General features: G+C 46.5%; 107 protein-coding genes, 1 tRNA gene and 3 riboswitches (2 of these 111 running past the window's edge). Of the genes, 63 read left to right on the top strand and 45 right to left on the bottom strand.

Going from position 1 to position 115,343, the window contains the following annotated elements; genetic code table 11:
* A protein-coding gene (locus NSS94_RS19415) for an Rrf2 family transcriptional regulator (protein WP_029518303.1) crosses the window boundary here: on the top strand, nucleotides 1–62 show its 3' end. It extends 337 nt beyond the left edge of the window; only the last 62 of its 399 coding nucleotides appear in the window; its start codon lies beyond the left edge, outside the window; it ends in the stop codon at nucleotides 60–62.
* Between the two features lie 114 nt (nucleotides 63–176).
* Nucleotides 177–1,082, top strand: a complete 906-nt coding sequence (locus NSS94_RS19410) for an NAD(P)/FAD-dependent oxidoreductase (RefSeq protein WP_029518304.1) — start codon at nucleotides 177–179, stop codon at nucleotides 1,080–1,082.
* Between the two features lie 62 nt (nucleotides 1,083–1,144).
* On the opposite strand, the gene NSS94_RS19405 is transcribed toward NSS94_RS19410, so the two are convergent.
* Both NSS94_RS19405 and NSS94_RS19400 read right to left on the bottom strand, forming a co-directional pair.
* Entirely contained in the window at nucleotides 1,145–1,363 is a 219-nt protein-coding gene (locus tag NSS94_RS19405) for a DUF5316 family protein (RefSeq protein WP_208332637.1), read from the bottom strand.
* Between the two features lie 57 nt (nucleotides 1,364–1,420).
* Nucleotides 1,421–2,449, bottom strand: coding sequence for a LacI family DNA-binding transcriptional regulator (locus NSS94_RS19400; RefSeq protein WP_341039953.1), 1,029 nt, complete (start codon nucleotides 2,447–2,449; stop codon nucleotides 1,421–1,423).
* Nucleotides 2,450–2,693: 244 nt separating this feature from the next.
* Between NSS94_RS19400 and NSS94_RS19395 the strand changes: the two genes are divergently transcribed.
* From NSS94_RS19395 to NSS94_RS19380, 4 genes are read left to right on the top strand one after another with little or no spacing between them, the layout of a single operon-like run.
* On the top strand, nucleotides 2,694–3,974 hold the full coding sequence (locus NSS94_RS19395) for an apiosidase-like domain-containing protein (RefSeq protein WP_341039951.1): 1,281 nt from the start codon (nucleotides 2,694–2,696) through the stop codon (nucleotides 3,972–3,974).
* A gap of 33 nt (nucleotides 3,975–4,007) precedes the next feature.
* Nucleotides 4,008–5,042: a Gfo/Idh/MocA family protein gene (locus tag NSS94_RS19390; RefSeq protein ID WP_029518307.1), complete on the top strand. Its 1,035-nt coding sequence runs from the start codon at nucleotides 4,008–4,010 to the stop codon at nucleotides 5,040–5,042.
* 11 nt (nucleotides 5,043–5,053) lie between these two features.
* Nucleotides 5,054–6,163 carry an ethanolamine utilization protein EutH gene (gene eutH, locus NSS94_RS19385; RefSeq protein ID WP_029518308.1) on the top strand — a complete coding sequence of 370 codons (1,110 nt, stop codon included), beginning with the start codon at nucleotides 5,054–5,056 and terminating at the stop codon, nucleotides 6,161–6,163.
* Nucleotides 6,164–6,168: 5 nt separating this feature from the next.
* A complete protein-coding gene (locus NSS94_RS19380) occupies nucleotides 6,169–8,022 on the top strand; it encodes a beta-glucoside-specific PTS transporter subunit IIABC (RefSeq protein ID WP_341039950.1) in 1,854 nt (617 codons plus the stop codon).
* Nucleotides 8,023–8,113: 91 nt separating this feature from the next.
* On the opposite strand, the gene NSS94_RS19375 is transcribed toward NSS94_RS19380, so the two are convergent.
* The 4 genes from NSS94_RS19375 to NSS94_RS19360 form a co-directional block, all read right to left on the bottom strand.
* On the bottom strand, nucleotides 8,114–9,208 hold the full coding sequence (locus tag NSS94_RS19375) for a glycosyltransferase family 4 protein (RefSeq protein ID WP_029518310.1): 1,095 nt from the start codon (nucleotides 9,206–9,208) through the stop codon (nucleotides 8,114–8,116).
* A 51-nt stretch (nucleotides 9,209–9,259) separates the two neighbouring features.
* Nucleotides 9,260–10,354: a tetratricopeptide repeat-containing glycosyltransferase gene (locus tag NSS94_RS19370; RefSeq protein ID WP_069012658.1), complete on the bottom strand. Its 1,095-nt coding sequence runs from the start codon at nucleotides 10,352–10,354 to the stop codon at nucleotides 9,260–9,262.
* A gap of 58 nt (nucleotides 10,355–10,412) precedes the next feature.
* Nucleotides 10,413–11,504, bottom strand: coding sequence for a glycosyltransferase (locus tag NSS94_RS19365; RefSeq protein WP_341039949.1), 1,092 nt, complete (start codon nucleotides 11,502–11,504; stop codon nucleotides 10,413–10,415).
* A gap of 192 nt (nucleotides 11,505–11,696) precedes the next feature.
* On the bottom strand, nucleotides 11,697–12,863 hold the full coding sequence (locus tag NSS94_RS19360; RefSeq protein ID WP_341039948.1) for an NTTRR-F1 domain: 1,167 nt from the start codon (nucleotides 12,861–12,863) through the stop codon (nucleotides 11,697–11,699).
* A gap of 442 nt (nucleotides 12,864–13,305) precedes the next feature.
* Between NSS94_RS19360 and NSS94_RS19355 the strand changes: the two genes are divergently transcribed.
* Genes NSS94_RS19355 through NSS94_RS19340 form a run of 4 tightly spaced genes read left to right on the top strand, consistent with a single transcriptional unit; the run spans nucleotide 13,306 to nucleotide 17,472 of the window.
* Nucleotides 13,306–14,421, top strand: coding sequence for an ABC transporter ATP-binding protein (locus tag NSS94_RS19355; RefSeq protein WP_341039947.1), 1,116 nt, complete (start codon nucleotides 13,306–13,308; stop codon nucleotides 14,419–14,421).
* Nucleotides 14,418–15,140, top strand: coding sequence for an ABC transporter permease (locus tag NSS94_RS19350; RefSeq protein WP_341039946.1), 723 nt, complete (start codon nucleotides 14,418–14,420; stop codon nucleotides 15,138–15,140). The genes NSS94_RS19355 and NSS94_RS19350 overlap by 4 nt, the downstream gene beginning before the upstream one ends.
* 5 nt (nucleotides 15,141–15,145) lie before the next feature.
* Entirely contained in the window at nucleotides 15,146–16,537 is a 1,392-nt protein-coding gene (locus NSS94_RS19345; RefSeq protein ID WP_318628031.1) for a GldG family protein, read from the top strand.
* Nucleotides 16,534–17,472: a DUF4340 domain-containing protein gene (locus tag NSS94_RS19340; protein WP_341039944.1), complete on the top strand. Its 939-nt coding sequence runs from the start codon at nucleotides 16,534–16,536 to the stop codon at nucleotides 17,470–17,472. The genes NSS94_RS19345 and NSS94_RS19340 overlap by 4 nt, the downstream gene beginning before the upstream one ends.
* Before the next feature lie 75 nt (nucleotides 17,473–17,547).
* Here NSS94_RS19340 and NSS94_RS19335 read toward each other — a convergent pair whose 3' ends face one another.
* Nucleotides 17,548–17,745 (bottom strand): YvrJ family protein, encoded by a 198-nt coding sequence (locus tag NSS94_RS19335; protein WP_230585117.1) that lies wholly within the window; start codon nucleotides 17,743–17,745, stop codon nucleotides 17,548–17,550.
* A 192-nt stretch (nucleotides 17,746–17,937) separates the two neighbouring features.
* Here NSS94_RS19335 and NSS94_RS19330 point away from each other — a divergent pair, with 192 nt between their 5' ends.
* From NSS94_RS19330 to NSS94_RS19320, 3 genes are read left to right on the top strand one after another with little or no spacing between them, the layout of a single operon-like run.
* Nucleotides 17,938–18,294, top strand: a complete 357-nt coding sequence (locus NSS94_RS19330) for a hypothetical protein (RefSeq protein WP_029518319.1) — start codon at nucleotides 17,938–17,940, stop codon at nucleotides 18,292–18,294.
* Nucleotides 18,237–18,479: a helix-turn-helix domain-containing protein gene (locus NSS94_RS26270; protein WP_080658658.1), complete on the top strand. Its 243-nt coding sequence runs from the start codon at nucleotides 18,237–18,239 to the stop codon at nucleotides 18,477–18,479. The genes NSS94_RS19330 and NSS94_RS26270 overlap by 58 nt, the downstream gene beginning before the upstream one ends.
* Before the next feature lie 54 nt (nucleotides 18,480–18,533).
* Nucleotides 18,534–19,193 (top strand): hypothetical protein, encoded by a 660-nt coding sequence (locus NSS94_RS19320; protein WP_340933027.1) that lies wholly within the window; start codon nucleotides 18,534–18,536, stop codon nucleotides 19,191–19,193.
* Between the two features lie 73 nt (nucleotides 19,194–19,266).
* On the opposite strand, the gene NSS94_RS19315 is transcribed toward NSS94_RS19320, so the two are convergent.
* Nucleotides 19,267–20,844 (bottom strand): esterase/lipase family protein, encoded by a 1,578-nt coding sequence (locus NSS94_RS19315; RefSeq protein WP_341039943.1) that lies wholly within the window; start codon nucleotides 20,842–20,844, stop codon nucleotides 19,267–19,269.
* A 194-nt stretch (nucleotides 20,845–21,038) separates the two neighbouring features.
* On the opposite strand from NSS94_RS19315, the gene NSS94_RS19310 reads away from it, so the two are divergent.
* Nucleotides 21,039–22,052, top strand: a complete 1,014-nt coding sequence (locus NSS94_RS19310) for a YhcN/YlaJ family sporulation lipoprotein (protein ID WP_039272635.1) — start codon at nucleotides 21,039–21,041, stop codon at nucleotides 22,050–22,052.
* A gap of 104 nt (nucleotides 22,053–22,156) precedes the next feature.
* On the opposite strand, the gene nagA is transcribed toward NSS94_RS19310, so the two are convergent.
* From nagA to NSS94_RS19295, 3 genes are read right to left on the bottom strand one after another with little or no spacing between them, the layout of a single operon-like run.
* Nucleotides 22,157–23,377 carry an N-acetylglucosamine-6-phosphate deacetylase gene (nagA, locus tag NSS94_RS19305; protein WP_081317555.1) on the bottom strand — a complete coding sequence of 407 codons (1,221 nt, stop codon included), beginning with the start codon at nucleotides 23,375–23,377 and terminating at the stop codon, nucleotides 22,157–22,159.
* Entirely contained in the window at nucleotides 23,374–24,102 is a 729-nt protein-coding gene (gene nagB / locus NSS94_RS19300) for a glucosamine-6-phosphate deaminase (protein WP_340956678.1), read from the bottom strand. The genes nagA and nagB overlap by 4 nt, the downstream gene beginning before the upstream one ends.
* A gap of 1 nt (nucleotide 24,103) precedes the next feature.
* Nucleotides 24,104–24,970: a MurR/RpiR family transcriptional regulator gene (locus tag NSS94_RS19295; protein ID WP_069011015.1), complete on the bottom strand. Its 867-nt coding sequence runs from the start codon at nucleotides 24,968–24,970 to the stop codon at nucleotides 24,104–24,106.
* A 357-nt stretch (nucleotides 24,971–25,327) separates the two neighbouring features.
* On the opposite strand from NSS94_RS19295, the gene NSS94_RS19290 reads away from it, so the two are divergent.
* From NSS94_RS19290 to NSS94_RS19235, 12 genes are all read left to right on the top strand, one after another.
* On the top strand, nucleotides 25,328–25,606 hold the full coding sequence (locus NSS94_RS19290) for an acyl carrier protein (protein ID WP_013311713.1): 279 nt from the start codon (nucleotides 25,328–25,330) through the stop codon (nucleotides 25,604–25,606).
* Nucleotides 25,607–25,655: 49 nt separating this feature from the next.
* Entirely contained in the window at nucleotides 25,656–26,849 is a 1,194-nt protein-coding gene (locus tag NSS94_RS19285; protein ID WP_069011016.1) for a radical SAM/SPASM domain-containing protein, read from the top strand.
* Nucleotides 26,850–26,904: 55 nt separating this feature from the next.
* A complete protein-coding gene (locus NSS94_RS19280; protein ID WP_029518327.1) occupies nucleotides 26,905–28,281 on the top strand; it encodes a peptide ligase PGM1-related protein in 1,377 nt (458 codons plus the stop codon).
* Nucleotides 28,282–28,298: 17 nt separating this feature from the next.
* Nucleotides 28,299–28,544 (top strand): acyl carrier protein, encoded by a 246-nt coding sequence (locus tag NSS94_RS19275; RefSeq protein WP_029518328.1) that lies wholly within the window; start codon nucleotides 28,299–28,301, stop codon nucleotides 28,542–28,544.
* Entirely contained in the window at nucleotides 28,537–29,667 is a 1,131-nt protein-coding gene (locus NSS94_RS19270) for a hypothetical protein (protein WP_209949740.1), read from the top strand. Before NSS94_RS19275 ends, NSS94_RS19270 begins: the two co-directional genes overlap by 8 nt.
* Nucleotides 29,668–29,736: 69 nt before the next feature.
* The gene (locus NSS94_RS19265) at nucleotides 29,737–30,729 is read left to right on the top strand and encodes an ABC transporter ATP-binding protein (protein WP_341039942.1); all 993 of its coding nucleotides are present in this window, start codon (nucleotides 29,737–29,739) and stop codon (nucleotides 30,727–30,729) included.
* The gene (locus tag NSS94_RS19260) at nucleotides 30,719–31,525 is read left to right on the top strand and encodes an ABC transporter permease (protein WP_029518331.1); all 807 of its coding nucleotides are present in this window, start codon (nucleotides 30,719–30,721) and stop codon (nucleotides 31,523–31,525) included. Before NSS94_RS19265 ends, NSS94_RS19260 begins: the two co-directional genes overlap by 11 nt.
* Nucleotide 31,526: 1 nt before the next feature.
* Nucleotides 31,527–32,339 carry an ABC transporter permease gene (locus tag NSS94_RS19255; RefSeq protein ID WP_013311706.1) on the top strand — a complete coding sequence of 271 codons (813 nt, stop codon included), beginning with the start codon at nucleotides 31,527–31,529 and terminating at the stop codon, nucleotides 32,337–32,339.
* A gap of 48 nt (nucleotides 32,340–32,387) precedes the next feature.
* Nucleotides 32,388–33,920 carry a hypothetical protein gene (locus tag NSS94_RS19250; protein ID WP_341039940.1) on the top strand — a complete coding sequence of 511 codons (1,533 nt, stop codon included), beginning with the start codon at nucleotides 32,388–32,390 and terminating at the stop codon, nucleotides 33,918–33,920.
* Between the two features lie 17 nt (nucleotides 33,921–33,937).
* Nucleotides 33,938–35,098: a UDP-glucuronosyltransferase gene (locus tag NSS94_RS19245; RefSeq protein WP_340956661.1), complete on the top strand. Its 1,161-nt coding sequence runs from the start codon at nucleotides 33,938–33,940 to the stop codon at nucleotides 35,096–35,098.
* Entirely contained in the window at nucleotides 35,095–36,183 is a 1,089-nt protein-coding gene (locus NSS94_RS19240) for a Gfo/Idh/MocA family protein (protein WP_341039938.1), read from the top strand. Before NSS94_RS19245 ends, NSS94_RS19240 begins: the two co-directional genes overlap by 4 nt.
* 83 nt (nucleotides 36,184–36,266) lie before the next feature.
* Complete coding sequence (locus tag NSS94_RS19235; RefSeq protein ID WP_341039937.1) at nucleotides 36,267–37,679, top strand: type III PLP-dependent enzyme; 1,413 nt, start codon at nucleotides 36,267–36,269, stop codon at nucleotides 37,677–37,679.
* Between the two features lie 212 nt (nucleotides 37,680–37,891).
* Here NSS94_RS19235 and NSS94_RS19230 read toward each other — a convergent pair whose 3' ends face one another.
* From NSS94_RS19230 to efeO, 3 genes are read right to left on the bottom strand one after another with little or no spacing between them, the layout of a single operon-like run.
* Entirely contained in the window at nucleotides 37,892–39,721 is a 1,830-nt protein-coding gene (locus tag NSS94_RS19230) for an FTR1 family iron permease (RefSeq protein WP_341039936.1), read from the bottom strand.
* 24 nt (nucleotides 39,722–39,745) lie between these two features.
* Nucleotides 39,746–41,110, bottom strand: coding sequence for an iron uptake transporter deferrochelatase/peroxidase subunit (gene efeB / locus NSS94_RS19225; RefSeq protein WP_318628038.1), 1,365 nt, complete (start codon nucleotides 41,108–41,110; stop codon nucleotides 39,746–39,748).
* Between the two features lie 4 nt (nucleotides 41,111–41,114).
* Nucleotides 41,115–41,993 carry an iron uptake system protein EfeO gene (gene efeO, locus NSS94_RS19220; protein ID WP_341039933.1) on the bottom strand — a complete coding sequence of 293 codons (879 nt, stop codon included), beginning with the start codon at nucleotides 41,991–41,993 and terminating at the stop codon, nucleotides 41,115–41,117.
* Between the two features lie 304 nt (nucleotides 41,994–42,297).
* Between efeO and NSS94_RS19215 the strand changes: the two genes are divergently transcribed.
* The 5 genes from NSS94_RS19215 to NSS94_RS19195 all read left to right on the top strand — a co-directional run bounded on the left by NSS94_RS19215 (nucleotide 42,298) and on the right by NSS94_RS19195 (nucleotide 44,870).
* Nucleotides 42,298–42,525 (top strand): helix-turn-helix domain-containing protein, encoded by a 228-nt coding sequence (locus NSS94_RS19215; RefSeq protein WP_007431813.1) that lies wholly within the window; start codon nucleotides 42,298–42,300, stop codon nucleotides 42,523–42,525.
* A gap of 429 nt (nucleotides 42,526–42,954) precedes the next feature.
* Complete coding sequence (locus NSS94_RS19210) at nucleotides 42,955–43,437, top strand: hypothetical protein (RefSeq protein WP_069011022.1); 483 nt, start codon at nucleotides 42,955–42,957, stop codon at nucleotides 43,435–43,437.
* A gap of 141 nt (nucleotides 43,438–43,578) precedes the next feature.
* A complete protein-coding gene (locus NSS94_RS19205) occupies nucleotides 43,579–44,070 on the top strand; it encodes a hypothetical protein (RefSeq protein ID WP_341039932.1) in 492 nt (163 codons plus the stop codon).
* 86 nt (nucleotides 44,071–44,156) lie between these two features.
* Complete coding sequence (locus tag NSS94_RS19200) at nucleotides 44,157–44,420, top strand: hypothetical protein (protein ID WP_341039930.1); 264 nt, start codon at nucleotides 44,157–44,159, stop codon at nucleotides 44,418–44,420.
* 63 nt (nucleotides 44,421–44,483) lie between these two features.
* On the top strand, nucleotides 44,484–44,870 hold the full coding sequence (locus tag NSS94_RS19195) for a hypothetical protein (RefSeq protein ID WP_341040422.1): 387 nt from the start codon (nucleotides 44,484–44,486) through the stop codon (nucleotides 44,868–44,870).
* A gap of 72 nt (nucleotides 44,871–44,942) precedes the next feature.
* Here the strand turns inward: NSS94_RS19195 and NSS94_RS19190 are convergent, their stop codons facing one another.
* From NSS94_RS19190 to NSS94_RS19180, 3 genes are all read right to left on the bottom strand, one after another.
* Complete coding sequence (locus NSS94_RS19190; protein WP_250240177.1) at nucleotides 44,943–46,298, bottom strand: dipeptidase; 1,356 nt, start codon at nucleotides 46,296–46,298, stop codon at nucleotides 44,943–44,945.
* Between the two features lie 190 nt (nucleotides 46,299–46,488).
* Complete coding sequence (locus NSS94_RS19185) at nucleotides 46,489–46,665, bottom strand: YjfB family protein (protein ID WP_023990044.1); 177 nt, start codon at nucleotides 46,663–46,665, stop codon at nucleotides 46,489–46,491.
* A 56-nt stretch (nucleotides 46,666–46,721) separates the two neighbouring features.
* The gene (locus tag NSS94_RS19180; RefSeq protein ID WP_341039927.1) at nucleotides 46,722–48,701 is read right to left on the bottom strand and encodes a methyl-accepting chemotaxis protein; all 1,980 of its coding nucleotides are present in this window, start codon (nucleotides 48,699–48,701) and stop codon (nucleotides 46,722–46,724) included.
* A 164-nt stretch (nucleotides 48,702–48,865) separates the two neighbouring features.
* Between NSS94_RS19180 and NSS94_RS19175 the strand changes: the two genes are divergently transcribed.
* Nucleotides 48,866–49,282: a hypothetical protein gene (locus tag NSS94_RS19175; RefSeq protein WP_341039926.1), complete on the top strand. Its 417-nt coding sequence runs from the start codon at nucleotides 48,866–48,868 to the stop codon at nucleotides 49,280–49,282.
* Nucleotides 49,283–49,501: 219 nt separating this feature from the next.
* On the opposite strand, the gene NSS94_RS19170 is transcribed toward NSS94_RS19175, so the two are convergent.
* Together NSS94_RS19170 and NSS94_RS19165 are read right to left on the bottom strand one after the other, a co-directional pair.
* The gene (locus NSS94_RS19170) at nucleotides 49,502–50,629 is read right to left on the bottom strand and encodes an SGNH/GDSL hydrolase family protein (RefSeq protein ID WP_341039925.1); all 1,128 of its coding nucleotides are present in this window, start codon (nucleotides 50,627–50,629) and stop codon (nucleotides 49,502–49,504) included.
* 257 nt (nucleotides 50,630–50,886) lie between these two features.
* A complete protein-coding gene (locus tag NSS94_RS19165) occupies nucleotides 50,887–51,600 on the bottom strand; it encodes a GT-D fold domain-containing glycosyltransferase (protein ID WP_341039923.1) in 714 nt (237 codons plus the stop codon).
* Between the two features lie 215 nt (nucleotides 51,601–51,815).
* Here NSS94_RS19165 and NSS94_RS19160 point away from each other — a divergent pair, with 215 nt between their 5' ends.
* Genes NSS94_RS19160 through NSS94_RS19140 form a run of 5 tightly spaced genes read left to right on the top strand, consistent with a single transcriptional unit; the run spans nucleotide 51,816 to nucleotide 56,856 of the window.
* The gene (locus NSS94_RS19160) at nucleotides 51,816–52,523 is read left to right on the top strand and encodes a glycosyltransferase family A protein (protein WP_341039921.1); all 708 of its coding nucleotides are present in this window, start codon (nucleotides 51,816–51,818) and stop codon (nucleotides 52,521–52,523) included.
* A 20-nt stretch (nucleotides 52,524–52,543) separates the two neighbouring features.
* Nucleotides 52,544–53,524: a polysaccharide biosynthesis protein gene (locus NSS94_RS19155; RefSeq protein WP_250240170.1), complete on the top strand. Its 981-nt coding sequence runs from the start codon at nucleotides 52,544–52,546 to the stop codon at nucleotides 53,522–53,524.
* A 2-nt stretch (nucleotides 53,525–53,526) separates the two neighbouring features.
* The gene (locus tag NSS94_RS19150; RefSeq protein WP_341039919.1) at nucleotides 53,527–54,876 is read left to right on the top strand and encodes a nucleotide sugar dehydrogenase; all 1,350 of its coding nucleotides are present in this window, start codon (nucleotides 53,527–53,529) and stop codon (nucleotides 54,874–54,876) included.
* Complete coding sequence (locus NSS94_RS19145; protein WP_341039918.1) at nucleotides 54,869–55,744, top strand: class I SAM-dependent methyltransferase; 876 nt, start codon at nucleotides 54,869–54,871, stop codon at nucleotides 55,742–55,744. The genes NSS94_RS19150 and NSS94_RS19145 overlap by 8 nt, the downstream gene beginning before the upstream one ends.
* On the top strand, nucleotides 55,741–56,856 hold the full coding sequence (locus NSS94_RS19140; RefSeq protein ID WP_341039917.1) for a tetratricopeptide repeat-containing glycosyltransferase family 2 protein: 1,116 nt from the start codon (nucleotides 55,741–55,743) through the stop codon (nucleotides 56,854–56,856). The genes NSS94_RS19145 and NSS94_RS19140 overlap by 4 nt, the downstream gene beginning before the upstream one ends.
* Here the strand turns inward: NSS94_RS19140 and NSS94_RS19135 are convergent.
* Nucleotides 56,848–57,726 carry a DUF72 domain-containing protein gene (locus NSS94_RS19135; protein WP_341039916.1) on the bottom strand — a complete coding sequence of 293 codons (879 nt, stop codon included), beginning with the start codon at nucleotides 57,724–57,726 and terminating at the stop codon, nucleotides 56,848–56,850. The genes NSS94_RS19140 and NSS94_RS19135 overlap by 9 nt on opposite strands.
* 255 nt (nucleotides 57,727–57,981) lie before the next feature.
* On the opposite strand from NSS94_RS19135, the gene NSS94_RS19130 reads away from it, so the two are divergent.
* The 5 genes from NSS94_RS19130 to NSS94_RS19110 all read left to right on the top strand — a co-directional run bounded on the left by NSS94_RS19130 (nucleotide 57,982) and on the right by NSS94_RS19110 (nucleotide 62,292).
* Complete coding sequence (locus NSS94_RS19130) at nucleotides 57,982–58,767, top strand: class I SAM-dependent methyltransferase (RefSeq protein WP_250240165.1); 786 nt, start codon at nucleotides 57,982–57,984, stop codon at nucleotides 58,765–58,767.
* Nucleotides 58,768–58,789: 22 nt separating this feature from the next.
* Entirely contained in the window at nucleotides 58,790–59,800 is a 1,011-nt protein-coding gene (locus tag NSS94_RS19125) for an MBL fold metallo-hydrolase (protein WP_341039912.1), read from the top strand.
* A 75-nt stretch (nucleotides 59,801–59,875) separates the two neighbouring features.
* Nucleotides 59,876–60,511 (top strand): NAD(P)-dependent oxidoreductase, encoded by a 636-nt coding sequence (locus NSS94_RS19120; protein ID WP_069011034.1) that lies wholly within the window; start codon nucleotides 59,876–59,878, stop codon nucleotides 60,509–60,511.
* Nucleotides 60,512–60,756: 245 nt separating this feature from the next.
* A complete protein-coding gene (locus tag NSS94_RS19115; protein ID WP_029518356.1) occupies nucleotides 60,757–61,395 on the top strand; it encodes a TetR/AcrR family transcriptional regulator in 639 nt (212 codons plus the stop codon).
* A 105-nt stretch (nucleotides 61,396–61,500) separates the two neighbouring features.
* Complete coding sequence (locus NSS94_RS19110; RefSeq protein ID WP_341039911.1) at nucleotides 61,501–62,292, top strand: SDR family NAD(P)-dependent oxidoreductase; 792 nt, start codon at nucleotides 61,501–61,503, stop codon at nucleotides 62,290–62,292.
* A 142-nt stretch (nucleotides 62,293–62,434) separates the two neighbouring features.
* Here NSS94_RS19110 and NSS94_RS19105 read toward each other — a convergent pair whose 3' ends face one another.
* Both NSS94_RS19105 and NSS94_RS19100 read right to left on the bottom strand, forming a co-directional pair.
* Entirely contained in the window at nucleotides 62,435–62,872 is a 438-nt protein-coding gene (locus tag NSS94_RS19105) for a GNAT family N-acetyltransferase (protein WP_069011036.1), read from the bottom strand.
* A 69-nt stretch (nucleotides 62,873–62,941) separates the two neighbouring features.
* A complete protein-coding gene (locus NSS94_RS19100; protein ID WP_069011037.1) occupies nucleotides 62,942–63,499 on the bottom strand; it encodes a phosphatidylglycerophosphatase A family protein in 558 nt (185 codons plus the stop codon).
* Between the two features lie 152 nt (nucleotides 63,500–63,651).
* Between NSS94_RS19100 and NSS94_RS19095 the strand changes: the two genes are divergently transcribed.
* From NSS94_RS19095 to NSS94_RS19085, 3 genes are all read left to right on the top strand, one after another.
* Nucleotides 63,652–64,710: a GerMN domain-containing protein gene (locus NSS94_RS19095; RefSeq protein ID WP_069011038.1), complete on the top strand. Its 1,059-nt coding sequence runs from the start codon at nucleotides 63,652–63,654 to the stop codon at nucleotides 64,708–64,710.
* A 275-nt stretch (nucleotides 64,711–64,985) separates the two neighbouring features.
* Nucleotides 64,986–65,747 (top strand): ribonuclease PH, encoded by a 762-nt coding sequence (rph, locus tag NSS94_RS19090; protein WP_013311675.1) that lies wholly within the window; start codon nucleotides 64,986–64,988, stop codon nucleotides 65,745–65,747.
* On the top strand, nucleotides 65,747–66,379 hold the full coding sequence (locus tag NSS94_RS19085; protein ID WP_069011039.1) for an XTP/dITP diphosphatase: 633 nt from the start codon (nucleotides 65,747–65,749) through the stop codon (nucleotides 66,377–66,379). Before rph ends, NSS94_RS19085 begins: the two co-directional genes overlap by 1 nt.
* A gap of 95 nt (nucleotides 66,380–66,474) precedes the next feature.
* On the opposite strand, the gene asnB is transcribed toward NSS94_RS19085, so the two are convergent.
* Nucleotides 66,475–68,319, bottom strand: a complete 1,845-nt coding sequence (asnB, locus tag NSS94_RS19080) for an asparagine synthase (glutamine-hydrolyzing) (protein WP_341039910.1) — start codon at nucleotides 68,317–68,319, stop codon at nucleotides 66,475–66,477.
* Between the two features lie 163 nt (nucleotides 68,320–68,482).
* Here asnB and NSS94_RS19075 point away from each other — a divergent pair, with 163 nt between their 5' ends.
* Nucleotides 68,483–68,842: a hypothetical protein gene (locus NSS94_RS19075; protein ID WP_013311672.1), complete on the top strand. Its 360-nt coding sequence runs from the start codon at nucleotides 68,483–68,485 to the stop codon at nucleotides 68,840–68,842.
* Nucleotides 68,843–69,166: 324 nt separating this feature from the next.
* On the opposite strand, the gene NSS94_RS19070 is transcribed toward NSS94_RS19075, so the two are convergent.
* Complete coding sequence (locus NSS94_RS19070) at nucleotides 69,167–69,460, bottom strand: DUF4870 domain-containing protein (RefSeq protein ID WP_016324668.1); 294 nt, start codon at nucleotides 69,458–69,460, stop codon at nucleotides 69,167–69,169.
* 174 nt (nucleotides 69,461–69,634) lie between these two features.
* Here NSS94_RS19070 and NSS94_RS19065 point away from each other — a divergent pair.
* The 3 genes from NSS94_RS19065 to NSS94_RS19055 all read left to right on the top strand — a co-directional run bounded on the left by NSS94_RS19065 (nucleotide 69,635) and on the right by NSS94_RS19055 (nucleotide 71,750).
* Nucleotides 69,635–69,708, top strand: a tRNA-Arg gene (locus tag NSS94_RS19065).
* Nucleotides 69,709–70,001: 293 nt separating this feature from the next.
* Nucleotides 70,002–70,283 (top strand): hypothetical protein, encoded by a 282-nt coding sequence (locus NSS94_RS19060; RefSeq protein WP_341039909.1) that lies wholly within the window; start codon nucleotides 70,002–70,004, stop codon nucleotides 70,281–70,283.
* Between the two features lie 564 nt (nucleotides 70,284–70,847).
* Nucleotides 70,848–71,750, top strand: a complete 903-nt coding sequence (locus tag NSS94_RS19055) for a PhzF family isomerase (protein WP_341039907.1) — start codon at nucleotides 70,848–70,850, stop codon at nucleotides 71,748–71,750.
* A 149-nt stretch (nucleotides 71,751–71,899) separates the two neighbouring features.
* On the opposite strand, the gene NSS94_RS19050 is transcribed toward NSS94_RS19055, so the two are convergent.
* On the bottom strand, nucleotides 71,900–73,243 hold the full coding sequence (locus NSS94_RS19050) for a 6-phospho-beta-glucosidase (RefSeq protein WP_318628046.1): 1,344 nt from the start codon (nucleotides 73,241–73,243) through the stop codon (nucleotides 71,900–71,902).
* Nucleotides 73,244–73,429: 186 nt separating this feature from the next.
* Between NSS94_RS19050 and NSS94_RS19045 the strand changes: the two genes are divergently transcribed.
* The 4 genes from NSS94_RS19045 (at nucleotide 73,430) to NSS94_RS19030 (ending at nucleotide 76,690) form a co-directional block, all read left to right on the top strand.
* On the top strand, nucleotides 73,430–74,404 hold the full coding sequence (locus NSS94_RS19045) for a LacI family DNA-binding transcriptional regulator (protein ID WP_318628047.1): 975 nt from the start codon (nucleotides 73,430–73,432) through the stop codon (nucleotides 74,402–74,404).
* Between the two features lie 222 nt (nucleotides 74,405–74,626).
* Complete coding sequence (locus NSS94_RS19040; protein ID WP_069011043.1) at nucleotides 74,627–76,039, top strand: helix-turn-helix domain-containing protein; 1,413 nt, start codon at nucleotides 74,627–74,629, stop codon at nucleotides 76,037–76,039.
* Between the two features lie 230 nt (nucleotides 76,040–76,269).
* Nucleotides 76,270–76,431 carry an aspartyl-phosphate phosphatase Spo0E family protein gene (locus tag NSS94_RS19035; RefSeq protein ID WP_176715706.1) on the top strand — a complete coding sequence of 54 codons (162 nt, stop codon included), beginning with the start codon at nucleotides 76,270–76,272 and terminating at the stop codon, nucleotides 76,429–76,431.
* Between the two features lie 61 nt (nucleotides 76,432–76,492).
* Nucleotides 76,493–76,690, top strand: coding sequence for an XRE family transcriptional regulator (locus tag NSS94_RS19030; RefSeq protein WP_370682681.1), 198 nt, complete (start codon nucleotides 76,493–76,495; stop codon nucleotides 76,688–76,690).
* A gap of 261 nt (nucleotides 76,691–76,951) precedes the next feature.
* Here the strand turns inward: NSS94_RS19030 and thiE are convergent, their stop codons facing one another.
* From thiE to NSS94_RS19000, 6 genes are all read right to left on the bottom strand, one after another.
* Nucleotides 76,952–77,638, bottom strand: coding sequence for a thiamine phosphate synthase (thiE, locus tag NSS94_RS19025; protein WP_341039906.1), 687 nt, complete (start codon nucleotides 77,636–77,638; stop codon nucleotides 76,952–76,954).
* Complete coding sequence (gene thiD, locus NSS94_RS19020; protein ID WP_341039905.1) at nucleotides 77,635–78,465, bottom strand: bifunctional hydroxymethylpyrimidine kinase/phosphomethylpyrimidine kinase; 831 nt, start codon at nucleotides 78,463–78,465, stop codon at nucleotides 77,635–77,637. Before thiD ends, thiE begins: the two co-directional genes overlap by 4 nt.
* Nucleotides 78,462–79,304, bottom strand: a complete 843-nt coding sequence (gene thiM, locus NSS94_RS19015) for a hydroxyethylthiazole kinase (protein ID WP_341039904.1) — start codon at nucleotides 79,302–79,304, stop codon at nucleotides 78,462–78,464. The genes thiD and thiM overlap by 4 nt, the downstream gene beginning before the upstream one ends.
* A 40-nt stretch (nucleotides 79,305–79,344) precedes the next feature.
* Nucleotides 79,345–80,067: a thiaminase II gene (gene tenA / locus NSS94_RS19010; RefSeq protein WP_341039903.1), complete on the bottom strand. Its 723-nt coding sequence runs from the start codon at nucleotides 80,065–80,067 to the stop codon at nucleotides 79,345–79,347.
* A 136-nt stretch (nucleotides 80,068–80,203) separates the two neighbouring features.
* Nucleotides 80,204–80,306, bottom strand: a riboswitch (TPP riboswitch).
* Nucleotides 80,307–80,484: 178 nt separating this feature from the next.
* Nucleotides 80,485–81,438, bottom strand: a complete 954-nt coding sequence (locus NSS94_RS19005; protein ID WP_341039902.1) for an AEC family transporter — start codon at nucleotides 81,436–81,438, stop codon at nucleotides 80,485–80,487.
* Between the two features lie 73 nt (nucleotides 81,439–81,511).
* Nucleotides 81,512–83,233, bottom strand: a complete 1,722-nt coding sequence (locus tag NSS94_RS19000) for an NAD-dependent malic enzyme (RefSeq protein WP_341040421.1) — start codon at nucleotides 83,231–83,233, stop codon at nucleotides 81,512–81,514.
* 397 nt (nucleotides 83,234–83,630) lie between these two features.
* On the opposite strand from NSS94_RS19000, the gene NSS94_RS18995 reads away from it, so the two are divergent.
* The 4 genes from NSS94_RS18995 to NSS94_RS18980 are packed head-to-tail and all read left to right on the top strand — an operon-like array spanning nucleotide 83,631 to nucleotide 88,103.
* Nucleotides 83,631–84,752 (top strand): glycosyltransferase, encoded by a 1,122-nt coding sequence (locus NSS94_RS18995; protein ID WP_341039900.1) that lies wholly within the window; start codon nucleotides 83,631–83,633, stop codon nucleotides 84,750–84,752.
* A 4-nt stretch (nucleotides 84,753–84,756) separates the two neighbouring features.
* The gene (locus NSS94_RS18990; protein ID WP_341039899.1) at nucleotides 84,757–86,022 is read left to right on the top strand and encodes a transporter; all 1,266 of its coding nucleotides are present in this window, start codon (nucleotides 84,757–84,759) and stop codon (nucleotides 86,020–86,022) included.
* Nucleotides 86,006–87,232, top strand: a complete 1,227-nt coding sequence (locus NSS94_RS18985) for a glycosyltransferase family 4 protein (RefSeq protein ID WP_341039898.1) — start codon at nucleotides 86,006–86,008, stop codon at nucleotides 87,230–87,232. The genes NSS94_RS18990 and NSS94_RS18985 overlap by 17 nt, the downstream gene beginning before the upstream one ends.
* A complete protein-coding gene (locus tag NSS94_RS18980; RefSeq protein ID WP_341039897.1) occupies nucleotides 87,192–88,103 on the top strand; it encodes a glycosyltransferase family A protein in 912 nt (303 codons plus the stop codon). Before NSS94_RS18985 ends, NSS94_RS18980 begins: the two co-directional genes overlap by 41 nt.
* On the opposite strand, the gene NSS94_RS18975 is transcribed toward NSS94_RS18980, so the two are convergent.
* Entirely contained in the window at nucleotides 88,071–88,775 is a 705-nt protein-coding gene (locus tag NSS94_RS18975) for a response regulator (protein ID WP_341039896.1), read from the bottom strand. The genes NSS94_RS18980 and NSS94_RS18975 overlap by 33 nt on opposite strands.
* Before the next feature lie 45 nt (nucleotides 88,776–88,820).
* Between NSS94_RS18975 and NSS94_RS18970 the strand changes: the two genes are divergently transcribed.
* From NSS94_RS18970 to NSS94_RS18960, 3 genes are read left to right on the top strand one after another with little or no spacing between them, the layout of a single operon-like run.
* Nucleotides 88,821–89,270 (top strand): hypothetical protein, encoded by a 450-nt coding sequence (locus NSS94_RS18970; RefSeq protein WP_341039895.1) that lies wholly within the window; start codon nucleotides 88,821–88,823, stop codon nucleotides 89,268–89,270.
* The gene (locus NSS94_RS18965; protein ID WP_341039894.1) at nucleotides 89,267–91,000 is read left to right on the top strand and encodes an ATP-binding protein; all 1,734 of its coding nucleotides are present in this window, start codon (nucleotides 89,267–89,269) and stop codon (nucleotides 90,998–91,000) included. Before NSS94_RS18970 ends, NSS94_RS18965 begins: the two co-directional genes overlap by 4 nt.
* Nucleotides 91,001–91,050: 50 nt before the next feature.
* Entirely contained in the window at nucleotides 91,051–95,481 is a 4,431-nt protein-coding gene (locus tag NSS94_RS18960) for a hypothetical protein (protein WP_341039893.1), read from the top strand.
* Nucleotides 95,482–95,523: 42 nt separating this feature from the next.
* On the opposite strand, the gene NSS94_RS18955 is transcribed toward NSS94_RS18960, so the two are convergent.
* Complete coding sequence (locus NSS94_RS18955) at nucleotides 95,524–96,219, bottom strand: response regulator transcription factor (protein ID WP_340956602.1); 696 nt, start codon at nucleotides 96,217–96,219, stop codon at nucleotides 95,524–95,526.
* Between the two features lie 160 nt (nucleotides 96,220–96,379).
* On the opposite strand from NSS94_RS18955, the gene NSS94_RS18950 reads away from it, so the two are divergent.
* Nucleotides 96,380–97,738 carry a sugar phosphate nucleotidyltransferase gene (locus NSS94_RS18950; protein WP_341039892.1) on the top strand — a complete coding sequence of 453 codons (1,359 nt, stop codon included), beginning with the start codon at nucleotides 96,380–96,382 and terminating at the stop codon, nucleotides 97,736–97,738.
* 110 nt (nucleotides 97,739–97,848) lie between these two features.
* Here the strand turns inward: NSS94_RS18950 and NSS94_RS18945 are convergent, their stop codons facing one another.
* The 7 genes from NSS94_RS18945 to NSS94_RS18915 all read right to left on the bottom strand — a co-directional run bounded on the left by NSS94_RS18945 (nucleotide 97,849) and on the right by NSS94_RS18915 (nucleotide 105,900).
* Nucleotides 97,849–99,183: an ISL3 family transposase gene (locus tag NSS94_RS18945; protein WP_341039891.1), complete on the bottom strand. Its 1,335-nt coding sequence runs from the start codon at nucleotides 99,181–99,183 to the stop codon at nucleotides 97,849–97,851.
* Nucleotides 99,184–99,202: 19 nt separating this feature from the next.
* A complete protein-coding gene (locus NSS94_RS18940; protein WP_341039890.1) occupies nucleotides 99,203–100,384 on the bottom strand; it encodes an MFS transporter in 1,182 nt (393 codons plus the stop codon).
* Nucleotides 100,385–100,456: 72 nt separating this feature from the next.
* Nucleotides 100,457–100,747 (bottom strand): ArsR/SmtB family transcription factor, encoded by a 291-nt coding sequence (locus NSS94_RS18935; protein WP_058710457.1) that lies wholly within the window; start codon nucleotides 100,745–100,747, stop codon nucleotides 100,457–100,459.
* A gap of 241 nt (nucleotides 100,748–100,988) precedes the next feature.
* A complete protein-coding gene (locus NSS94_RS18930; protein ID WP_029518385.1) occupies nucleotides 100,989–101,507 on the bottom strand; it encodes a thioredoxin family protein in 519 nt (172 codons plus the stop codon).
* Nucleotides 101,508–101,763: 256 nt separating this feature from the next.
* Nucleotides 101,764–103,620 carry a beta-glucoside-specific PTS transporter subunit IIABC gene (locus NSS94_RS18925; RefSeq protein ID WP_029518386.1) on the bottom strand — a complete coding sequence of 619 codons (1,857 nt, stop codon included), beginning with the start codon at nucleotides 103,618–103,620 and terminating at the stop codon, nucleotides 101,764–101,766.
* A 232-nt stretch (nucleotides 103,621–103,852) separates the two neighbouring features.
* Nucleotides 103,853–104,695: a BglG family transcription antiterminator LicT gene (gene licT / locus NSS94_RS18920; RefSeq protein ID WP_341039889.1), complete on the bottom strand. Its 843-nt coding sequence runs from the start codon at nucleotides 104,693–104,695 to the stop codon at nucleotides 103,853–103,855.
* 233 nt (nucleotides 104,696–104,928) lie between these two features.
* Entirely contained in the window at nucleotides 104,929–105,900 is a 972-nt protein-coding gene (locus NSS94_RS18915; protein ID WP_069011250.1) for a LacI family DNA-binding transcriptional regulator, read from the bottom strand.
* Nucleotides 105,901–106,113: 213 nt separating this feature from the next.
* On the opposite strand from NSS94_RS18915, the gene NSS94_RS18910 reads away from it, so the two are divergent.
* Together NSS94_RS18910 and NSS94_RS18905 are read left to right on the top strand one after the other, a co-directional pair.
* Nucleotides 106,114–107,571: a glycoside hydrolase family 1 protein gene (locus NSS94_RS18910; protein ID WP_029518388.1), complete on the top strand. Its 1,458-nt coding sequence runs from the start codon at nucleotides 106,114–106,116 to the stop codon at nucleotides 107,569–107,571.
* Nucleotides 107,572–107,739: 168 nt separating this feature from the next.
* Nucleotides 107,740–107,816: riboswitch (glycine riboswitch) on the top strand.
* 18 nt (nucleotides 107,817–107,834) lie between these two features.
* Nucleotides 107,835–107,929, top strand: a riboswitch (glycine riboswitch).
* Nucleotides 107,930–108,087: 158 nt separating this feature from the next.
* Nucleotides 108,088–109,506, top strand: coding sequence for an alanine/glycine:cation symporter family protein (locus tag NSS94_RS18905; protein WP_341039888.1), 1,419 nt, complete (start codon nucleotides 108,088–108,090; stop codon nucleotides 109,504–109,506).
* 57 nt (nucleotides 109,507–109,563) lie between these two features.
* Here the strand turns inward: NSS94_RS18905 and NSS94_RS18900 are convergent, their stop codons facing one another.
* From NSS94_RS18900 to NSS94_RS18880, 5 genes are all read right to left on the bottom strand, one after another.
* Entirely contained in the window at nucleotides 109,564–110,736 is a 1,173-nt protein-coding gene (locus NSS94_RS18900; protein WP_341039887.1) for an iron-containing alcohol dehydrogenase, read from the bottom strand.
* Between the two features lie 147 nt (nucleotides 110,737–110,883).
* Nucleotides 110,884–111,711 carry a carbohydrate ABC transporter permease gene (locus NSS94_RS18895; protein ID WP_341039886.1) on the bottom strand — a complete coding sequence of 276 codons (828 nt, stop codon included), beginning with the start codon at nucleotides 111,709–111,711 and terminating at the stop codon, nucleotides 110,884–110,886.
* A gap of 22 nt (nucleotides 111,712–111,733) precedes the next feature.
* Nucleotides 111,734–112,609, bottom strand: a complete 876-nt coding sequence (locus NSS94_RS18890) for a carbohydrate ABC transporter permease (protein WP_029518392.1) — start codon at nucleotides 112,607–112,609, stop codon at nucleotides 111,734–111,736.
* A gap of 33 nt (nucleotides 112,610–112,642) precedes the next feature.
* Nucleotides 112,643–113,926, bottom strand: a complete 1,284-nt coding sequence (locus NSS94_RS18885) for an ABC transporter substrate-binding protein (RefSeq protein WP_341039885.1) — start codon at nucleotides 113,924–113,926, stop codon at nucleotides 112,643–112,645.
* 199 nt (nucleotides 113,927–114,125) lie between these two features.
* Nucleotides 114,126–115,343: the 3' portion of a PTS transporter subunit EIIC gene (locus tag NSS94_RS18880; RefSeq protein WP_029518394.1), read on the bottom strand. 264 nt of this gene lie beyond the right edge of the window; the window shows 1,218 of its 1,482 coding nt (coding positions 265–1,482); its start codon lies off the right edge, out of view; its stop codon occupies nucleotides 114,126–114,128.

Genomic DNA, 115,343 nt, shown 5'->3' with positions numbered 1-115,343 from the left:
TGGAACGACATCTAAAAAATACGAAATTGGTCGATTTGGCGCAAAAGCAAGCACAAGTGTAAAGTGAGCGATTTTATATAGAAAGAGGGTGGTTGCCAGTTATGTAAAACGGTGTTTTTTTGGTTCTATCGCAGACATAAAGAGTCTTTAATATCTTTTAAAAGGAGTTGGGTATTATGCTATACGATTGCGCTATTATTGGCGGAGGGCCTGCTGGGTTGAATGCAGCCCTCGTGCTGGGCAGGGCAAGGAGAAGTGTGGCCTTGATTGATAATAATCGGCCCAGAAATGCGGTTACGCATGCGTCGCACGGTTTTATTACAAGAGATGGCGTAACGCCATCTGAGTTCCGCCGTGTAGCTTATGAGGAAGTGCTGCGTTATCCGTCTGTTCATCATTTGCAAACCGAGGTTGTTTCGATTATGAAAAACGTATCCGGATTTGAGGGGTTTGATTCGTCAGGCCTTCGCGTTCAAGCGCGAAAATTGATATTAGCGACGGGCGTGAAGGAGATATTCCCCAAGATCGAAGGTTTTTATCCGTTATACGGGAAAAGTTTGTTTAATTGCCCTTATTGCGACGGTTGGGAGCTGCGGGATCAACCGCTTGTCCTTGTCTCTGAATCGGCGGCTATATTTCATACAGCCAAACTACTCCTTAATTGGAGCAAGGATTTGATCGTCTGTACGAACGGTCATGCATCCCTGTCGGACGAGCAAAAAGAACGGCTTCAATCCAAGGGGATAGTAGTAATAGAGCAACCTGTTGCGGCGTTCATCGGCCACAATGGAAAGCTTGAGCACGTGCGCTTTACGGATGGCACTCAAGTCCCGAGGATCGGCGGCTTCGTGACTCCCCAGTTTGTACAAAGTGCACCGTTTGGAGAACATTTGGGCTGTGAAAGAACGGAGTCGGGCGGGATCAAGACGGATGAAGCGGGGAGAACCTCCATACCTGGTGTATATGCTGCTGGGGATTCATCGTACTTCATGCCTTCTCAGTTGATTTTTGCCGCGGCCGACGGCAGTCGAACTGCTGCGAGCGTAAATATGGATTTGACAGAGGAAGATTTCAACGAATGACGAGAAATTGGAAATGTCCAATATGGAATCCGATAATAGAAAAGGCCGCCAATATGGCGGCTTTATTCTAAAATCATAGAGAGAGCAAGCAATAATAAACCAATGATCATAAAAATAAAGGACCATTTCCATCTGTTTTTTCTATCTTTCCCCTCGGGATCAGCTGCCTGTTCAACATAAAAGTTAGCCCGCATGCGGTCACCGCTGACCCCTGTTCCACTTAATATAATAGCCAGTATTATGCATGTGGCACCTGCCCACCATAAATAATCATATATCATGATGATCCCCCCATTCTTATCTTCTCTATTACCCCATTTCGTGCACCATATCATAGGTCATTCTGTGACTAAACAAGACCTTCTTTCAATAACCTCTGTATTCACAAGAACCTGAGTATGATGCCCCTGATGATGGTTAAGCCTCTCCATAAGCAAGTTTACAGCCGTTCGGGCCAAAATATCCTTTTTCACATGAATGGTTGTGAGTTCCGGGCTAATGACCTTCGCTTCATGTATATTATCAAAGCCCATGATGGAAATTTGTTCAGGCACTCGAATGTTCATTTCCTGAAACGTTTTAATGGCACTGATCGCCATATAATCATTTTCGCAAAATAGGGCCGAAGGTAGCTCGTCCAATTCATAAATAGCTGTTCTAAATGCGTCCTGTGACATCACAAGCATGGGATGCATATCAAATGTAAGCCCATTTTCTATGGAAAGATTGTGCTCCTCTAAAGCCGCCATAAACCCTTCCTTTCGTTTTTTAAAGTTCAGAATTCTGGTACTGGATTGTACGTATCCTATCTTTCTGTGTCCTGACTGAATTAAATATTGGCCTGCCTGATACCCACCGAGATAGTTATTAATAGATACGAAACTGGCATCGACGTGTTCAAAGCAAGTATCCAAAATAACAATATTGGAATGAATGGATTGTATGGAATGAATAATCTCGGAAGTTAAATTGGTGCCAAGTAGAAGTATGCCTGAAGAGGGCTGATCTTTTTCCAAAGCAGATAATTCTTCTTCGAGGCTATGGCTATCAAAAGACGAAAAAATCAAGGTGTTTCCATGTTCTCTCACCTGATTGGTAATATGATGAATTAATTCGTTAAAAAATGGAAGTGAATCATAGTGCTCTGTTACGATGTCTGTATTTTTACAGGCCACAAAACGAATCACATGATGATTTTTAATGGCTTCCTTGTTTGTCTTCATGGTGCGTGGTTTATATCCATGCTCTTGGGCTATTTTTAGAATGTGCTCCTTGGTTTCTTCACTGACTCCGGGTTTGTTATTAAAAGCAAGAGAAACAGCAGATTTAGAAACACCTGCAAGCCTTGCAATATCATCAATTTTCAATGTGGAACCCCCTATTGAACTAAACTACATAAATTATATCATTACTCAGCAAGAAAGTTTAGCTCATAAACTAAACTAAACTAAATAACTAAAAGTAAAAATTTGTTGACCTTTTATAATTTATAATGTTAATATTCAAGTGTAAAGCGCTCTAATTTAGTTTATTTTGCGATATAGTCATATAAATTTAGTTATTAATTTAGTTTTGTTTAGTTTATTTTGTGAATACAGCAAAAGAGGAACGGTGATTTATTTGAGTTTAAACATGGCTGAAAATCAAAGAAGTTTTACAAAAGAGGACAAACCTTTTTTTTATTTGGCAGATACGGTGTGGAGTGTATTTACCAACGCGACGATAGAGGAGTGGAGCGATTATCTTGACTATCGGAAGATGCAAGGTTTCAATGTGTTGCAAATCAACATACTCCGACAATGGGACGCAAGTGAATCGGATCTGAATCTACAGCCGTTTGCATTAATGGAAAATGGGGATTTCGACTACCATATATTAAACGAAGCTTATTTTGACCGGGCAGAAATCATGTTGAAGATGGCTACAGAGCGTGGATTTGTTCCAGCACTGGTTCTGTTGTGGTGTAACTATGTGCCGGATACATGGGCTGAGATGTTCCAAAAAGGTAATAAAATGCCGTTTGAATGCGTTGAACCCTATGTAACGTACGTGGTAAACCGTTTTTCTCCATTTGATCCTATTTTTCTGATTAGCGGGGATAGTGATTTTCCGACCGAACGTGCCAATTCCTATTATTTAAAAGCACTGGATATTGTACAACAATTAAGCCCTGCAAGCTTAACTACGCTGCATATTCAAGGAAGATTGAGAGAAATTCCTCCAGCCTTTGAGAAACACCAGGGTCTTGGATTCTATATGTATCAATCAGGACATAATTCCGAGTTCCAACATGTAGCCCATGAGATTGCTCAACATTTCTATTATAAGCCGGATATACGGCCTGTCATTAATGGAGAGCCATGTTATGAACAAATTAGTTACAGCCGCAATGTGTATGGCAGATACACAGCACTGGATGCCAGAAAAGCGGCATGGCAAAGCCTCCTTGCAGGCGGGGGTGCGGGCATTACCTACGGAGCGCATGGCATTTGGAGCTGGCACAAGAAAGGAAAGAAATTCGGCATTGTAGAAGGGGAAGGATTCGATAGTCCCTATGATTGGAGAACTGCATTGCAATTTGAGGGCGCATGGGATTATTCCTTTATTAAATATCTGTTTGAAATGTACAACCTGATTGGCGTAAAGCCGTTGGATATTGTTTTAAACAAGACAGAGGAAATCAGAGCTGCGGGGAACGAGAATACCATTGTGTTGTATGTCCCGGTTAACACAAAGGTACGACTAAGTATCAACGTGCAGGAATACAAGTTTACAACGATTGATTTAGCCGGGAAGCGGTTTGCTCAAACCGACGTGTCCGTCCAAAAGGATCAATCGGTGCTAGACATGCACAGCTTTGAAAGTGATGTTGTAATCATCGGAACGAAATAAAAACAGAGAAGAATGTGGATGGAGTGAAGCAACATGTGGAAAATCGGCGTTATTGGAACGGGATATTGGTCGGAGAAACATATCAAAGCATGGCAGTTTATCTCGGATGCAGAAATCAAAGGATTTTGTGATCGAAATAAAGGCTTACTTTTTGAAAAAGCAGATCAATTCCATGTCCCTACTGAATATTGTTATACCAGCCTGGAGGAGATGCTAAGCGAAGCGGATATTGATGTCGTGGACATCATTACACCTCCTGAGACACATCTGGAACTGGTTCGACTGGCGGCCGCAGCCGGAAAACATATTATGTGCCAAAAACCTTTTGCCCGTTCTGTTGAGGAAGCTGAGCAGATAGTAAGTATTGCTGAAGCAGCAGGAGTCAGACTTATGGTGACAGAAAATTGGCGTTGGCTTGAACCTTTTCAAATTATAAAAAAATTGCTGGCAGAGAATATCGTTGGAAATATGAATGTTATACGTTATACGCATACCGATTTTTATTCACCGAGGTTTGCTCCGGAAAAAGAGCTGCCGCAGCCATTTTTCAGAGATATGCCCAAGCTTTTGTTTTATGAAATGGGAGTTCATTGGCTGGATACTTGGCGTTTCTTATTCGGTGAACCTCGGCGTTTGTATGCGGAAACCAAGCGGGTCAGTCCATACACACAAGGAGAAGACACGGGCATTATCATGTTAGGTTATGAACATTATTTCGGTCTTATGGACATGAGCTGGGCGACTCGCAGGGAACTGGATGGGCAGCTGTCGGAACAGGTTCTTCCCGATCATAAAGAACAACTGGTGATTGAAGGCGATGAGGCTACCCTAAAACTGTACAACACAGGTAAATTATGTCTCATTAATAATCAGGGAGTCGAAAAAGTATTGGTTGAAAAGACTGAATTAAACTATGAGGAAAGCCATAAAAAGCTACAGGCTCATTTTATAGATTGCCTCAACACGGGAAAAGAATTTCAAACGAGTGGTCACGACAATATCAAGACCCTTCAGCTTGTATTCGACACCTATGACAGCGCAGAAAATCATAAAGTTCATGTGTATTAAGAGGCAACAGGATGTCCATTAACGATATTGTGATGTATGTTATCGCTCTTTTTTTAGTGTTGGGTGCATTGGATCAATGTTTGGGAAATCGCTGGGGTTTGGGACAAGCCTTCAACAATGGGTTTATGACCATGGGCTCTCTTGCTCTGGTCATGATAGGGATTGTTTCCTTGGCCCCTGTACTGGCCGCGTGGTTGATCCCCATTGTTTCACCGTTATATGTGGCAATGGGTGCCGATCCGGCATCCTTTGCTAATACGATATTGGCGGTAGATATGGGGGGATACGCACTTGCGGCAGAAATGGCGCACAGCCAGCAAGCGGGCGTGTTTTCATGGGTTTTTCTAGGGACCATGTTTGGCCCAACGCTCGTATTTACGATTCCGGTTGCCCTCGGCATTTTGGAAAAAGGGGATCATCCATATTTTGCAAAAGGTATCTTGATCGGTATTAGTACCATTCCCGTTGGCTGTTTCATAGGGGGAATGATCGCCGGATTTGACGTGATTATGATTTTAAAAAATCTGATCATTCCCATGCTTCTTTCAATAATCATTATGCTGGGTTTACGTCTATTTACGGAGTATACGATCCGATGGTTCAAGTGGTTTGGTAACGGCATTAGGCTTCTATCCCTTGTCGGTTTGGCAGCGATTGGGGTCGAAACCTTAACTGGATTTGTGATTATTCCCAATATGGCTCCGTTGTCTGTCGGTGTGCAAACGGTTGGAACGATTGCTATTGTATTGGCTGGTGCGTTTCCGTTGGTTGCTTGGATTACAAAAATATTTAAAAATCCGCTTCAACGGGCAGGACGTTTGCTAAACATAGATCCATCGGCTACTGCGGGTCTTGTGGCTAGTCTTGCTCATAATATTCCTACCTTCACTTTAGTTAAAGAGATGGAGCCCAGAGGAAAAGTGATCAGTATTGCCTTTGCTGTCAGTGGATCTTTCGTTCTCGGAGGACATCTTGGCTTTGTAGCTGGAATGGACAAGAATATGGTGATTGCCATGATCGTGGGAAAACTTACAGGCGGGATTAGTGCCGTAATTGTCGCAGTTATTGCACATCCAGCTACTACGAATAGAAAAATAGAAAGCGCATCCAAGAAGGAGTGAACATGATGGATCATAAAAAAACAGCCAAAGAAGTGTTGAGAGCCGTGGGCGGAAATGAAAATGTGAACAGTGTCATTCACTGTGTCACTCGATTGAGATTCAAACTGAAGGATAATCAATTGCCAGATAAAGAAAAGATCAAGCAGATTGACGGTGTCATTACCGTTGTAGAAAGTGGTGGCCAATTTCAGGTGGTCATCGGGAATGAGGTTCCCAAAGTATACGAAGCTCTTTTGGACACCATGGGAGTAAAGCATGGAGATCAGATGGTTGAAGACGATCAAAAAAATGTAAAAGCGAGCCTATTCAGTCGATTTGTCGATGTCATTTCAGGTGTGTTCATGCCCGTTGTGGGTGTGCTCGCTGCTGTGGGGATTCTAAAAGGACTATTGGCCTTATGCACATCCCTGGGCTGGATGACGGATCAGATGGGCACGTATAAAATTTTATATGCGACAGCGGACGCTATGTTTTATTTCTTTCCGGTTATTCTAGGGTTTTCAGCAGGTAAAAAGTTTGGAGGAAACCCGTACCTGTCCGCTGTTTTGGGGGCCGCCTTGGTGTATCCGACCATTACTTCGGCCTTTACGGATAAAACGGCGCTGTCCTTTTTGACCATACCTGTCGTTCTAATTAATTATACTTCTTCTGTTATACCTATCATTATTGGGGCGTTCTTGGCAGCTAAGGTCGAAAAAATGATAAGCAAGTTTGCACCTGCTTCCATTAAAATGTTCATTGTTCCTTTTCTGACCTTGGTCATCATATCACCGATTGTTTTTCTGGTTGTCGGACCGATCGCAACTATTATCAGCGATGGGTTAGCCAAAGGCTCTATGTGGATTTACCAGTTAAGTCCGGCTGTAGCTGGTCTCGTTCTGGCCGGATTCTGGCAGGCTATTATTATCTTTGGTCTCCATTGGGCGTTTATTCCAATTCTCTTGAATAATGTAGTTACGAACGGGTTTGATCCGATTAACGGTATGTTGTTCTGTACTACGTTTGCCCAAACAGGTGCAGCTTTTGCCATTGCTTTGAAATCACGGGACCCTAAATTAAAACCCATCGCCACTTCTGCCACAATTGCGGGTTTGATGGGGGTTACTGAACCAGCTATTTACGGGGTTACGCTCCCCACCAAAAAACCGTTTATTTTAGCCTCGATTGCTGGAGGTATAGGAGGAGCTGCAGCAGGCTTACTCGGCTCAACGGCATATGGATTTGCCTCAGGCGGTATTTTTGGTATACCTCTATTCATTAATCCAAAAGGCATGGATGCAGGCTTCATCGGCTTTATTATATCTTTGGTTGTAGCTTTTGTAGTCGCATTTATTCTGACCTATCTTATCGGTTATAAAAATGCACAATCTGCGTCTGAAATTAAGGTTGCAGATGAAAACAAAGAAGAAGAAAAAACGATATTCAGTCCTCTACATGGTCAATTGATTCCTTTAACCACAGTGAAAGATGAAGCTTTCTCCAGTGGTGCGATGGGTCAGGGAGCCGCAATTATCCCCCGAGAAGGAGTAGCTTACGCACCTTTTAACGGAACTGTTGTTACCGTTTTCAAAACAAAACATGCGATTGGACTGATCTCTGAGGATGGAGTTGAACTGCTCATTCACATTGGAATTAATACGGTCAGCTTGAAGGGAAAACATTTCACTTCCTTTGTGTCTGAAGGAGATACGATTCATAAAGGGGACAAGCTGGTTGAATTCGATCCCAAAGCTATAGAGGATGACGGATATGATATTACCACATCCGTCATTGTAACCAATACAGCCGTGTACACGGATATTTTAGTTGAAGATTCCAAGGATATTCATGCAGGAGACCGCTTACTAAAGATTAGATAGATTCCAATTCCAATATTCAATAATAAAAAAGGCAAGATAAAGCTGACGATGCCCCGTATATAAAAAGGGTTGTCGTCAGCTTTTTTTTTAATTACCTCACACCTAGCGTGTTCATCATCTGTCTGAAGGAACGCACATATTTATCCGGTGCCAACAGGTTAACGATTCGCGCCAGTCCTTTCTTGCGGATAGATTCGCGTTGAGGTACGTTGTTCATCAGGTCTAGTCCTTGCAGTATCGCCTGCAAGATGTCCCCCTGCTGATAAAATTTACCGGTTTCGTTGTGGTCAATGAATGCTCGTACTCCGTCTGAATCAGAGCTTAATACCGGGCAACGACAGGCCATCGCCTCAGCAACTGCATAGCCGAATCCCTCCACCAATGAGGTCGATAGCAAGTAGCCGCCTGAGTCGCCAATCATGGAGTAATACAGGGGCATATTGGCATGAGGTACGCTTTTAAAACGCTCGATAATGGAGGACATGCCAAGCTGAGTAAGCATTTTTTCGAATTGTATTTTATCCTCCGGCTGTGACAATGTTTCATCATAAAACATCCAGATTCGAAGATCCGCACGGTTTTGCAGCATCCAGTAAGAAATATCGACAAAATGCCTCCAGTTCTTGTTGGGCTCTAGCCGTCCAACCCAGGCAATAACCGGATTAGTTGGAGGAGTGTTAGGTACATAATTAAATACGCTGGTATCCAGCACGTTTGGAAACACATAGCGATTAAGCCATGGACACATGGTGGAGAAAAGATTCACTAAATGAGTCGTATCTGGTAGGAGCACTGCATCGGCGTAATTTTGAAGATACGGAACTGCATCTGCAACAACCCAAGCCGCTTCTTCGTGAGGGCCAAAGCCCTGCGATTCATAGATCAATATCCCCTGATAGCCCAACATTCGCAATCTGGGGAGCATAGGGTAGTCCGAAGAGACGATAATTGCATCGTAGCGATGAGTCTCCACCAGCTTTCGAATTTCTTCTTCAGAGGAAGTCGTGAACACTGGAATATCGCCGTGCAGGTTTTGCATCCCTGTACCCTGCTGATAATAGAGAAGATGACATTCGATCCCGTCCTGAATGAGCGCTTTACAACGCTGGCGGTTCAAGGTTTCTACGCCGCCGCTGGGTATATAAAAAGTAAATAGAACTTTGATCTCAATAACCTCCTTTGCCAACCACAAGCTCTAATACCAAGTTATTCAACCAACAGGACGGGGTGTGGGTTTCTATGGAAGCCTGGATTGAATTAGCGCATAATTATGACTGAGGCGAGAATCTTCCGGGGAGCGTTCTGTTGCTTCTTTCGCAAATTCACATGCTTTGTGTAAAAGGCCTAACTCGTAGCAAGCGAGGGCACCAAGATCATACAGCGTGGCGTCCCAGCAAAAATCCTCTTGCATGTACGTATCCGGTCGTGTAGAAATTTGCAGCGCTTCTTCAACCATATGATAGACGGCGGGCCAGTTCCGCGTATGATAGGCCAGCTGAGCCATTTCCGTGTAAGGTTCACGTAAATACGGTGCTTCCGCAATAGCCCGGTATAACCAACGTGTTGCCTCTTGCCATTGTTCACTTGCTTTATAGGCTCTAGAAATAAAGCGCATCGAAGCACTGCGTTCATCTGCCCAGCGTGCCTGCGGCATGGCAAGATGTTGTTGCAGCGTAGCAATGCACTCGTCCCAACGGCCATGATACATATATTCCCGCCCCAAGTAATGCATGTTGCGGTCATCCTCGGGAAACTCGCGCACAGACTGCTCCAGCAGTGGAAGGTATTGGCTGCGGGACTTGTGCGGATCGGGATCATGATACAAGCGGAGCTGGTCTGATCGGATGTTGCGTTCTTTACCCTCTCCGATATATTCAAGCACCTCGTGAACTGGGCGTACCCAGCGGTACCCGTGACGAGTGTGTATTTTTTCTTTCCAGAACCATGTATAAACGGTATCTTGCCCAGGCTGTCCATGTGTAAAGGCATATAGCATCCGGGTAGTTCCTTCCTTCCAGTTGCGTTCCAGCCGCGACCGCCAACCCTCCTCCCAGACTTCGTCCAGATCCGTACAGACACAAATATCTATATCATCAGGGACCAGCCGTAGGGACTCATTGCGAGCTTTGTCAAAACGCCAAGGAGTTACCTCTATACGATGCACCTCTGCACCCGCTTCGTGTAGCAGGGAAACAGTATCGTCTGTAGAGCCGGTGTCCGCTACAATGACAACATCGGCTTCACGCATGGTGTGCATCCAGCGTTTGGCGAATCGGGCTTCATTTTTGCTAATGGCATAGACAGCTATTTTGTACCGATTCGATTGTTGCATTCCGCTTGCTCCTCCTTTGACTTACTTAAAGATTAAGGGGTGAGTGTGTGGGACATTTTTATTGGGGAGGATTCAGGATTGGGCTGAAGAACTGTCGATTATGCAGGACGTACGGGTCGTTGGGAATGTAAATGGCAGCTTGCTCGTTGTGCCAATTCGCACGTGTGTAATCCTTCATCCGAAAATGGCAAATGCATAGCTGGATATGAGGAAACCACGTTTGGTACGCGTCTTGTACCGGGCCCATCGTGTCGGGAGGATTCAGAGTGGTAGCCATGTCGTACCAGTAAATAGCTTTGGAGATCTCATTTTTATGCAAAAAATAATGACCCATCCGACAGCACAGATCAGCCCTGGGCGTATCGAAGGTCAAACTATGGAGAGCCGCCGTAATGCTTTGCTCCAGCTTGCCAAGCTGTTGTAGACAATCAGCCATTTTGCTACATGCACTAATCGCGTCCTCTGCCCAGCATTGTCCAGTATACAGAAAATCCTGGTAAACCTGCACAGCCTGCTCATATCTTTTATTGTCTCTTAACTCGTTAGCGTAATAGTAGAGGTCACGAGGAGAGAAGGCATGACCTTGGGCGAGCAATTTCTCATAGATTCGCAGGTTTCGTCCTGGAGAGACCGTGTGTGTTCTAGTGTGAGTTATGGCGATATCGGCATGTTGAATATTCCCGTTTACGGCGAGGTACTCATGCACGGCTCCGTGCCAACGGAACCCGGCTGACCTTCTAACTAAGCGGTTTCGACGAAAATGTAGGGTGACATTGCCATGATCATCAAAGGCATAATGATAATTCATAGACACGGAATCCACGATTGGTGTGGCTGAGGAATCAAGGGTTTGCTTCAGCTCAAGCAGCTTGACGGCGTCCTGTTCCTTCAAAATATCATCGGCATCCAGCCAGAGAATGTATTCCTGCGTAGCTTGTTCAAACGAATAGTTACGTGCAAGGGCAAAATGATCTACCCATTCAAATGGAAAAATTCGATCTGTAAAGTTGCGACATATGTCAATGGTCTGATCCTGTGAACCCGTGTCCACGATGTTGATTTCATCCACAATAGGATGGATCGATTCCAGGCAACTGCCAATAGTATTTTGGTCATTTTTGACGATCATGCACAGGCTGATACTGATCAATTGAGTACCACTCCTTTGGGAACCTTCTAAGGATTCAGGTCGAACATAAAGCTTTATTTATCAAGAGGTCTGATTATAGAAGCCCTGCCGCAATCGCGGCAGGGCAAGGATGACAAAGCCTAAACGGGCTGTGCGGCTTTGTCGATAAGGTATGGTACGTCGCTTAAATATAATGTGGTAGAAAAAAGAACGTTAGAGTCCGGTAGGCCCTGTAGGTCCAGTCGGCCCCGTAGGTCCGGTAGGTCCAATCGGTCCTTGTGGACCAGTGTCTCCTGTTGGTCCAATCGGGCCAGTAAATCCAAGGCCAAACGGTCCGGTAGGTCCAGTCGGCCCTGTTGGTCCAGCGGGTCCCGTAGCGCCTGTGTCGCCAATAGGTCCGACAGGCCCGATAGGTCCAGCAGGTCCGGTAAAGCCAGTGGCACCCGTAGACCCGACAGGTCCGGTAACACCTGTGTCACCCGTGGCGCCTGTAGGTCCGACAGGTCCAGTAGCACCTGTATCACCCGTGGCACCCGTAGGCCCGACAGGTCCGGTAACACCAGTGTCACCCGTGGCGCCTGTAGGTCCGACAGGTCCAGTAGCACCTGTATCACCCGTGGCGCCTGTAGGTCCGACAGGTCCAGTAGCACCTGTATCGCCCGTGGCACCCGTAGGCCCAACAGGTCCGGTAACACCGGTGTCGCCCGTGGCGCCCGTAGGCCCAACAGGTCCGGTAACACCAGTGTCACCCGTGGCACCCGTAGGCCCAACAGGTCCGGTAACACCAGTGTCACCCGTAGGTCCGGCAGGTCCGCTAACGCCTGTAGCGCCTGTGGCACCCGCAGGCCCTGTAGCACCCGTAGGCCCGGCAGGTCCGGCTGGGCCCACAGCTCCAGCTGCACTTGCTTTAACAAGAGCAATAGAATCAATGGCTACATCAGCAGTGTTAGCCAAGGCATTTTTACTAATAACCAAAAAGGCAAAGGCTGCGTTGGCTGGAACAGGAGCTGTTACTTCATACAGGCTTTGCCATGTTCCGTTCACAGCGTCTGGCAATGTGCCTGCGCTCAAATAGGTAGTCAGCCCCGTGCTAAGGAAGCTAAAGGTTGCGTCATAGTAATACAGAAAAATGTTAACTTGAGGACTGGACAGGCTTCCTATTTTTGCAGCTGAGAGGCTTAATGTATAGCTTTCGCCTGGTGCAGCAAAAACGACCTGGGAAAGAGATGCATCTACTGCGCCTCCTGTCAGGATCGCACTATAAAAGTTTGTCTTTTTTACGGATAAGTTAGTGACGGTCACATTTGCAGCGTTCCAAAAAAGGGTAGATCCAGTCTCGAAGTCGCCGTTATTAACTAGATTGGTAAATAGTACGGTCATCGTTTTTTATACACTCCCTTCACACGTTGTAATGATAGTAGATGCGAATCCACGCCGTGGCGAACCGTACAAGTTTACGAGGGCAGATGCGCATTTCCGTGTTCACATTTTAGACACATTATTTTAAGCTTCTATTTAAGTGACGTTAAGCTGGAGTTATATGTGGGGGGGTATCATTAGAGTTTAAAAGTGTAGCATGAGGCGAGGAGAGACCGTTTCGCGAAGGCTTTGGGCTTCCGATCGCTGGTGCTTCTCCAGCTCCAAACCCTCCGCTCCACTGCTACCCGCTACTCATGCAACATTTTAGGTGGGAGAGTAGTAGGATGAGAGCGCTCGCCCAAAGATTGATTTGGTCGTCCAAATCTATCGCTATGGAGTTTTTTTGATATGTGTGTGTAGTTCGATATGATTTGTCAATACGATAAAGGAAAGGGTGGAACATGTGCTCAAAGTACAGCAGGTGAGCAAGTGGTATGAGGGCAACCGGGGTGTACATAAGCTTGATTTTGAAATGCAGCGCGGTGAAATTGTTGGTTTCCTGGGGCCGAATGGTGCGGGTAAAACGACGACGATGCGCATGATTACAGGGTATCTTCAACCCAACGAGGGAGTGGTTACGATTGATGGTATCCCGATTCAGGATAAGGGTAGACTGGCCCGTTCCAAAATCGGTTATCTGCCGGAGACGCCCCCTTTGTATGAGGATATGTCCGTAAGATCCTATTTGAAGTTTGTAGCTAGTATTCGTGACGTGCCTGCGAGAGAGCAGAAGCTGCGTATTTCGGAGATGATTTCCAGGCTAGGACTGAATGGGCGGGAAAAACAATTAGTCCGCAGTTTGTCCAAAGGGTATAAACAGCGCTTGGGACTGGCAGGTGCGATTATTCATAACCCGGATTTACTGGTGCTCGATGAACCGACCTCGGGTTTGGACCCCAATCAGATTTTGGAGATTCGTCAGCTCATTCAGGAGATTGGCGAAAATCATACGGTATTGCTTAGCACACATATATTGCCTGAGGTGGATGCGTTATGCAATCGTGTTCTCATCATTCATGAAGGGAAACTGGTCATGGATGGGCGCCCTGACACGCTCGGCGGTTCGATGGAAGATGGATTCAAGGTGAAGGTAGAGGTTAAAGGCAAGCGTGAGCAGGTGATGGATGTCCTTCGTACTTGGGGAAAAGTAGAGGTTGAATCTATGGCGACCACGCTGCCTTCAGCGAACACGGAGCTAAGTGCCGCAGAGTCAGATATGACTGGATTGCTACTCACAGGAGCCTCCGGTGAGGATTTTCGCGAAGAACTATTTTATGTGCTGTCTGATGCGAAGCTTCCGATTTTGGAGATGAAAAAAGAAAGCCTTAGCTTGGAAAATATCTTCCAGCAGTTAACGACACGCGAGACGGAAGAAGGTCAGGTCGACGATCCAGCAGTACAAGACCTACATTCCTCGAAGAATGCAGCCCCTACGGCTATCACGGTGGAGCATGGAGATGCTGCGTCCGGGGACGATAAGGCCGAAGAAGATAAGGATACAGGAGGTAATCGGTCATGAGGCGTTTGTTCGCGGTTTGTCAAAAAGAGCTGCAAGCCTATCTGTGGACACCAACGACCTATTTTGCGCTTGCAGTGTACATGCTGCTGACGGGGTTACTTTTTTATACCAATTTTGTTATGTATCAGCCAAGCATTCTGGACTATCGGCTGGTACTCGGTGACACCTTGTCCATGCTGGTGTTCGTCGTCCCATTGCTCACGATGAGGCTGGTTGCGGAGGAATTCAGGCAAGGTACGGATGAACTGCTGCTTACCTCACCTGTGAGTGTGACGGAAATGATCGTGGGTAAATTTTTAGCGTCGTTGGGCATGTTGCTCATATTAGTGCTGTGCAGTCTAGCGTATCCGGTCGTGATGTCCTTTTATGGGTCGCTGGATTGGACGCTGGTATTAACATCTGTGATCGGTCTGTTTATGCTTGGCGCAGCCATGATGGCGATCGGCTTATTCGCTTCGACGCTTTCACAGCATCAGATGATGTCAGCGGTCGTCAGTTTTATTATTTTACTTGTGTTCTGGATGCTGGATTCGTTTGGTGGACAGACGGGTGCATCTGCGGCGGTACAGCAATGGCTGGAACCTTTTTCACTAACCGCACGGTTTGACAGTTTCACCAAAGGATTGCTGAATGGAGCCGATGTGATGTACTACGTGACGGTGGCGGTACTCTTTTTGCTATTCAGCATCCAAGTGGTTAAACGGAAACGGTGGAGGTAATGAATATGAAAAAATGGCTGGGTCATACCAATAGTGTGGTACTATCGATTGCTGCTGTAGGGATTTTTATTTTATTGACGTTATTTCTGCGTTCGCTGGGTGGCTTTCAACTGGATCTGACGGCAGGGAAGCAGTATACGCTGTCTGACCAAACGTTGACGACCATCCAGGATGTAAAGGAAGACGTACGATTGATTGCCTTTACCGTATCCACCTCGCAAAATCAGAAGCTGAACCGGGATGTTACGGATATGCTGAATGAATACGCCAAGCGTAACAGCAAGCTCAAGGTCGAGCAATACGATCTGAATCAGGAACCGATACTGGCCAAGCAATATGGTGTTACTGCAGCGTCTATTGTGTTGGTGCAGGGGGAGAAGAAACGGGTTATAGATATTGGGAGTCTATTTACGCAAGCTCAGGGGAGTGGTGAAGGGGCATACCAATTTACGGGGGAAGAAAAGCTGACGAGTGGATTGTTGGGATTATCATCTACCCGTCAAGGAAAAGTGGCCTTTCTAACTGGACATGAGGAAATCCCATTGTCCCAAATGACTGAATTAAGTAGCTCACTGTCACAAGATAATGTGAAAACAGAGGAAGTTCAGCTCAATCAGGCGGGTAGTGTACCCAAAGATGCGTCTGTATTGGCTATTGTTGGACCAGAACGTGATATCAGTGCAACAGAACTGAAGAGTATTCGTACGTATCTGAATGGTGGCGGAAAGCTTTTTATGGCACTAGGCTTTCACCCGAACATGGGGTCCGATTGGAAAAACCTTGATGCATTAGCGGCTGATTATGGAGTGAAGGACACTCATGCCATCGTGGTGGATCAAGAACAGACGAATACACTTGGACCGCTATGGACGGTTCCTACCTTCGGCAGTCATGCGATCACCGATAAGTTGGCGGCTTCCAATCTGTACCCTGTTCTTTCATTGTCTATTGCTTTGCAGGCAGGAGAGCAGAAGGATTGGAAGTCGACGCTTTTGATGAAATCTTCTGGAGCTAGCTATGGTGAAACGAATATCCAAGGTCTGCTGAACAACGAAACACAGAAGGATGACAAGGACCCGCAGGGGCCGCTGGATCTCGGTTATGCGGTAGAAGGGAAAGACGGCAAGCCCAAAGCCGTTATTCTCGGAACGTCTGCCCTCTTAAGCGACACTGAGATCGGCACAGGAGGCAATCGAGACTTTGTGCTGAACAGTCTGAATTATGTGCAGGAGCATTCTGATGGGCTCACTATTCGTCCTCGTCAGGAGCAGGATTATAAGGTAGCTTACTTGACTCCTGCACAAGCGAAAACGATATTGACCATATCTGTCATCGGATTGCCGTTGCTGTTCGCGGTCATCGGAATCTTATTATGGTGGAGGCGAAGAAGAGCATGAGAAAATGGATACCCACAGTGCTGCTGTTAGTTGTATTGGGAGCGGGTATAATCTATGCAAAGAGCCAAAACTTTTTTCATGAACAAGCGCCGGCTGCTCGTCAGCTGATTCAGCTTACGCAAGAGAATATTACGTCTTTCGCAATCACTGGAAAGGACGGCAAGTCGGTGGAACTAGAACAACATGATGGCCAATGGAGTATGAGCAAGCCACGGACTTACCCGCTAAACCAATATACAATAGACCATTGGCTAGCGGCGATTCAAAATGTAAAGTTGGGTGAAGTGGTGGAATCTTCCCCTACAGACGTAGCCAAATATGGGATCTCCGCTACCCATGATCAGATTGAGATTAAGACCAAGCAGGGTGACGTTCGTACCTTTGCTTTCGGTGAAACGTTGCCTTCCGGAGATGCTGTTTATGTATTATCAGACAAAAAAGAGATAGCTTCTGTACCTATAGATACTCTTTCAGGGTTATTGCTGGGTGCTGAAGATTTTATAGATACAACGCCGTTCGATTGGGACGATACCAAGCTGAGCGGAATAGAGTGGGAAGGCCAAAATGCTTCATGGATGCTCAAATCCTCCGGTAACAGCGGGACCGGAGACAGTGCCTCCACATCTTGGACGCTGAACGGAAAGTCAGTAGCCAGCGACACGGCGACTTCCCTCTCGCAGCAGATCAAAAACCTGGCCAGCAGTCAGGCCTTGCGCAAAGCCTCTGAGCTGAGCAAGCCTGTCCACCGCTTTACGCTAAGTGTATCGCTGGGTAAGGATGATTCCCAGCTGGTCTATCAGGGCTGGACGCTTAAAGATGATCCAGATACCGTATGGGTTGTACCGCCACAAAGTAACTGGGCTTATGGTCTGTCAGTATCTGACGTAAACCGTACTGAACAGAATGACCACGACCAAGCTCAGGCTGGAAAATAACCATTAGTAATTAAATTAGCTGCACAAAGAGGCTCCAACGGCGGATGATCGTCGTCTGGAGCTTCTTTGTGTTTGTTATTCGTCAGGTTTGCTGCTTTTGGAAGAAGAGTTGTTAGTGTCGTTTAAATCTTGGATTACTTGAATCAGCTCATGAAGTGAGACGTCCAGCTTATCCAGCTTTTCCTCCATCGTGTGCAGGATGTGCCGCAACAAAATAAAACAAAGTCCAGCCGGAAAGCCTACGTTGGTAACCAGAGAAAGAGCATCATCCATTTGCAATGTATTCCCTCCTTTTTAGCCATATATAAAGGAAGGTAAATTAAACGAACCATATACAACCGATTGTAAAAATAGTATAATAAATAAGAACAAATGTTCTGTTTTTGGTTGTAAAATAGGTTTGGAAATTACCCTATAGTATGAGGATTAGAAAAAGTCAAATCCAAAGAGAAAGGGTGATTTACAATGGATCAGTCTCAGCTAACATTGGTAGAACAATATCGAAAGAAGCTGTACCGCATTGCCTGGAGAATCCAGTATCGTGCTCGGGTACAAACCAATCATGAATTTGTAATGGAAAAGAACGAATCCGTCAGTGCCCCATCTTTTACAGAATCTTCAAACTCTCATATGTACACATTACAGCTTATCAACTCTCTATCTTCTGAGATCGGAAAAATGATCATCTTTGACCTTTACATACTAGATAAAACCGAAGCACAGATTGCAAAAGAGTTAAAGCTATCCCAACAGGCGGTGAATAAATGGAAAAAGAAAATGCTGAAAGAGTTATTTCGGATGCTGAGTTCGTCCAATTGCTAAAATTAGTACAAAGTGGAGATCAGGAGGCCATGTATAGGATACTTCAATTGTTCGAGGAAGACATTCAAAAGACCAGTCGATATATTCGTATGTCCCGTGAAGATGCTGTCCAAAGCATTGTGACTGATTTTATAGAAGAACTGCGACAAGAGTTAAAGACAGTGAAAAGTGGACAATGGATATAGCCTTGGCTATCCTTATCCGTAGGTTTACTTATTTAACGGAGGGCTTATAAGTTTATGATTGATAACAGGGCTTCTTTTGAGAAAAGTATGAAGATGTACCCAGTCAACAGTATTCGTTCCAATGTCATCATTCTTGTTTTATTACTGTTAGATCTGTTTCTGGTTATCCCCTTAGTGGGAAATCCATACATTGCAGTTTACGTGTATGTACTGTTGCCACCGATTGTTTTGATAAACATTTGGGCTCTAGTACTGGTCATCATGCCACGCAAATTGCAATTGAATTACATTTTATTCCGTGGTGTATTTGGTTTGATTTGTTCTATGGGCTTCATGATCATGACACAAAAGTTTGCTTATGGCATGTTGGGTCTGGATACTTCATGGTATTTTATAGGTTCTTTTGCCCTTTATGGAGTCGCTTTGTATTACTTTATAAAATATAATTTGGCGAAATTCAAAGATCCTTCAAAACATAAGAAGAAACCAAAAGTTAAGAAAAAAAACAAGAGAGCGCCTCTAGTGACGATCACCACATTTACTGGGGCTGGTTATCTGATAGCGAATGTTTCCCTCGGATTTGCTACACAACAATTAGTTGCCACAGTATTGATCAGTGTATACTCCATGCTGGCATTTGTTCTTTTTCATTTTATTATGGATTTACACCGCTACTATTGGCTTCATAAGCTGAGGAATCAGACAACAGATTGAACACAATGAAAAAAAAGCCTGCAAATGCCCCAACTTAATAGGGATTCGCAGGCTTTTTAGGCTGTAGATTTATTTAGTCGACATACTTGTTGCCGTCTGCATCAATATAAATGGATTGAACAGCTGTACGGCGGTACGGATAACCTGCCTCTGTGGTGCCGCTAATTTCATAGGTTACAGAATAGATGCCGGGCTTGTCCGCTTTGGATAGCTCAATTTGCCCATTAGGTTTAACCGTTTTTTGCTGTGCCGTCAAACCTTTAGGTGCAGAAGTGACTCCTTGCTGCGGATCACCATAATATTGAACTTGGTAGGTGACTTGTGTCACGCTGTCCGGGGAATCCTGTGTTTTCAGGTTTAGCTTCGGACCCACTGCATTCAGATTGTATTTCAGTTCAGGAACTTGAACAGCCTGGTAACGTGCAATCAGGAGATACGCTCCTTGATCAGGAACTGTGACGTTCAGTTTATAGGTGCCCGGTTTTGGATTTTGAATGACGGCGTTATGATGCCAGGCACCAGCAAAAATATCGTCATCATAGCCTGCTTTCAGATTAATAATTTCACTAGTACCGTCAGGCTTGGTTAGTTCCAGCTGACTCACACGTTTATCGCTGATCCAGTCCAGATCAATGGATTTGACACCATTTTCAACAGTCAGGGTTTCTGAGGCTTGTCCATTATAATCGCTGCCTCGAATAAAGTATGAATTGTCGATCTCGCTATAGGTGGCTTGTACAGCAGAAGCAGTCAGGGAAGATGCTGAAAGTGCTTCAGTTTCCTGATTCAATGCTGGAGTGTTTGCTTGGAGGTAGGGTTGGATCAGGGAGAAAACGTAGGAGCCAGTACGAACCTTGGCATGATCCCAAGATCCGACTTTAACTACACGTCCGCCGGGAAGCTTAGCGTTGTCGACTGTGACCACTCCATCATTCTTACCAAAGGATGAGAGGTAAAGTCCGCCCATTATGTAGGAAGCAGTGCCGCCAGACCAGTTATCACCAGCAAACGTGAAGAATGGAATTGTAGTCGCATTACTGAGTGCATCGGTCTTGGATCGGAAATACTTCATATAAGATGTTTGTAAAGTGGAGGTACCAGGATTTTGTGAGCCGACGATATCTGCCAGCCATCCGGCCCAGCTACTGTAGGCGAGATCTGCAAGTTGTGAGCCATGATGAGGACTGCTGAGGGTGATGACACGTTGTACATAGGGAGCGGCTCCGTTATATACGAGAGCGGTTTGAGTATCCACTCCACCTTTGCTGTGGGCGATAACGATAAGTTTTTTTCCAAAGTGATTACTGATGACCTTAATTTTGTCGGCCAGAAGCTTACCATTGTCCCACATATCTTGGGAGGTGCCATTTGTATCGTACAGATTAATGGTGGCTGTCTGGTATCCGGCGTCACGTGCACGCTGAAGCATATCGTTATTATTCTTGGTCCAGACTTCAGCACTACTGTTCAAACCATGTACGAACAAAAGTGCTGGCTTGGTAGGATCAACGCGATTAGGTGGTGGGCCTTCTGCCCAGCTTCCGGCGGGATCTTTCGGGGGTTGGGGTGTAGTGGAGCCTGCAAAAGCGCCGACGGGTACAAGAGTAACTGATAACAAAAAAATGAGCATCAAAACAGTGATCTTTTTCAAATTGAAAATCCTCCTTTGTAAAATAAAGTATTTTTCAAGCTTATTATACATGCCATCTTGTGGTAAATCATCAATTGTATTTCATATTTACATTAAAATTTTATTTTTTTAGTCATTTTTTAGTCAGGATATCCCCATGATCCATGGCGCATGATAATCTCGTCACACATTTTATATGTATGGAGGATGAGTTCATGCCAGGAACTAAGAAGGTCATTAGTTTGACGATTTCTGCTGCTTTACTTGCAAGCATGGCTACTTTGACAGGATGTGGGACTGCGAATCATAACGTCCGCACGAACGCTACCCGCTATAACGCACAAAGCACGCACCATATGGATGGAGTGAATCGTTATGGCTTGGATGGTGTGAACCGTAATGGTATGGATGGTGTGAACCGTAATGGTATGGATGGTGTGAATCGTTATGGGGTTAAGTCGAATGGTATGGACGGGATGTCATTGAATGAAAATGGCAACCGAACCGGACATCCAGTCCGTAATCTGCAAGTCGATCGCAATTTGTCCAAACGTATATCCGAGATGCCGGATGTAAAGTCTGCGACAGTGCTGGTCGGTGAACGACATGCCTATGTAGCCGTTTCCTTGAAAGACCAAGCCAACGGAACAGGTGTCGGTGCTCCAAGTATTGACGGTACTCCAAGTGCAAACAGTACTGGACGTAACGGGAATGTACCGAGTGTGAATGGCGTTAATGGCACTAGAGGAAACCGTACTACGGATACTACAACGCCTGGAATGACAGACAATGGAGTTACCGGGAATGGAACACCTGCGCGTCGTGATGACGGTTTATTTGGTACGATGGGTACAGGATCGTACGGTATGTTGCGTGGCTTAACGGACAACAACAATCGCACAGATAACGGAAACACCACAATCGAGGGAGCAAGAACTGCATATGAACCAAGTGATGCAGTCAAGAGCCGTATCGCGAATAAAGTGAAGCAATTTGCACCTTCGATTGAACAGGTACATGTATCCGCTAACCCGGACTTTGTCAAACAAGCCACTGACTTTACACACAGTGTGCAAAATGGTCATCCGATTAGAGGCTTGAGCAATGGTATGATGGATGTAATTGAACGTGTATTCCCGACCTCGGCGGCTGATACAAACCGTCCAATGAATAATACAGCACCCACACGTCCACAAAATCATACCCCTGCCCCGATGAATCATCGCTAATTCAAACCCTATAATTGTGCAATGCCAAAGAAAGAGCTATCCATCTCAGCGAATACGCTGGTGGATAGCTCTTTAGTTTTGGGAGAATGATAACTATAATTGAATTATTTGCGCAATCCTTTAATCCATACGCCTTGCAGCTTTAAGTCTCCATCCAGTAACAGGATATCTGCTTGTTTACCTGCTTCAAGGGAACCTGTACGATCAGCAATGTGCAAGGATCGAGCCGGATTCAGGCTGGCCATTTGTGATGCCGCAGGAATACTCATACCCACGTGTTGAACCAAATAGCGGAAGCCTTCAATCATCGTTAGTGTGCTTCCGGCCAATGTGACGCCATCCTCCAGTCGTGCTACATCGCCCTGCACAATCACTGGCAAATCGCCGAGTGTATATTTCCCGTCTTCGAGACCAGTAGCAGACATGGCATCGGTGATGAGAATGAGATTATGATCCTGTTTTAACCTAGCGAGCAGGGAAATGGCGGCGGGATGCACATGAATGCCGTCCGCGATGATTTCTGCTTCAATGCGCGGATCAGCAAGTACGGCTCCGGCGGCTCCCGGCTTGCGATGATGCAACGGAGTCATCGCATTAAACGCATGCACCGCATGGTTCAGCCCTGCCGTCGCTGCCTGTTCAACCTCTTCATACGTAGCATCCGTATGACCGAGAGCTGCGGTAATGCCATGGCTGCGCAGCCATGCAATCAGTTCCAGCGCTCCTTCCCGTTCGGGCGCAAGCGTGAGCTGGCGAACAAGGCCCGGGTAGCGCTGCTCCCATTCTGCTACCCATGAGAGATTCGGTGGCACGATATGTTCCGGGTTTTGCGCTCCCGGCCACTTCGGACTGATGAACGGTCCTTCCAAATGTACGCCCTCCAGTTGCGCATAGGGCATAGGTAGTGCCATGTATGCGTGAACTTCACTCAATACCCGGTCAATCTGTTCCTTGGGCGCGGTCATCGTGGTAGCCAGCATAGCTGTCGTACCTTGTGAACCGTGAAAGGAGGTGATCGTATCCAGCACCCTCGGATCGGAGTCCATAAAGTCCTCACCGTTCCCGCCGTGAACATGAATATCAATAAAGCCTGGCAGCAGATAGCCTCCTTCCAAACGCACAATTTTGGCGGTTTTCGCTGCGCTTTCTTCCTGATTTGCGAAGACTAACGCTGTCCAATCGGCGGGCAAATTCGCTTCTGAACCAGCGTATACAATGGATTGCCCCTCAATGACGACAACCCCTTTTTCAATGATGTCATTCCCAACGACAACTTGCCCATACAGTAGCTGGGGTACGGTACCACTCATTTCATCTGACTTCAATTGAACCATTCTCCTGCCTCCTGATCTAATAAAATAAGTACGTTGGGATGGCATTGCAGCAGGGAAGCCGGACACGCTGTCGTGACGGGTCCAGTTAAAGCCTGCTTTATAATGTCAGCCTTATCCGCACCAAAAGCCACCAGTATAATTTGCTTCGCCTTAAGAATCGTGCCTACTCCCATCGTAACTGCTTGCCTGGGTACAGCATCTATTTCGCCAAAAAATCGAGCATTCGCCGAGCGCGTACTTTCTTTTAAATCTACAACATGTGTAGCTCCAGCCAAGCTGTGACCAGGTTCGTTAAAGCCGATATGTCCATTATGACCAATGCCAAGCAATTGCAGATCCACGGGGCCATGATCCAGAATAGCCTGCTCGTGCGCTGCACATTCTGCTGCCAGATCCAGTGCATTCCCGTCAGGGACACGTGTGTGGGATATCGGAATATCGATATGTTGGAACAAGTGCTCATTCATAAAGCTTCGATAGCTCTGCGGATGTTCTGGGGGAAGACCAACATACTCATCAAGATTCACGGAATAGGCGCGTGCAAAACTGACCTGTCCCTTGCGGTACATATCTGCAAGATGTCGGTAAATGCCAATCGGCGTACTACCGGTGGCCAGGCCAAGCATGGCCTGTGGTTTGGATTGCAGCAAGCTAGCGATCACAGCGGCGGCAGTAGCGTTCAGGTCTTCACGGCTGTTCAAAATGCGTATGTTCATCTTAGTGACCTCCCGGTTGTTTTTTGAGCTTGCTCACTTGTTGATATGAACCTTCCAATCTCGGAATATATTTGTCAAAATCCGCGCTCACCATACCTGTAAACAGAATATCTATGATATGAAGCTGGGCGATGCGGGAGGCCATATCCCCACGTCGCATTCCTTCCTCCAATGAGGAGGAAAATAGCGCAATATCCGCAAGGCCTGCCAGCGTGTTGTTTCCGAAGGAGGTCAGGGATAGTGTCTTGGCCCCTTGTTCCTTGGCGCAGCGTAGAGCCGCAATGGTCTCCTGGGTTTCTCCTGAATAAGAGACGGCAAAGGCGACATCTCCCACTCCGAGCGAGGAGGCAGAGGTAATCTGCATATGTGAATCTGCAAAGGCAGTGCTGTTCTTGCCAATACGGATGAGCTTCTGGTAAAAATCCTGCGCCACAATCGACGATGTCGCCATCCCATAGAGATCAATGCGGCTCGTGGCTGACAGCCATGCAATAGCCTGCTCCAGCTTGTCGTAATCCAGCAGTCGGGTCGTGTCTGCAATGGATGCGGTGTGGTTCGCCTGAATAGCTTGCACGATTCGGGGAAGTGAATTTCCGGCGACAATATCCTGATAGGATTCTTCACCATTACGGTTGGAATGGGACAACTCGGCGGCCAGCTTCATTTTGAAATCGGGATAGCCTTTAAAATGTAGTGATTTGCAAAACCGCGTAACGGTCGCTGCACTCACACCACAACGCTCTGACAGCTCCCGAATACCCAGATGTAACACATCTTCCGGGGATTGCAGGATGGATTCCGTCAGCTTGCGCTCCTGTACGGGAAGCAGCTCCAGTCTTTGGGCTAATGTATGAAGAATGGGGGACATGAGCTGTGCTCCTTTGGCTGTAGAGTATTTGCGTGAAAATAAATATCGTTTATAAGAATGATATTAAGAAAAACATTTTCACGTGTATTGTAAAATAATTCTGTCGCTCATGCAAGAGATGTGAGAAGAATTTTTATTAAATTTTGCGAAAAAATAGCCAGCGAAAATTGTAGAAGTTATCATACATTAATTTACATATTGCGAGTTTTACTTACAAAACAACCTATTGACTTGTCTCTTCATTGGAGGAGTATAATTGAATAAAGTTCCAGTGAAGGAATTTTTCTAGGAGCTTTCTTTGCAGAGGGCATCGTTGGGTGGAACGAACAGAATCTCATTCACAAGGAGGAGTTTGCTATGCAAAGCCAAGTGATTGAAATGATCAGCGCAGTCAAGGAAGATCCTGAACTGGTCGCAAAGCTGGATGGACATTCGGACATTATTCATGATGCGGGACTGGATTCGTTGCAGTTGGTTCATTTCATGCTGCAAGTGGAGGATGCATTTGATGTGGAGATTGATTTTGATTCCTTTGAACTGGAGCATTTGAGCTCGGTAGATGCGTTTTGCAGCTACATTCAGGGGATCAGCGATGCGGAACAAGCGCCGCATCTGGAGGGAATGGAGACGGTCTGACGTACAGCTAGGTACATGTGCCTGAAAATCCATTAAACGAGGTGTTAGCATGCAGCCCAAAAGCAATGTGCTGATTGATGAGAAAGCGTTCAAGCTCATCAAGCGTAACCTGAAAAACGCTTCTGTATCTTACCGTAACGCCACACAGGACCCTGCTTTCAAAACGGACATGCCCCAGACGATCGGCATTAAGCTGACTAACCGCTGCAACCTGAGATGTACCCACTGCTTTGAATGGAACGAGGAAGGCTACCATCACCAAATGGATAAAGAAGAACAAAACATGGATCTTGCTCCAGACATGCTCCGGCAAATTTTGAGCGAAACCAAGGAAGCCAAGTCCAGACTGTACATGTGGGGCGGCGAACCAATGTTTCATCGGCGTTTTGATGAAATTTTGGACGTGCTGGCGGAAGATCGGCGCGAAATGACCTTTTGTACAAATGGATTACTTATTGATAAATATTTGGACCGGATTTTGGATTTGTCCGAAAATCTGGAGTTATTAATAGCGATTGAAGGTTTTGAAAGAGAACACGACCTAATTCGCGGTAAAGGCACCTTTCAAAAAACAATGCGGCAGATGGATAAGCTGATTGAACTGCGCGACCAGGGATTGTACAAGGGACGGGTAACTGTCCATGCGGTCATTAACGATAACATGATCGGACGGATGTACGAATTTCTGCAAATGCTGGAGGACAAAAGGCTGGATCTGGTGCTGCTGACGTTCCCCTGGTACATTTCCAAAGAGACCTCCCTCAAAATGGATGAATATTTTACACGTAATTTTTCTTGGCTCCGACAACTCGAAGAAAAAAATATTAGTAGCTGGCATGCTTTCAAATATAAAATCAACCCGGATAACATCGATCCTCTGATGCAGGAACTACAGCGGATCAATGAGCGAGTATGGAACATTCGCGTGCGCTATCAGCCCGGTTTGGATTATGAGGAAATTGATAAATTTATACATGGTGAGGAAATGGTCAGCCGTTGTTCCAATCATTGTTTGGCGCTCACCTCCAGAACAGATATTTTACCAGACGGGAAGGTCATGCCTTGCAAATTTTTCAGTGAGTTCACGATTGGAAGCATGCGTGAGCACAGTCTGAAGGAGATATGGAACTCGGAAGCGTATGAGAAAACCCGTCAAAAGATTAATCATGAAGGATTGACTCCGGTGTGCTCCAAATGCAGCGTATTGTATCTGCACGGGGCAGGCTCTCTGAAATACATTTAGCTTTCTATGAATGTTGTTTGTTACTGGATGGAAGAGAGAGGGATGATGATAAGTCGTGACGACTAAAACAATTAACCTTGTGGAAGCGCTTGCGCATGAACGGGACCATGGAGTCCTGATTTGGCTGTTTAATATCGGTGCAGAGCAAGTATGGCATCCATCCCCCCGCAAGGGGGGCATGGTAGACCGGGATGAACAGCAGGTCGTAAATCGGATGGAGGAAATGAACCTTCTGCTATGTCGAAGTCAGGATGTCATTGTACTTCGGGAATATCCGGATGAGGCGTTTCTGGACATGCTTCAACGGTTGGGCTTTAGCCTGCCGCGTATTGAGGTGCCAGAGCCTTCTGATCCGCTAACGCCGATTTCAGAGCTGGTGCTGGCGGATGAGGCGCTTTTGGCACGACTGCGTACGGTTGCAGATGCAGGCCACAGCAGCAGTGGAGCCAAAGCGTGGCTCGTCCCCTATGCGGTCACACCGCAGGAGGAAGCGATTGCGGAGCTTTGCGGGCTGGAGTTGATCGGCGCTCCATCCGCGGTCAGTGCTCAGGTGAATGATAAAATATTCAGCCGCCTGACCGCGCAAAAGCTTGGTTTTGCTGTCAGCGAAGGCGCTGTATGTACAGACGAATCGGCGATCCGCAGGGAGTGTGCCAGACTGGCTGACTTATCGGATGGACCTGTGAAGCTGATTATCAAGCAGCCGCACGGTGCCTCGGGACAAGGCATGTATATGCTGGACGAGCTGTCCAAGCTGGACACGCTGCTGAGTGTGATGAGGCGCTTTGGCGGCTCGTCGCCATCATCCGGCGGCTGGCTGGTGGAGCGCTGGCACAATAAGCAGATGGATCTGAACTACCAGCTCTGTATTGACGAGGGCGGTGGTGTGACGATGTTTTCGCTAAAAAGGCAAAACGTGGATGGCACCGTGTATATCGGATCTCAAGTGCCGGCTGAGATTGGCGATGCGCTGGAGGAAGAAGTGAGACGCTGCGCCTATCAGCTGGGTACGTATCTCTATTCCATTGGGTATACGGGAATGGCCTCTATTGACGGTTTTGTTGACGAAGAAGGTTTGCTGGTTCCAGTCATTGAGATTAACGGTAGGTTTACGTTGTCTACCTATATTTCGTTCCTGTCATCCGTCTTGGGAGAGCAGCACAAAACATTATCCCGTTATTATCGCAACGTTACCGCTACACCTCTCACCTACAGCCGCTTGTGCGGGCTGCTCGCGGAGGAAGGCTTGCTCTATACGCCCGAACGTCCAGAAGGGGTGTTTGTGTATACGGCGGGTACATTGTCTGGTATCCCTGTGAAGCGGGGCTATGTGAACCGGATTTTCACACTTATTTTGGCAGACAGCTGGCAGGAAGCTGATGCGTATGCGCACAAATTGGAAGGTATCATTGCTGGATTAGGATGCTCATAAATGGGAGGGAATCAAGAATGAAAACAGATGTATACCATGTAGTACCCTTGCTGGAAAAGATTTTGAAGCTGGCTCCGGGCGAGCTGGAACAGTTGACTCCGGATCAAGATTTGCGAACCTTGGGGCTGAATTCCTTATCCGCTGTGGAATTAATTGTAGAGTTGGAAAATGAGCTTGATATTACGATGGAGGACGACGATCTAGTGCTGGAGCATCTATCTACACTGCAAGGCATTGAGCGTCTGCTGAGCAAATATGCATAAGGGCGCCGAAAAGACAAGGTTGATGCAGGGATCCGATATGGAGACTCGTCAAAATTCCGTTGTGGACTATGGTACAGAAGAAGTGGCAAACGCTCTTCCAGGGAAGCATTGTGTATATTCTTCCCTGCGTACCTCATTGCGGAGGTACGGGGTGACCATGGCCGAATCCGAGCTATTCATGCTGTGTGGGAGTATGTGCGCAGAGTATGGTGGAGATTTGAAGCGCTTCGGGCCTGAGAAATATCCGGAGCAGCTTCAAGAAATGGCAGCCAGTGGTGGACCTGTTATTCGGGTGGAACCGTGGGTCGCTGGTGTCAGTGATGAAACCGACTTGTTGCGGGTACTTACATCGGGCTACGGTACCATGCTGCATACGTCAAGCACCGCTTTAACCTATCACGATGTATATGTGAAAAATTACCCAAGGGGCCACGTGATTGAGTTGTGCGGGTTGGACTTGCAAGAACGGACAGCACAGGTGAATGATAGCTTCCTGCTCGATTCCTCGGGACATGCCATGACTTATGTGGGCTCAGCCCGGCTCGACGATCTGATGCAGGGCATTATTGAGTATGCATGGCTGGTGGAGCAGCCTGCCCCGCTTTCGCCAAGTGAGATGCATGCTGCGTGTGCTCACCATATACGACAGTATTTGACTGGACACGAAGCCATCTGGAGAGGCGTACCTACGTCTAATGAGTCGGTCAGTCAAACGGGGAAAGCTGTAACAGGCAAGCAGGTCAAGCGGGGAGATGAGGGGTACCGGGCATTTGTTGATGACTTCCGTCTGTTGGCAGACATGGAGGATCAGGATTTTCGGACGTACTGTCATGAAATCTATTACAATCTGCGATTGGGCAGTGCTCTTCATTTGACGGATTATACAGCTGATTATTGCCTGCTGCACCAAGCCACGCTGGGGCCACAAACACAGCATGTAATTGAATTGGCACAGGGGCTGTACGCGGATTGGCACAAGCTTAATCTGCATATTTACAAAACAGGGCTTCAACTGCGCAAGCATCGGATGCCTGAGATTACGGAACGAGCTTTGCATTTAATTGAAAGACAGCGGCATATGCTGGAGGAACTGATGATTTTAGCAGAGCAAGCAGCCGAGTAGTCCAAGCATTCGGTCGTATCAGACCGTTCATCCAGGTGTCCTGCACAGAGGAAAGAGGAGGGGGATTAATTGCCGTCCATTACATTAAACCAATTGTCGAAAACATTTACGTACTACAAAAAGGAGCCGGGCGTGCGCAAATCGTTGCAAAACTTGTTCAGGCGTGAGCAGCTGACCAAAGAGGCTGTGCAAAATGTCAGCTTTAGCATTGAGGAGGGGGAAATTGTCGGATTTCTCGGTCCAAACGGGGCAGGCAAAACAACGACGCTCAAAATGCTGTCTGGCATTCTCCATCCCACGGACGGGGAGGCATCGGTACTCGGCTTTACCCCGTGGAAACGACAAAAAGAGTTTAAACGTCAATTTTCCATTGTAATGGGACAGAAAAACCAGCTCTGGTGGGATTTGCCTGCAAGCGAGTCATTCGAGCTGAACAAGCTTATCTATGAAATCGATGAAAACCGTTATAAAGAGGCACTGGATGAACTGGTCACTTTGCTTGGGGTGGAGGAGCAGCTTCATGTGCAGGTTCGGCGGCTGTCTCTCGGTGAGCGTATGAAAATGGAACTGATCGCTGCGCTGCTGCATCGTCCACGGGTCATTTTGCTGGATGAGCCGACCATCGGACTGGACCTTGTTTCTCAGCGGCGGATTCGAGAGTTTTTCAAAGCCTATAACCGCAAGCACCGGACGACCATCCTGCTGACAAGCCACTATATGAAGGATATTGAGGATTTGTGCAGTAGATCCATCATTATCAGCGGGGGCAGATTGGTCTATGACGGAGACTTACACAAGGTGAACGAGGTCATCGGTGCCCGTAAATTGCTCAAGGTTCGACTGGAGACCCCTGTATCCAACCTAACGTTGGCGAGCCTCGGCAAACTTCGCTCCAACTCGGAGCTGGAGGCGGTATTCGAGCTGGATGCAGAAGATACCTTGGCTTGGTCCAAAAAGATTTTGGACGCACTGCCTGTCGTTGATTTTACGATTGAGGACGTCCCGCTGGAAGAGGGGATAGCCAATTTGTATGATGGGGGCAGGCTGGCCGATGCGAAATAACAAATATGTGAAGGTACTCCAGCTCGGCATGCAAAATGAAATGGAGTATCGGGCTAATTATTGGCTCCAAATGGCGGGATTTATGCTGCCCATCATGACGCAAATTTTTCTCTGGCTAGCTGTATTTGGTTCTTCGGGACAAGCAAGAGTGCTGGGTTATTCTCTGCCAGAAATGCTAGTGTATGTGGTCATGGCGGGAGTCACTGGAAAACTGATTGCTACGGGCTTTGAATATGAAATTGCTACAGATATCAAGGAAGGTGGACTGGCAAAATTCATGGTACAGCCTGTGCATTATTTCGCTTACCGTTTTTGCCGGTTTATCGGAGGCAAAGTCATACAGTCCGCGGTCGTGCTGCTGGCGGCTGCTATTTTGCTGTTATGTCTTAGCCTGGAAGGACAAATCAGCTTCGGGCTATCGTACATCTTGCTTTACATATTGGCGTTGCCGGGAGCGCTTGTGCTTAATTTTGTGGTCTATTATGCGTTGAGCGGCATAGCCTTTTGGGTGACGGAATCGGCGGGACTATTTTATACGCTGTCTCTTGTCATTTATGTAGCTAGCGGTACCGTGTTTCCGCTGACGATTTTTGGAGATGTTTTGGCCCGTCTGTTCAGTCTGCTACCGTTCAGCTACACCGTATTTTTTCCGGTGAATGCGTTGACGGGCAAGCTGACTGTACTGGAAGCCGCTAAAGGCATTGGCGTACAATGGCTCTGGATTGTAGCGCTGGCGGCCCTATCACGCTGGGTGTGGCAAGCCGGGGTCAAACGCTTTGTCTCGGTGGGGGGGTAACATGAAAAATGTTTTCCGAAACGTTAGGCGCTACATCAGACTGTACTGGAAGTTTGTCCAGTTTTCCGTCATGTCGCAGATGGAATACCGCATTAATTTTATAACTGCATTTCTGGTTGAAACGGCTTATTTACTCATCAAGCTGCTGTACGCATCGGTACCATACCGCGCCGGGACGGACATTAACGGCTGGTCTCCTGACGCCATATTGTTATATATCGGCGTGTTTACGATGATGAGCGGATTTTATAGTGGATTGTTCTACAGTAATTTTACAAGCCTGCCTGACAAAATTCGTACCGGCTCACTGGATGTGCTCATGACCAAACCCGTATCGCTGCAATTTATGGTGACACTGCGTCAATTTGAACTGGGCTATACCGTGCCAAATGTAATTGGCGGCGGAATTATGACGGGGATCGGCTGGTATCGACTCGGATTGCCGTTTAATTTTGAAACTGCGGGAGGGTTCTCTGTGCTGCTCGGATGCGGAGTGCTAACGGCATACTCCGTATTTTTGCTCCCCCAACTGCTAGCCTTCTGGATTATCCGCACGAACGGCGTTACGGAGCTATCCAACAGCATTTTCGAGACAAACTATGTGCCGATGGCCGTGTACAGTAATCTGATTCAGCGTATCGGTTTGTTCGTGCTTCCGGTGTTTGTCATTTGTAATTTTCCGCCCATGTTCATTCTCGGCAAAATGGAAACCGGGTTAGTGGTATGGGCATTTCTCGCACCTCTCTGGCTGCTGGCGATCATCCGCCTGATATGGCAGTTTGCTTTACGTGATTATACGAGCGCGAGCCAGTAGCGCTACCGTGTAGTGGGCCAAAATGAAGCAGGAAAGGAAGCGAATCATATGAATGCGATACCGAATCAGCGTCATTTGTATATGGGAACGTTCGAAGCGGAGGCTTACTGGCGGGATGCCCAGTTAGCTTCCCTGCCAACCCTGCCTGACCGGGCTTCTTCTGCGATTGTAGCAGCCATGGATGAACTGCTGTTCAGCTTTTGCCAGCCGGGAGATGCGTTATTGACCCGTTATGCCATTTCGCCCGTACATCGTCAGTATATCGCGCAGTTGGGCTTTCATCCGGCTGTCAACGAACGAGATTTGACCGACGGAATGGAGCGTGCAGGCAACGTATCGGCTGCTTCAGTATTTGAACTGCTGGGCAGTCGCAAGGCCGATGCTGGAGAGGGGTTTCCTCAACTGGAAGGCTGTGTGCTTAGCCCGTTTGCGGGTTTACCGCATGTGGAGGAGGCTGCACGTGCTTGGGGAATAACACTGCATCAGCCACCCCTGGAAACGATTCGCAAGGTAAATGCCAAAACGTATTCCTCTGAGCTGAAACGCAGCCTCGGTTTGCGCAACCCGGGCTATATTGTGACTTCGTTTGCAGATGTCGCTGAGGCGGGGCGTAAGCTGCTACGGGATGGAAGCTTTTTAATCAAGGATGATTTTGGCGTATCGGGCAAAGGAAACCTGCACATTACCTCGACACAAATGCTAGACCGGATCGTATCGTATTTACGTGGACAGGAGCGCAAAGGCAAACAGGTGCTTTTCCTTTTGGAGCCTTTCCAGGAGAAGGAGCAGGATTTTTCATGCCAATTTACGATTGGTGATGATGGAAGTGTCGATATCATATCTGTACAATGGCTGGCTAATACTCAATTCTCTTATCGGGAATCCTTGTCGCCGGACGGGGCCTTTTTGGAGCGGCTGGAGCGCGAGGGCTATTTTAGCTTAATGCAGGACGTGGGGCGGCAATTGTATCAGGATGGTTATTACGGCGATGTTTGCATTGATTCCATGACACTTCGTGGTGGGAAGCTGGAGCCTATTATCGAAATTAATGCCAGAAAGTCGATGAGTTTGATCAAGCATCAGCTCGATACCTTTCTGTCCGGGAAAAATATGCGTGGCACACTGACGAATTATTCACTATCTCATGATGGCAGTCTATCCTATGAAGAACTGCTGGAAGGGCTGAAAGGTGAAGGATTGTTGTTCACAGGTGAACGTGAAGAAGGTGTCATGCCTCTGGGTGCCAATACGTTATATGTGAACACAGGTGGACGAGATGGCGAGAACAAGATTGTGGGCCATACAAGTAAGCCAAGCAGAAATGCAACCGGGCGCGGAGGCAGATCGCCTGCCAAGCAGGTTCGTGTGAGCGGGATTGGGGCCAGCGATGGCGGATCAGAAGGGAACGGCATGGCTAAGCCGGACTTGAATGGTAAAAAAGAAACGGGTGGAAGCGAAAGGGCACGAGGCAAGGGGCGTCTTTATTTAGAGCTAGTTGCTGCGAGCGATGAGGATAAAATGCAATTGACTACAAAGCTGGAGCGTTTTTTGGCAGAGCATCATTTTACAGTGCTGAATTAAACGGGAGGCGTATGAGCATGCGTAAGAGTACGGATAAGCTTATGAAGGTAACGATTTTGTGTTCCGGTTTCGGATTGGGCTTTTATACCCCTGGCTTGCTGCTGCAAGCGGGTCTTCGCAGGCTGGGCGTGGATACGGCGATTCATGTATTTGAAAATGTACTGCCAGAATCGGCCCGACTCAAGGTCGACAAAAGCCGCAAAGCTTACCATGACAATTTTGCGGTGGCCTTAATGTCTCAGAAGGTTCCGCAAGATATGCGTAATTCACTGGATTTCGCTGCGATGGAAGTGCTGCTGAACCAATGGATGGAGGAGGATCGGCGGTATTTTATATGCTTATCCGGTCATTGGATGTATGTACTGGAGGAGTATCGTAAGCGCAGAGAACCGGAGTCGGTGCATGTGGACATCGTGTACATGGATTCGACACCTTCTCCTTCCTGGAAAAATCTAGCCAAGCATAACCCGCGTTTTGCGGATGGCTGTGGAGAAATGGCCCTTTTTGAAAATGATAAGAATAGAGTCAGCCACTATATTGATGTACCGGCCGTGGAGTATGTACCGTTTGAAGCACGGCAATCCCGCTTATTCGTACATGGTGGCGGTTGGGGGATGGGCACCTACCGTGACAAGGTTGGACGGTTGGAAGAAGCGGGCTGGGAGCTGGATCTGCTGTTGTATGATCAGGATCAACCGGATGAACAGCGGGACAGTATACGCTATTTTCAGATGGATCCGCAGTGGAGGACATGGCAGCGTAATGAAGCCGGGGAGCATACATTTCCGCCTTTCGGAGAGGTGAAAAAGGGCGAGAAGACCGTGTATCAGGTCGGACCGGATTACCATAACATGCTGGACCAAGCATGTCGTGTCCAGGCCATTGTCAGCAAGCCAGGAGGTGGTAGCCTAACCGATTCGTTCGCTACAGCCACTCCACTCATTATGCTGGAGCCATTTGGTGTACATGAAAAGCATAATGCAGATCTATGGGAACGGCTGGGACTTGGTATGCGGTACGATACGTGGATACAAACCTATGATGGCAGTGCTCAGATACTGGAAGATATGCATCGCAGGATCGTAGAGCTGCGCAGTCGAACGCCGCGTTATATAGAGTCCTATGTGAATAGCATCCAAATGCCAGCAGGCTCACCGGGAATGGAGCAGGGGTCATGAACGCTGCGGCGGCTGCGCAAGAGCCTGCGATGCGAGATATTCGCTTTGGGATCATTGGCTGTTCTGCCATTGCTCCCCGTGCGTTGCTGGAACCGATCCGACATGTTGCAGGGGCACGCGTGACCGCGCTTGCGAACCGCACGGTTGCCAAGGCAGGAGAAATGGCAGATCGTTTTGGCGTCAGTGTCGTTTATCGGCATGCTGAGGATATGCTAAAGGACCCGGAGATCGACGCTGTATATATTGCACTCAGCAACGACTTGCATGCCGAGTGGATTGGCAAAGCACTACGGGCCCATAAGCATGTGCTGGTGGAAAAGCCGTTATGCCTGAATACGGCTGATCTGGCACCCTTGGCAGCTATAGTCGAGCAGAGTAACGTTCACCTGCTGGAGGGTGTCATGGTGCAGCACCATCCGTGGCAGCGTGAGCTGCGGAGGATCGTAGAATCGGGGCGTTATGGTCGTTTATGCTCCATAGAGACGAGTTTATGTATTCCGGCAAAAGAAGGGCATGCGGACAATTACAGATCCCGTCCGGAGCAGGGTGGGGGATGTTTTTGGGATTTAGGCGTGTACTGGCTCCAATTGCTCCAGGCCGTCGTTGGATTAGATCAGGCGGAATTCCACAGTCAATCGGATTTCGATGGTCCTCATGGCTGTGACTGGACATTTCGTGCGCAAGCCCGTTATCCGAGTGGATTGGAGGCATCTGCCCTCTTTTCATTCGAGCGCCCTTATCGCTGTGCTCATGTACTGACCTTTGATTCGGCAGTAGTCACTTTAAAGGACTGCTTTCGAGCAAATTTAGGCTTTTATAAAATGACACTCAAGACGGAGATCAAAAAGAATATCGCGTCAAATATAGCGGATGCGGACGCACTGCCTGTGTTATCACAGACATCTTCGTATACCAAAACGGTTTTCGAGCCTATGAACTATTATGTCAATCAGTTGAATACCTTTTGCGGTATCATCCGGGGAGAAGCGGAGCCCATACCATTTCGCGAGGCTGCGGAACGCGTCAGACTGCTGGCAGCCATTCATGAAGCAGCACGCTCGGGCGAGACGATCTATGCAGTATGAGCATGATTGTGTTTTCGAGCGGTGGGAAGCGAATGATGCAAAATACGGAGTATCAAGGCAAAGAGAGGAGGGGAATTCAGTAGATGGATAAAAAGGACGAAGCCTTACTGGAACGATTCGGCGAGCATCCGACGCCATTTTACTATTATGACGGGGACGCGCTGCATGCTCATGTCAGCTCGTTGCTGTCCCGATTGCACCCGGCTGTGCGTGTACATTACGCGCTCAAGGCTAATGGTAACGTAGCCTTGGCTGGGTTGCTGCGCTCGTTAGGTTGTGGTGTTGAGATTGCTTCGGCCGGAGAAATGTTCGTCGCTATGGAGGCCGGGTATGCTGCGGAAGACGTGCTGTACGCCGGACCGGGAAAAACAGTAGCCGAGCTGAACGAGGCGATTGCCTATGGAATCGGCTGTATTCATGTCGAATCGGTGAGGGAGCTGCGTCTGCTGGAGGACATTGCTGCCCAAGCGGGCCAGTTTGTCAGGGCAGCAGTTCGCATCAATCCCGATAACGATCTGTCTGGAGCAACGATTAAAATGGGCGGTGTTCCGCGCCCCTTTGGAGTGGATGAAGGACAGCTGGATCAATTTTTTAAGGTGCTGGAAGATTGCCCACACGTCAATTTTCTAGGTATTCAGGTATATACAGGTACGCAAATGTTGAAGTCGGATCAGATCTTAGCTTCGTTTGCGAATACGCTGCAGTTGGCAGAACGGGTACAGGCTCAGTATGGTGTGGCAATGCATACGGTCAATTTGGGCGGCGGGTTTGGTGTACCTTATTTTGCTCATGAGCAACCGCTCGATATGGATCACGTCATTGACGGACTGAACGCACTCGCGGAGCAGACCCAAACCCGCATGCCCGGGGTTAAGCTAATCATCGAAAGCGGCAGGTATCTGGTTGCTCAATCGGGCATGTATGTCTGCCGAGCATTGTATACCAAGGAATCCAAGGGAGAGAAGTTTGTCGTCGCTGATGGTGGCATGAATCACTACGTCGCAGCTACTTTTCGAGGACGCCGCATTAGGGACAACTACCCGGTGCGTATTATGCGCAGACAAGCGGGAGAATCGAAAGAACCCAAAGAACGAGAAGTGGAAGCAACCCTATGGATGGGACAGAGAGACGCTTCTGCTCAAACAGCTGTTGCTGTCGAACAATCTTTAGAAGAGGTTCCAAACCGAATAGGAGGGCCTCTGCAAGAAACATCCATGGAGCTTGAGACGGTAAGCATTGTCGGTCCGCTTTGTACACCCGAGGATTGTATTGTGAAAAAAGCGCAGCTTCCTCCGATTCATGAGGGCGATTATATTGCTTTTCCGAATGCAGGTGCCTATGGATTAAGCTATAGTCCACTACAATTTCTGGGACATGCTACCCCGGCGGAGTTGCTCGATTTTCGTGGGGAGGTGCATGTCATTCGTGAACACGGTGACCGCGCGGACCTGCTGCATCATCAGCGCATGATTCCGTTGCCTGAGGATGTGCTGTAAGTGAGCATTTTGCATAAATCCCAAGAGTGTTTTTAAATCAGCAATATATAGATCGAAACGCTTTAGTTCGTGTATATATTGTACTTACGAGCGCTGGGAATCGAATGATGCAAAATGCTATAAGTTTGTAAAAAAACGCCAAACTCATGAGACCGATACAAATCGGACCTGTGATTTGGCGTTTTTTATAGGATGAGTAGGGTAGTATCGACTTAATGTTGCCTGGAACTGCGCATTTCCTGACGCACAAGTTGCCATACCATAAAGATCAGTACAGCGACTTGTGGGACAAATGTTTCCCAAGTTGGATACATACCCAGCCAGCTAATGGACGGAAGCGAGGAGGCAGTGTGCCCCGGAAGCTTGCCTGCCACCTGAAGCGAATGAATACTTTCGCCCAGAAATCGGAATACGAGATAGTAAATCAGTACAGTTGCAGTCAGGAAAAAGACGCGAATTGGCAATCGTACACTGAATTTAATGATCGCAAACGCCAGAATGACCAGAATAACCGTCGCCGAGCCAATGCCAATCAGCAATTGCGAGGTTTCGATGGCTGGAGCCATACCGACATAAAAGATAGCTGTCTCGGCTCCTTCACGCAGAATTGCGAGCGCAGAAACCGCAAATAGCGACCACAGGCTTCCCCGTGCCAGCGCGTTACCCACGCTGTTTTCCACAAAGCGGTTCCATGCGGCAGCGTTGGATTTGCTATGCAACCAGCTACCAACGGTCAGCATCAGCACGACCGCCACCAGTCCGGTGACACCTTCCAGCAACTCACGCATGCTGCCCGATGCGGCTGCTGCCACCAGTGTGGTGAACAGCACTGCCAGAATTCCGCTCAGTACCAGCCCCGTTCCAGCTCCTGCCCATATCCACCGTCCAGCCACGGCTTCGCCACTTTTTTTGGCATATGCCAGCAGAGCTGCGAGCACAAGGATGGCCTCCAGACCCTCACGCAGCAAAATCAGCGCAGCATCCCACGCAGTGTAAGAACGTTCTTCTGTTAATGGACGGAGCCTGTCCAGCATCTGATCAAGAGTCTGAATGGCTTTGTCTGTATTCGGTGGAGAAGACAGCAGATATCCGGAAGTCTCGGTCATTTCATTTTCAATTGCAGTGTAAGACGTCGGATCGGAAATTTGCACATGTCCTTCGACGGAAGGCCACAGAGCGATGAACTGCACTACCTTGTCAGCCGCTTGCTCTGATTGATTAGCTACAGCATCTTGGCGTGCGGATTCGAGCAAGGTGACTGCATCGGTCAGAGAAGCTACCGAACCATTCGCCGTTCCGGCAGCCGTATTGCCTGCATCTGTTCCTTGGCCTGTGTTCACAGGCTTGCCCTGACTATAATCAGACAACAAAGTCGTTAACTCTTGCATTTCCTTGAGGGCCTGTTCTTGGCGAATGGGCTCAGCTTGCATGGAGATGCGAATGAGACTGATTTTAGTTTCGAGCGAACTGTATACCGGAAAATTGTCCAAACGAATCGGTGTTTCTACCTGATACCAGGCTTTGACGATTCGATCGTAATCCACCCGAGCAGCAGTCCAATCGTCTTTTTGCATGGCAGCCAGACTACCCTTCGCCATGGGAAGCAGTTTTTCTGCTGCTTTAGCTCCAGCCGGGGCTGGTTTGTCCCCTTCGGCAGCAGTGACGTACTCATTGACCGAGCGCGCCAGCACGGATAAGGCAGCTTTCGCTGGTTCCCCGCCGCCACTGGCGAGTGTCTGCTCCGCATCGGTGAGTGCTTGATCTACAGCTGTGATGTGAGCTGAATCTCCGCCATTCGTTTTGGCGGTCTCCCACAGCGTGCGGAATTCTTTCAGATCCTTGGAGGCTTCCGTCCATTGGGCTTGTCCTGCCTCCACCAGTGCTCCGCCCACCACAGGCATTAGCTGATCATTGGTAACAGCTTTGGTATCTGTTTGTGCAAAAGCGACCGACCCGGAGCCGGATAGGAACGGAGTTACGGTCAGCAGCAGTGCCGCCACCAGCACAAACACCCATCCCAAGCTTTTATTGAGCCGATTCATATAAATCCCCTTCCTTGCCTGCTGCTAAAATAACGTATCCCCGATGTAGCCGCCTTGCGATACACCCGGGAAGCAGGCGAACACCGCACTGCCTTTGTGTACAATGTATTCGTTCAGTTTGTCATTGCGTGCAAGCTTCTCCTGAATATGAACGAACTGCTTGAACAGATCACGCTGGTAGCTGATGAACAGCAGCCCGGCATCCAGCTGTCCAGTTTGCTTGTCCAATCCGCTTGAATACGAATAAGACCTCCGCAAAATGTTAATGCTTCCGTCCCCATGAGCCAAAGCCACATGAGAGGTAGGAGGCGTAACTGGCTTGCCTTCTGGATTTTTGGCCGCCAGATCAAGCTTGTCGAACTCCTTGACCTTACCGAGTGGGGCCCCGCTGCTGCGATGACGTCCAAAAGTATCCTCCTGGTCGCCCAATGTTGAGCGATCCCACACCTCTACCCGCATGCGTACGCGGCGTACAGCCATATAGCTGCCGTCGCCCATCCATGCTGGTCCGTCACTGGTCTGTGTCCACACCAGCCGATTCATCTCGTCTGCCTTGGAGGTGTCCGGGTTCCCCGTACCGTCCTTGAAGCCCAGCAAATTGCGTGGTGTGCTTCCCGCAGGATCAGCTTGTGCAGTCCGCTGAAAGCCTTCCTGCGTCCAGCGAAGCACCGCCGTTCCTCTGGCGATACGCGCCAAATTACGCAGGGCATGGAAAGCGACCTGCAAGTCATTGGCACATACCTGCACTCCGATATCGCCACCGCACCATTGCTCCTCTAGGGCATCCCCTTGAAAACGGGGCAGCTCACGGAACCCGGCAGGTTTAAGCCCTGCCAGGCCATATCGTCCATCAAAAAAGGATGGGCCCACACCAAAGGTGATCGTCGTGCGGGACGGCGACAATCCTGCCGCCTCGCCCGTATCGGACGGAGGGAGGTTGAGGTTTTCATTATCGTTGCCAAGGAGCACGCCAGAAGTCATTGTAGTGCTTGCTTCCGTCCAGGCTTTGAAGAGGCTACGCACCTGTTCCTTGTCGCTGGTTGTTAGATCGAAAGCGGCGAAGCAGATGAAATCCTGTGCCGGAGTCACAATACCTGCCTGATGCTTCCCGTAAAAAGAGATTACATCTTTGGTATCCGCATCCGTCATCATGCTTTCGAGACGTTGACCGGCTGACAGCACGGCTCCCACGCCCCCGCCGCCAAGCAGGAGACCTAGTCCACCTACCCCGGCCAGCTTCAATAGGTCTCGGCGTGATACGGATTTGCTTTTTCCTGACGGATCATCTTTCACTAGCGTCGCATCCTTTTTTACCAGATCGCCCTGTTCATTATGGGATTCCGCATACTGCGGCTTTTCTTGCCCTTTTTGCCGCTTAAAGCCTTTCATATCATTACACTCCTAACAATTTCCCCATTTGGGACAACGGTTCTGCCAAGGCATCGAGGTTTTGGCTCAGCTTTTTAACTTCTTCCGGTTTCAGTTTTGTATACGATACATAGCCTTCTCCGTCCTTGAAAGGAGCCAACTCCTGCTGTAAGGTCGTAAAGCGCTCACCGATTTGTTTTTCCAACGCGGCATCTTTTTGGTTCAGATCTGTTTTCAAAATGTCATATATCTTTTGCGCGCCCTCTACATTGGCTGCAAAGTCGTACAAATCCGTATGGGAGTATCGTTCCTCTTCACCCGTCACCTTCGAGGTAGAAACTTCATTCAACAACTCGACTGCACCCGTTACCATCAGGCTGGCGTCAATATTAACTGTTTCTACTTTGGCGCGCAGCAGCTTGGCATCACTCAGTAGTCGGTCGGAGAACTCGTCCATTCCTTTGGTTGTGTTTTCTTCCCATAATGTTTTTTCAATCCGGTGAAAGCCGCGCCAATCCGCTGCATCCACATCACCGTCACGTGCATCAATATTTGGGTCAAGATCACCCAGCGCTTCTGCAATTGGTTCAATCCGTTCATAGTACATGCGTGCAGGAGCATACAGCGCCTTGGCTTTATCCAGCTCGCCAGCTTTGACCGCGTTCGTGAATTCTTCTGTCTTCTTCACAAACGTATCGCATTGCTCGATGGCATAGGTGCGGTAAGCTGCTACCGCTTGATCAAAATTGGGAGCAGAAGCGGCAGGAGTCGTTGTCTGTGTTGTGGCTCCTGCATCTTTGGTCGTTGCAGCAGGCTGCTGAGTAGCAGTTCCGGTTTGTCCGCAACCTGCGAACAGAATAGAAGAGACCAGCACTCCGGCCGGTACGGCATAACGTAGTTTCATAATCAATGAACACCCTTTCTGGCCAAACTGGCCTTGAACCATAGTCTGTTGCGATATCTATATCAAATTATCATTTTGATAATGATTATCAGTCGCGGTTTTTCTTATCATAAGGCTGGCCCATATGCCTGTCAATACATAAATTAGACGCAGAGTCCAACCCTCCATCGAAGGGAGTTAGTAGGGTGCCTATGCCCATTTTTATCCGCATATTGAACCATACCTAAGCGCATGACATAAAATGTGTTGACTGTATCCCTTAACCTTGTTACACCACACAAAACCCGAGCAAGGAGGGGTGAAATTGACGAAGGGTAACGACCATAAAAACAAGTTTTTGTTAACTCACCGTGAACGTGAAGTATTTGAACTGCTCGTGCAGGACAAAACAACACGTGACATCGCCGGACAGCTATTTATTAGCGAAAAAACGGTCCGAAACCATATTTCCAATGTAATGCAGAAACTGAACGTAAAAGGTCGTTCACAGGCGGTCGTGGAATTAATCAGGCTTGGCGAATTAAAAATCTGACCTCTCGTTCCTTGCGGGGTACAAAGTCTTCTCGATGATCCTTCGACAATGAAGGGTGGTCGGGAAGGCTTTTGTTTTGTGGTATATAAAAAAGTAAAACGATTAAACCGCTGAAATATGTGGGAAATTGCGTGTAAATGATGTACTATATATAGAAGGAAGAAACTACCATTGGAGATCATGGTAAACTAGCAGAAGTGATCAAATCAGAAGAATTACCACAAAGTTATACAAGGCTAGAAATGCATTCGGTGATAGTCTAAGAATATAAATCCCTACAAAAACAGTATTCAGCATGACGACAGGATGGAAGATGGATTGAAGAAGAATCACAAGGCAGAAAAAGCTCGTTGCTTCAGGTAGCAGGAAGTAGCTTTTGCCTAGAGCTACCTGTGGTATATTCTTGATCGGAGGTGAACGTTAAGACATATGACACCCAACCAACACTTGATGACTTATACGCTGAACAGCGGTATAAAGGGAACTGTCGACCTAACCAGTAAGCAGGTGCAGGAATGGATCAAAGCATATCGAATTGGCAGCAAGTTTGTAACGGTTGTGGGAAAACAGTATTTTGGTTTAAACCCTGAGTTGGTAGCAGATTTCAAGGTACATAATGAATACTCGGAGCAGAGAGAACACATATTCATAATACAGCCTGTAATGGAACACAAAGCTGTAGAGCTGGACCCACTGGTAGAGGCGTACAGCCAGTATAAAACATTAATTCAGGTAGAATGTAAATGTGGTGCTTCCTATATAGAAGAGTCACCGCATAAAAGAACCAAGTGGTCATGCAAGGAGTGTAATAACATTGTGTTCCTGGATCGTAAAAAGGGCATGGTGGATACGGATAAAGGCAAGGCGTGGTACATGACCAACAAATACTATGTGGAAAGACAAAGCAACTGACAGATTGTCAGTTGCTTTCTAACCATATACTCACAATTCTTGTGTGCCTACCCAAATGATATAAGTCTTTTGGCAAATAATAAAATTGATGTTTTTTGCGCTTTGTAGTACATTATCAAGTGTATTATAAGGAGGCTTCTCATGTACGGACATAGACAAGATGATACTTTATACATCATGACTTACACATTAAATAGTGGTATCAAGGGCACAGTGCCTTTGTCTAATCAACAGATACAGGAATGGCTTGAGTGTTACAGAATCGGCAAGAAATTTGTAACCGAGATTGGCAAAGAGTACTTTGGACTGCATTCGGAACTAGTAGCTGATTTTAAAGTGCATAATCAGTATTCAAGCTATCAGGAGGTTATTATCCCGATTCAACAGCCGGATACTGGCCTAAAAGAGTTGTCCCAGGCTTACAAATCAACAGAAACCTTAATTAAAGTAGATTGCAAATGTGGTACATCGTATGTAACAGAATCTCCCTTTAAGCGGACCAAGTGGTACTGCACCAAATGTCGGGAGATTGTTTTTCTCGACAACAAAAAGGGAATGGTGGATACTTCCAGAGGCAAGGCCCATTATATGACCAATAAGTATTTTGTGGAACGGGAAACAACTGGCGTATAAGCCAGTTGTTTTTTTGTTCGCAAGGTTTGTGTACGTCCTGACTTTTCAAAGCCATTGCGCTATAGTGAAAAAGGGGGCTTATGGAAATGTGGAGTATTTTGCTGAATCACGTTTTGTTGATAGGATTTGTGGCTGTTTTGATTCAACGGATCTACAAGTATCGCTTTCATCAGCAAAATGGTAGCAATTTTCTGCTATGCTTGTGGGGGATCTTGCTTAATCGGTACAATAGCTTGTTTGAACTGACCACGTTATATACGGTGTATACCGTTTTTTTTGCTGTAGGAGCATTGTGGTTTGGAGGTTGCTGGCTTGTGCAGCTATTGGAAAAGGGGAAAGATAAAGCTTGATATCACGATAGTCAGGTGGTGAACGTCATCCGGGAAGATCATACGAATGGTGCAGAAAACCGCATGCGTACGAACAATGTGTACATACACGAAACGCTTCATTTGGAACAAATCATAAGTGACCTGCGGGTGATGGGCTATGTGGCTTTTCATCATCATCCGCAAATCACAGGTGACCTTTCTGAGCTGGAGGCGTTAAAAAAGCAACTATTGTCGTTTTTCCAGCAGCATCATGTATTGTGGATTGAGCTTGACCCGCTAACACAATATGTGGTGGTGAATAACATGGGGAAGGCCACGGTGCTGAAACTCATGGGTCGGAAAATGAACCCGCTACGGGATCTAAGAGCAAACGCTGCTTTGGCTGGACAGCCGCTGCATGAGTTGGATCGGGAGATAGAACGGCTCAATCGGCTGGCTCATCTGTTGCGCTATACTCGTTTTTCTTAAGCGACAGAACTAACGAAAAAAAACATTCACGAAGCATGGGTGGTCCCATGCTGTGAATGCTTTTTAGTTTACTTATACCGATTTCAAAAACTCTACAATCGTCAGCAGACCCTTGTCGAAATTCTCCAAATTAAAATGCTCGTTTGGCGCATGCAGGTTCTCATCCGGCAAGCCGAAGCCCATCAATACAACTGGAGCAGTCAGCACACGGGAGAAGGTTTCCACGATTGGGATGGAGCCTCCATCCTTGGTAAAGAGGGCACGCACACCGTATACCTTCTCAAAAGCATCGGCTGCCGCTTGCAGAAACGCGTGTGACGGGTCGATGTTAAAGGCGTTCGCTTTCTCACCCTGTTGAATATCCAGAGTAGCTCCTGCCTGAACATGGGCTCGCAAATGGCGCTCGACTTTGTCCAGAATGTCTTGCGGGTTCTGGTTAGCCACCAAGCGGCACGTGATTTTAGCGTGAGCTTCTTTCGGAATGACCGTTTTCGTGCCTTCCCCTTGGAAGCCGCCGTACACACCATTCAGCTCCAGTGTTGGACGCGCCCCCACACGCTCAACGAAGCTGAATCCTTCTTCGCCATAGAGGGAATCAAGTGCAAGATCTTGTTGCAGCTTGCTCTCATTGAAGTCTTGCTTCACGAATTCTTCTCTCATCTCTGCCGATAATGGAGCAACATCGTCGTAGAATCCTTCGACGCTTACGCCGCCTTTGTCGTCATGCAGGGTTGCCAGCAAGGACACCAGAGCATGCAGGGCATTCGGCACGCCGCCACCGAAAGAACCGGAATGTAGATCTGTGTTCGCCGTGTGAATGGCAACTTCCAGTGAACATAGACCACGCAAACCTGTGCAAATGGCAGGCTTTCCTTTTTCGATCAAGGAAGTGTCGGACACCAGTACAGCATCGGCAGCCAGACGTTCAGCTCCAGTTTGCAAAAACTCAAGCAAGTTCGGACTGGACACTTCTTCCTCGCCTTCAATGCAAAATTTAATGTTTAACGGCAATTTGCCTTCCTGCTTCAAAATGGCCTCAACTGCCTTAATGTGCAGGAAAACCTGTCCTTTATCATCTGTCGCTCCGCGCGCATACAATTTTCCATCACGGATGGATGGCTCAAACGGTGGCGTTTCCCACAGGTGAAGCGGGTCTACGGGTTGTACATCATAGTGTCCATACACGAGAATCGTTGGTTTACCAGGTGCGTGCAAATGATCGGCATATACCAGCGGGTGCCCTTTGGTTGGAATGATTTCCACGTTTTCCAGACCGGCAGCAGTCAGTTTGGCAGCCAGCCAATCAGCTGCTTGGTTAATGTCCTTTTTGTGCTCCGATAATGCTGAGATACTCGGAATGGACAACCACTCCTGTAACTCGCCTAGTTGTTGCTCTCTGGCTTTTTCAAAATATTCAGAATAACTCATAAACTATGTATCCTCCTTTTTCAATGTAAATCGTGTGAATGTTGCGCTATCCTCCGAACCGAGGTTGTGGACGATATGTCTAGTTTACTACGTTTTGTGCTGAACGAAAAATAGGGAGATAAAAAAACGATTCTACCCAGGTCTGTCCAGACCTGAGCAGAATCGCCCTTAACCAAGCATATGGACGCACTTATGCGCGAATGTCCAGTTGACCGCCAAGATGAGGCTGTACGCTTTTTTCCATCATCTGCACTAAAGCCTGTCCTTGTTCACTAGCCTGATCCTTAGCCATACTTAATACCTTCACACTTACAGCTTGAGCCAAGCTGGCCTGACTCATACCTGTTGATAATGCTGCGATATCCATGTTCCAACCCTCCCTCATTGTGAAGACTCTTTCTCTGTATTTATCGGTTGGAACGGTTATTTTGTTTCATCTAATTGGAATTGTGTCAGTAAATCTTGAAGCTGCTCTGCCAGACGGGTCAAGTCTGCGGCAGACGAACCGATCTCTTCCATGGAGGCGAGCTGTTCCTCTGCGGCTGCGGACACGGTCTCCGTATGGGAGGCCGCTTCTTCAGCAATGCGTGTAATTTCCTCCATGCTACTAACGACTGTACTCGTTCCATCTGCGACGCCAGCGGTAGAAGCTGCGACGTTATCGAGCTGCTTCGCTGATTTGGCTACCGCTCTACGGATGCGAGAGAAGGAGCGACCGGACATGTCTATGGAATTGATACCTTCGATTACACGTTCCTTGGCGGATTCCATGGCAATCAGGGCTTCAGATACACCGCTCTGTATCCCTTGAATCTGTTCACGAATTTGTTGTGCGGAATAAGCTGAGTTTTCAGCCAGCTTGCGAACCTCTGTGGCAACGACAGCAAAACCTTTGCCATGCTCCCCTGCACGTGCCGCTTCAATAGAAGCGTTCAATGCGAGCAGATTAGTCTGGCTGGCGATTTCCGTAATGACAGTGACAATTGTTCCGATTCGTCCAGATCGGTCATTCAAAGCACTGATAATGGCATCCAATTCTTCCACGGTAGTGCGAATGCCATCAATGGAAACGACGCTGTTGCCGATATGCTCGCTGCCTGCGTCCGACGCCTGAATGGCTTGTGCGGAGTAAGTGGTCATTTCAGCCATGGTTTCAGTCATAGCGGTAATGTCTGTTGCCATGCCGCTAATCCGTTCCTGATTTTCTTTAGCGCTGCCCAATTGGCGTTCGCTGCCTGCGGCCACATCTTGAATGGCTACGGTCACATGCTCGATGGCACGAGTCGTTTGTTCTGCACCTGCTGCGAGCTCTTGTGAGGATGCCGACAAATTGCCTGTCATCGCTTGAATTTCTCTAATCATGTTACGCAGGTTATCTACCATTTGTTGAAAATATCTTGATAATTCACCAATTTCATCTGTGCTGGTCGTAGCCACGTTAATCGAAAGATTACCTTGGCTGATGGCATCCATAGAATTACGTAATCTTTGGATAGGCTTAAGTATACTGCTGATTAACCACATTGCGAGTACACCAATGATGATGGCTGCAATCACCAACACGATGATCGTTGTGATAAGAATCGGTTGGGCGGAGGCACTGGTTTCTGCTTTGTCCATCGTTCCGGCAATTTTCCAGCCCGTCAGCGCATTAGTTTTGAAAATCAGGTGGTTGTCTACGCCATTAAGATCGTAACTAAAGCTGCCTTCTTTGGAGGCAAACAATTCGGGTATCGTATCCCCCATTTTGGTACTTCCACTGACTTCTGTCGGGTGGGTAACGATACGTTTGGTACCATCTAATATCATAATATAGCCATTTTGTCCGATTTTTAAATTTGTGATTTCTTTTAAATTATTCAGGTTCAGCGAAAGACCGAGAACGCCACTGTTGTCGGGAAGTGTACGTGAAATATATACGACGGGGACCTTAGCCGTATTGAGTCCAACAGGGCTGATTACGGTTTGTCCGGGTTTCTCCATGGCCTGTTTGTACCACGGACGTTCACGAGGGTCGTTTGTGGAGCCTACAGCTTTGCCAATAATGAGTTTTCCTTCGGGAGTTCCTACAAACATATCAACAGCTTCGGCATGCATTTTCAAATATACTTGCAACCTCTTCAGGATGTCTTCATCTGCTTCTGCACTGTTATCACTAGCCGTCATCGTCGTAGAGTAATATTCGAGATCAGCGATTTTGGCTTGTATTGTTTGAGTAACTGCACGATCAGATGCGGTAACGCTAGTTGTCGCACTGTCAAGTAATTGGCGGTCCGTTTGGTTATAAGCTGCTTGATAAGAAAAAGAACTTACAATAATGCTAGGGACAAGCATGACCACTAGAAATGCTGCTGTCAATTTCTTGCGTAGTGTTAATGTTTTGAATCGTCTCAGTTGTTTCATCAAACCCCTGCTTTCTATCTACATATTCATTTCTAATATTTATACCATATGTATTTACTATCGGTTATTTTGAGCTGAATTGATAGATTTATTACTAATTTGTCCAATACGCTAAAAAATTTCTTGCATAGCATGGAGTATCTTGCAATTTGGAGGGATAAGGTATGGGTTTTTTTCTGGATATGAGAAGCTCCACCCATTCATCAAAAACAGGTGAGGGTCCCGATATACAGCTGGGTCCTATACCAGAGCGGTTCGGTTTGATTACCCTGCGAACCTTTCTTGTGCCGGGTCCGATTGTAACTTTTAGTGGTTCCATTGGCCTGATCGGTGAGCTTGGCGATACGTATGCGGTTGAAATCGTGCGTGGAGCCGACTATGATCCGAGTGAGATAGTCTACCGGGCCGAGGGGGTACTGGGTGTGACTGGATCTAATGAAACGCAAGCTTTTAATGCACAGGATCTGTCTGCTCCCTGGGCAATACAAACCATATATTCTTCTTATATTTCTGGTGTATCAACCACTGTACGTAATGGTCCAGAGGTATTCACGGGCATCGCTTCGACTCCGTTTTTGTAAATAGATCAGGTGAATATTTTTTTGGTAAATGCTCGCTGCCTGTTCGTGGTTCTCCTAGGATAGGCCGCTGCGCCGAAGCTTAACTAGCCACGAGCATAGACAGACATCTGCTACAGACTCGTGGCTATAATTCTCAACAACACCCAGAGCACAAATGACCTAGTTGTTGTAATTTCCTTTATGAGCGTGTTCTACAGGGTTGATTGTGCTTCTCGGATTCTATTTCTTAAGAATCTCTCGCAAATACACTGTCAACTCATCTGCCGCTTTGTTATGGGCAGGGAGCCCGGGATGGCTGCGAGACCCTATCGTTTCTTCCGTCGTGTTAGGCAGTTGGAATACAGACACATTCCGATCCCTCGTTCTTTTCTTGTATGCATCTACCGCTCGGTAGATTGAGGGCATCATAGGAGTACCCAGCATCCCATAGGCCCATACAATATGAGCAGCAGGATTGCAATTCCGAAGCTTGACAAGAAAACGTTCGATAGCGCTTTCAAAAGCATGTAAATCTTCTTCATTGAATGTGCCGTCCTCGTTCAAGCGTTGCTTGTACACTTTCCCGCTTTCTGGGTCCGTCCATGCAGGAGAATAAAAGGCTCCCTCGTCATTAGTCCCCAAATTCACCACGACCACGTCCGGCTGCCATGAGGTAAAATCATGATCTGAAAATGCCCCTAATGCTTCATTTCTCTCACCGGTCAGCACACCACATACCTGCTCATAATATGCCGGTATGTTCGTATCCGGATTATTATCCCAGCCCGTTAGGACACCCCAGCCGCTTTGTGAAAACACTCGGTAGTCCGCATCCAGTGCTTCAGCTGTTATGGCTGTATAATTGCGTAGTGCTGTGAACAGCATGGGAACCCAGTCTGTCTCGTCCTTCGCTCCAATCGTTCCTTCTCCCGAGGTAATGCTGTCACCGATAAATTCCACCTTGAGGGGCTTATCAGGGACTGGCAGCAATTCCCCGTCAACCTTCAGGGCATGAATTTGCAACAAGCAGCGCGGGTCCGAACTCATAGGCTGGACATCCTTGACTATACGGACATTTTTGACCGTGTCAGGGTTCAACCCTCTCAAAAGACAGATCCAATGCCGTCCTGCGGTCACCATCAGGCGACTCATCGGGACACCATTAATGACGATACTGATCCAGGACTCATACACCTGGTAATCGGCTTCAATTTCAATCCACAGCTCTGAGCCTTTGATATTCAATTCAATGCCACTGCCTGTCCAAAACAGAGTAAGAGGTTTACGTGTTTGCGTAGTTCGACCATGAACCTTTACATGCTTTGCTTTAGCAAGTGGGTATGTCTTCAATCTCTTGTTATGTGACATTTTCGATATCCTCCTCATAATTTCTAAATGAATGCTAGTTTCTGTAATATTGTAAAAGAAGTGACAGGGAATCTCAAATTCTATTTCTAAACAAGCAAGGGTCCATGGCTTTATATGGATTATTCTTTTCGACCATGGACTTAGGACAACATATGATATCAAAAAGCACCCACAAATTGAAATTTGCGGGTGCTTTTTGATATACGGAGCAAAGATTACTTACTAAGTGTATTTTTTCACAAATATTATTTTATCTATTAATTAGCTTTGCCAAACATGACGATATTAATCGCCTTGCCGAAGTCTATACCTATTTTGCCAGTTAGCTCTGCTGTTTTTTGTGCTAACACGACTGCATTGACACCACAAGAGAACAGCGCAATATCAAAGTCATCTTTGTGTGCTGCGATCCATTGAAGTGTTTCAGGCATTTGTTCATATTGATGAAATGCCAGCGTGTGCGCGATATGCAGCTTGTACGGATCAGCCTCAAGAACAGGCTTTGCTTCAGCGGCCGTCCGGGTGACCAGCAGAATGCGTCGATTTTTCAGCATGTCCCAGAAAGCGGGTGTCTCAGCCAAATACCGATTCAGGCAGGCGTGACAGGTCAGCGCGGGGGAAAGAGCATAGTGAGCAAAGACCTGATCGGTCAGCTCACGCTTCATATAGGATGGTGCTTTAATAGATTCGTCATCATATGGCAAAATGCCAACAATGCTGGCTTTGCTCACTGCCTCAGCCACCGCGTCCCGTAGTTCCGTATTCGGTAGAAACAGTCCCTTTTGACCGAGATTGGCTTTGACCGCCCAACGTTCCTGTAATACCTTTTCCATCGGCCAGACGGTGTCCTGCGACAACACCAAATTTTCACCATCCCCAATACGAATGAGCGAAAAGGAATGGTGCTGATCGAGTGCCAGCTTCAAACGTTTCAGTACCTCGTCAATCTCCAGATACCTTGGATTCGTCATAACATGTTACCTCCCTATCGTTCCTGCTTGTTCAACTTTTCAGATGGAGCAAAAAACTTTGTATTCTATCATATGTCGAAAGCGAAAAGGTTTTTGTATGAACGGCTATTCTTTTTGGATTCTACCTATTTTTACAAGATTCGTTGCATCTGTACGTGCCGTTTCAGAAGCGTCTTCATAACTTGAGAGAAGACGGTTGAAAGGGAGGAAGATCAATGAATCGCAAGATTGTAATTGAAATTAATTTTAATAACTATGGGATGAATCCCAACCGCCTGACACGTGAGTGGATCAGCGAGCGACTGGATATATTCAGAACCTTTACGCTACGTAGTTTACTCAGTCAGACGAATACGGATTTCTTATCTGTCGTCAAGCTGGCGGGCGGATGCAGTGACATTGTGGAAGAGGAACTGGCCCGACATGAGCCCATTCCCGACCACATCCGTTTTGGTACGAGCATCGAAAGTAAACGTCGTATCAATGCGTACATCGAAGACGCGGACGAACTGCTCATTGCTCGAATAGATTCCGACGATTTGTATCACCAGTCATTTGCACAACAGTTGCATGATTACAAGTTTCAACCGGAGACGGTTGCGCTGGTGAACCAGATGGGTTACCTGTGGGATGCGGTTGAGGGGCAGATGGCACCGGTGTTTCACCGTTCGCCTTCTTTTTATGTGTTTCGCTATCAAGTGGAGGATTTTCTGAATGATTACCGTGTCGTCATTCCTGGGAAAGGCACGCACGGATATGTAACGGAGCTGCCGCATGAGGTCATTCCGCTTCGCAACTATGTGAACGTCATTCATGCCGCAAATACTTCGGTGAAAAAAGTGCCAGCGAAGGATCGGCTGTCAGAGAATGAAATGAATGCTGTGCTGGCTGAATTTCTGGGAACAGGCATTGCCAATTCGTAACGGTTCAGGAGGAGATTATATTGTTCAAAGGAAAAAAACTGCTGGTGACCGGAGGAACGGGATCTTGGGGGCAACGCCTAACCGCTGAATTGCTGAAGGAGGGACCGGCGGAAATTCGTATTTTCTCACGCGGTGAATTTGCACAGATTGCCATGCAGCGGCAGTTTCAATCTGATCCTCGCCTGAATTTCATGATTGGAGATATTCGAGATCTTCAGGCATTGCAGGAGGCATGTCGCGGAGTGGACTATGTATTCCATTTGGCGGCATTAAAGCATGTCCCTGTGTGTGAGAGACAGCCGGAAGAGGCTTTCAAGACGAACGTACACGGTACGGAAAACGTGATCCGGGCCAGCATTGAGCAGGGAGTCGCCAAGGTAATTGATGTCTCTACAGACAAGGCGGTAGATCCGGTGAATGTATATGGCATGACGAAGGCGATAGGTGAAAGACTGATGATCCGCGCCAACACTTTAAGTGAGCGTACTCGCTTTGTGTGTATTCGCGGCGGCAACGTGTTGGGGACGAGTGGAAGTGTCGTTCCTCTTTTCAAGCGCCAAATCGCAGAAGGGCAGGATTTAACGCTGACGAGCCCAGATATGACACGCTTTTTCCTCACGCTCGGAGAAGCGATTGGCTTGCTGCTGAAGGCTTCTGTCACGGCGATTGGGGGAGAGACACTTGTGATGAAAATGAAGGGCTGCAATATTGCAGATCTGGCAGAAGTGATGAAAGAACAGGCGGGTCAGCCTGCGTTGAAAGTGAAGGAGATTGGTATACGTGGTGGGGAAAAGCTGCATGAGGTGCTGATTTCGCCCTATGAGGTGCCGCATACGTATCGCTATGATGATCGGTATTTTGTTATTCTTCCCCAGCAAGCAGACAAGCGCTTACTGAGCCAATACGGTGGATTGGAACGAGTGAGCTTTGATCAATATCGCTCGGACGATGAGTTAATGGATCGCGCTGGAATTGCTGAGCTACTGCGAGGCATGGAGTAACGATGAAAGAGGTGGGTATTTTGCAGCTTATGGAAAAAATAACTAAAGGAACTGTAAAGGTTGCGGTAATCGGCCTCGGTTATGTAGGGCTGCCCATGGCAGTGGAAATGGCAAAGGCTGGTTATAATGTATATGGTGTGGATTCCGATCCCGTCAAAGTAGCCAAGCTGCTTCAAGGAAAGTCGTACATCATAGACATTGGTGATGATGCATTGGAAGGTCTGATCGGGCAGCAATTGCATCCGGTTACGGATATCAAGGTACTGGAGCATGCGGATATCGTCGTGATCTGCGTGCCTACGCCACTGACGGACGGACACCAACCGGATACGTCCTATATTGAAACGGCTATTGATCAGGCCATACCCCATTTGCGTAGACAGACACTGTTAATTCTGGAAAGCACCACCTACCCGGGGACGACTGAGGAATTGATTCGTCCGGTGATAGAGCAGCGCAGGGGCTGGACGGTGGGGAAAGATTTTTATGTGTGTTTTTCACCGGAACGTGTCGATCCGGGCAGTGTTCATTTTAACATTCGCAACACACCCAAGGTGATCGGCGGCTGCACGCCAGATTGTTTGGCAGTGGGAGTAGGTTTCTATGGGTCCTTTTTGGATCAAATTGTACCGGTCAGCTCGACAACCGTGGCGGAAGCCGCCAAGCTGTTCGAGAATACGTTCCGCAGCGTCAACATTGGAATGGTCAATGAGCTGACAGCCGCCTGTGAGAAAATTGGCATTAATATATGGGAGGTACTGGATGCAGCCGCAACCAAGCCATTCGGCTATATGCCTTTTTATCCGGGACCTGGCATCGGGGGGCATTGTATCCCGGTCGATCCACTATATTTGTCATGGAAATCCGAGCAGCATGGTTTTCCACTGGAATTCGTGGACTTGGCAGATCGCATGAACCGGCGTATGCCGCTGTATATCGCGGAGCGAATTGAAGCCATGCTCGCTCAGAAAGGGATAGCCATAAACAAAGCCAAAATTATTCTGGTAGGTGTGGCCTACAAAAAGGACATTGATGATGTTCGTGAATCCCCAGCTCTTGTCCTGTTTGAACATCTAATAAAAATGGGAGCTTCGGTGAGCTTCACCGACCCATATGTATCGAGCTTTAAGCTGAACGGTGAAGCAATCTCATCTCGAACGGCAAATGCCCTGCTATGGGAAAGTGCGGATATCGTAGTCATCACGACAGACCATTCTGTGGTGGACTACCAACAGTTGGTCGAGCATGCCCCACTGGTCTTCGATACACGTAATGCGACTGTGCATTGCACAGGTGGACATGTCGTGATCTTAGGACATCCCGGTGATGGAGGGGGCGCCGCTGTTGGCTAACCGTGATCAGGTAAACGAACGTTATTACGGGCAGATCAATTCGGAGGAATCTCATGAAGCCACCCGCAATAGAATTCACTGGATTTGCCGCCATGTACAGGGCCATACGGTGCTGGATGTTGGGTGCAGTCAGGGCATAACGTCCATTTTGCTTGCGCGGGAAGGTTTTGAGGTAACGGCCATTGATTTGGAAGAGGACAGTATTTCTTATGCAAAAAAAGAACTTCGTCAGGAATCAGCACCCGTCCGGGGAAGAGTCTACTTTCAGTTAAAGGACATTTCACAATTTGAGCGTCCTCCCGGTGGATTTGACACCATTATTTTAGGCGAGATTTTGGAACATTTTGCGCATCCCGACACTCTGCTGGCTCATGCTTATCGCTTGTTGAATAAAAAGGGAACGCTCGTCTTATCTGTACCTTATGGATACCATCCGTTTCATGATCACAAGCGGACTTACTATGCCGGGAGCCTCTCCCGTGTGTTGTATCCTTATTTTGATGAAAAAGCGCTGGAGGTGCATCACAAATATTTGTGCTTTGCCGGCCGCAAGAAGTCGAAAGAACTGCGTGAGGCCAAACCAAAGGTAGAGCATCTGAATGAGTGGATGAAACTGGACGAGGAGCAGTTTCGACTGGTGGAGCAGCAGCATGTTCGCAAAATGAATCAGCGAAAGGCTGCACTCGACAAGGCGGTACAGCGAATCCGGCATATGGAGGAACAACTTTTGCCGTTGCAAAGGTATGCACGTGCCGAACAGATAGACAAGACGCAGGCTGAAAGGAGAGGAGCATATACTGATGGCGAGTCTACCGGAAAAACCACGGGAGAATCAGCCAAAGGTAAAGGGGATGACGTGAAGTCATGACTGAGCATCCAATGACTATCAGCTTGTGCATGATCGTAAAAAACGAGGAGCAGACACTGGCACGCTGTCTGGATTCGGTCGCAGATCTGATGGATGAAATCATCATTGTGGACACGGGATCGACGGATCAGACGAAGTCGATAGCCGCCCGCTATACGGATCGGCTATATACGTGTGAATGGAGGGATGATTTTGCAGCCGCTCGTAATGAATCGTTTGACAAGGCGACGTGCTCCTACATCATGTGGCTGGATGCGGACGATGTGCTGCTGGAGCCGGACCGTGAGCGCCTGCGTGCCTTGAAGCAGCGTTTGTCTATGGATATCGACGCAGTGGTAATGCCACTTCAGTTGGCAGAGGGGGAGCAGGGTGAACTGTTGTTCACCTCACGCCGTATCCGTCTCGTAAAGCGTGAGCGACAATACCGCTGGGAAGGGCGCCTGCATGAGGATCTAGTGATACCTCAGGGGCAAATCGTTCACTCGGATGTGGCAGTAACACACCGTCGAATGCAAGACCACACGCTCCGTAACCAACGTATTCTCGCCCGGTGGATCAGCGAAAGCGGCAAGCTGGAGGGGCGTCTGCTGTATTTGCACGCGAATGAATGTTTTGACCGTAAAGAATATGCCGAGGCGGTAGAGGCGTTCAATCATCTGTTGGAGGAGCCGAGCGGCTACCGTGAGGATCGGATTACCGCTTGTGCGCGGTCGGCGGAATGCTATCTTCACCTTGGGAAGCCGGAGCAACAGCTGGATCGTCTGTTACGCTCCTTTCGATACGGTGTGCCGCAATCTGATTTGTGCTGCATGATCGGTGACTGGTTTTTCACAAGAAACGAATGGACCACCGCCGCATACTGGTATGAAAAGGCATTGGAGCAACAGCATCACCTTCCGGGTATGCGACCTGTTCCACTACCATGCTACTCCTGGTTACCTCATGTGCGGCTTAGCCATTGCTATGCGCATATAGGTCAGCTGGACGCTTCGTATGAGCATAACCAAACCGCTTTACGCTATTTACCTGACGACCCGCATTTACTGGATAATGCATGCAAGCTCAAGGAGGCTATTTCCAACTCCCCACCCTCAGCCCGTTCCTTAAAATAGTTCAAGCTGTTCCGGCCCGTTATCCTCTTCGGGTGGCTTGCGAGGGGGAAAAGGTTTAGGGTCCATGCCAAGCATGGTCATGAGCTGCTTGGCATTAGCAGCGGCGTCTCCACCGGAGTTGTTGTTAAAAATAACGCATACCTCACGGCTTTGCTGCTCCAATTCCAGCAACCTGTCTCTCCATTCGGTCAACTCTTGTTCATTGTACCGATACAGATAACGAACCTCCCGCCAATTCGGTGCAGAGCTTTGATTCCAACCGGAAATGTTCCGTCCGTGGAGACGTACGATTGTCAGATTGCTGTCTGTAGCCAACGGCACAATGGGAACCGACCCTGGTCCTGCTTGCGGCTCGTCGCATACGCTGTGTATCCAGCCTTCTTCACGCATGAATGCCAGCGTTTGTTTCCGAAAATCGGGTGTGAACCAGCTTTGATGTCTGAATTCAAGTACGGATGGGACCTCTCCCATCCTATTTTTTGTGTCTCGCAGTATGGCGACATTCTCACGTGTACAGTCGAACCAGGGTGGGTACTGAAACAGCACGGCTTTGAGCTTGCCCGCTTCGTGAAGAGGCTGTATTGATGCATGCAGTGCTTCGTACATGGCATCTATTGTTTTGAAGTAAGGCTGCTTGCCGCGGGTATGTCCAGTCATGGCTTGGTAGGCTTTGACGAGAAATGAAAAAGAGTCAGGGGTTTCCGCCGCCCAGCGCGCCATACGATCTGTGGGCTGCACCGCATAGAAAGAACTATCCATTTCTACTACCGGAAAATGGCTTCCGTAGATACTTAGTTTTTGGTTAGCTTTGGTACCCGTTGGATACAAGTCATCGTGATCGCCCCAACCCGTAAGTCCAATTTGAATCATAATTTCCCCGCTCCTTTCCTTCATGAAAACTTCTAAAGGCGTTCCCATGAATCATTTTAATGATAAAATGGGGTGAATCACATGAAGTTGGTATGAAGTTCCTATGAATATTTAAGCTCAAATACGGTTATTGTAACATGTTTCCTTATTCGGGATTTTGCAAAATCCTTATTCGTAATGCTTTTGAGTTTCCAGTTTGAAAAAGCTAATATAGTATGTAATAGAGTGAAAATGAGTTCATGGAGGAGAAACGGTATGGCAGAATGGTACGAGCAAAGCTTTGGGGAAGATTATTTATTGGTATACAAGCATCGCGACTTTCAGGGAGCCTATCAGGAAGTGCAAAAAATGATCTCCTGGCTCAAATTACCGCAAGGCTCCAGCGTATTGGATTTATGCTGTGGGATGGGCCGTCATTCGCTTGCGCTCGCAGATGCAGGTTATAAGGTGACCGGTGTGGACCTTTCCAATGTGTTGCTGAGAGAGGCTCGTGCAGCTGATTCCGAAGGGCGGGTAAGTTGGCATCAAGGGGATATGAGAGAGGTGCCGCTGGATGAAAGCTATGACGCGGTGATGAATTTGTTCACCTCCTTCGGTTATTTTGAAAAGGATGAGGAGCAGCTTAAAGTACTAAAGGAAATATATCGGCTGTTGAAGCCGGGAGGACGCTTTATCATAGATTATTTGAACCCTGCTTACGTAACCGCTCATTTGGTACCGCATTCGTCACGGGAGGATGAAGGGAATTGGATTGAGGAGCATCGGGTCATTGAAGATGGCTTTGTGAAAAAGCAAATTGCGATTCGGTCAGCTGCATCCGTTACGGGCACTGAGGCAGCCTCTGCTCTGGGCACGATTCCTACTGAGGGAGAACCTGCGCGCGTGTATCATGAACGAGTGAAACTATATCCATATGAAAAGTTTCGTGGATTGCTAGAGCAAGCCGGATTATCTGTGGAGCAGGTACACGGAAGCTATAATGAAGATCAATATATCGAAGATGCTTCGCCTCGAATGATTTTTGTCGGCGTGCGGGCTTGAAACAGAAAGGCGGATGGAAGCCATGAAAATGCCAGAGCTTACACCGTGTGAGCGAATAGACGGAGGCTTTCAGGTCAAAATATCCATGTCCTTTCCGCTGCGCTGGGTGAATAGCTATGTGCTCAAGGGAGAGCACGGTTTTACGATTGTAGACCCGGGGCCGCGCAATATGGACACCGAGGCAGAATGGGCGCATGTCTTCCACCAGCTGGGAATGTCCTTTGGGGATATTTCGGACATTGTGGTCACTCATCATCACCCTGATCATTACGGATTGGCGGGTTGGATGCAGCAGCAAAGTCAGGCTCGTGTACATATGTCAGCCCGAAGCCATAAGGAAGCGATGATGATGTGGGACGCTCCAGAATCGACGGTCGCTATGGAGAACAGGCTTCCCAGCTTTTTTGTCCAGCATGGCTTTCCTTTGGAGCAAGTGCCGGCCTTGGAATTACATATACGGCAGGCTTATTTGCAAGTGAATCCACAGCCTGAGATTACCGTTATTCCTACCGGCATAGACGCTCGTCTGGAATGGGGTGGACGCAGTTGGCTGCCCGTCGAGACGGGAGGGCATGCGCCCGGACATATGTCCTTATATGACCCGAATAGCGGTGTTATCCTCTGCGGTGACGCAGTTTTGCCGCAGATTTCTCCTAATATCAGTCTGCTGCCGGGCAGTGATGCCCAGCCGTTGAAGTCTTATGTAGACGGCTTGCAGCGTCTAGGCGAGCTGGAGGTAGCGTGGGCATATCCGGGGCACCGCAATCCGTTTGGTTATTTTCGGGAGCGGACGCAAGCGTTGCTGGCACATCATGAAGAACGACTGGAGAAATTTCAGCAGCTGATCCAACCGGAGGGAAGCACAGCCTATGAGCTGTGCATTGCCATGTTCGGTGGCAAGCTGGGTATTCACCAGCTAAGGTTTGCCATGTCCGAGACGCTGGCTCATCTGGTGGAGCTGGTGCGCCGTGAACGGGCCTCTATGAGCGAGACGAACCCAATCACGCGCTTCTATCCCTTTTGCCGTCAATAGTCACGGAAAGTTGACCAACAAGTGACATAACGAAACAACATGACAAGCGGCATGCATGCCGGAAAAGAGGACTTTATGAATTTGCTGCTGCTGGGAGCTACCGGACGCGTAGGACGGTATATATTAGATTATGCGTTAGCGGACGGTCATACCGTTACGGTCCTTGTTCGTTCACCGGACAAGTTGGAGGATTACATACCTGGATATGGGAATCAGCTGCAAATCGTACAAGGCGATGCCACTAATGGAGAGGACGTAGCACAGGCGCTGAAGGGTGGGGCGACGACTGTGATCAGTGCGCTGAATACGGATGGAACGACTACCTTATCCGTTAATATAGCCCTGCTGATCCGGCTCATGCAGGAACAGTCCATTTCTCGGCTCATTACGGTAGGAACGGCAGGAATTTTGCAAAGCCGGACCGAACCGGACCTGTATCGTTACGAGTCCTACGATACCCGACGACGCAGCACTCGTGCGGCCCAGGAACATCGGCGAGTGTACGAATTGCTGCGTGAATCGGCACTAGACTGGACAATCGTATGTCCAACCTATCTACCGGATGGAGCGCGGACAGGTATTTATCGCGTGGAAAAAGATTTTTTGCCTGAAGGTGGCTCACAAATTACCACCGCGGATACGGCTGATTTTACCTATCGGCAATGCAAGAGTTACGGATTTATCCGTACACGGGTAGGCATTGCCTATTGATCGTGGAACACCCAACATAGCTTCATTTTTAAGCAATCAACCAGAGCACGGTAAGTGTATCTACTTATTGTGTTTCTTTTTTTATTTGACAAATACTCAGGCTTAGAATACTATGATTCTTAACAGAAACATCGTTTCCCGAAAGTCTTGTGTAGTTCTTTAATTTATTATAGTAGCAACAAGCAACAGTTTTTAATAAGCCAGGATTTTGCAAAATCCTCAAGCAAAAGGAAGTGCATTCAATCATGTCCGAGCCATCGCCTCCCTATAAAACCTATTCGGAAGTGAAGCAACAGCAGCAGCAATTGCTACGTAAAAATGTCATCGATGCCGCATGCATCCTTCTTGTGGAAGAAGGGCCTGAGGCTGTGACCGTACGGCGAGTTGCGCAGAAATTAAGCTGTTCCACCAAGATCATTTACAATATTTTTGGCAGTAAGGATGGTCTTGCCAATGAGATGTACCTGGATGGATGTCGGCTATTGGCTGAAACCTTCCAGCAAGTACCTGTTACCGAAAGCGTACTCGCTGATCTGGAAGCTCTATGCTGGGCGTACTGGGAATTTGCACAGCTCCATTCAGCCTATTATAAAATGATGTTTGGCGGGGCATTGTCTGATTTCAAGCCGGATGAACAGAGCTTGGAGGGGACCACAACGGCACTGTCACGAATTCTGCAAACCGTCATACACGCTATGGAGCAGGGAGCATTGAAAGAGCATGATCCGTTGCTGGTTGTCCGGATGTTTTGGTCTGCTTTACATGGGGTCATACATCTTCAGTTTGCAGGTCATTTTTCAGATGTAGATATGGCTCAAGGGGTGTATGCATTTACACTGAAGAATACGCTCGTAGCATTTAAAACATCCTCATCCCCATCGTAAAAATGAAGTGTACTGAGGTCGTCATAGTAGATGACTTCAGTTCATTATAGAGTAGTGGTAACAATGTTTCTAAAATAAAACAACGATACTATGGAGGTTATCATCATGTTTATGTACGCAAACAAAACAGCTCTGATCACAGGGGCATCATCCGGTATTGGCGAGGCATTTGCCTATTCGCTCGCAGCTAAGAAATGTGACCTCATTTTGGTAGCTCGGAATGAAACCAAATTAGAAGCGCTGGCCAAGGAGCTCATAGCTAAATATAACGTAAAAGCAACAGTGATTGCGCTGGATCTTTCCACACCCAGAGCATCCCAGACATTGCATCAGGAGGTTCAAAAACAACAGCTAAAGGTAGATCTCCTGATTAACAACGCGGGTTTTGCCACCTATGGATACTTTGAGCAGGTTTCAGGAGAACGACAGCATGAGGAAGTGATGCTCAATGTGGCTGCTTTAGTCGACATCACACATGCATTTATGCCTGATTTATTGCGTAAGCGGGATGGGGGACTCATCAATGTTTCTTCCACAGCCGCATTTCAGCCCGATCCATATATGGCCGTATATGGAGCAACCAAAGCATTTGTGCTTTCTTTTACTGAAGCGCTATGGGCCGAAAATCGGAAACGGGGGCTTAAAGTTTTGGCCCTTTGTCCAGGCTCAACAGAAACGCCGTTTTTTGATATTGTTGGCGCAAGTGAAGCGTCAATTGGAATTAGGGAAACTCCCCAAACCGTTGTGAAGAACGCGTTGAGAGCATTTGAAAAGGGACGTAGTCACATCATTTCCGGTCGCCAAAACTATTGGGTAGCTCAGGTGTCCCGGTTCTTCTCTCGTCAATCCACGCTGGGAATTGTAGAACGTGCACTGCGTCCACAAAATGGATTGTAATTTATGAATGAAGGTAATCTGAGCTTGAAATGTTAGAATGGCAATGAATAAGCTGTGAGTATTATGCACCGGGTCTGATCGTTTATAGCTCGACTTGAATCAGACCCGGTGTTCCTATTTGTATAGATCAAGCGCTTAGATCCTATTCTAGTCCTCGGGAATATAGTAAAATTCCATCCCGTTTCTCCCAGCCATTAGCTGACCAGAAGCGTTGACCCCCTGCGTTATGCTCCATCACAAACAGATGACATTTATCAATGCCTTCTCTCAGCAAAGCAGATAACGCTTTATCCACCAATCTGGGCGCGATCCCTTGACCACGATGTGCTGCAGCTACACCCAGATGATACAGAAACCCCCTGCGACTATCGTGGCCCGCTAAAATCGTGCCTATGATGTTTCCGTTGTACTCACAGACAAAGCTAAGTCCTTCGTTCCGTTGTAAAAAGCGTGCAATTCGCTCCGGTGAGTCGGCCTCGCTTAATCCCAATCCGTCTAAGCCATTCCACAGCTCAATGGCTTGATCATAATCATTAGCCTGCATCGTACGGAATGCATACCCTTCAGTAATGTTTGCCATGTCTAGTTCTCCTCTAACCCTTATATATCTGTTATATTCCCACGCGTTGTTTGTTATTTAGCATGTTGTTTAACGTGTTGTATTCGGTGCGCTTTCTTCCCCAAGCTCCTGCTCACGCTCTGCCTGTTTGCGATGGGCGATACGGCTGCTGGCCGAAGCTGCGATAGCGCCCACAATGTCGTCCAGGAACGTATGGATCGGCCCGAGGCTTTTATCATTCAGGCGTTCCAGCACACCTGGTTTGAGTTTATCGACATAACCGTAATTGGTGAATCCAATGCTGCCGTACACATTTACAATGGAAAAGGCCAGAATTTCATCCACCCCGTATAATCCCTCATCATTTTCAATCATATCCTGCAATGGGGGAAGAAGAGCGCCCTGTTCTGCAAGGATATCCAGTTGGATGCCCGTGAGCACGGCATTTTGAACCTCGCGCTTCATCAGTACCTTGTCCACATTCTCCATACATTCTTCCATCGTTAGGGTTGGGTAATATTTTTTCTGTAAAAGCATGACCAGTTCTGCGATTTCAGTCATGTTAACGCCACGCTTGTGCAGCCACTCGCGGGTGGCATCAGCTACCTTTTTACTGTTCAGGCTGTAAGGTACTTTTTTCTTGTCCATAAAATTGAAGTTACCCTCCTCGTATAGATCCTGATTTCTACTGCAATTATGACCAGTGTGTCCAGTCTGCTGAAAAAGTAGTTATTTTTTACGCGAGGCTTGTATACATATTAGTACAATCTGTACAAAATTGTTAGGGAGGAACTTCACTTATGAATATAAAACACCCATGGCGTATGACCTCTGTAGCTGGACTGCTATCCCTACCCCTGTTGTTGTCAGGCTGCAGCCTTTTCGGCAACGAATCGGCATCCATTGACCCCCCGCCGTCCACGACAGAGCAGTCCATGATTAAGGCTGTAACCGGAAAAGCACCTGCCAGTACAGGGCAACTGAGGGCTGTTTTTTTGCAAGATCATAACGGTTTGCTGGCCCCGGTATCTTTACCGATGGCTACAGGGGATGTACAGGCAGATGCCAAGTCGGCGCTGGAAGCCCTGGTTGAGGGGGGGCCGTATGCCGGATTATTGCCAGAGGGATTTAAAGGTGTAATTCCCCAAGGCACGGAAGTGAAAAGTGTGACAGTGGACAAGAACAACAAGCTGGCTGTTGTCGAATTCAACAAATCTTTCGCCAACTATAAGCCACAGGATGAACGAAAATTAATGGAGAGCTTGACCTGGACCCTGACCGACCGTCCTGATATTGAGAGCGTACAGATCTGGGTGGAGGGCAAAAAGCTGAACGAAATGCCTGTTGGCGGCACACCGCTGGATCATCCGTTGACACGTGCAGTAGGTATTAACTTGGAGATTGGTCATGGCGTAACACCACTGGATTCTAGTCCAGTCACTGTGTATTTCTCTTCATCTTCTCCTGCTGGAGTTCAATACTATGTACCTGTAACACGGTTGGTCAGCCCTGAAAAAGATCGTGTCCAGTCAGCACTGCATCAATTGATTCAAGGGCCGCAGACCAAAGATGGGTTACAAGAAGTGATGACAGGAGAGACGGCACTGAAATCAGTAGAACGCTCCAAAGACAACGTCATTACGGTATCGCTCTCGGATGATATGTTTGCTAAGGGAGAAGCCGTGCCTGCTGAATTTTTGGAATCGGTTGTGCTGACAGCGGCAGACAATTCAGATGATGCAGTCAAAACAAAAATTCGGATTGAACTGAATGGTGAAAAAAGCGTGATTGGACAAAATAATCAAAATTATGGAGAGCCTGTAGCCAAGCCGCAGCATATTAACGAAATCCCTCTTTAAGGGCGTGTTCAAAAGTCGGCTTTTCAGGACCGAGAAGATTGGATGAAGCTAGGGACTGAGTAGCGGAGCGTAGACAGATCTACGTGAGCAACGGAAGGCCCGGCTGAATTCAAGATTCGACGTTGAATCCGCTTCTTGATTAGCTTCGTCATGGAAAGACGACTTTTTGAACAACCTCTTTAAGGGCGGGAATCGTCCTTGGGGTGCTTTTGCCTGCACACTTTGGTAAAATAAACATATAAGAACAGGTTGCATACGACGTAGGAGGAAAAAGCATGAGTAGATCTAACGGACGAAACGGTGATGAGCTGCGCCCGATGAAATTGACAGCAGGAGTAAATAAATACGCGGAGGGCTCTGTTTTTATAGAGGTTGGCGAGACGAAAGTCATTTGCACGGCTACTGTAGAAGAACGCGTCCCCCCCTTTATGAAGGGACAAGGAAAAGGCTGGGTAACCGCAGAGTATTCCATGCTTCCGCGTGCGACTCATAGCCGTAATCAGCGTGAAGCTGCGCGTGGCAAGCTGACAGGCCGTACCATGGAAATTCAGCGTCTGATTGGAAGAGCATTGCGTTCGGTGGTCAATTTGCAGGCGCTTGGTGAACGGACGATTACGTTGGATTGTGATGTCATTCAGGCGGACGGCGGAACACGTACAACCTCAATTACAGGTTCTTTCGTAGCGTTGGCGATTGCGGTCAATAAAATTGCTACCCAGCACAAGCTGCCTGTTTTTCCAATTACCGATTTTCTGGCTTCCGTCAGCGTAGGGGTTGTAGGTGAAAAAGCGTTGCTGGATCTGAACTATGAAGAGGATTCCAAGGCCAAAGTGGACATGAATCTTGTCATGACTGGCAGTGGAAAATATGTCGAGCTGCAAGGTACAGGTGAAGAAAGCCCATTTGACCGTAACGAATTGGATCAACTGCTTAGCTTGGGCGAACAAGGGATTCTGCAAATGATTGAGCGCCAAAAAGAAGTACTTGGACCGATTGCTGATAAGATCGGTGCTGGACGTACAGGAGCTGGCGCCTAATGCAGCTGGATGGCCCGGTCGTCATTGTCGCTACGAAAAATAAAGGAAAAGTGCGGGAATTTGCGCATGCTTTTGCGCCGTTTGGCAAGGAAGTCAGAAGCATGTACGATTATCCCGACATTCCTGATGTCGTTGAAGATGGCAAAACCTTTGCCGAAAATGCACTGAAAAAGGCTAAAGCGGTTGGAGATGTGCTCGGATTGCCCGTGCTGGCCGATGATTCAGGCCTCTGCGTGGACTTGCTGGACGGTGCACCGGGGGTATACTCTGCCCGTTATGCTGGAGAAGGTGCCAGCGATCACGAAAACAATATTAAGCTGCTCGACGTTCTGGAATCGAAGCAGCTGGGTGATGATACGGGACAGCCTTTGCTAAGCCCGGCTCAATTCGTCTGTACCTTGATTCTGTATAATCCGCAGACTGGCGAGACGCTGGAATCGACAGGTTCCGTGGAAGGCTGGATTACTACTGAAACCGCCGGCAGCGGCGGGTTTGGGTATGATCCGCTGTTTTATTTGCCAGAGTTTGAGAAGACAATGGCCGAGCTGACGTTGGAACAAAAGCAGGCTATCAGTCACCGAGGGATAGCTCTGCGGGATTTGGCAACAAAGCTGGGTAATCCACAGGCATAGCTTGGTAACAGGGGCGAAATTATCCCCCATTCACATAACGAAAAAGGGCTATCCGTCAGTCATGAGTTGCGGATAGCCTTTTTTGTATTTTTAGCTTATCGAATCGCAACCTTGTAAGTGCGCAACCAGTTATCCACTTGGGCCAAATAGGCAAACAACTGCGGACCCGACATCAGTTGACCAAACCAAGGCAGATTGGTGGATGCCTCCGGTGAGGCGGCAATATCGCGTACCTTTTGCGCATCAATCAGCTTGAGCAGTGGGGAAGAGGAGTCATCCAGCAGCTGCAGCGCCTGCTTTTTCACAGCCTCAAGGTAGGAAGGGTTATGCGTTTTTGGATATGGGCTTTTTTTGCGATACAGCACATCATCCGGCAGTACACCCTCAAGCGCCTTGCGCAAAATACCTTTTTCACGTCCGCCTGTCATCTTAATGCTCCACGGAATGTTCCATACATATTGCACCAATCGATGATCGCAATACGGTACCCGCACTTCGAGTCCGGCTCCCATACTCATCCGATCCTTGCGGTCCAGCAGAGTAGGCATAAAGCGGGTGATGTTCAAATAGGACATAACGCGCATTTGTGCAGCTTTTCCTGTTTCTCCTGGTAGCTTCGGCACTTCTCCTACCGCTTCGGAGTAGCGGTCGTTCAAATACTCCAGCGGCTTGATCCAGTCCCGCACTTCGGGAGACAACAGACTGGCTCTCATGTCGGGTGCAACTGCCCACGGGAATGTACCCGAATTCAGCATATCCTCCCGGTGGAACCATGGATATCCGCCAAAAACTTCATCCGCAGCCTCGCCGGAAATAGCGACCGTAGCCCCTTTTTTAATCTCCCGGCAAAAGAGATACAGCGACGAATCCACGTCCGCCATTCCGGGTAAATCCCGCGTTAGCGTGGAGTTGTTCAGAGCTGCTACGACTTCTGGCGTATCGAATTCAATCCAGTGATGATTTGTCCCTAATTCATCCACCATCCGCTGAATCCAGGGGGCATCGGCTCCTGGTTGAAACGCATGGGCTTTAAAATGCTTGTCGTTATCCACATAATCGACCGAATACGTATGAACTTGTCCCTGCCCGGTACGTTTGTAATAATCGACAGCTAATGCGGATAGAGCGCTTGAATCCAACCCGCCAGACAATAAGGTGCACACCGGAACATCCGAAATGAGCTGCCGCTCCACCGTATCCAGCAACAGTTCTCGTACCTTAAGCGCCGTTTCTTCGGTGTTATCCTCATGCGCAATGCTTTCCAGTGTCCAGTAGGCTTGAATGCGCACGCCGTCGCGGCTGTAAGTTAGCGTATGCCCGGGGCGTAGCTCCTTCATAGACGAATAGACGCCGTGTCCGGGGGTACGTGCAGGCCCGATGATAAAAATTTCGGCCAATCCCTCGGCGTCCACTGCTGCTTCTACCGCTGGATGCTGAAGCAGTGCTTTGGGTTCTGAGCCAAATACGAATACTTCTTCGGTCTGGCTATAAAATAGCGGCTTCACTCCCAGCCGATCCCGTGCCAGAAATACCTGCTCCCGCTCACTATCCCAGACTGCAAACGCAAAAATGCCGTTTAACCGATCCACACATTCGGGGCCCCATTCGATATAGGATTCGAGCAGCACCTCCGTGTCGCATTGTGTACGGAAAAAATGCCCGCGCTGTTGCAGCTCTTTTTTCAGCTCAGGCGCGTTATATATTTCCCCGTTATATACAATCGTATAAGTGATATCCTCCAGCTGCCGGATCATGGGTTGAGCGCCATTTTCCGGGTCCATAACGCTCAGTCTTCGGTGTCCGAAGGCACACGGATTGGATATCCAGGTACCCGCAGCATCTGGTCCGCGATCGGAGAGCGTTTGTGCCATATTCAGCAGCAGCTCAGATTGATGCATTAAGTCTCCGTTCCACTGTATGAAACCTGTAATTCCGCACATGTCTGTTCATCCTCTCTTTGTCGTGTTCATCCAGTGTTGGAATGAATCAAAAACTAAATCCCCAGTTCAACAGTATATATGCCGAAAAGAAGCATAAAATGTCTGTCCGTTCCGAAAACTACTGATGGGGCAACCCGTCTACTCGCAAGGAAGGAGGAAGACCATGTACTACATCAAGGATGCCAAAATCCGCCGCTTCACTGAACTTGACGGAGTGCGTTGCGCTGAGGTAGAGGTGCGGCCTGGTGCCGCGGATGACCCGGAACTGCTGGTCTATATCACGGCCAAGGATCAGACGGATGGTCAGCATGACTACGACATGGTACGGATCATCCGCAATGACGCCGATCTGGAGCTGGATTGGTACGACAATAACCTGCATTCGGCATTTGAGGAAGTGACAGACAAGGCTTTTACCGATTCTACACACATTACTGCTGGTGAGGAGCGAGAGAAGTTCAAAAAAGAATTGCTCTCGTATGGGCAACTCAGTACAGAGTTCGCCAAGGAGTTCGGGGCATGAGGATATGGTGTGCTATGCCTCGGCTTTTGTTGATTTGGGCCCCGGCGCCATCGCCGGATCAGCGTGAAAGGAGGGGGAAATCATAGACGGCAAAGCGAATTATAAGAAAAATAAAGGCAGCAGTTATATTCACAACAATGAGTTTGCAGAAGAAGTACTGGAGAAAAACGTAAGACATGAGGTGCGTAGAAGTCCTAAACGCTTTGGGAATAAATAAGCAGCCATAGCCATCGAACTAAATAGCAACAGCAACTCATCAAAAATAACCCTAAAGAAGCCTCTGTATCCCGCCAAGTTTGCGGAATATAGGAGGCTTCTTTTGAACTAAGCCGCTTCACGCAGCGTCATAATTCCTTTGTAGATGTTATACACAAAAACCCCGAGATAGACCACTACGAATAGCAGTACAAACCCGATCACTGAACCTGCATGATTCGCCGTTATAATAAAATACACTAGCGGAATCGCCGCAATAATGGGGAAAATATGCGATAAAATAGCTTTTTTTGCATGTCCCTGAACATATTCGTCCCGTACTGCAATCCACACAATGACAGGCACTAGAAAAGGTGCGAAGAAAATGCTGAAATAACAAAGTGACGACAAAAGACCTCTCACGGATTAACCCCTCCTTTATGCATGGTTCTTTGTACATAATACCCCGTTAGCGTCCAAATGATTCCTTTGCAGCCAGCTTCCCTACATCATGAAAAAAATGCTTTTGACAGTTGCTCGAAATGTGATATAATAATCAATGCGCTGAATACATAAAGTTTTATTGATCACCATCTTGTCCCAGTAGCTCAGCTGGATAGAGCAACGGCCTTCTAAGCCGTCGGTCGGGGGTTCGAATCCCTCCTGGGACGTCGAAGCGTTCAGATATGTAAAGTTTGAACGAAATTAAAATGCTTCAAATCCTTGATATATAAGGGTTTGGGGCGTTTTTTCTTTTATTGGGGTTACGATAGAAAACGTTAGAATAAGGTGTGATTAATACACCTGTTTACACAAATTATACACACGATTTTTACACGCTATATAAACTAATACCCCTATATTGTAGCACGCCTGTTGAATAACCACAAAATGGCAGAAAAAAGATCGTCTTTTCTGCAGAATCGTTGGTACCATCCAAACGAATCCGAAAGAAGACGAACTTATGAGAAATTCTATCACGATTACATCTATCCTTCAATCCATGCTGACTCCTGAAGAAGTTCAAAGGGTTGTGAAGTTAATAGGTTATGAAGACAAAGCCCGCAAGTTTACGGTGTACCATTTACTCCAATACTGGTGCATGGCTGCGTTGGAACAATGGGGTAGCTATCGATCCATTGGGCTCCTTATCACGGAGAGCGTGGAGGTATTAAACTTCATGTCGCTTTACGAGCAGAAAATGGGCAACCCCTTCAGGGGGGCGAAACAGATCAATAAGGCTTGATGGCAGATTGAAGTCTTCTTTCGTTGGATCAAGCAACATTTGAATATTCCAACGCTGTTGGGCATGACTGAAAATGCGGTCTATGGGCAATTATTCTGTGCTCTAATCGTCTATGTCCTGCTCAATTGGCTATTTGTTGCTGCTCAGACTTCATGGCCCCAACATGCCGTTCTTTCCTTTGCGCGATTTTCTCGTCTATTTCTTCTTCAAAACTACCTGTTGAATGGCTGATTCAGATTCAGCGCGTTCTTCTTCAGTGCACCTCTTGTTTCATGAATTGAGTTACTTATTTTGGTTATTCAACAGGCGTGACAGAATCTAAAAGTATCTATAATCATAAAAGATTTATTCCACTTTTAGATAAGGATTGAGAAGACCATTTCAGCTAACTGCGGCTTTAGTTTAATAACAATCTTCCATAAAAGAGCGCGATTCTATAATAAGGATCAGTTCGTTTTCATTAAAGGGCCATATTATATCTTTTAATTTAAGTGAAACTGCCTAAAAAGTATGTTAATATCAGATTTAACAGACAGACAAACTGGTATTTATAGAGGCGAAATTATGAAAAAATATAGAATATATCAAGTAGACTCATTTACAAAAAATAGATTTCATGGTAACCCTGCTGGGGTTGTTCCAAATGCAAATGGACTTACAGATGAGCAGATGCAGAGAATTGCAAGAGAATTAAATAATTCGGAAACTGCATTTATTTTTGAAACAGATTCTTCAAATTATGATGTTGAAGTAAGATTTTTTACTCCAACAACAGAGGTTCCAATTTGTGGTCATGCAACAGTAGCAGCGCATTATATTTATGCAATTGAGAGAAAAGCTGAAACTGGAAGAATTATTCAAAAAACAAAAGCAGGTATATTGCCTGTTGATGTTATAAAGTATAAAGATGACTATTCTATTGTAATGACACAGGGAGAACCTTCTGTATCAGAGCCTTTAAATGAAGAAATAAGAAGTCAGATTGCAAATGCGTTAGGTATTTCTTGTAAAGATATTTGCATGGAATATCCAGTTGCAATATCTTCAACAGGTCATTCTAAGGTAATGGTTCCGATTTACTCCAATGAAATACTACATAGTTTAAAACCTGATTTGCAGAAGCTTACAGAAATCAGCAAGCATATTGGATGTAATGGATATTATGTTTTTACATTAAATCCACAAGAGGATATATTGGTTCACGGAAGAATGTTTGCTCCTGCAATTGGAATAGCTGAAGACCCGGTGACAGGAAATGCAAACGGACCGCTTGGAGCCTATTTGGTACACTATAACATTTTGCAAAATGAGAATGAGCAGTCTTTTGATTTTGATATTTTACAAGGTGAGGCAATCAAAAGAGAGGGAACAATGCATGTTCATGTGAAAAAGGAACAGGGAAAACCCGTATTAGTTCAAATTACGGGGAAAGCGGTTATTGCTTTTTCAACGGAGATCATACTTTAAAAAAGTTATCAATAAGCTTAATGACGGATTGTCAAGCCAAGTACAAACCAATAACACCAATGTCCCAGCAAGTACTCCTGGGACGTATAGCAAAGCTTCCTACATGTAGGAAGCTTTTTTGTGTTTTAGTGGGATGATAGACGCCCTTTTTATACCGTTGCCTTCTCCTTATGAGCAAAGAATTGAGGCAGATGCTCTTTGTGTGCTTCTAGTAATTCATCCAGCACGGTTTGAGCAATGTCCCCGCTTGGTACGAGCGGATTCAGGGTGAAGGCTTGCAGTGCGGTTGCATAGTCACCGGTGACCGCCGCTTCTATCGTCAGCTCTTCCATTGCCTTCATCACTTGCAGCAAGCCCCGCTGTGCAGGTGGAAATTTGCCAAAGTTGACAGGTTCGGCACCATGAGCGCGAATGACACTGGTCACTTCGATGGCGCTATCATAGGGAACATCATCAATCGCACCATTGTTACGTGTACTAACCACCATCAATGTGCCTTTGTTGTTATAAATGGAATTAATGATCTCACAGGCTGCATCGCTGTAATGCGCACCGCCGCGTTTGGATAGTTCCTCTGGTTTGTAATCCAGATTCGGATCTTTATACAATTCAAACAGACTTTCTTCCAGACGTTTGACCACTTGGCCCCGAGTTCCTTCGTTTTTGGCTTCCTCTAATTCTTCCTTGAGCATGTTATCCGTCATATAGTAATACCGATGGTAAGGACAAGGCAGCATTTTCAATTGACGAACTTGATCATACAGAAAGCGCATGTTCTTAATATTTTCTACGACTTTCTCTGGCTTTGCGCCCGGAGCGTACAGTCCTTCAATAACTTGCTCTGTTAATTCGACCCCTGTTTTGTCATAAACTTTGTGCCAATGAAGGTGGTTAATGCCTGCAAATTTAAAGAATAGCTCTTCTTCCGGTTTGTCCAGCACAGCCGATGCACTCTTGATCGCGCCGATTGGAACATTACATAATCCGATGACTTTATCCCACTGACCATAACGAAGCACGGCTTCGGTGACCATACCCGCAGGGTTGGTAAAATTAATTAACCATGCATTCGGACACAGTTCTTTCATATCTTCGACGATACTGAGGATAACAGGGATGGTACGAAAAGCTTTGAACATCCCACCGGCCCCATTAGTTTCCTGACCGATTATGCCGTGCTTTAACGGAATACTTTCATCCTTAATCCGCGCTTCCAGCAAGCCTACCCGAAATTGGGTCGTTACAAAATCAGCGTCCTTCAACGCTTCCCGGCGATCCAGGGTCAAATGTACCTCACAATCAATGCCTGCGGCTTTTACCATCCGTTTGGCCATGGCGCCTACGATCTCCAGTTTTTCACGACCTGCCTCAATATCTACCAGCCACAATTCCCGAATGGGAAGCTCTGCATAACGTTTGATGAAGCCTTCTACTAGTTCTGGTGTATAGCTGGAGCCTCCGCCAATGGTTGCAATCTTTATGCCTTTTTTCATAGTTAGTGCCTCCTAAGTATGTTTTGTAAACCGCTTTCTTAAGCACAAATTCACTGTAATCCCTGTAATGCATTACAGGTCAAGCGCTTTTAAAAAACTTATTTTGGGAAGGTGACAATTATAGGGCGGACACTACGAACATGCTAAACACGAACATGCTAAAATAGAAAGAATGAGGTGAGAAAAATGGCGAATATTCATGAAATTGCAAAGCTGGCGGGGGTATCCTCGGCTACGGTGTCCCGTGTCATTAACAACCATCCGTACGTAAGTGAACCGACAAGACAGCGTGTGCAGGAGGTCATAGATCGACTGGATTATGTTCCTAATCTCAATGCGGTATCTTTAAAAAAAGGGATGACCAAGCTCATAGGGATTATTTCACTTTCTTTTAATGATTCATTGGGTTTATTTGTGCGCGGATTTACAATGTATGCCCAGGAGCATGGCTTTAATATAGCGCTGTTTATTACCAATGGGGAGAAGGAACAGGAGCTTGAAGCGCTGGAAATGTTGCGGAGAAAGCAACTGGACGCTTTGGTCTGTATGATTCGCGTTAATGAGTGGAGTGTGATTGAGCATTATACAAAATATGGTCCGATTGTGACCTGGCAGCGTGTAAACATTGAGGCAATCCCGTCTGTATTTATGGATCAGTATCAGGGCTATACGCTGGCATTGGAACATTTGTACACCCGAGGATATCGGAAAATTGTGAATGTGTACGGCAGCATGCGGGGGTTAAATACAAAAGAACGCATTCGAGCTTATCATGACTTTTGCGAAAAATATGATTTGGACGCTGAGGCCTTCCCGCATTTTTATGATTTAAATTCAATAGAAGCTGGTGAACAAATAGCTCATTGGTGGGCAGAACGAGCACCAACAGACAGGCCGGACGCCTTCGCCTGTTCTACCGATTATTTGGCAGCAGGTCTTTTGACTGAAGCGCGTAGGCTAGGTGTTTCTGTACCGAGTGATTTTGCAGTAGTAGGCTTTGATAACACCGAAATCTCGCATTTGCTTGATTTAACTACGATTCATTACCCGATAGACAAGCAAGCTGAGAATGCGTTCATTATGATTCGAAATGCCCTCGAAGGGCTGGAAGAAACGATACATCATCTGGAATTCAAATTAGTAGAGCGAGCGACCACCTGAATTCTGAAAGGGTTGTGTATCAAAGCTTCTCAATGAAAATGATGGAGGTGTTCACCCATCCATTGTTACAAATATTTAAATGCTAATGAATATATGAATTAATGTGGTATTTTCACCTTTTTAAGGGGTACTAATAATGTGGATATTGACTAATGCTCATTGACGTATGTTAAAATTTGGACAATAATTTGAGATGAGATTATAAAAATTTGGTATTTTTATATGAAAGGTGGTTATGACTTGGGACATACACCTACGATCTTAGATAAGTTTGAGAATTTTTTAAAACAAAACAATTTGACTTTGGCGCAATTTTCCGAACATTCAGGTGTTCATCAAAGAACACTTAATAATTGGATTACTAAGCATCGTCCTGTTGCTATACATCAGTTGGATCGAATCACGCTAGCCATGGGATTACCGGAAGGTTTTTTTTACGAACTATACATAGATAATTATATCATTGAGCGTTCCCCAGATTGGCGGCGAATTGAGCCGTTGTTATTTCGCTGTGCGGAACTGGACAAGTTACATGCGATCCAGCTTGTAGTGGCCCATATCATGGACAACCTCCTTTATTCCCCGAAGCTATTCGATGCGGCAGAAAAGTTATTCGCACAAGGTCAGCGTAATGCTGCTTTGTTACTCTATGAGGGGATTGCGGAAGGCGAGAAGTACCAGCACTCTGAACGCTTGGCTATCTGTCAGTATCGTCTGTTTACGATTCAGGTAGGGAACGATCAGATCCGAAATCTCAAGGCGGCTACTCGATTTGAGCCCTTTGTCGAACGTCTGGATGAAATAGATCAACTTGATGCGTTGAAGGATCTAGCGAATGTGTATCGTTCATTACACGAGTGGGATATGCTTTATGAAACAGCTCAAAAAATGAGACATAAAGCGGAAATTTATTATTCTATGAAACAACGGCAGAAGAAGCAAAAGAGTGAGGAGTCTTATATGAGGCTAAGTCGTCCCATATTTGTTTACATTACCTATGCTGATTTACTGTGTGCTAGTGTCTGTGAAGCCCAAGGCAATTATCAGCAAGCTTTACAGTTTACATACGCCTACGCAAATTTAGATTGGGTGATTGAGACGGACGAGGAAACCCGACACTGGATCAACTTGTTCGAGCATTGGGCAGTAGGTAATATCTTTGTAAATAAACTTCTGTCTGGGGATACCAGTGTGCTTCCAGATTATGTTGAATATATTGTAGCCACATCAATTACTAACGAAGATGAAAAGCTCTCAAAGCTGTTGAACATTATAATAGCGGCTAACCGATATGCAATAGATGTTGATGATGTACTCTCACGTTTTGAAGTGGAGTTTAATTCTTTTGATCCAGCATCTACTGATATGTACACACATCAAGTCGTACCAGAACACATAACGCTTTTTAAATATGAACTTGCTAAATATTACTTGAATAGAGGTAGCTACTCGCATGGCTTTAAATACTTGCTAGACGTTTTATCTAAATCATTAACCATTAATAAAGAAGCTTTTTTCATTAGGTGCATAAGACTATTTGAGAAGTTTAAAGCGTTTGCAGATGTTAAGGCTCATATGAAGTACGAAAGTTTAGTGAGCGAAGGGCAAAGAGAAAGATCGTTTTATTATTGGTAGTAGTATCCTTTTATTCATGTAGGATTAAAATCCTGTATGTAAATATTATTAATAGAAACTAGAGCCTCTGCTCCACTTTATTAGTGGAAACGGAGGTTTTTTGCATATTTTAGGGACGCCCTTATTTATGAAAACTTTTGTGATATTCTCTTTTTGTTAGGCGCATCATCCGAAAAACCAAAAAACGTCTTTTTATTCTAAAATGTGACATAGAGGAGGGGATCATACTGATGAACCAAGGTGTGACTTTACTTCGTGTCGAGAGAGCTAGGAGGAAACTGTACCAAGTCCAGAAAAAGTATGGATTTTTAACACACCCCAAAGTAATTGAGCAATCTAAAAGGTTGGATTACCTGTTGAATCATTACCAAACATGCAGATCGAATCATTAAGCTCTGGTGTATTACATGTTGCGTAATACATGATTCCAAAAACTAAAACTTGGAGGTAGTGATGTTGAATCATCGAAATTCTGTAACCCCTTTTGGATGGGAGATCAAGCAAAAACTGCTCGAGAAAAGAATGGATCAGAAAACTTTTTGTAGTACATATCATATTCCAGCTTCCAGATTGTCAAATCTCATTCATGGGACACGCAAGGCTACAAGATACAGAAAACAAGTATCCGAATTGCTCGGAATTGAAGAATAATGTATTATTTCTATTTTTGAAACGACTCTGTCTGAACATAAGTATTAATTAAAAGCGACTTATGCCATCGTGTTTCTTTTGAGATAAATAAAAATAGGATAATTCCGAATAAGATCATAAACATAATCAGTTCTACGATCGTATCGGTTATAATACTGGTCTTATATAAAGTCTCGACAACCTAAGAAGACGATCTGATTAATCATATCGTCTTCTGCTGGGTATGAAACGAGAAATTATTTAGTCAATCGAAACAATTTGCTATGATCCATACATCCCTCGATTTTTGATGCCTAGCACTACCTTTTTCTTTAATTCCTTGACCGTACCTCTAACCTGCTTTGTCTGTGTCACGGCTGAAATCACCGCTACACCATCTGCACCTGCACGTGCGACTTCCTCAACACGGTCGACTGTAATACCTCCGATCCCAACAATTGGCACATCAATTCCCGCTTTACGCATCTCATATAAAATTGCTGGCCCATGTACAGCATGGGCATCATCCTTCGAGAGGGTGGGATAGATTGGCCCGACGCCGAGATAATCAGCACCTTGCAGAATGGCTCGACGTGCTTCCTCAATGGTATGGGCAGAGACGCCTAGAATTCGATTTCCGATTCGCTCGCGGACGGTTTCGGCAGATTCATCGTCCTGACCGATGTGAACACCGTCAGCATCGATTTCAAGAGCCAGCTCCACATCGTCATTGATGATGAAGGGGACACCATCGTGGCGGCACAGTTCCTGTAGCTGGCGCGCGAGTTCGAACATAGGAACGCCCGTTAACGCGCCGAGACCCTTTTCCCGGAACTGGACCATGGTTGCCCCGCCAGCCAGAGCCTCCTGCACGACCCAGCCTGGTTCCGCTAGGCAATTCACGCTTCCAAGCACCAGGTACATCTGTAGCTGGCGGCGCACCACCTCTGACAATATTCTGCCGCTCATAGAAGCATCTCCTGACGACGGCGGAAGGCCCAATGATTGGTGGGACCATGTCCCTGTCCAAGCTGTAAAGGTTCCTCAATAGCTGCCTGGATGAAGGCTTTACCATTCGAGATAGCCTTCGGTACAGACATCCCTTTCCCTAATTCCGCGGTAATCGCTGCCGAGAAAGTGCACCCTGTTCCGTGTGTATGGACAGTCCGTACTCGCTTGCCGCTCAGCTCTATAAAGGCGGTTCCGTCAAAAAGCAGGTCAACAATCTGTCCGCTGCTCTCGCTCTCGTCAGCGTGGCCACCCTTGATCACAACGAATTTTGGTCCCAGACTGCTAATATGTCTCGCAGCCTCGCGGCGATCCTCCATCGTATGGATACTGATCCCTGTCAGGGCTTCCGCCTCCGGGATATTCGGTGTAACGACCAGGGCCAAGGGGAGCAGTTCGTCCTTCAAAGCCTGCACCGCTTCCAATTGCAGCAGTTCAGCGCCCCCCTTCGCAATCATCACGGGATCGACGACGACTTTTTTCCAGCCGAACTTTCGGATCTGCTCGCTCACAAGACGGATGATGCCCGCATTAAACAGCATGCCAGTCTTCAGGGCATCCACTCCAATGTCTGATCCTACAGCTTCGATCTGTTCCGCTGTTGCTTCCTGTGGCAGTGGATATACGCCGTGAACCCCCAAGGTGTTCTGTACAGTAATGGCCGTAATAGCTGACATGCCGTATACGCCAAGCTCTTGAAAGGTTTTGAGATCGGCTTGAATTCCGGCCCCGCCGCCACTGTCCGAGCCGGCAATCGTCAGTGCTCTGGGTACACGAGTGTCTGTCATCGCGCACCACCTGCTGTAGTTGTTCCAGCTTCACGGATCGTGACATGCCCCTCTAGCGAACCAGTATGTAGTTTGGCGAGCTCGTCAAGAAAGGCAATCTGGAAGCTACCTGGCCCCAGCTCTACGGTACGTGCTGCGGCTTGGGAAGCTGCTGCACCGTAAAATGCCAAGCCTGCTGTACCTGCGAGCAGCAGGTTGGGTTCAACAGCCGCAAAGGCACCTAACACAGAAGTCAGAAGGCAGCCTGCTCCGGTTACCTTCGTGAGCAGCGCGTCTCCGCCGCTAATCATTCGTGCTTCGGCCCCATCGGTGATGACGTCTTCTTTTCCAGTGATGACAACCATTGTATTGAGCGCTCGAGCAGCACGAATTGCCAGATCGACATGGCCGCTGTCAGCACTGTCACCAGCATCTACGCCTTTAATCTCACGCGCTTCTCCGACAAGATGGGCAACTTCGGCTGCGTTGCCCCGTACCAATGAGATTTTGACTTCACTCAGGATTCGCAGTGCCGATTCAGTTCTAAAGCTTGTTGCTCCCGCACCGACCGGATCTAGCAGGACCGGAACACCGTGTGCATTCGCCGATTGTCCAGCAATGATCATGGCATCCACCAGTTCGCGGTTCAGCGTACCGATGTTTAACACGACGGCGCCTGCTATTTTTGCCATATCTGCTACTTCCTCGGGTGCATAGGCCATCACCGGGGAGGCGCCCAATGCATACAGGCCGTTAGCCGTAAAGTTGGTGACTACCACATTAGTCATATTGTGAACGAGGGGTTTGCTGTTTTGTACCTTCGTCAGGAGATCCGAATAACTTTTTTCCCATGTACTCATAATGTTTATCCTCTCTATAGTTGGTGGTTAAACAGGGCATTCACCGTACTTCACGCAGCGAATCGCCAGGCTGACTATTCCAAGACCCTGTCTGCATCTGGACTGGCCATTCTTCCTGCTTATAAGCCATGTCCCAGAACTTATATTCCAGCTGGCAGCTCAGTATAAAATGCTCAATCATCCGCTCCCGCTCAGCAGCCGTTGCTTCTTCCGTCCAAGCATCCACACGTTCTCGGAACTTGAGTGTTGTACCATCAAGCTGGTCTCCATAAAAGCCAATCCATTCGTAGAACGGATGGGACTCATCCGGCTTTACTTCATCCAGCAGCCTGCGACCAATCTCGGCATACGTCCACATACATGGCAGCAGCACAGCCAAGATCTCGCCCAGGCTGCCCTCATGCGCAACCGTCAGCATGTGACGGATATAGTGATGAGCCGACGGAGCGAGTGGATATCCCTGCAACTCTTCATAGGTCACCCCTGCGACAGCACAAAAATTTTGATGCGGATGAACCTCGCTGTGGAGAATAAAAGAGATTTGTTCATTAAATACAGCCATGTCCTCCCGATTCGTGCATTTGGAGATTGCGATGCCGTATATCCGCATGTAGGCGTTCAAATATTCAAAGTCCTGTTTTACATAGTGAATCAGCTGTTCCCTTGTCAAAGTTCCCTCGGCAATACCTCTCACAAAGGGATGCTCAAAAATCGCTTGAAAAATGCCGTCCGCCTGCCGACGGAGTTCTTCTGTAAAACTCAATTTCCCCACCTCCATCAAATTGAAGAGCAAGAAGTCCTGTAAGAATATAATTCCGGAACAACGCTAAAAAGCCGCCCCAGAAAAATGGAGCGGCTTCAACAATAGGCCCAATACGCAAAAAACGCTTGAAACCTTATATACGAAGGCTCCACTTTCCTACGCTAGTACGAACTAGATCAGGTTCGAAGGGTCCAAGATACGTTCTTGTCTCAGCCATAGCGGCTCCCCTAGTGGACTTCTATTCTTTTGACTATTACTGTACATACGTTCATACGCTATGTCAAACATGTCTATCTGGTCAAGGGCCAAACGACAGAGCTGAAGTTCGCTTCCGAAAGGACAAAAGGCGCTGGAGAAGATCAGTTCCATCTACACGAAGGAATTCGCGGCAGGCTCCAATGTCTAAATAATCAGTATTTATACCAATAGAGAAATCAGTACTGGGAGTGTAACGAGGGATATGACAGCACTGATGACAAAGGAGGAGGCAGTTTCTGATTCCAGGCTTTCAAAACGGGTAGCGATCATAGCAGCGACTGCTGAACCCGGGAAGGAAACGAGCAGAACTGCCTTCACAGTATCGGCAGACGACAGACCGCACAGGTAGGCAATCAGCAGCATTAATAAAGGCTGCACAATTGTTTTTAACAGTGCGATGGCAAAGGCGCTTACGCTAAAACTTATGTTACGTACGCCAATGGTTACACCGACCGCGAATAAGGCTGCCCCGGACGTAATATCACCAATTTGATTCAACGATTTGTTCAACAAATCCGGTGAATGGAAGCCGAACAAGGTCAAAATTACACCAACCAGTGGAACCAGCGCCAGCGGTTCTTTTAAGCCGTGAAGAATGGAGTCCCGGATCAGTCTTCCAAGGTGACCGTTTCGTTCCTTGCCTGAATTCCTGCTGGCTACGGTAGCTATAATGGTAGCCGCCGGGTCAAGGACGGCATTGACTACGATCCCGGTAAGCGCAATCGGAATGGCGACAGCAGAGGAGCCGTAGATGGCTCCAAGCACCGGAATGCCCATAAAAGCAAAGGTCGGCTGTGCCGAGTTCAAAGCAAACATGGCGGCATCCTTCACCGACTGCTTCCCCGCAAAGCGGGACAGTAGAAGGAGAACGGTAAAAAAGCCGACAATGCCAATGAACAAGGCCAGAAGGAATGGCCATTGCTCGATGAGCGCTTTCCTGTCCGTTGTCGTAATACCGATGAATAGATGCGCAGGTAGTGCAAATTTGGTAACGAGCGCATTTAGGGTCTTGGAGGAAGAGGCATCAAAGCTTTTGTAATGCCCCGCTAACCACCCTAAAATAATAACGAAAAAAATCGGCACCAAAATGTACAAGATATGTCCGACACTCATAGATTGATTCTCCTTGCTTGAACTGACGTATTCTGCCTGTCTGAACAAGGCAATCCCTTTCCTAAATGGAGCATTAGTGAGGGTGATGAATTACACTTTCCACTGCTTTGACCTTGACATATTCCGGTTTCCACATTGCATCCCGTATAGCTTGTTCAACATTTGAAATGTGTGCTTGAGCTACCTGATCCTGAATCGCTGCTTTCGCTACCGCAACCGCAACAACGTACGAAACTTCGCGTAATTTTCGGATATGAGGGAGAAGCGCACCGCCAGGCTTATTCGAATCTACGCCATTAGCAACGGCATCTGCTGCGGCTGTAAACATCGCAGGGGTAATCCTTTTGGCTTTAACCACAATCGCACCCAGACCCAGTCCCGGGAACACAAAGGCATTGTTCGCCTGTCCAATTTCAAATTTCGTACCGTTATAGGTGACGGGGTCAAAGGGGCTTCCGGTAGCAATTAATGCCTTGCCATCGGTCCACCGTATTAGATCCTCAGGTACAGCTTCTGCAAGATTTGTAGGATTGGACATGGGCATAATGATCGGGCGTTCTACATGCTTCGCCATCTCTTTGATGATCTCTTCAGAAAAGGCACCTGCTACTCCAGAAGTTCCGATTAATAGGGTAGGCTTCACCTGACGGATGACCTCCAGCAGTGGTATTTTGCCGTCCTCCGACCGCGTCCATGAGCTGACTTCCTCTTTTTTACGTACATACGGTTTCTGATATTCCAGTACATCTTCCATATCGTCCGTTAACAGCCCACGGTAATCAAAGGCCCAAAAGGACTTGAATGAATCTTCCGCGGAAAGGCCGTCCTCGATCATAGCGCCCCGAATTTGGTCAGCGTTACCGATCCCTGCTGCCCCTGGGCCGAAGACAAGTACCTTTTGCTCACGCAGCGGAGTCTTGGTGACACCCACCGCCGAAAGAATTGCAGCCAAGGTCACCGCTCCTGTACCTTGTATATCATCGTTGAAGGTGAGTATACTTTGACCGTATTTTCCTATAATATGGCGTGCATTTACGCTACCCACATCTTCCCAATGTAAAAGCGCCTTCGGGAATTGCGCTAACGTTTTGCTGATAAAAGTATCAATAAACTGGTTATAGGCTTCTCCGCGAACCCGTTTATGGCGGTTTCCGATGTACAGTGGATCATTCAGCAGCTTTTCATTATTCGTACCTACATCCAGTACAATTGGCAGCACCCGCCCGGGATGAATGCCTGCCGCAGCTGTATACACTGCAAGTTTGCCAATAGCAATGTTAATCCCCCCGACACCCCAGTCTCCGATGCCCAAAATACTTTCGGAATCCGTCACGACGATCAAATCCACATCTTCACCACTCAAACCAGAATTATAGAATGCTTGTTCAATGCCGTTCGGGTTATCTATCGACAAATATACGCCTCCAGGGCGGTTGTACTCGTGACTATATTCTTGAATCGCGGTTCCTACGGTCGGCGTGTAGACTACGGGCAGCATTTCACTTAAATGGTCAGTTAGCAGTCGGTAGTAGAGTACGACATTTCGATTATGAAGGTCGTTGAGAGAAGCATTTTTACGCAGCATGGTGGGTTGTGCCAGAAACTGCTGATATGCCCGTACGCTCTGCTTCTCTAATGAAAGGACGGTGGGAGGAAGGATTCCTTCCAAACCCAGTTCTTTGCGTTCTTCTTCTGTAAAAGCGACACCTTTGTTCAAAAGGGGATTTGCCAACACATCCTTTCCCCGCAATGGAGTAGATAATGACCCATCGCGATTGACATAAAAAGCTTCCATAGAAAGACCTTCTTTCTTTTCATTTTCATGATTATTCATGACGAAAGATGACATGTTGTCCATAGTATGGACGTGCGAATCTGTTTTATTCGTCTATCTTTCTATGACAAAATAACCATATTCATTTCTTCCTGTTGATCTAAAAGAACCAATTTTAGATATAGATCGGCTAACTAATTCTGATGATTTTGGTTCTAATGGATCAGGTCTAAATACTCTGCTTTTATCAAATATGAAAATCAGTTTTTCTTCTCTTATATTCTTATATATCATGTGGTGTCAGCTATTTTGTTAAGAAAATATGAAGTATTTGGACATTAATTTAACTCCTATAAGCAAACATTCTTAATTCTTTTTCAACAAAATAGAACTATTCGGAGGAAAAGGAGAGGTTTGTGTGCAGGGACCTATAGCCATTTTTAGCGATAACGACAGGGCTATTGATTATCCCAAGGTGATTTGTTTTTACCAGTATATACAGTGCGAGGACACGGAGACAGCTTCAGTCTACGAGAACGCATGTTGTTGCCTGATTGATTATAGGGAGCCGGGGCAGGCGGTGCGGAAAGCCAATCAGATCCGTAGCCAATTTCCGCAAATGCCATTGTTACTAGTGACGGATGTAACATTTCCGTTCAGTGATCAGCATATGGTGCAAATCACCGGAGTAGGTCGTTTGCGACTGCTATTTTGGCAAGCCAATGACACTGAAGAAATGCTTTCGGAAATACAAAGCTTGCTCTATCCCGAGTATTCGACCAAAAGCCAACATATTGCATTTATCTTATCTGTATATAACGAAGAGCAACGTTTTGCTCATGTCAAAACCTTTGCTGAACGATTGCAGGTCTTTATCCGCAGCCATATTATTGAAGGTTCGATTTATCTCATTGATGATGGCAGCCACGATGGCACGAATGCCTTGATTAAAGCGCTGGAGACAGCCACGGACTTGTCCGTAAACCGGATTAATCAGAATCTTAGTCCGCTGCTTCAAACAAGGGAATTGGGACGCAATACACGTAAGGCAGGGACGTATCTGGAAGGGATGCGAACCATTGGTGCGGATTACTACGTATTTGTGGACGCGGACGACTCCTTTTTTATTGAGGATATTGCCAGAATGATTAATGTTGTTCAGCAGGGCTATTATGATGTCGTGATCGGAACCAAGGATATGACCGCCGAGAATCGATCTTTATTGCGATCTGTCGTCAGCTTTGGTAAGCGGGTTATTTCCCGTCCTTTTTTACCCACAGGTGTGGTGGATTCCCAAACTGGGCTTAAAGTGATGAGTTCGGTTGCAGTGAAACGGATGTTTCCGCATTTAAAGGAACAGCTCGGACTGGCGCTGGATCTAGAAATGATGTTTATTGCCAAGCGACTCCAGCTTCGTGTGCTGCAATTACCCGTCAAATGTATTGACCGGGATGGCTCGCACATCCATGTCTGGAAGGATTCTATTCGTTTTTTGCGCTCCATCATTGATATTTGGCGACTGGATCGGCGGGTGAGATAACAACGTGAACAACCGATTGCGATCATTGATGTTTCCTCTCTTTAATGTGCTGCTTAACGGATTTAATTTTTTCTTCCACATTGCAGCGAGTTGGTATCTTACCGGACAAGCCTATGGCCAGGCGAATGCGCTGCTGGCACTTTTTGCACTTTTATCCGTTTTGGGTTTATCCATCCAACTATTAACCGCCAAACTGGTCTCTAAGGGAGACAAACAGCTTACGCTACGAAGCTTACCGCTTGGTTCTCTATTACTAAAAGTACCTCTGGTGCTAACCGTGCTTGCCATGATCATTTTACTCATCTTTCATCCGTTACTGCGTTCGCTATTGGGCGTCGAATCCGGCCCGTTGTTCATGCTGTATGGCCTGATCGGACTGCATATTCTTGTGAGTTCGTGCCGCGGAGATTTACAAGGCAGGGAACGCATGCTGGCGCTCAATGTGAACTATTACATTGAGGTATTAGGGAAGCTGAGCTTGTTTTTTGTTCTGGCTGCACTGGGGTTAAAGCTGGAAGCCCTACTGTTAGCGAGCTGTGGAGGAATGTTGCTGTCGCTGCTTCACGGCTGGACCGTATCGGCTCGTGGCTTGTCCTTATTCACAACCAGTCGAGAACATATCCCTTCTGGGCTATGGAAATCATTGGGTCAGGATTTCACTGATAGCCTGATGACGAATTTATTCATTTTGTTTTGTATCTCTATCGACATGTTGTATGTACAGCATTACTTTCCCGAGCAGGCCAGCAGCTATGCCATTGCGCTGAAGTACAGCCAGTTGGTCTATTACGTTTCGTATAGCCTCATTGCTGCTTTTATTCCAAAGATCGGTGCGCAGGGGCATGACCGCCAAGCTTTGGGCAAGTTGATGGCCGTTTATGCCGGATTAATGGCTGTAGCTGCAATCTGTGTATATGTGGGCACGACCTTTGTGTTCCCATCCTCCATTCCCATATTATTCGGAGCCTCTTACCAATCGGCTGAGGCCTATATTCCATGGGGAGGATGGGTGTACTGGCTATTTTCCATCGTGCTGTTTTTTGTGCATGTGCACGTATTGGTGGGCAGACGCAAATTTATGTTCAGTCTGATGGCAGGAGCCGCGGCTTTATTAGTAGCCTTTCATATTGCCCACACAGATCCGGTAGATTTTTTGCTATCTGAGTTCATTGTTTACGGGGCTCTGGCTCTCTACTTTGTGATAGACGCCTATGTTCATTTGTTCAAAATAAAGATAAAGGGGGATTTACCCCATGAATACCATACATGAACAGGACGGTAAAACCGTAGTTCTATTGCTTTCTTGGCGTGACATTCGTTCACCTAAAAGCGGGGGAGCAGAAATTTTCACCCACGAAATGCTTAAACGCTCACAGCAAGGCCGCTTCCAGTTCATTCATTTTTCACCTCAATTTGAGGGGATGCCTGAGCATGAAGTTATTGACGGTATTACGTATATTCGAAAAGGGAACATATACAGTGTTATTTATTATGCGATGCGCTATTACCGTCGTTATCGAAGGAAGATCGACTATGTGATTAACCAGGCGAATACGCATCAATTCTTTACCCGATTTTGGGTGGAGGCATCCAAACGGATTTTTTTCATACATCAGCTAACAAGGGAAATATGGTTTGAGAACGCCAAATTTCCACTAAATGTTATTGGGTTTCATATGGAGCCCTTGATGCTTAAGCTGGCTCGTAAGGATCGGACGCTCACGGTATCTCCGTCTACCCGATATGATCTGCTTAAGCTGGGCTTTCACCCCGATCGTGTCCATCTTTTACCGGAAGGCATTGAGTTTGATCATTGGCCGCGCGAACAATTTTTAACGAAGGAGTCGAATCCGACCTTCATGTACGCTGGGCGCTTCGTCAAATATAAAGGCATTGATCTGGTCGTTGAGGCCTTTGGGCAGCTCAAGGAAAAGTTCCCTCAGGCTATGTTATGGATTGCCGGAAAAACCGATAAAACCTATGTGGCAGAACAATTGTTGCCGATTATGAAACGGTATGGATTAACATACGGAGAACCGGATGAACAGGGGCAATCGCAAGCCGATATTACCTTTTATGGATTTGTTTCAGCAGAGCATAAGCTGGAGCTGATGAGTCGTGCCCACGCGCTGGTGTTCCCTTCCTTGCGTGAAGGCTGGGGATTGACGATTACCGAAGCGGCAGCCGTTGGAACTCCCAGCATTGTCAGCAATTCACCGGGGCTGGTGGATGCCACGGATTTCGGAAAAAGCGGGTATCTATGCTTTCACGGCGACATCCGGGGATTATCTGAACAAATGGTAAGAGCAGCGAAGGGCGGCGAAGATTACATGGCCATCCGTGAGCGGGCGTATCAATATGCGTTAAGATTCCATTTTGATCATACGGCTGCTGCATTTGAGCAGTTGATGGAAGATTGGGTAAAGGAGGCGGCACAGAGTGGACAAAGTGGTCATTCTTTTCTCCACGTACAACAATGAACGGACGATAGAGCCTTGTTTACGAAGTTGTATGGGGCAAAATTACAAGGATCTGCATATTGTAATTGCTGATGATGGCTCCAATGACCGGACCGTTGAGACGATTCGCATGCTGTCGGCAGGGAGCTCAGTACCCGTAACGATATTAGAGCTTCCCCATGGGGAGCGGGGAGTTGCTAGGGTCAGGGCGGTTGAGGAAGCAAGACACTTGGGGGCCGAATACATATTTGTATTGGATTCCGATATGATTTTAGCCGAACATCTGATTCAGCAGAGCATCGACTTTTTTGACGATCATCAGGATATTGGCGCCTTGGTCATTCCAGAGGAGGCGTATTCGGAAGCGGGCAATTTTTTTTCCAAAGTGAAAGTTTTTGAGCGAAATGTGATTAATAACGCGGGTGAGACCTTGGGAAAACGCTCCATTGAAGCGGCACGCTTCTGGCGAATGAGCGCTTATGAATCGACGGGCGGGTTTAATGAGGAGCAGATTGCTTTTGAAGAAATACAGCCAACCTTGCGTTATATAGAGTCTGGCGGAGTTATTCGCCGGGCGGTATTTACACGGGTATACCATGATGAAAAACAGGTGTATCTGCACGACGTATTACGTAAAAAAGCCTACTACTTTTCGGTGATGGATCGTACGATGTCATCTGAAGAGGGAGGATTGCGAAAGGCGCTGGAACGTTGGTATTTCTTCCGTCCGGTGCTGTATACATGGGGGAATATGAAAAACTATATCCGTCATCCGTTGCTGACGATGGGGATGCTGTGGATGTATGTATGCCTGACTGTGATTGGGGTAGCCGCCGTGTTAAAGGGCGGCACCCGTCACTCAGGCGATCTCGCTAAGGCGGATAAGGCGTAAGGATGAATGGCCGAGGGTCAGTGTATCCAGCGTGTACAAGTCGGGATCGGAAGATTCCGACTCCTCATACGGTATATATAATGAATGCGTGGTTAACTGAACACCTTCCCCGTCAGGATGACGTAGTGAGCAGCCGACAGGATACAACTCTGCAAGTGCAATGTGTACAGCGGTTACGATATCTTGTTCATTCAGCAGCACATAGGGGCGGTACGGTGCATTCAAGATGCTGTCTATAAATGCTGACAGGTTGGAAGCTACATTCTGTTCTGCATGCAGGCTGCTTCGGTTGAGTTTGGCCTGATCAAGCGCTTCATACAGTATTTTTTTTAGTGTATCATCATCCAACTCCAGCGGTTTCGTCAAAAAACGGAACACACCGACTTGATTAATTGCCGATAAAATGGACTGCGTATGCAGGTGACCAGACAAAATGATTCGTACGATATGTGGATAATCCTTCTTAATCATGCGAAGGAAGGTAATCCCATCCAGACCAGGCATGAGCAGATCGGAAACGACCACATCAATCGGGTGCTGTTCCAGCACTTGTAAGGCTTCTTTGGGCGTGTGAGCGGTATGTAAGGTAAATGCTTCTTGCGTCAAGGTCCGTTCAAGCAGAGACAGAACCATAGGGCTGTCGTCAACAAATAGAATGTTTTGGGGTGTCATAAGAACTGCGCAACTCCAATCAGGAAGTAAGAAATGAGGAACTACATGTATAATATCAGCGTTTTGGCATTTTTGAAAGATGTCAATACAGAACGGGCGTTGCGTCTTTTTTGTGAACGATTTGATTCGGCTGAACATGCCCTCTGGGAAAAAGGGATGCGTCTCCTTCATCAGTATCATGCTGCACGGCATACAGGAGTGACCCTGGCTGTCTCCAGCGCACTTCAGCATATGGACGATCGTCATGATATTTACGTTGTTGATCTGCGAGAATACAGCGAGGAAGAACTGGGTCGCTTGTATATCGCAAAAACATGCGAGTTGATCCTATTGACGGACGGGGCAACGGAAACCGCAGTGAGGTTTGCTGCACTCCAGCGCCGCACTCCCCGGTTGCTGTGCGCACGGCTACCGCTGGTCAGCTACGAGCTGGAATGCCTGATGCAGGCTATTTTGAGCCGTCTTGAACAAAATGGAGGGGACAGGGAAGCATGAAGCAATGGGCTTTGTTGAAACCAGGTTGGCAAAAGCTGATCTTGTACCTGATCGTTCTGTGTGTGACCGTGTTCTTGGCCGCTGTGCTTCAATGGTTTGTTGTGCGACAATTCAGTGGTCACTTGGCGGAGATTCAGAACGAGCAGCTCCAGTATGAGGTACAGGAGCTTTCCAGCAGTATTACCGAGCGTTATGCCGCATGGCAGGCTGAACTGAAGGACCTGTCGTCCAGTCTGGGCAGAGATATGCTGAATCAGGGAACACGCCAGTATACTGAGGGGTTTGAGCGTGAAAGCGGGGCCTTTTATGTGTTGGATGAGCAGTATCGTGTGATGGTCGGACGAGACAATCGTGAGATGAAAAGTGCAGTCCAGCAGATTAAATGGTTGCAAAATGGCTGTGCGGTAAGCTCTTTTGTGACAGAGGATCATCAGCCTGCCCAGTATATAGCATGCAGGATTCAAGGCGCGCAGATGGGCGGTTTTATGGTGCGCACGGTTGACGCTGATATGCTCAGCGGGATTATTAAAAGTAAACCGATTAACCAGCATGAGACCTTATTTTATAACGGTCAATTTAAGGTCGTAGCTTCCCGAAGTACTTCGGATATTAACCGAACGGACATCACGGGCGTAACCCGTAGGTTGCTGGAGGGCAATACAGGTGTCCTTGAGGATGGCGGAGAGAAGCACGGTATAGGATTCAGCCGCATTGGGGAAGAGGCCCTTTACATATCGGTTAAGGATGTCAGTGAGGATACAGCTCAGCGAATCAGCTCCTTTCGCAAACAGTTATGGATGGTTATGGTTCTGATATTGTTTATTCTGTGGGCCATGCTCGTACAGTTCCGCAAACGGATTGTAAAGGATGCCATCGTGAACAATCAGGTGCGTGACCAACGGCGAGATGAAGATATGCGACAGCAGCAGGACACATATTATTTACCGTTAATGCAGACGATTGAGCAGCAGCTACAAGAGCTGCAAGAGCAGACTAGCCGTCTTACAGGCGGTGATGATTTGAAACTATTGGGATTTTATCATGATCTAGCAAACCGCTTTGAAGCGGCTTCCAGTCAGGGAAAAGGAGCCTCCCATGAGGAGCTGGAGTATTTTCGCGAGTTGAATGAAAATTTCATCCAGGGTCGTCTCAGACAGGAATCCTCACTGGGAGAGTTACTGACGGGAGTTCGTAGCTTGCGCGATGAGCTGGAAGAGAAGATGCATGATAATAGTGGAATTAGCTTTACAGATATGAATGAAGTATTGTCTGAGTCGCTGAAATGGGCGAACCGTTCATTGAACATGAAGAACATTCAAGTGATCTTGCGGCAAGAGCCTGTTCCATCCATTGCAGCACAAGCACCCATGCTGTACAAAACGATTCAGGGGCTGCTGGAAAATGCAGTGAAGGCCATGGGCCAAGGTGGAGAGCAGCCTGACGATCAGGAAAAGGGCCGAACAGGTCTGCGGTCCAAACGGCAATCTCAAGTGCTCAAGGTTAGTTCACGGCTGGAAGAAGGAGAAATTATTATTATCATTGAAGACACGGGCGGCGGGATTGATGATAAAATGCGTTGGAGTTATTTTCAGCCAGACTATTCCCAAAACTCGCAGGAGCATACGTTCAGCCTGTATCATATGGATGCATACCTGAAGACCATAGGCGGTCGTTTAAAGCTGCGTAATACCGACCAGGGCTTGCAGGCAATCGTTCGTTTGAGAAGATAGGGCCAAGATAACCGACAGATATACGAGAAGTTCAAGAGAGGGGGACAAGCATGAAAAAATGGATATTTCGCTACCGTTACGATATGGCGGCAATGATGTTGATGCTGATTGCGATTGTTGCATATCTTGCACCCATCTATGGACCAGGGCAAATTGTGTTTAGCGACATTGCTTTTGGAGCCACCTCTCATCGGTATCTGGAGGAAATAACCGGGGTATGGAACGAGCGATGGTCTACCTCGACCTTGTTCAATGCTCCACGTATCCTGTACATCTTGCCCTTCTATGGACTGTCGCTCTTATTTAACGAAAGCGGCCCGGTCTTGCTCAAGTCGTTTATTACAGGCTTGTTATTTGTTTCGGCATTTTCGATGTATGCCTTTGCCAAGCGATTGGTCAGCGTGTATTATTCACCAAGCTTTACGAAGACCCGTATTTTTGCCATCATGGTCGGCTCGTTGTTTTATGCGCTGAATCCGTGGGTTATTTTCCGCATCCAGCATATTTATTTGCTCTGTGGATATAGTTTGTTTCCGTTAATGCTGCGATTCTTTTTCAGTGCGGTGGACCCCAAATTTCAAATTCAACAAATTAAAAACTATCATCCCCACAAGTTGTATCAGCGGAACTGGATCGACCTGTTTCTGTTGGCTGCGGTATTCACTGTTAGTGCTGCGGCAATTCATTATTTTTTCTTTGGCATGATCTATTTGGGCTTGTTCACCATGTTGCTATTGATCAAGCTGACCTGGACCCACCGTAAGGCCGGTCGCACCTATTTGCAGCCGTTATACGGCAATTTTTTGCGTAAAGGGATCATTTTTGGCGTCTTTTTCGGTCTGCTCAGTTTTTATTGGTTGTCTCTATATGTCGGTAGCATGTTGATGGACGCTCAAGCGTCTCAGCATAATATCAACGTCGTGGATACGTTGTCTCTGTTCAGCCGCAACAGCAGTTTATATAATGTGGGTTATTTACTGAGCTATTGGTGGCCCATGTTTTCCTTGTCCTCACTGCCTAGCATGTTTTATGTAGGAGGGGGATTTTTGTTGCTATTGATCGGGTATGCGATGGTGACACGTTCACATAAAAATCCGATCATTCTAATCTTCTCGCTACTTACGTTGCTGTTTCTGGTTGCCGCTACCGGGACGACGTTCCCATCCATTGCCAAGTGGTTTGTCATTTTGGTTACGAAAACCCCTGTGATTGGTTCGGTTTTCCGTGATCCTAACAAATTTATTGGACTGATTGCCCTTAATTTCGGGGTGTTGCTGACCTTTGGTGTCATTCAATTTATGGAATGGTTTGGATCATCCCCATTGCAACGTGAATATAAAAGGCTGGCAGTTATTATCGTCGTCTTGTGCCTAGGGGTGTATTTTGCTCCCTTGCGTACTCAGTTTATTGAGGGGTACTACAAGCCGGTACAAGTGCCGGAGGCTTATGGTCAAATGGCTGAAAAGCTGACTGACCCAGATCGTTTCGATAGCAAGGCATTATACTTTCCGATTGCTGACAATATGATTCAGAGCTATAACGGAGTAGCCACGCCCAAATGGAATAAAGGGAAGACCGCAAACGAGAAGGCAACTGGAGATTTTCAGGTGTACTCTTCTCCTAAAAATACGATTTTTCATCATGAGGGGAATGATCCCGGCATTACATACTATATGAATTTTCTGCAGTATGTCATGGACAACGGATTAAGCTCCCGATTAGGCTGGCTGTTCTCTACCTTTGGTGTTAACCAGTTGGTCTACCATGATGAATATGTGGGACAAGAGAAGCGGCAGGATTTCCACCTATCTCAGCTGGAAGGTCAGACCGGGCTGAAACGTACATACCAGAACGGGCTATTTTCCATATTCAATCTCGATCAAACACCGCCCTATATGAACATCCTTACGAGTAAAATTGTTACACCTTACGGTTTTAGCCGACTGGAGAGCTACAGTCATCTGCCTGGTTTTGATTTTAGCCGCTTTGGAGTGCTGTTCAGTGCGTTAAAACCTGAGCTGAAAACCATTCAGACGATTAACAAAGGGGATTATGTGGAAGCGGCGTCCTTTAATGACTTGTTGTTGTCACAGCTTCCAGCAGAGAATTACTTACGGCCTTTTGATGCCATTGAGGATGGTAATGCCTTTTTAAAATGGTCCAAAACCTTTGCTTCTACTAATGATTGGTTGTGGTATTTATCCTCCCAAAATATACGGAACTTTCCGTTCGATATGGAAATGGATGCAGGGATTGCGGTCACCTTTGCCAGTAAGAAGCTGGATGTGGCCCCGTATCAGATGAGCAGCATCGATGGGAAAACGGTCGTGGACTTTGATTCCATGTTGCGGACCGAAACCTTCTTCAAGCCAGATAATCCGCAGTTGTTCAGTGTGCAGGCTAATCCCCGTGAGGAATTGAATGATGTGCCAACTCTGCACGGCGAAATTATGAAGGGAGACCCGAGTAATATATGGCAGGTCGCTAGATCGGGTTTGCTGGAGGCCAAGGAAAATAATCCGTATCAGTTCCAAATTACTGTTTCCGGTCGTGGGACAAACAAAATGCATGTGAAAATGAGATTTTATGATAAGCAAATGCGTGAACTGGGGGTTAGCTATGTCGTGGCGCCTTCGGAGGGATATAATTTCGACAGTGTGAAATTTTACGGGGAATATGTGTCGCCGCCCGGCAGCTATTGGATGCGAATGGATTTGTTAACCCTGCAGCGTCCACAGCAAAAAAATTACTGGTGGATTCATGATATCCAGCTGCGTGATTTGGGGCAATATAGCAAACCTAACACGTTTACGATGCACAAAAAACTGGATCAACCTCAAACCTCGCATGTGTATGCTAGAGTGTTTATGAATAAGGCAGGTGGGAAATTACAAGTCACACTACCGGACAAAGTGGTTAGTATCAAGACCCAGGATGATGGTTTAAACCAATTTCAATGGGTCGATCTGGGGGAACATGTTTTTCCAAAAGGAGATACTCCAGTCACGGTTAATAACCTGCAAGGTTTTAATGCGGTCAATCAATTTGCGATTGTGCCTGTGGATCAGCTAGATCAGTTATCTTTTCCAGTGGAGCAGGCATTGAAGCGGGGCAAGCTCTTCTTCACTTTGGAGGCAGAGAACGATTTTAACGCCCAAGGCAATGTGCAGACGGAACGTGCTTTACCAAGACTTAGTATGGGGCGGGGGATCAGCTATCAGAAGGGGACGTTAAGCAGGGATGTGGAAGTCGCCAAAACGGGAACCTATGCCACAGCTATTTTGGCTAATCTACCTGCAGGGTACCATGGGTTATTAACGATGAAGTGGATGAATGAAGAGACGGGAGAGGTGCTGACCAGAACGATTCGTACGGAGGAGTCGTATAAGCGGTTACCTGCTACCTCTTTATCCGAAAAGCAGGTTATTGAAACGGTGCCCAATCAGGTTGGTTTTGCAAAGAAAATCATACAGATTCCCGGTCTGCTGAACGACTATGGCCGAGTCGAATTTAAAAATCTGTTCCTAACCAAGGGAAAGTATCGCTTAACCCTTGTTCTGGATAGTCAGGTGCCTTCATTGAGCCGTTTTGGAGATATTCATCGAATGGGCGGGCAGGAAGTGACGGTGATGCCGGGGGAGGATACGAAGGAATCATTGAGCACGACGGATGTCGGATGTGTAGCGGATATACGACCTGGCCAGACGAAGCTATCAATCATGGACGAAGGGCTCTCTATCCGTTACGCACCTAGCTATTCTTGTGACTGGAATATTTATGCGTCCAAGAAAATGAAGGCTGAGCCGCTGCAAGAGTATGCCGTGCAGTTGGATGCGCGATCCGAACAAGTTGGAAGTCGGCACATGAAGGTCATTTTTTTGAATAAAGCGTCCCAGGTTCTCCAAACCTCCTATATTGATGAGGTGGAGGAGAGAGATAAGGAACAATGGAATCATTATGATCAAATTGTGAAGACTCCGGCAGGCACCGCCATGATGCAGTTTCAGATTTTAGCGCATGCGCACAAGAAGCAGTCAGGCTTATTTCAAATGAAGCAATATTCCATCATCCCTTATCAAGCGATGATTACAGTAGATCAATTTACATTGTTTGAGGGAACGGATATGGATACCTTTTTTATGGTTCCACATACTTCGGAAAGCATTCAGGCTACTCGCGAAAATTCCATGGAACGCAGTTTTACGCTATATAATCCAACGCATCAGCAGGTGCTGATCCGGGAGACCGAATCACCCAATCCACTGTGGGAGTTCAGACTGGGTAACGAAAATCAGCGAGCCCGTCTGTCCGTCAATGGAGTGACTACCGGATTCATTACCAATGGTAACGGGAACGGGAAAGTCGTCGTTATTCTGGCTTCCGCCTACCATTTCGGCTGGGTGCTGTTCCTCATAGGGATATTGGGTGGAGCAGCTTGTTTTCTTCCTTATCGGCGATGGAAGAAGCGAAATCTTCCATAAAAAGCAAGCTGCTCAGTGGGGAAATGGGTAGCCATGATACGACTACATCTCATATTTGTAGCCTCTGCCCCATACAGTACGGATGTGCTTAGGATTTTTAGGGTCACGTTCTATTTTTTTGCGGAGGCTGGAAATATGTACGTCGATAGTGCGATCCAGATAAGCGCCATCTCCGCCTTTGATCCGATCCATCAGCTCACTGCGGGTAAAGACTTTACCTGGATTGCAGGACATTTCTTTTATAATAGAAAATTCGATTTGAGTGACTTCTATTTCTTGGTCATCGACTAACAGACAATGACGGTAATCATTCACCCAAACCCTTACCTTTTTAATCTTTTGAGTTACCGTTTGCGATTCAGTGAGCATGTTGCGGCCGCAGCGGCGCAGCAGGGCTTTGATGCGGGCATTTAACTCTATCAGACTGAACGGCTTGCATAAGAAGTCATCTGCTCCGTCATCCAGAGCCTTTATTCTTATATTCAGCACGGTGTTATTAGAGATGACCAGCATAGGGACTGTGGTAAATTGACGAATTTGGCTGATCAGCGCACATTCGACTTTACCGGAAAACATTAGAGCGGTCACAATAATATCCGGCTTAAAACGCATAAGTGTAGGAATTGCAAGTTTAGAGTCATAAATAAGCTCGGTATGATAGCCTTCCTCCTGAAGGTGAAGAGCAATCATATCTGCCAAACTTTTTTGATCTTCAATGATGAGTATTTTTATGGGCATGACTGACATCTCCTGTACAGACAAAGATACAATAGCATTGCATAATCATGTATTTGCCACGATAATACATACTTATGTATTCGGTTGAAATGCGAAAAATGAACAGTCTTATAATGTAAGAAAAATATTAATTTACAGGAAGAAGGTTGCATCTTTGCGAATGATTTTATTATCTGGAGGTTCGGGTAAACGTCTGTGGCCCTTATCCAATGTGAACCGTCCCAAGCAGTTTCTTTCCATACTACGTCACGACGAACGGCCCGAAAGTATGCTGCAACGAATATGGAGGCAATTAGATGAGGCGAATTTGGCAGATGAGGCCTATTTTTCGACGAGTGGAACTCAGGCCGAGCTGATCCGGGGACAAATTGGCGGAGATGCTGTAGTCATTGAGGAGCCGACTCAGCGGGATACCTTCCCGGCCATTTCCCTGGCTACGGCCTACTTGCATGACGTTGCAGGCGCATCACGCGATGAGATCGTAGGGGTCATGCCTGTGGACGGGTATGCGGGGGATGAATTTTTTGAGCATTTGAGCAGGCTTCCTTCAATATTAGAGCAATCAGGAAGTCATATCGCATTAATGGGGGCTACTCCAACGGAGCCATCTGATAAATACGGATACATTGTGCCTTCATCCTCTTCTTCACTTGACCAGCCATATTATAGAGTTAGTTCCTTTGTAGAAAAGCCGGATCTGATTCGTTCAGAAGCGTTGATCCGTGAAGGGGCCTTATGGAATTGCGGGGTGTTTGCTTTTAGACTGGGCTTTTTGTTGGATATTCTGGAGCAAATGGGTTTACCAGCCGACTACAATTCTCTTTCGACAAATTATGCAGACTTGCCTAAAACTAGCTTCGATATTGCGGTAGTAGAGCATACTCATAAGCTCTCCGTGCTTCCATATCATGGAGAGTGGAGAGACTTGGGCACATGGGATTCGTTGGTGCGGGAAGTAAGTTCGAAGCTAAGTGGCCCAGGATATATTTCAGAAGCTTCACATAACTCGCATATTATCAATGAACTGGAGATTCCGGTTAGCATCTGGAATGTTCCAGACATTATCGTCGTTGCCGGGCCGGATGGTGTTTTGGTTACGGATCGACAGTCGTCCACAGGAATTAAGGATATGGTGGCGGAAATTGAAATCGGCCCGCGTTTTGAGGAGCGCTTCTGGGGGAAGCAAACTGTATTATCCCATCAGCAGGCGGCAAGTGGATTGCAGACAGTGACCAAACGCGTGTTCATATCGAACGGAAGATTTATCAGCTATCATGAACATCAGTTCCGTAAAGAAGTTTGGACCATAGTTTCAGGAACCGGAAGTGTCTCTATCAATGGCGTGACACAGACAGTCTGCCCCGGTGAAGTCATCGTGATAGAACCCGGTACAAAGCATTTTATAGGGGCCGTAGAGGGAGATTTGGAATTCATTGAGTCACAAATCGGGCATATCGTATCCGAAACGGATATTATCCGATATGAATTTCCTGATTCGATGGATACCCATACACTGTGAGGTGCCTACAATATAGGGACTGATAGATATGAACGAGGTCTATCATAAGGCAGTGAAGAGTAGTAGGAACTATTTTTTATGGGTATTCGGATTTTATGGCGGAGAAGGGTTTATAGCTGGCCCTTCTCCAATTTCTCGATCAAGGTGGAAAAATCGATTCCCAGCAGGATTATTTCTTCTGGCTTACGAACAACTTCAATAGGTGGCATATTAAACATCGGGAAGTTTTCCTCCCGTAGATCGTAGCTATCAAACCGCCTCTGGTACTTAGGCTTACGTTGCTTTTTAAGTCCCTCTGTAAAGAGTATTTTGGCTCGTAGGGCTTCAAAAGAGTATCCCCTGCTTAAACGATTAATGACTCGAATAAGGCTGTTTAGAGACTCCGTATAAGCGTTTGTAATGCGATGGTCGAAGTAGGCGAATATTTCCTCTTCCCAGTTCTTCATAGCCTTTGTAAGTGGTTCAAAAGCGGATTGCAGTTCAGTTGGTATTTTAGCTTTCCATTCGTTGTATTTAAGGAATGCCGTCTGTCTGCTATCACATTCCCAAATATCGAAATATGATTCCTTTAAGTCATAAGCAGTGCCGAGAGAAGGATGATTCTTTGTCCAAAGGTCAAGCGTAATTTTATCCATCTCTGTAAGCGCTATATGGCGTTTTAGGAGGATAAAACGGTCGTGCCTCAGCCCGCGGCGTTCTTTTGGCGATAATCCTTCTCGGAGCTGCTTACGAATGGTTTCTAACGCTTGGTTTGCCATACGGAGAACATGAAACTTATCGACGATGATAAGAGCTTTTGGCAAGATAGCCCTCACGGCGTCCTTATATGGTTGCCACATATCCATTGTGACGTATCGTATTTGTCCTCTATTTGGAAGGCGTGAGAGGCAGTCTATAACGGTTTCCTTGTTACGATTGGGCAAAACGTCTAACAACGTATGTTCCTCAATATTGGTTAAAACGCATCTTGGCTTAATAATGTGTATTTCGTCAATCCCAAGCCAATTAGGAGTTTCAAAACGAAGCGTTACTTTAAGACGATTGAGGTAATCACGAAAGATGTTACGTATCGTTTTTTCATGCAATCCAACATCCTCGGATATGCTGACAAACGTGCGTTTAAGGCTTTGCTTCTCTATATAAGACAATAATCGTTTGGTACAGTTTCGCTTTTCGTCTATGGTGTGATCTAAGTGTTCCCAAAAGGTTCGATTGCAATCTTTACAGCGATACCTCTGACGCTTTATAAGAAGGCCTGCACGCTTGCCATGAATGGGCAAGTCCATATAAACTTGTTCCCTGCTGTCGTGTTTGTAGAGGTTGGCTATGCATCCGCAATGAGGGCAAGCCAAAGGTGGAGAGTTCGTCACCACTTGTATTAGAAAATCAAATTCATTTTCACTAATACTTAATATGTTGAAGTTTGGAAGATTTAAAATATCCATATGAATTTCTTCTATGCATTTATGATGCAAACTCCTTCTTTGTTTTCGCGTGACTGGTCAAAATACCGCTGAATATAAAAGATAACAACGAACCGGCAAAGCATATAGCCGCAAACATGCCTACGGCGGAAAAACCGTTAAAAGTCGCGTAAATCAGGCCTGCGATCCAAGAACCGAGCGTTGTCGCAGCGTACATGTTTGAATTGGCCAAGCTGGAGATCGTGCCGCGGATGGTCGGATTTAGTGAATTCAGCATTCCCAATATTAGGGGAAAAGAGATCCCCATGTTAACGAATATGAAAAAGTAAACACTTTCGAAAGCCGCAACCGACGGCAAGAGAGGCAACACAATAAAACATATGATAGAGACAAGAAAGCCTACAACCAGCGTATTGAAACGGTTTAACGTTTTGATCACATAGGCACCGCCAAAGCTCCCGACTATATTCCCAAGACCTAGAAAAAACATTACGTATCCCGTTTGATCAATTGAAAGGTGAAAGCGATCCGTCACCCATTTTCCAATGAAAGAAAAGGCAGCAAAGAATCCACATTGAAATAAGAAATGAGCGAGGAAAGCCTTTCTTGCCATTCGGCTATTCAATAGTGGGATGTATCTACTGAAAATCGGAGTCCTGGTTTTTTGGCCTTGATTTGGTTTCATTTCGGGCAAAGCATAGAAGATGAATACTGCTACCAATAATGCACATGCACCGATTGTAAAAAAAGGATAATACCAATGGGTTGAGGCAAGCAGACTTCCAATAGGGATACCGAACGCTTGGGAAGCAGCCAAGCCTGCCATGACGAATCCTGATACTTTGGCGATTTTTATCGTTGGAAACAGAGTAGGGATCGAGGCCCAGACTTGAGGCGCCGTAAATGCTGCGCTGACTCCGGCTAAAAAACGGAAGAAGAACATCGACCAAAAACCTGTGGCAAAGCCGCATAACATGGTTGAAACAGAGAAGCAGATCATGCCGGAAAGCATTACTTTTTTGCGATCCCATCCATCGGAAAGCGGTCCAGCAATCAGTGCAAAAATGGCATAACCTAAAGCATAAGACCCTACCATCCAACCGGAATATTCAGTTGGGATATGAAACAAGCTCTGAAGAGTGGGGATGAGCGGAGATATCAAAAACGTATCCGTACCGATAACAAACATGATGAGGAAAAATAAAGCAGTTAATTTGATCATTTTATTCACCCTTTTTAGTTAGTTCTATAGTTCAAAGATTATTGAACTAATGAATAAAAAAAGAATTTCTTTCTACAATGTATCCAGAAATCCAGGTAAGTAAGTTTGAAATGTCTCCAAATCGATGCTCATATACTTCGTTTGAGCTTCTTTTCGTACCTTGATCAATTTCGCCTCCTTTAAAGCACGCAAGTGATACGAAGTATTCGATTTCGTAGTATCGCGAATGTGTCCTACTTCTCCACAATTCATTTCCTTCTTGCTGGCGTATAGAGCTCGTATGATGTCCAATCTTGTTTCATCAGCTAACGCCTTAAATATTTTGACTCTGAGCTCATCATTTATTATTTTTTGAGTAGTCATAAAACCATTGTACTAAGATATCGCTACAAATCAAGTCTTTAGAAAAATACCACCATATTCTCCGATTTTTAAGTGAAATGTTTTGATTTTGTCTCCACCATAAAATCCGAATGCCCCTTTTTTATTAGAGCTTGGAAGACCTGTGCATTCCTAAAAAGGTATTCATGCGTTATACGAATGAATACCTTTTTTTTGCATAAACAGTTCTCTGTGTTTGTAATGAATTGAATAGAAAAGAGACTTATAAAATAATAATTTTCTTGGAAGTCAGCCACTCTTTTACAGCATCCGTACTGAGGTCTCTTTTGGGCGTCCATTCTATTTTATCAACCAGCTTGCCGTTTCTGAATTCTGCAATAGTGGGGGTGTATTTAACGTTGTAATCCTCTTTGAATTTATTCCATTGAGGCTTGTCCTTATGGATTTTGTGAACGTTCAAAAAAGTAATTTTAGAGCCTAGATTATACTGTTCGATCATCTTGTTAAAGTTAGGCTCAAACCGATTGCAGTCTCCACAACTGGGTCTGCCGACATAGACAAACACACTTTGATCCTGCTGAATCAAACGCTTAAAACCATCTAGTGTAACCGCATTCAAGTGGTCATATATTTCGGGATAATTGCTTTTGCTTGCTTGGATCTCTTTATCTTTCTGCTGAACAACCTGCTCCAGATCTTGAAATTTAACTACAGCTGAAATAGCGATACCAATGAGAAGCAATACAATGACACTTAACCCGGCGATATATCCTTTTTTCACAGAAACCCTCCTTTTTTTACAATTTCAAACTTACAATAAATGATTTTTTCGTTTTTCACTGTAACACTTGTCTCATTATGTATAAAAAAGAAGCTTTCCCGTAGGGAAAGCTTCTTTAGTCAGCATTTTGCATAATTCGATTCCCAACGCTTGTAAGTACAGTATATAGACGAATTAAAGCATTTCGATCTATATACTGCTGATTTGAAAACGCTCCTGGGATTTATGCAAAATGCCCTAGTCTGATAATTAAATGTTAGACCACAACAGTCAACAAGTAATCCTCACGCTTCACTTCAGTTTCCATTGTGTTCAATACGTCCAGGTATTGAGCGGAATTTGTTACGATAATCGGCGTAGTCGTTGTATAGCCTGCCGCCTTAATTTGTTCGATATCAAATTCGAGCAACAATTGCCCTTGCTTCACTACATCACCCTCTTTGACGCGCTTGTCAAAGAATTGTCCTTTCAGCTTCACTGTATTCACACCAACGTGAATCAGAATTTCTGCTCCGTCATTGGAAGTAATACCGATGGCATGTCCGGTTGGGAATACGGTCGTAATCGTTCCATTGACAGGAGATGTCAGCACACCCTCTGTAGGATCAATAAGGATTCCTTTCCCCATAGCACCTGAAGCAAAAGCAACATCAGAAGATTGTTCCAAAGGCAATACTTTACCTTGCAGTGGGCTTACGAGAATTTCTTTCTCGATTGTCACTTCTTTCTTTATAGGCGCAGCTTCTGTTTTTGCAGTTTCTTCTTTTGGATCATCAAAGCCCAAAATCATAACCAACACAACTGCGAGTACAAAGGCAACGAGCAAACCGATGACTACCCACAAGAATCCAGCTCCAAAATAAGTTGGCAGCGCCAGTAAACTAGGCAGGGAGAAGGATTTTGCAGTCGCTCCGCCAGAAGCGATAATAGCGCCCCCAATACCACCGGATATGCAAGCATAAATGAAAGGTTTTTTCAATTTCAAAGTTACACCATAAATCGTTGGTTCTGTAATCCCGAATACAGCTGCCAGTGTAGAGGAACCCGCCAAAGCCTTCATTTGAGTATTTCGTGATTTCAGGAATACCCCCAGTGTTGCACCGGCTTGAGAAAGTACGGCTGCTGTAAGCATTGGAAGCATCGTGTCATAACCCAATGTTTGAATATTGGACAGCATAATAGGAACGAAGCCCCAATGTACACCGAAAATAACAAACACTTGCCAGAATGCACCAGCCACAGCTCCGGCGATCAATGGGCTTAAATTGTATACCCATGTAAAACCGTTCGCCAAGCCTTGACTGATCAGGTTACCGACTGGACCAAAGGCCAAAAACGTCAACGGAACAACAACTAGCAGTGATAGCATAGGGACGATAATGTTTTTAACCGATTGATGAACAAAGGAATTAAACCAACGTTCCACATAGGACTGTACCCATACCGCGAGAATAATTGGGATTACGCTGGAACTGTATTTTATCAGAATGATTGGAATCCCGAGAAAAGCCAGTTTTGCCGGATGATCCACCGCTGCAATAACATCCGGGTACACGAGTGCTCCAGCAACTGCGACCGATACAAAGGCATTTGTCTTAAATTTACGGGACGAAGTAATAGCCAGGAATATAGGCAAGAAATAAAATACGCTGTCCGAAGCGGCGTTCAAAATGAGATACGTACCGCTTGTAGTATCAATCCAATGAAGCGACGCAATTAAGGCCATAATCCCTTTGAGCAAACCTGCTCCGGCAAGAGCACCCAAGAGAGGTGAGAAAATGCTGGAAATGATATCGACCGCTTTGCCGAGAACATTTGTTTTTTCGGAAGATTCTTCCTTTTTGGCATTAGGATTGTCTGCATCCTGCAAATTCGTTTCTGCCATCATATGCTCAAATACTTGACCTACATTGTTGCCGATGACCACTTGGAACTGGCCGCTGCTTTCCACCACTGTAATGACACCAGGTGTTGCTTCCAGTGCAGCTTTGTCTGCTTTTGTGCGATCTTTTAATTTAAATCTCAAGCGTGTAGCGCAATGGAATACGGAATTGACATTCTCTTCGCCGCCAACGAGAGTCACTATTTTTTTAGATAGTTCTTTATCACTCATATTTAGAACTCCTTATGGGTTATTCTTGCTACTGATAGGGTTTACCGTTTACATTTGTTGCTAAGATGCGCCGGCATGCATCTTTTTAACCTTGTAAACAAGAAAAACCTAAACTCGTGGTGAAAACTGCGCACTCTTCCTATAAGGGAACGTCGATTTCACCATCAGTTTAGGTTTTGCCTGCCTTACCAGTCACAATCCATGAACGATGAGGGGTATGAAGTTGTTAGTCTTATATGTTATTACGCTCAGTTACCCGATGAATATGGATAGTTAGATATACGTATTCATCCTTGCTTAAATATTGATCGTATGTTTTTTCCAGATACTCATTGATCTTTTGGGCGCAAGCAAAAGCTTCGGCATACGTCTGCTTCACCTGGTTGTACAAGAATTCTTCACCACTGTGAATGACTTCTTTACGAATCACTCGCATCGCAAAATATTGCAAATGTGTCAAAAATCTCGAATAGCTAAAAGAAGACTCATCCAGCACAATCCCGTAATGGTACGTAATAATGTTCAATATATGTTGGACAATCTCAGTCATTTTCAGTGTAGATTTCATTTCGTTACCGTCAATCCGTGCATTCACCATATGCAATGCAATAAATCCCGCTTCATCTTCGCCCAATTTTACTCCGAGCGTATTTTCAATTTTTTGGAGAGCATCCAGTCCAACTGCAAATTCTTTTTTGTAAAAGCGTTTAATTTCATACAGCATCGCGTTTTGGAGTGCCAGTCCTTTTTCTTGCCGTTGTATGGCAAAATGAATATGGTCGGTCAACGTTAAATAAATATTATCGCTTAACTCCGTATCCAACACTTCTGTTGCATGGGTTACGATTTCATTCACGACCTCCAGATGAGATACAGGAATATCGTTCAGCAGCTCGGTTAGTTTGGCCGTGAACTCGTTTTCATTTAACATGAAAATCTTATCTATTTTATCATCATCGACTTGATCGCCAGCCACCTTTTTGAAGGAAATACCTCTTCCCATCACGATGACCTCTTTGCCTTTATCGTTTTTAGTCAATAGGACGTTGTTATTGAGCACCTTCTCAATAATCATTGAAGTTCCCCCTCCCATCCTTTACCAATAAAAAATGCCTAAGCACAATTCAATACTATTGTTAGCAATAGTACTCAATTGAACTCAGGCATTGCCCGCATCACCGGTCACAATCCTTCGATATAGTGCTATTGTAGCACAAAAAAAAGCGATTTCAACATTTTTTATTCTGTTTCGACAAAAAACATTTTATATCAAGACCCTTTTGCCTAATTTGCAAGTAAAGCGTTACCTTATGTGGTCGTACGTTCAATGAGGCTGTACTCTAGCGAATGAAGCTCCATTTGGCGTCCAATCAGCTGGGGGGAAAGCATGAAAAAAGCATTTTGTGCTTGAGCCATGATGGGATTTTGAATGGTTGTAATCCCCAACGTATGCGACAGCTCCGTGTTATCAAACCCAACAATCGCCAGATCTCCCGGTACGTTCAGCCGTTGTCTGCGTGCTTCGCAGAGAATGCCCACAGCTACATAATCGTTAGCACATAAAATAGCCTCTGGGAATTCCCCCCGATGCTGTAACAAATCCCGTACGACCTGTTCGCCATCACGGATATTATAAATTGAAGAGTGATTCCAGTGTTGCAACACTGACAGATTGTGCTCACTCATGATCTGTTCATAGGCTCGTTGTCTGCTATGGGTATTGATGCTGCTCGGACGACCAAAAGCATTGGCTATACGGGTATAGCCTTTTTGTATCAAATGCTTTAATGCTAGCATGTAACCTTCATATTGATCCATTGCGACGGAGCGAATATCGGTATGCTCCATTCGTTGCCAGGCCACGATCGGGCCATATTTACAATAGGTACTCAAAAAATCAGTGTCATTCACGCAGGAAATGATGACCAGCGCGTCGACTCTTTTTCTTTTTAAATCTTCAAAAGCTTGAAGCTCTTTCTTTTTGTCTTCTCCCGAAGTATAAATAATGGTCTGGAATTCATATTGTCCGGCGATTTCTACAAAGCTGTCCAGAAAAGCAAGAACAATTTCATTAATCGTTGAAGTGATGATACCAATCTGAAGCGTCTGACCCTTGGATAGGGAAATGGCATTCCGATTAGGAACATAATCTAATTCCTGCATGATTTTCAAAATCTTAGCTCTTGTTTCATGACTGACATGGGGGGACTGATTTAATACTCTGGATACCGTAGCCTTGGAAAAGCCCGCCAGTTTTGCAATTTGATCAAGATTCGACATGGTGCTTCTCCTCACATAAGAAAAAAATACTTGACATGAAACGCGTTACAACAATTAGGATGCTTATGAGGGCATTACATCTATTTTAAAGCATCTGTCAATGCATTTCAAAGGAGAACGGTTACCGTTAGGTATGGATTCACATTTGCAGCATTTGATGGGATTACTTAGGCCAAAGTAAAAATCTTATATACGGAAAGAGGTCTTTATACCATGACGAAGATGCTAAAAGGATTTCCGAAAAACTTCTTGTGGGGCGGGGCAACTGCAGCCAACCAATTGGAAGGTGCTTTTGACGTAGATGGAAAAGGCTTGTCCAGCGCAGACATGATTGCTTATGTACCCAAAGCGGAACGTAAGAACGATCACGCTATAGAGATTTCGTCCGAGCGACTCGAAGACATTTTGGCAGGCAAAGTCAATGCCCGTTTCCCAAAACGTGAAGGTGTGGACTTTTACCACCACTACAAAGAAGATATTGCATTGTTCGCTGAAATGGGCTTTAAAGTATTTCGTATGTCCATCCACTGGTCGCGGATTTTCCCGAATGGCTATGATCACGAGCCGAATGAAGCAGGATTGCAATTCTACGACAATGTATTTGATGAGCTGCGCAAATATAATATTGAGCCCTTGGTAACATTGTCACATTATGAAACACCGCTAGGTCTGACTCAGAAGTATAATGGCTGGCTGGGTCGTGAAGTCATACAGCATTACGTCAATTATGCCGAAACGGTGTTTACACGCTATAAGGATAAAGTAAAATACTGGCTGACCTTTAATGAAATCAATGTAATGACCATGAGTCCGTTCACCGGTGGCGGTGTGGTTATTGACCGTGTAGAAAACAAACAACAAGCGATATATCAAGCATTGCATCATCAATTTGTAGCTAGTGCACTGGCAACCAAACGGGGACATGAGATCATCCCGGGTGCTCAGATCGGCTGTATGTTGGCACGTATAGAAAGCTATCCACATACGTGTAACCCAGCGGATATACTGAAAGCCCAGCATGAAAATCAGATGAACCTATTCTTTACGGATGTGCATGCCCGTGGGGAATATTCCAACTATATGAATCGTTATTTTGAAGAAAATAATATTGTGATCCAGACAGAACCCGGCGATGCCGAAATTTTGAAAAATAATACGGTTGATTTTATCTCATTTAGCTACTACATGACCTTGACCGTATCGGCAGGTCCAGAAGGCGAGAAAGCAGCAGGAAACCTGATTGGTGGCGTGAAAAATCCGTATCTGCAGTCCTCCGACTGGGGATGGCAGATCGATCCGATCGGCCTGCGTGTTACACTGAATACGTTTTATGATCGCTATCAAAAGCCGCTGTTCATCGTGGAAAATGGCTTGGGTGCATATGATAAGGTGGAGGAAGATGGCTCTGTGCATGACACATATCGCATTGATTACTTGCGTCAGCATATTGCCCAAATGAAGGAAGCGATTGCCGACGGTGTTGATCTGATTGGTTACACCAGCTGGGGCCCTATCGACCTTGTGAGCATGTCTACTTCCGAAATGTCCAAGCGCTACGGATTTATTTACGTTGATCTGGATGATGACGGTAACGGAACGCTCAAACGCTCCAAAAAAGACTCTTTTAATTGGTATAAAAATGTGATAGCAACCAACGGTGAAGAATTGTAATTCCATATCATCTCGGGCGGGTATAGCAGAGGACATCCTAAGGATGCGATCTGCTGTACCCGCTTTTTTGATAGACTCAATAATAATATTTCAGAGGGCTTCACAAACTTTTCACTTGTAATAAGCTGAAAGTTTTCTGTATAATGAATAAAAATTTCATATGTCTGGTTGATGTTTGCGGGAGATGGAACGAAAGTTCCGACCGAAGGGGCAAAACTCTCAGGTGCTTAGGCTGTTTACAGCCACAAGCGGGGACCGTAAACGGACAGAACTCTGGAGAGACCCTTAATTGGGCGCCGAAGGTGCACCGCAGAGAACATCTGCTTAAACTCTCAGGCAAAAGGACAGAGACGCGAATAACCTGTGACAGGGAATGCCCTAGGCTTTTTTATGAGCTATTAGAGGCAAAACCTGCACAAGATGGTTGTATTTTTTCGTGCCTTTAACCTCTCCAGGAGTCGAATCAGCGGATTTGACTCTTTTTTGTTTTCTAATATGCTGGAGGAGCGGGTTGAAATGAATTTGGTACATGTGTTAGAAACGATTGACAGCTGGATATGGGGAGCGCCGCTTCTTATTCTCGTGATGGGCACGGGGTTGTGGCTAACGATCCGCTTGAAGCTGCTTCAGGTTATTCGATTGCCTTTGGCGCTCAAGCTAATTGGTAAAGCGCCGGACGAAGGTAGCGGAGATGTAAGCAGCTTCGGAGCATTGAGTACGGCACTGGCAGCTACTGTAGGTACAGGAAGTATTGTTGGCGTGGCGACAGCGATCAAGCTGGGTGGGCCCGGTTCATTATTCTGGATGCTGGTTGCAGCTTTTTTCGGGATGGCAACCAAATATGCGGAAGGATTATTATCCGTTAAATACCGTGTTAAAGACCGGAACGGACAATTTTCGGGTGGTCCGATGTATTATATTGAAAACGGACTTGGCCGCCGTTTCAAGCCGCTGGCGATGTTGTTTGCCTTTTCTGGTGTTCTTGTAGCCCTATTTGGAATCGGTACTTTTCCGCAAGTAAAGGCTATCGTTTCTTCGACGGAAAGTAGCTTTGGAGTGCCAACGGTAGTTACAGCGATCATTATTTCCGTGTTAACTGCTGTTGTTACGATTGGAGGACTCAAAAGTATTGCCAAGGTATCCACAAAGATTGTTCCATTCATGTCGGGGCTCTATATCGTAGTTTGCTTAATTGTACTCATTAAGTTTGCAGGAGAGCTTCCTCATGCGATTGCTTTAGTATTACAAGGGGCCTTCTCGACCACATCTGCAACGGGTGGATTTGCCGGAGCGACGATTATGTTGGCGATGCGAAGTGGAGTTGCCAGAGGTATTTTTGCTAATGAAGCCGGTTTGGGAAGTGCGCCAATTGCAGCAGCTGCTGCTAAGACGAAATGGCCTGCAGAACAAGGGTTGATATCCATGACAGGCGTATTTATCGATACGATGATTATTTGTAATCTGACGGGATTTACGTTGCTGGTTACGGGAATATGGAGTGGAAATGACGATGGAGGTCTGATGACCCAGCATGCGTTTTCCAGTGCCTTTCCGGCTGGTGCAGAACTCGTGACGATTAGCCTTATTTTATTTGCATTCACAACGATACTGGGCTGGAATTACTACGGGGAACGTTGTGTTGAATATTTACTGGGTGTCAAATGGATTAAACCATACCGTTATTTGTTCATCGCACTTGTGGCAGGAGGTGCGTTCATCAAGTTGGAAGCCATTTGGCTGCTGGCAGATATCTTTAACGCAATGATGGCTTTCCCGAATCTGATTGCACTGCTTGGTTTGTCAGGCATTGTCGTTGCAGAAACCCGAACCTATATGGATTCTCTGAATTCTAGTAAGAAAAAGGGCATTCTTGCAGGTGCCAGTGTAGGGGCAGCTATTCAAGTAGAAGAAAAGGGACACACGGTTAATTCATAAATTCCAAAAGGGAGTGCCTTCAGCCATCACAGGCTTGAGGACACTCCCTTTTGAATGTTATAACGATGCACGCAAAATAGCTAAAATATCTTCTTGATTCAGCTTTTTATAATTACCGAAGCCTCCATATTCCATTTCACGGGCTGCAATGGTTGCGATTTTTTCCAATTGCTCATCATTAATATTGTAATCGGCCAGGGTGGAAGGGGCACCGAGACTTGTCCAGAATGCACTAAGACGGTCAATACCCTCCAAAGCGATTTCTCTATCTGTTTTATCTACGGTGTCTAAGTCAAACATGCTGAGCATCAGCCGTTTCATGCGTGCAGCATCCTGATCGACCGTATGTCTCATCCAGTTGGGGAATAGGATCGCCAGACCGCCAGCATGAGGAATATCATATACAGCAGATAATGCATGTTCAATCGTATGCGAAGCCCAGTCCCCGAAGTAGCCCATTTGCAGTGTTCCGTTAAGAGCAATCGTTCCGGCATATAAAATCGTTTCGCGATGCTCGTAGTTGTGCAAATCCTCCAACAGCTTAGGTGCAGTTTCGATTACGGTTTGCAGCACGGAAAAGCACATACGATCTTGCAACGGTGTATTTTTAACATTGTGAAAATACTGTTCAAACACATGGCTCATCATATCCACCATGCCATATACCGTCTGATCACGTGGCACAGAGAAGGTGTTTTTTGGGTCCAGAATTGAGAATTTCGGATGCGTCACCGCGCTGCCCCATACGTATTTTTCGTTTGTTTCCCAGTTGGTGATAACAGAATCTGGATTCATTTCTGAACCGGTAGCGGCGAGTGTGAGGATGGTACCGAATGGCAGAGCCTGGGTAGGCATGTGCTTTTTATTGATAATATCCCACACATCGCCGTCATATTCAGCCCCTGCTGCGATGGCTTTGGTGCAATCAATAACGCTCCCGCCGCCTACTGCAAGTAAGAAGTCGATTTTTTTGTTTCGGCAAATGTCGATGCCCTTCTTAACGGTGGACAACCGCGGATTCGGTTCTACGCCCGACAATTCATGAATGTTGAGATGTAGCGGCTGTAACGCGTTTAATACCTGGTCATATAGACCATTTCGTTTGACACTTCCGCCTCCATATATCAGCAAAATATTTTTGCCGTAATTCAACAGTTCCTGCTGCAGTTCTTCAATTTGATTGTCTCCAAAAATTAATTTGGTGGGGTTATAATATGTGAATTTGTTCATCTGGAAAGTTCCCCTCAGTTCATAGTTCATGTTCAAATCGTAAATCGCTTAACCTGATTGCTGTTGTATACCTAACCTCATCATGTAAGCTATTTGAAATGACGATTAATTATTATACATGAAATGAATAAGGGAATTCAAGTGAATCTAATCTTTGACCGCACCAGCGGCAAGATCGGAAATAAACTGGCGGCTAATGAAAAGAAACAAAATAATAAGTGGCAGTACAGCAAGCAGGGTGCCCGCAATGACCATCGCATAATCCGTATTGTAAATCCCGTTTAACTGTGACAGTGCAATCTGGAGCGTGAATTTACGCTCATCCGTTAAGACGATTAACGGCCATAAATAATCATTCCAGGCTCCTATAAAGGTAAACGCGCCGAGAAAAGCGAACGCAGGACGTAGAATAGGCAGTGCTACATTCAAGTACAGTCGAAAAAAGCTGCATCCGTCCATCCGCCCCGCATCCAGCAGCTCCTTTGGAATGGATTCTTCCGCATATTGACGAATCCAGAAAATGCCGAAGGCATTTACCATCCCCGGGATAATAAGCGCTTTGAACGTACCTACCCATCCAAAGGAGGCCATCATGACAAAGGAGGGGACAAGCGAAAGTTGTGAAGGGACCATCATTGTAGCTAGCAGAACGATAAATAGCACTTTTTTGCCCGGAAAATCAAACTTGGCGAATGCAAAACCTGCCAGCGAATCGAAAAACAGAACCAATAAGGTAACAGAACCGGCTACAAAAAGGGTATTAAAAAAGGCTCCGGCAAAATTAATCTGCTGCAATACTCTCGTTATGTTATCCAAGAAGTGGCCGCCAAACCACAATTGCGGTGGAAAACGATAGATGTCTGAAGTTGTACGGGTTGCCATAACGATCAGCCAGTAAAATGGAAACATCGACAGGATGATTCCCACCAACAATCCGGCATATAAAACAAAGGATTTTGCACGTGTCTGTATCATGTTGTGAAGCTCCTTCCCATCGTTATTTTTTACCTTGAACGAGTTTCCAGTTGATGATGGAGAATAGAGCAATGATGAGGAACATGCCCCATCCGACGGCTGCACCATATCCAAAATAGTTGTTAATGAACGACTCGCGGTACAGGTATAAAACGATGGTCATGCCACTTGCCCCGGAACCGCCGTCATTACCGACCAGGACCTGTGGCTCGGTGAAGAGTTGCATACCGCCGATGGTGGACGTAATGACCGTAAACAGAATGACTGGGCGCAGCATGGGGATAGTGATGCGGAAAAAAGCTTGCGCTCCGGTTGCTCCGTCTATTTTGGCGGCCTCATACAGCACATGCGGAATACTCTGAAGTCCGGCCAGATAGATGATTGCGTTATAGCCCATCCATCTCCATACGACCATAGAAGAAATGGCAATTTGGATACCCCATGGCACATTCAGCCATTGAACCATGGGCAGTCCCAAGAGTTGCAGAAGGTAGTTGAGAAATCCGAAATTGTTGGCAAATAAGGCACCAAATATGATGGCGACAGCCACAATAGACGTCACATTGGGCAGGAAGAATCCAACTCGCCATAAGGTGCGCATTTTCACAAATGGGGCATAAAGCAGAAAGGCAATAATCAGTGCGAAGAATAGCATTGGAATCGTTGCATACACCCAGATCACAAAGGTGTTGCCTACAGCCTGCCAAAATTCATGATCTGTTACAAGGTAGCGAAAGTTGCCCCAGCCGTTGTAGGTCATGTCTCCGATTCCGTCCCATTTGTGAAACGCCAGGTATAATGAAAAACCAATCGGAAACAGTCCAAAGATGCCAAACAGCAGATAAAACGGCGAGATCGCAGCATAAACGGCACGGTGCTTCCAGATTTCTCTCAGCATATTGTCCACACGCCTTTTTTGAATTTTGTTTTTTTATCGCTGTAATTCCCGTTCGATTCGTTCCATGGTTTCCGTCCATAATGCATCAGGATTAGCATCCTGCTTGGCAACATTAGCAAGGCGACGGGTCACAATGCCGTGGATGACAGGGTAGCGCTCGCCGAAATAGCTGCTTTTCACATGACGTGCGGAGGCGGAGAAGATGAGTCCGGTGGCCTGACCCCCAAAGAAAGGCTCGGGTATCCCCATGATAGGATCGTTATAGACGCCGGGAGTGGACGGGAACAGACCGATTTTGTGGTAGGCTTCCAACTGGTGTTCCGGGTTTTGCAGCCAGGTCAGGACTTCAAAGGCTTCTTTGGGATGTTTGCTGGATTTGAGGATAGAAATGAACGAACCACCCAGGTTGCCGTCTCCTCCAGGAGCACGGGCGACTCTCCATTTGCCCGCTGTATCCGGCGCGGCCTCTGTGAGAACTTGCTTCATCCAAACAGCCCCTACAAAAGAGGCAATTTTGCCGTTATTGACCGAAGCGTTCCATTCGGGAGTCCAGCCATCCGCATTGGCGAGCAGATGCTTCTTGTGGAAATCGACAGCGGTTTTCCAGCCCAGACGGATGTCAGGAGATTGATTGCCAATATAGCTGCCATCCGGCTTGAAGTAGAGGTTTGTATGCTGAGCGAGCACTTGATTGTAAACGTTTACAATATTATCACCCAAAAACGAACGGCTTCCGAATTTCTGCTGAAGTTGTTCTCCGGCTGCCATGTAATCATCCCATGTGCGGATCGAGGCACTAACCTTTTCAGGATCACTAGGCAAGCCTGCTTGCTTAAATAGATCGCTTCGATAGAAGAGGGCAGTAGGCCCAGTATCCATGGGATATGCAATCATTTTACCATCAGGAGTGATCCCCTGATTCCATTTCCATTCCAAATATTGATCTTTTAGGCGGTCTGCTCCGAGTTCCCTTAAATCATAAAAACGATCCGCACTAGGAAATAGCTCCACCATCCAGTCGTTCAGAGCTACGATGTCTGGTTCACCAGAACGAGCTGCGAGCGTTGTCTTCAGTTTAGCTTTGAAGTCACCACCTATTTTTTGAGTTTTTAATTCAATGTTGGGAAAGGTTTTTTCCGCTTGGGCGAGTAGTTCATCATCAATGGAGCGGTTCCAATACCATAATGTAAGCGTTATCTTTTTTCCGTTTGACAAATTAGTTTCAGATGATTGACTTTCAGAGAACGAGGGTCCACTACAAGCACTGAACATAGTGAGAAAAGTAAGACATAATACCAACCATTGTACTGTCTTCACATCATTTCCCTCCTTGCTGTCTGAGATAATCTGCCTGCTAAACAAGTTGTAAATGGTTTAGCTCCATCATATGAAGCTGTTACCCATTTATGTGCATTGCCTTAACCAAAAACAAAAAATTTGAAACGTTTATCCATATAAAAAAAAGCACGTGCGTCTGTTATATGAAGAACGCACGTACTTAAGTTAGGGATTCAGCTCATGACATCAACCGCAGTATTTCATCTTTCAGAATTTCGGACCGAGTCCCGAAAATAACCTGCAGGGTACCGTTACCAAGCCTGATGATTCCCGACGCTCCGAGCTGCCTGAGAGCTTGATCGTTAACTGCTTTGTCGTCTTTGACGACAAGACGCAGCCGTGTGATGCAGGCATCAATGCTTAGGATATTGTCCGAACCGCCGAGATAGGTTAGTACCCTGCCTGCCTGACTGGACGGAGTGTCGGATGTAGCGTTTGCTTTTTTATTGGGTACAGATTCGTTAGCCTCAGACAGGAGACTGTCTTCTCCATCATCTTCACGCCCAGGAGTTTTTAGGTTGAATTTGAGAATGATAAATCGGAACAGAAAGTAATAGATGAGGGCGAAGACAAGCCCGACCGGGATCATTCGCAATGGGTGAGTGGAGAGCTTCATATTGACCAAATAGTCAATGAGTCCTGCTGAAAAGGAAAAGCCCAGTTTGACATCCAATAGGTATACGACCAGGCCGCTCAGGCCTGTCAGCAGAGCATGAACGCCGTAAAGCAATGGTGCAATGAACATAAACGAAAATTCGAGGGGCTCGGTAATTCCGGTCAGGAACGATGCCAGCGCAGAACCGATGAAAATGGAAGCGACGGCTTTACGTTTTTCCGGTTTAGCCGTATGGATGAATGCGAGAGCGGCTGCCGGGAGAGCAAACATCATAATAGGGAAGAAACCGGACATGAATAGACCAGCTGATTTATCGCCTGCAAAGAAACGGGTCAGGTCACCATGAACAACTTCGCCAGCTGCATTCGTATAGTTACCAATCTGAAACCACGCGATTGAGTTTAGTACATGATGCAAACCGAGCGGGATCAGCAGCCGATTGGCAATCATGAATACCATTGATCCGATTCCGCCAAACCCGACAATCCAGTTGCCGAAGGCTGCAATCCCATCTTGTACCGGACTCCAGATCATTCCGAGCAGAATGGCCAGAATCATGGTCGTGAAGGCGGTAATCATGGGGACAAAACGTTTGCCTGAGAAGAAGCCAAGCCAATCCGGGAGCTGAATATTATGATATTTTTTAAACAGAAAAGCAGACCATCCACCGATAAAAATACCACCCAATACGCCCATGTCCAGCTTGACGTCGTCTGGAATATATGCAAATATACCCGGCACTGCCGCCAAAATACGGGTCAACACCATATAGGCAATGAC

The organism is Paenibacillus sp. FSL L8-0644 (assembly GCF_038008165.1).
GTDB lineage: Bacteria > Bacillota > Bacilli > Paenibacillales > Paenibacillaceae > Paenibacillus > Paenibacillus polymyxa_D.
Note: the sequence above shows the minus strand (reverse complement) of the source record. Positions and strands in the feature narration are given on the sequence as shown.

What these genes read in the sequence shown, in the direction of transcription:
- NSS94_RS19190 (WP_250240177.1), bottom strand. Translation starts at nt 46,298, where the DNA reads ATGAGTTATTCTGAATATTTTGAAAAAGCCAGAGAGCAACAACTAGGC.
- NSS94_RS19360 (WP_341039948.1), bottom strand. Translation starts at nt 12,863, where the DNA reads ATGACCGTACTATTTACCAATCTAGTTAATAACGGCGACTTCGAGACT.
- NSS94_RS19030 (WP_370682681.1), top strand. Translation starts at nt 76,493, where the DNA reads ATGTTGAATCATCGAAATTCTGTAACCCCTTTTGGATGGGAGATCAAG.
- NSS94_RS19260 (WP_029518331.1), top strand. Translation starts at nt 30,719, where the DNA reads ATGCGAAATAACAAATATGTGAAGGTACTCCAGCTCGGCATGCAAAAT.
- NSS94_RS18895 (WP_341039886.1), bottom strand. Translation starts at nt 111,711, where the DNA reads ATGATACAGACACGTGCAAAATCCTTTGTTTTATATGCCGGATTGTTG.
- thiD (WP_341039905.1), bottom strand. Translation starts at nt 78,465, where the DNA reads ATGACAGACACTCGTGTACCCAGAGCACTGACGATTGCCGGCTCGGAC.
- NSS94_RS19345 (WP_318628031.1), top strand. Translation starts at nt 15,146, where the DNA reads ATGAAAAAATGGCTGGGTCATACCAATAGTGTGGTACTATCGATTGCT.
- efeB (WP_318628038.1), bottom strand. Translation starts at nt 41,110, where the DNA reads ATGAAAGGCTTTAAGCGGCAAAAAGGGCAAGAAAAGCCGCAGTATGCG.
- NSS94_RS18950 (WP_341039892.1), top strand. Translation starts at nt 96,380, where the DNA reads ATGATTTTATTATCTGGAGGTTCGGGTAAACGTCTGTGGCCCTTATCC.
- NSS94_RS19185 (WP_023990044.1), bottom strand. Translation starts at nt 46,665, where the DNA reads ATGGATATCGCAGCATTATCAACAGGTATGAGTCAGGCCAGCTTGGCT.
- NSS94_RS19085 (WP_069011039.1), top strand. Translation starts at nt 65,747, where the DNA reads ATGCAGCTGGATGGCCCGGTCGTCATTGTCGCTACGAAAAATAAAGGA.
- NSS94_RS19350 (WP_341039946.1), top strand. Translation starts at nt 14,418, where the DNA reads ATGAGGCGTTTGTTCGCGGTTTGTCAAAAAGAGCTGCAAGCCTATCTG.
- NSS94_RS19370 (WP_069012658.1), bottom strand. Translation starts at nt 10,354, where the DNA reads ATGCAACAATCGAATCGGTACAAAATAGCTGTCTATGCCATTAGCAAA.
- NSS94_RS19195 (WP_341040422.1), top strand. Translation starts at nt 44,484, where the DNA reads ATGCGTACGAACAATGTGTACATACACGAAACGCTTCATTTGGAACAA.
- NSS94_RS19050 (WP_318628046.1), bottom strand. Translation starts at nt 73,243, where the DNA reads ATGAAAAAAGGCATAAAGATTGCAACCATTGGCGGAGGCTCCAGCTAT.
- thiM (WP_341039904.1), bottom strand. Translation starts at nt 79,304, where the DNA reads ATGAGTACATGGGAAAAAAGTTATTCGGATCTCCTGACGAAGGTACAA.
- NSS94_RS18905 (WP_341039888.1), top strand. Translation starts at nt 108,088, where the DNA reads ATGAATTTGGTACATGTGTTAGAAACGATTGACAGCTGGATATGGGGA.
- NSS94_RS19105 (WP_069011036.1), bottom strand. Translation starts at nt 62,872, where the DNA reads ATGGCAAACATTACTGAAGGGTATGCATTCCGTACGATGCAGGCTAAT.
- NSS94_RS19060 (WP_341039909.1), top strand. Translation starts at nt 70,002, where the DNA reads ATGAGAAATTCTATCACGATTACATCTATCCTTCAATCCATGCTGACT.
- NSS94_RS19095 (WP_069011038.1), top strand. Translation starts at nt 63,652, where the DNA reads ATGAATATAAAACACCCATGGCGTATGACCTCTGTAGCTGGACTGCTA.
- NSS94_RS19005 (WP_341039902.1), bottom strand. Translation starts at nt 81,438, where the DNA reads ATGAGTGTCGGACATATCTTGTACATTTTGGTGCCGATTTTTTTCGTT.
- NSS94_RS19135 (WP_341039916.1), bottom strand. Translation starts at nt 57,726, where the DNA reads ATGATTCAAATTGGACTTACGGGTTGGGGCGATCACGATGACTTGTAT.
- NSS94_RS19160 (WP_341039921.1), top strand. Translation starts at nt 51,816, where the DNA reads ATGAATCGCAAGATTGTAATTGAAATTAATTTTAATAACTATGGGATG.
- NSS94_RS19180 (WP_341039927.1), bottom strand. Translation starts at nt 48,701, where the DNA reads ATGAAACAACTGAGACGATTCAAAACATTAACACTACGCAAGAAATTG.
- NSS94_RS19170 (WP_341039925.1), bottom strand. Translation starts at nt 50,629, where the DNA reads ATGTCACATAACAAGAGATTGAAGACATACCCACTTGCTAAAGCAAAG.
- NSS94_RS18925 (WP_029518386.1), bottom strand. Translation starts at nt 103,620, where the DNA reads ATGAGTGATAAAGAACTATCTAAAAAAATAGTGACTCTCGTTGGCGGC.
- NSS94_RS19165 (WP_341039923.1), bottom strand. Translation starts at nt 51,600, where the DNA reads ATGACGAATCCAAGGTATCTGGAGATTGACGAGGTACTGAAACGTTTG.
- NSS94_RS18935 (WP_058710457.1), bottom strand. Translation starts at nt 100,747, where the DNA reads ATGACTACTCAAAAAATAATAAATGATGAGCTCAGAGTCAAAATATTT.
- NSS94_RS26270 (WP_080658658.1), top strand. Translation starts at nt 18,237, where the DNA reads ATGGAAAAAGAAAATGCTGAAAGAGTTATTTCGGATGCTGAGTTCGTC.
- NSS94_RS19110 (WP_341039911.1), top strand. Translation starts at nt 61,501, where the DNA reads ATGTTTATGTACGCAAACAAAACAGCTCTGATCACAGGGGCATCATCC.
- NSS94_RS18940 (WP_341039890.1), bottom strand. Translation starts at nt 100,384, where the DNA reads ATGATCAAATTAACTGCTTTATTTTTCCTCATCATGTTTGTTATCGGT.
- efeO (WP_341039933.1), bottom strand. Translation starts at nt 41,993, where the DNA reads ATGAAACTACGTTATGCCGTACCGGCCGGAGTGCTGGTCTCTTCTATT.
- NSS94_RS19255 (WP_013311706.1), top strand. Translation starts at nt 31,527, where the DNA reads ATGAAAAATGTTTTCCGAAACGTTAGGCGCTACATCAGACTGTACTGG.
- NSS94_RS19205 (WP_341039932.1), top strand. Translation starts at nt 43,579, where the DNA reads ATGTACGGACATAGACAAGATGATACTTTATACATCATGACTTACACA.
- NSS94_RS19125 (WP_341039912.1), top strand. Translation starts at nt 58,790, where the DNA reads ATGAAAATGCCAGAGCTTACACCGTGTGAGCGAATAGACGGAGGCTTT.
- NSS94_RS19230 (WP_341039936.1), bottom strand. Translation starts at nt 39,721, where the DNA reads ATGAATCGGCTCAATAAAAGCTTGGGATGGGTGTTTGTGCTGGTGGCG.
- rph (WP_013311675.1), top strand. Translation starts at nt 64,986, where the DNA reads ATGAGTAGATCTAACGGACGAAACGGTGATGAGCTGCGCCCGATGAAA.
- NSS94_RS19040 (WP_069011043.1), top strand. Translation starts at nt 74,627, where the DNA reads ATGAAAGGTGGTTATGACTTGGGACATACACCTACGATCTTAGATAAG.
- NSS94_RS19335 (WP_230585117.1), bottom strand. Translation starts at nt 17,745, where the DNA reads ATGGATGATGCTCTTTCTCTGGTTACCAACGTAGGCTTTCCGGCTGGA.
- NSS94_RS19200 (WP_341039930.1), top strand. Translation starts at nt 44,157, where the DNA reads ATGTGGAGTATTTTGCTGAATCACGTTTTGTTGATAGGATTTGTGGCT.
- asnB (WP_341039910.1), bottom strand. Translation starts at nt 68,319, where the DNA reads ATGTGCGGAATTACAGGTTTCATACAGTGGAACGGAGACTTAATGCAT.
- NSS94_RS19140 (WP_341039917.1), top strand. Translation starts at nt 55,741, where the DNA reads ATGACTGAGCATCCAATGACTATCAGCTTGTGCATGATCGTAAAAAAC.
- NSS94_RS19275 (WP_029518328.1), top strand. Translation starts at nt 28,299, where the DNA reads ATGAAAACAGATGTATACCATGTAGTACCCTTGCTGGAAAAGATTTTG.
- NSS94_RS19000 (WP_341040421.1), bottom strand. Translation starts at nt 83,233, where the DNA reads ATGGAAGCTTTTTATGTCAATCGCGATGGGTCATTATCTACTCCATTG.
- NSS94_RS18965 (WP_341039894.1), top strand. Translation starts at nt 89,267, where the DNA reads ATGAAGCAATGGGCTTTGTTGAAACCAGGTTGGCAAAAGCTGATCTTG.
- NSS94_RS19405 (WP_208332637.1), bottom strand. Translation starts at nt 1,363, where the DNA reads ATGATATATGATTATTTATGGTGGGCAGGTGCCACATGCATAATACTG.
- NSS94_RS19120 (WP_069011034.1), top strand. Translation starts at nt 59,876, where the DNA reads ATGAATTTGCTGCTGCTGGGAGCTACCGGACGCGTAGGACGGTATATA.
- NSS94_RS18915 (WP_069011250.1), bottom strand. Translation starts at nt 105,900, where the DNA reads ATGTCGAATCTTGATCAAATTGCAAAACTGGCGGGCTTTTCCAAGGCT.
- NSS94_RS19210 (WP_069011022.1), top strand. Translation starts at nt 42,955, where the DNA reads ATGACACCCAACCAACACTTGATGACTTATACGCTGAACAGCGGTATA.
- NSS94_RS19245 (WP_340956661.1), top strand. Translation starts at nt 33,938, where the DNA reads ATGCGTAAGAGTACGGATAAGCTTATGAAGGTAACGATTTTGTGTTCC.
- NSS94_RS19045 (WP_318628047.1), top strand. Translation starts at nt 73,430, where the DNA reads ATGGCGAATATTCATGAAATTGCAAAGCTGGCGGGGGTATCCTCGGCT.
- NSS94_RS19115 (WP_029518356.1), top strand. Translation starts at nt 60,757, where the DNA reads ATGTCCGAGCCATCGCCTCCCTATAAAACCTATTCGGAAGTGAAGCAA.
- NSS94_RS18975 (WP_341039896.1), bottom strand. Translation starts at nt 88,775, where the DNA reads ATGACACCCCAAAACATTCTATTTGTTGACGACAGCCCTATGGTTCTG.
- NSS94_RS19410 (WP_029518304.1), top strand. Translation starts at nt 177, where the DNA reads ATGCTATACGATTGCGCTATTATTGGCGGAGGGCCTGCTGGGTTGAAT.
- NSS94_RS19295 (WP_069011015.1), bottom strand. Translation starts at nt 24,970, where the DNA reads ATGTCCCCCATTCTTCATACATTAGCCCAAAGACTGGAGCTGCTTCCC.
- NSS94_RS19075 (WP_013311672.1), top strand. Translation starts at nt 68,483, where the DNA reads ATGTACTACATCAAGGATGCCAAAATCCGCCGCTTCACTGAACTTGAC.
- licT (WP_341039889.1), bottom strand. Translation starts at nt 104,695, where the DNA reads ATGATTATTGAGAAGGTGCTCAATAACAACGTCCTATTGACTAAAAAC.
- NSS94_RS19320 (WP_340933027.1), top strand. Translation starts at nt 18,534, where the DNA reads ATGATTGATAACAGGGCTTCTTTTGAGAAAAGTATGAAGATGTACCCA.
- NSS94_RS18890 (WP_029518392.1), bottom strand. Translation starts at nt 112,609, where the DNA reads ATGCTGAGAGAAATCTGGAAGCACCGTGCCGTTTATGCTGCGATCTCG.
- NSS94_RS19270 (WP_209949740.1), top strand. Translation starts at nt 28,537, where the DNA reads ATGCATAAGGGCGCCGAAAAGACAAGGTTGATGCAGGGATCCGATATG.
- NSS94_RS18985 (WP_341039898.1), top strand. Translation starts at nt 86,006, where the DNA reads ATGAATACCATACATGAACAGGACGGTAAAACCGTAGTTCTATTGCTT.
- NSS94_RS19250 (WP_341039940.1), top strand. Translation starts at nt 32,388, where the DNA reads ATGAATGCGATACCGAATCAGCGTCATTTGTATATGGGAACGTTCGAA.
- NSS94_RS19235 (WP_341039937.1), top strand. Translation starts at nt 36,267, where the DNA reads ATGGATAAAAAGGACGAAGCCTTACTGGAACGATTCGGCGAGCATCCG.
- NSS94_RS18970 (WP_341039895.1), top strand. Translation starts at nt 88,821, where the DNA reads ATGTATAATATCAGCGTTTTGGCATTTTTGAAAGATGTCAATACAGAA.
- NSS94_RS19150 (WP_341039919.1), top strand. Translation starts at nt 53,527, where the DNA reads ATGAAAGAGGTGGGTATTTTGCAGCTTATGGAAAAAATAACTAAAGGA.
- NSS94_RS19130 (WP_250240165.1), top strand. Translation starts at nt 57,982, where the DNA reads ATGGCAGAATGGTACGAGCAAAGCTTTGGGGAAGATTATTTATTGGTA.
- eutH (WP_029518308.1), top strand. Translation starts at nt 5,054, where the DNA reads ATGTCCATTAACGATATTGTGATGTATGTTATCGCTCTTTTTTTAGTG.
- NSS94_RS18900 (WP_341039887.1), bottom strand. Translation starts at nt 110,736, where the DNA reads ATGAACAAATTCACATATTATAACCCCACCAAATTAATTTTTGGAGAC.
- NSS94_RS19240 (WP_341039938.1), top strand. Translation starts at nt 35,095, where the DNA reads ATGAACGCTGCGGCGGCTGCGCAAGAGCCTGCGATGCGAGATATTCGC.
- NSS94_RS19100 (WP_069011037.1), bottom strand. Translation starts at nt 63,499, where the DNA reads ATGGACAAGAAAAAAGTACCTTACAGCCTGAACAGTAAAAAGGTAGCT.
- NSS94_RS18910 (WP_029518388.1), top strand. Translation starts at nt 106,114, where the DNA reads ATGACGAAGATGCTAAAAGGATTTCCGAAAAACTTCTTGTGGGGCGGG.
- NSS94_RS19380 (WP_341039950.1), top strand. Translation starts at nt 6,169, where the DNA reads ATGGATCATAAAAAAACAGCCAAAGAAGTGTTGAGAGCCGTGGGCGGA.
- NSS94_RS18945 (WP_341039891.1), bottom strand. Translation starts at nt 99,183, where the DNA reads ATGGATATTTTAAATCTTCCAAACTTCAACATATTAAGTATTAGTGAA.
- NSS94_RS19330 (WP_029518319.1), top strand. Translation starts at nt 17,938, where the DNA reads ATGGATCAGTCTCAGCTAACATTGGTAGAACAATATCGAAAGAAGCTG.
- NSS94_RS19055 (WP_341039907.1), top strand. Translation starts at nt 70,848, where the DNA reads ATGAAAAAATATAGAATATATCAAGTAGACTCATTTACAAAAAATAGA.
- NSS94_RS18955 (WP_340956602.1), bottom strand. Translation starts at nt 96,219, where the DNA reads ATGCCCATAAAAATACTCATCATTGAAGATCAAAAAAGTTTGGCAGAT.
- NSS94_RS19285 (WP_069011016.1), top strand. Translation starts at nt 25,656, where the DNA reads ATGCAGCCCAAAAGCAATGTGCTGATTGATGAGAAAGCGTTCAAGCTC.
- NSS94_RS18960 (WP_341039893.1), top strand. Translation starts at nt 91,051, where the DNA reads ATGAAAAAATGGATATTTCGCTACCGTTACGATATGGCGGCAATGATG.
- nagB (WP_340956678.1), bottom strand. Translation starts at nt 24,102, where the DNA reads ATGAACATACGCATTTTGAACAGCCGTGAAGACCTGAACGCTACTGCC.
- NSS94_RS19390 (WP_029518307.1), top strand. Translation starts at nt 4,008, where the DNA reads ATGTGGAAAATCGGCGTTATTGGAACGGGATATTGGTCGGAGAAACAT.
- NSS94_RS19175 (WP_341039926.1), top strand. Translation starts at nt 48,866, where the DNA reads ATGGGTTTTTTTCTGGATATGAGAAGCTCCACCCATTCATCAAAAACA.
- NSS94_RS19310 (WP_039272635.1), top strand. Translation starts at nt 21,039, where the DNA reads ATGCCAGGAACTAAGAAGGTCATTAGTTTGACGATTTCTGCTGCTTTA.
- NSS94_RS19035 (WP_176715706.1), top strand. Translation starts at nt 76,270, where the DNA reads ATGAACCAAGGTGTGACTTTACTTCGTGTCGAGAGAGCTAGGAGGAAA.
- NSS94_RS19340 (WP_341039944.1), top strand. Translation starts at nt 16,534, where the DNA reads ATGAGAAAATGGATACCCACAGTGCTGCTGTTAGTTGTATTGGGAGCG.
- NSS94_RS19290 (WP_013311713.1), top strand. Translation starts at nt 25,328, where the DNA reads ATGCAAAGCCAAGTGATTGAAATGATCAGCGCAGTCAAGGAAGATCCT.
- thiE (WP_341039906.1), bottom strand. Translation starts at nt 77,638, where the DNA reads ATGAGCGGCAGAATATTGTCAGAGGTGGTGCGCCGCCAGCTACAGATG.